We start from the raw sequence: 86568 nt of genomic DNA on the forward strand, positions 1-86568 counted from the left end.
ATAGAGGCCGAGCAGCGTCTCGGCGGACATCAGGGCGGGATCCGCGGCGCCCGCGCCGAAGCCCGCCGCGACGCCGTTCTCCACCACCGCGCCGCACACCGCCGTGCCGAATAGCACGATGCGCAAGGTGATCGCCCGCCGCCTGTCGGAATCGAAGGCGACCATCCCGCATTTCTACGTGACGATGGATATCGAGATCGACGCGCTGCTGAAGCTGCGCGCCGACCTCAATGCGCGGTCGCCGAAGGATGGGCCGGGCGCCTACAAGCTCTCGGTCAACGACCTGGTGATCAAGGCGACGGCGGCCACGCTGCGTCGCTTCCCGAACTGCAACGCGTCCTGGACGGAGGATGCGATCATCCAGTACCACGACGTCGACATCTCGGTGGCCGTGTCGATCCCGGACGGGCTCATCACGCCGATCGTGAAGGGGGCCGACAAGAAGGGCCTCGCCGCGATCAGCAATGAGATGAAGGACCTCGCCGCGCGCGCCAAGACCGGAAAGCTGAAGCCCGAGGAGTTCCAGGGCGGCGGCTTCTCCATCTCCAACATGGGGATGTATGGCGTTTCCGACTTCAGCGCGATCATCAACCCGCCGCAGGCCGGCATCCTGGCGGTCTCCGCCGGGCTGCAGAAGCCGGTGGTGAAGGATGGCGCGCTGGCGATCGCGACGGTGATGACCTGCACGTTGTCGGTCGATCACCGCGTCATCGATGGCGCGCTGGCCGCCGAGTTCATGCAGGCGCTGAAGCGCACCATCGAGGATCCGCTGAGCCTGATGCTGTGATGCGTCCGGTCGTCGCAGGGCGGAGGTGCCGCCTGCGGCACCGAGTACCGGAGGCATGAATCGGATGCTCACCATCCGGGAGGCAACGCCGTCCGATGTGCCGACCATCGCGCGCTTCGTGCGCGCGCTGGCCGAGTTCGAGAAGCTGGCGCATGAAGCGGTCGGCACCGACGCCGACTTTCACGCCGCGATCTTCGGCACCCCGCAGCGCGCAGGGTGCCTGATCGCGGAGGTGGATGGCGAGGCCGCGGCGATCGCGCTGTATCACTGGACCTTCTCCACCTTCCTCGCGAAGCCGGGGCGGTGGCTGGAGGATCTGTGGGTCGAGCCGCGCTTCCGCCGCCAGGGCGTCGCGAAGGCGCTGTTCGCGCGCCTCGCGGCCGACACCATGGCGGAAGGCGGCGGGCGGCTCGCCTGGAACGTGCTCGATTGGAACACGCCGGCCATCGCGACTTATGACGCGATGGGGGCGGATACCCTCAAGGAATGGATCACGCGCCGCCTGTCGGGCCAGGCGCTGAGATCCCTGGCAGCGGAGGCAGTCTGATGGCCGAACAATTCGACCTGGTGATCATCGGTGGCGGTCCCGGCGGCTATGTCGCCGCCATCCGCGCCGCGCAGCTCAAGATGAAGGTCGCGGTCGTCGAGCGCGAGCATATGGGCGGCATCTGCCTCAACTGGGGCTGCATCCCGACCAAGGCGCTGCTGCGCGCGTCCGAGATCAACCACCTGCTGCACAGCCTGGATCACTACGGCTTCGCCGCCGACAATGTCCGCTTCGACTTCGCGAAGGTGATCAAGCGGTCGCGCAATGTCGCGAACCAGCTCTCCTCCGGCGTGAAGGGGCTGATGAAGAAGCACAAGATCACCGTCTATGACGGGCATGGCGCACTCGCCGGCCCGGGCAAGGTGGCGGTGACGAAGGATGGCAAGGGCGTCGCGGAACTCGCCGCGAAGCACATCATCCTCGCGACCGGCGCGCGGGCGCGCGTCCTGCCGGGCATGGAGCCGGACGGCAAGCTGATCTGGTCGTATCGCGAGGCGCTGGTGCCCGACGCGATGCCGAAGAAGCTGATCGTGATCGGCTCGGGCGCCATCGGCAGCGAGTTCGCGTCCTTCTACCTCAACATGGGCGCCGAGGTGACGCTGATCGAGGTGATGGACCGCATCCTGCCGGTCGAGGATGCGGAGATTTCCGCCTTCGTGGCCAAGGCCTTCACCAAGCAGGGGATGAAGGTCATCACCGGCGCCAAGGTGCAGGGCGTGCGCAAGGATGGCGGCGGCGTCTCGGCGATCGTCGAGGCCGACGGCAAGGTCACGGAGATCAAGGCCGACCGGCTGATCTCTGCGGTCGGCATCGTCGGCAACGTCGAGAATCTGGGCCTGGAAGGCACGAAGGTGCAGGTGGACCGCACCCATGTGACGATCGATGGCTATGGCCGCACGGGCGAGCCCGGCGTCTATGCCATCGGCGACCTCGCCGGCCCGCCATGGCTGGCCCACAAGGCGATGCATGAGGGCGTGATCGTCGTCGAGGCCATTGCCGGTAAGCATCCGCATGAGATGGATGTGACGAATATCCCGGGCTGCACCTATTGCCGCCCGCAGGTGGCGTCGGTCGGGCTGACGGAGGCCGCGGCCAAGGCCAAGGGCCATGAGGTGAAGGTCGGCCGCTTCCCCTTCATCGGCAACGGCAAGGCGATTGCGCTCGGCGAGCCCGAGGGCTTCATCAAGACGGTGTTCGACGCCAAGACGGGCGCCATGCTCGGCGCCCACATGGTCGGGCCGGAAGTCACGGAGATGATCCAGGGCTACGGCATCGCCCGCACGTTGGAGACGACCGAGGCCGAGCTGATGGCCACCGTCTTCCCGCACCCGACCTTGTCCGAAGCCATGCATGAGGCCGTTCTCGATGCCTACGGACAGGTTCTCCATATCTGACGCGGAAGCGGCGCTGCGGGAGGCCATGCTGGCCTCGGACGTCGCGCGGCTCGAAGCCCTGATCGCGGACGACCTGGTCTTCGTGGACCAGGTCGGCGCCGTGCATGGAAAGGCTGCGGACCTGGCCTTGCACGCCGCGGGCGGGCTGGTTCTCGAGCGGATCGACCTCTCCGAGCAACGGATCCTGCCACTGGCGGATGGCGGTGCCTGCGTCAGCGTGCGGGCCGATATCGCCGGCCGCTATGCGGGCGAGCCTTTCGCCGGTGCCTACCGCTACATGCGCGTCTGGGTGCGGCAGGGCGCCGCCTGGCGGGTCCAGGCCGCGCAGTGCACGGCCATCGCAGGTTGAACCTCGCAGGATGAGGCCAGCCGGCCTATATCGGGGGCGGATCGCATCATGACCACCCGCATCGAAATAGACCATCGCAAGCCTCGCCTGGGCGCCGAACGGCACCCGGAGAAGGCGCATCGCCCCGACAACCCCATCCAGCGCAAGCCGTCCTGGATTCGGGTGAAGGCGCCGACGCACCCGATTTATCACGAGACGCGCAACCTGATGCGCGAACAGAAGCTCGTGACGGTGTGCGAGGAAGCCGCCTGCCCGAATATCGGGGAATGCTGGTCGCAGCGTCACGCCACCATGATGATCATGGGGGAGACGTGCACGCGGGCCTGTTCCTTCTGCAACGTCGCGACGGGCATTCCGAAGGCGCTCGACACGGATGAGCCGCGGCGGGTTGGAGAGGCGGTGGCGACGCTCGGCCTGCGTCACGTCGTCATCACCAGCGTGGACCGCGACGACCTAAAGGATGGCGGCGCGGAGCATTTCGCGCAGACGATCCGCGCCATCCGTGCATCGGCGCCGGAAACGACGATCGAGATCCTGACGCCCGATTTCCTGCGCAAGGACGGCGCACTGGAAGTGGTCGTCGAGGCGCGGCCTGACGTGTTCAATCACAACCTCGAAACCGTGCCCGCCTTGTATCCGACGATCCGGCCTGGGGCGCGGTACTACCATTCCCTCCGGTTGCTCGACCGCGTGAAGCAGCTCGATCCGTCCATCTTCACCAAGTCGGGGATGATGGCTGGCCTGGGGGAGAAGCGCATCGAGGTGCTGCAGGTGATGGACGACCTGCGGTCCGCGGATGTGGATTTCCTCACCATCGGGCAGTATCTGCAGCCTTCGGTGAAGCACGCCGCGGTCGACCGGTTCGTGACGCCGGACGAGTTCGAGGACTATGCCCGTACCGCCCGCGGCAAGGGCTTCCTGCTGGTTTCCAGCACGCCGCTGACGCGCTCCTCCTACCACGCCGACCGTGACTTCGCCGCGCTGCGCACCGCGCGGGAGGAGAAGCTGCGGACGGCGCGCGAGCCGCGGGCCTGACATGCCGACGCATGCCGAGAAGAAGATCCTCCGCTATTCGCCGGAGCAGATGTTCGATCTGGTTGCCGATGTCCGCCGCTATCCGGAATTCCTGCCGTGGTGCGTCGGTGCCCGCGTGCTCACGCAGTCCGATACCGAACTGACCGCCGACCTGACGATCGGCTTCAAGATGTTCCGCGAGACCTTCCGATCACGCGTGACCCTGGAGCGGCCGGACCATGTCCATGTCACCTACGAGAACGGCCCCTTCCGCTACCTGAACAACCATTGGCGCTTCCAACCGGTGCCGCAGGGAACCGAGGTCGATTTCTTCGTCGATTTCGAGTTCCACTCCCGCCTCCTGCAGATGGCTATCGGCGTGGTGTTCAACGAGGCCGTGCGGCTCATGGTGCGCGCCTTCGAACGCCGCGCGATGGCGCTGTACGGGCGGACGGCGGCGCCGGTCAGTCCGGGCTCGCCGGCACCGTCGGTCACCGGCTGAGCGTGCCGGCGGCAGCGATCTTGTCCGGCGCCGTGGCTGCCGCCCATTGAAGTAAAGGCGGCCGCGGCAGGTAGATGGATGGAAGCGTCCGTCACGTGAGCGGCACGTGCCGCGCCCCGGGTTGGGCCGAGCCCCGCAAGCCGCGCGCCGGTCGAATATGGTGGCGGTAGGGGACACGGCGCGGCAGGCTGTGCCCATGGCCTATATCCTGTACGGCGACATCGGCTCAGGCTCCTCGACCGTCGAGATGGCGCTCGCCGAGATTGGCGCGCCGGTCGAGCTGCGCGAGGTCCCGCTGTCGGACCACGCGCAATTGAGCGAGACCTATCGCCGGATCAACCCGATGGGGCGGCTGCCGACGCTGATACTGCCAGACGGCACGGTGATGACGGAGACCCTCGCCATCCTGCCGACCCTCGCCGACCGCCATCCCGATGCCGGGCTGCTGCCGCCCGCCGATACATCCGACCGGGCGCGCGTGCTGCGCTGGATGATGCTTGCCGGGACGGAGGGCTATCCTCACGTCACGCGGTCCGACTATCCGGAACGCTTCAGCGCCGATCCCGCCCATGCGGAGGCGATCCGCGCCCGTGCGAAGGAGATGTATCGCGATCTCTGGCGCCTGGTGGAGACGGAGGCCGGGCTGACCGGCGACCCGACGGCGCCCTTCCTGCTCGGCAAGCGGTTCACGGTGGCCGATATTTATCTCGCGATGCTGCCGCGTTGGCTGGGTGGGGTCACTTGGCTGCCGGAGGCGTGCCCGAAGCTGGCTGTGCTCGGTCGCGCCGTTGCGGCGCGGCCCCGCATCGCGCCTGTCTGGGCGCGGCATTCTCCCGCCTGATGCGGATCGGTCAGCCGAGGGCGGCGAGTATGTCGGTCGGGTCCACCGGCGCGTGGTGACCCGCCTGCATTACCGGGTTCCAAGCCAGGCCGAGCACCGCACATAGCCTTTGGAAATGCACAAGACGGACGGGGGGAAGGACCGACGGCCCATTCTCGGCCGGCAGGATCTCGACCAGTCCCGCATCCGGCCGCGCCCAGATCATATGAGCAAGTCCGGCGCCGTGCTGGCCGACGACGCGCCAGGCGCGCGAGAACAGGTGGATCTGCTCGAACAGGGAACAGCCCTCGAGCCGCACCAGCAGTGTGTCGTGGCGCGCCGCGATCGCGGCATGCACCTCCGCCATGTTCGGGACGCTGCGCCGTTCCGCGCCGGCCGTCCGGACCTCGGATGCTGCGGATCGGTAGAACGGGGACGGCGGGGCACGATCGACCACCAGGACCAGACGGTCGGAAGCCGTGGCCGGATGCGAGGCGGCGGCGGCTGCAATGCGCTCTCCATACAAATCCTGCACCACGCGGCGGATGCGCAGGAGCCGGTCACGCGCATAGGCCCGCGGTGAATCAAAGCCGGGGACGATCATCCTCGGCGTCTTCCCGACTTCCTCGTTCACGCCGACGAGGCCCGACAGAAGGGTGTGCGCGGAGATGACCTGAAGGCGGAAGCCGTCGAGCTCGGCCAAGAGGTGGTTGAGCGGCCCGCAGTCGCGCACCAGGAACCGGTGCGTGTCGCGCAGCGCGGAGGCGTGCTCGAGGAACGGGAGCACGTAACCGAACATGAAATGGTAGAAGTGCTGGACCGATCCGCGCAGATTCGCAGGCACGATGGCGATGGTAGGCGGCCGCCTCCTGTCGGGTGCTGCCATCGGCAGAATGGTCACGCGGCAGTCCCGTCGGCCACCATGCGATCCGCCGAGGTATCCGGCCAGGCGCGGATGTCGGTGATGGGCCGGCCCCTCGCGCATTCCGGCTTGCCGACCCGCCCCATGGTATCCCCCCGCCTGCCTCTGGTCGGATCGTGGCGCCGGGGGCATGCTCGCGCAACTCCAGCCATACAGGGTCCGATCCATGGTGCATGCCCCGAACCGTCCGCCCGCCGGCGCGCCGCCCGTGCGCATCAACCTCTACTCGGATACGCAGACGCGCCCGACGCCGGCGATGAAGGACGCGATGATCCGCGCCGAGGTCGGCGACGAGCAGCATGGCGACGACCCGACGGTGCATGAGCTGTGCGACCGCATGGCGGCGCTGATGGGCAAGGAGGCGGCGATGTACATGCCGTCCGGCACCATGTGCAACGTCGTCGCGATCCTGACCCATTGCGGCAAGGGCGATGAGGTTATCGCCCACGAGACGAGCCACATCCTGCATTCCGAGGGTGGCACCCATGCCGCGCTGACCGGCGTGCAGATCATGCCGATGAAGGGCCCGCGCGGCATGTTCACGGCCGACGACGTGCGCGCCGCGATCCGCCCCAAGACGCGCTACGCGCCGCCGCAGCGGCTGCTGGAGGTGGAGCAGACCGCCAACATCGGCGGCGGCGCGATCTGGCCGCTGGCGCAGCTCAACGCCGTCGCGGATGTCGCGCATGAACAGGGCTGGTCGACGCATATGGACGGCGCGCGGCTGATGAATGCCTGCGTCGGCGCGGGGATTGCGGCGAAGGACATGGTCGCCGGCTACGATTCCGTCTGGCTCGATTTCACCAAGGGCCTCGGCGCGCCGCTGGGTGCGGTGCTGTGCGGCGACGAGGAATTCATCGGCCGCGCCTGGCGCTGGAAGCAGCGGCTCGGCGGGTCGATGCGCCAGGCCGGCGTCTGCGCGGCCGCCTGCATCTATGCGCTCGACAACAACATCGACCGGTTGGCGGACGACCACGCGAACGCCAAGGCGCTCGCGCGCGGCCTGCGCCAGATCCCGGGTGTGGAGGTCGAGGAACCGGACACTAACCTGGTGTTCTTCGACATCCGCGGCGCGGGCATGGATGTCGCGACGCTGCAGGCGAAGCTGCAGATGCGCGGCATCGCGGTGTCGGGCCTCGGCGGCCGCGTGCGCGCGTGCACGCATCTCGACGTCACGGCGCCGATGATCGAGGAGGCAGTGACCGAGATCAAAGCCGCGCTCGCGGCCGCCTGATGGTTGCCGGCCGCCGCCTCGATCGAGCCGGGGCGGCGGGGTGCGGCCGATGAACACGCTGCTCGACCGGCTGGAACAGAAGGCCCACGCCGTCGCGCAATTCGCTTCGAGCGACGATGCGATCTTCGCGGCGGTGGTGCTGCTTGTCTTCGTGCTGACGAAGCGGATCGCCTCGGCGATCGTGGGCGGCGTGCTGCGGCGAATTCTGGACGCCGAGAACAAGGGCGTCGGCACCGAGGTATCGGCGGCGCTGCATCGGCCGATCGGCGCGCTGTGGATCGTCCTCGGCCTGTTCATCGCCTTCGAACTGGTGCGCGACAGCGAGGGCGGGTCGCTGGTGCAGCTGTCTCAGCGGCTGATCGGCACCCTTGCCATCCTGATCGCCTACTGGGCGATCTTCGCCCTCGTCTCGCCGCTGATTGCGCGGATCGAGCCGACGAAGCGCTACGTGACCGCCTCGATGGCCGATTGGGCCGACAAGATCCTCAAGAGCTTCATCGTGTTCTTCGCCCTGGCGGCGGTGCTGGAGCAATGGGGCGTCAGGGTCAGTCCGATCCTGACCAGCCTCGGCATCGTCGGCGCGGCGGTGGCGCTCGGCGCACAGTCTTTCTTCAAGAACCTGATCGCGGGCATCCTCATCCTGGCCGGGCAGCGCTTCCAGTATGGCGATTGGGTCAAGGTCGCCGACGTGGCGGAAGGCCATATCGAGACCATCGGCTTCCGAACCACGCGCATCCGGCAGTTCGACGATTCCGTCGTGCAGGTCCCGAATGTCGAACTGTCCGACAAGGCCGTCGTCAACGTCACGCAGAAGCGCCGCTGGCGCATCAAATGGGTGATCGGCGTTCCCTACTCGACGACGACCGGGCAGCTGAAGACGATCCGCGACAATATCGAAGCTTACGTACTCGCCACGGCGGAATTCGTCCGGCCCGAGAAGGCGTCGACCTTCATCAGGGTCGATTCCTTCGGAGGATCGTCGATCAACATCCTCATCTACTGCTTCGTCGAGACGGTGAATTGGGGCCATTGGCTCCAGGTGAAGGAAACGCTGGCCTACAAGGTCATGGACATCGTGCGGGACGCGGGGTCGAGCTTCGCCTTTCCGTCCACCTCGCTCTATGTCGAGACACTGCCCGGCGACAGGCCGGACCTGTTCCTGCCGCCGCAGGACGGAAAGCCGCGCATCGAGCCGTCCGGCCGCACGCCCGGCGACGCTACGGCGCCCTGAACGGCGCCCTGAACGCCGCCCTCCACGCCGCCTGATCGGCTTTGATCAACGCCGCGAGGGAGCCGGCCTTCGCTGCCAGCTGGCCCGGCGTGATGTCGGCGAGCTCGTCGAGGATAGCCGCCGCATCCTCGCGCCGCACGCCGTGGATCGCACCGAGGTCGCGGCCGATGGCCTCGCGCACCTGCGGGTGGATCGGCAGCTTCTCGACATGGATGTCGCCGACCGCGAGCGAAGGGATTGCTCGAACCCGAGCATGCGCACCATCGCCGGTAGGTCGCGCGCAGGAAGGGGAAGGCGGCGCTCGTAGTCTCGACCTGGAACTCGTCGTCGAGCCCGGTCCTGAGCCAGTCCCGATGGGCAGCCTCGGTGGCGGGGAAAGGTGTCATGCGCGTCCCTTCCGGAGCACAGGCCGCAGCCTATCGCTGGAGTAGGGATCGGAACGCTTTTCCGCCGCGGCGCGTTCAGTTCAGCATCCGCGTCCAGGATGCCTTGGGCCCGATGTCGATATGGGTGAAGGACCCGTACCAGCCGACGCCCATGAAGCCGAGGTGGTTCGACAGCAGCGACGCATGGGCGCAGACATCGGCCTGCGACATGCCGCGCACCACGATGTCGGCGGCCATGCCGCGCATGTGCAGGCTGTTCGGCGCAGCATGGGGCAGCATCGCGTTGGTCTGCGGCGTGCGGTAGCCCGAGATCAGCCGCAGCGGGCGCGTATAGCCAATGCGTTCCTGCACTAGCGAGAGCATGTCGAGCAGCAGGCCGGGGATCGGGCCCGGTGCATCCGCGCGCAGGTCGCGGAACAGCGCCTGCAGCCGGGCGAGGGCGGCGATGTTGTAGTCCTGCCCGGTGCGGTAGGCGACCGCGACTTCCTCACCGGCATTGTTCTGCAGCCACAGCCAGCGGTCGCGCGGGCGGAGGTCCTGCGAGGCCGGCGCCGGCACGTCTCCGTAGCCCAGCACGTCGGCCCGCGCTGCGCCGCCGCCGATCGCCGCCGCGCCGAGCCCGGCAATCAGGGCGCGACGACGCAGCATCGTATTGGCGGAGCGAATCACCATTCCTTTACTTTGCTCTCGCCAAACGAGCGTGAGCAACGGGCCCGCGGATTCGCGCGGCGCATGTGATCCGAGGTGTGGCCGGCGCGCCGCGTCGCGCCGTCCGCGCTTCGCGGCCCAGCGCAGGCGCGCGACCTTCAATCCAACGGTCGTGCCCAGCCTGCCGATGCAGCCCGCAACGGCGGCGTCGGCGTCAGTCGGCGCTCGCCCCCGTCAGCCGCACCAGCGCCTCCATGGTGGCGAGGTCGCGCCGCTGCATGTCGGCCATCGCCTCGGGGCCACCGCCGACCGGCAGGTAGCCGAGGTCGGTCATGCGGCGGCTTACCTCCGGCGTGCGGACAGCGGCCGCGATGACCTCGGACATGCTCTGCACGATCGGCGCCGGCAGCCGCGCCGGGCCAAAGATGCCGATCCAGGAGTTGAACTCGTAGCCCGGCACGGTGTCGGCGATGGGCGGGACGTCGGGCAGCGCCGGCATGCGTTCGGTGCGGCTGACGCCGAGCGCGCGGACCTGGCCGGACTGGATGAAGGACATCGTCTCGGCGAGCGGCGAGAAGACGAGGTCGAGCCGTCCGGCAACGAGGTCCGCCATCGCCGGCGCGCCGCCGCGATAGGGGATGTGGGTGAACTGCACGCCGGCCTTCTGCTCGAACAGCGCGGCGGCGAAATGCTGCGTGCCGCCGACGCCGCTGGTGCCGATGTTGAGCTTGCCCGGGTTGGCCTTCGCATGGGCCACGAGCTCCGCAACGCTGCGCACGGGCAGGTTGGGGTTCACCACCACGACGGCGCCGCTGACCAGCACCAGCGAGACCGGCGTGAAGTCGTTGGCCACATGGAAGGGCAGGTTGCGGTAGAGGAACTGGTTGGTCGCATGGGTGCCGACGGAGGCGACGACGAAGGTCAGCCCGTCCGGCGCGCTGCGCGCGACATTCTCCGACCCGATGTTGCCGGCGCCGCCGACGCGGTTCTCCACGACCACCGGCTGGCCGAGCGGACCGCTGATGGCGTTGGCGACCAGGCGCCCCGAGGTGTCGGTGCTGCCGCCCGCGGCGAAGCCCACGACGAAGCGCACGGGGCGGTCGGGACGCCAGGCCGGCGTGGTCTGCGCGAGGACGGGCAAGGCGGGCAGCAGGGGCGTGGCGCCGAGGACGCGCAGCAAGCCGCGACGATTCATGAAAGCAATTCCCTCCAGCATCTGTTGCGCCGCCTGACGCGGCGTTGATCGGGCCACAGAGCCGGAAGGGGAAGGCAGTGTCAATTCGGTGGAGCGGTCATGCCGGCATGGCAAGCCGCAGCGCCGCCACCACAGTCGCCGCGCGCACCGCGGCGCGGTCACCGGGGAAGACGTGGCGTTCGACGACCGTCGGCGCGCCGCGCCGCGCACAGCCGATGAAGACGAGGCCGACCGGCTTGCCCGGCGTCGCCCCGCCCGGTCCCGCGATGCCGGTGCAGGACAGCGCGACATCGACCTCGCCGCGCGCGAGCGCGCCATCGGCCATCTCCCGCGCAACCGGCTCGCTGACGGCGCCGTGGGCGGCGAGCGTCGTCGCTTGCACCCCGACCAGCCGCTCCTTGGCTTCGTCGGAATAGGTGACGAAGCCCGCCATCACGACGCTCGATGATCCCGCGATCGCGGTCAGCGCCGCGGCGATCAGCCCGCCGGTGCAGGATTCCGCCGTGGCCAGCGTCTCCCCGCGCGCCTCGAGCCTCGCCAGCAGGTCGCGGGCCTGATCGAGCGTCTCGGCTGGCAGCATGGTCACAGCACTCCGGGCACGAGGCGGGCGAGCAGCAGCAGCAGGATTGCGGCGATCGCGCCGGCCAGGATGTCGTCCAGCATCACGCCGGTCGCGCCATGCTGCCGGTCGGCCCAGGACACCGGCCAGGGCTTCAGGATGTCGAAGGCGCGGAACAGCAGGAAGGCGGCGGCTGCACCGATCCAGCCGGCATCCGCGGGCAGGCCGGCGAGCGCGATCAGCATCCCCGCCGCCTCATCCACCACGATCCAGCCGGGGTCTTCGGCGGGCTGATCGCGCAGCAACTCCTGCACCGCCACCCAGCCGAGGGCTGCGACGAACAGGGCGAGGACCAGCACGCCTTCCCGGCCCAGCAACAGGGCCGGCAACACGACCGCCGAGCCCCAGGTCCCCGGCGCGGCCGGCATCCGACCGATGCCGCCGAGCGTCGCGACGAACATCGACCGGCTCATGGCAACGCCGCGAGGAACGGGTCGAGCGCGCTTACCACGGCCGGTTCCTCCAGCGTCGGCGCATGGCCGGTGCCGGGCAGGGAGACGACGCGCATGTCGGGTGCGGTGCGCCGCATGGCGGCGACGGTGTCGGCGTTCAGCAGGCGGCTTTCCTGTCCCCACACCAGCATCAGCGGCAGCCGTGCGAGGCCGGCGAAGAACGGCCACAGGTCGGGCGGCGCGCCCGCCTCCTCGCCCACGGCCTGCTGGCCGATGCGGACGTCCCAGCGCGGATGCCACAGCCGGTCCTCGCCCTCGGCGAAGGTGCGCGCGGTGAAGGCGCGCCAGCCGGCGTCGTCGAGCGCGGGCAGGGGCGGATGCCGCTGCCGCAGCCAGGCCGTCGCGGCATCGAGGGAGGTGCAGGACGGATCGGTGCCGATCAGGTTGATCACCGCTTCCCGCCCCAGCGTTTCGATCTGCGGCCCGATGTCGTTCAGCACCACGGCGGAGAGCGCGGTCGGCCGCATCGTCCCGATCGCCATGGCGGTCAGGCCGCCGAAGGAGGTGCCGACCAGCACGACACGATGCAGGTGCAGCGCGGCCATCGCATCGAGCACGTCGCGGATCAGCGGCTCCGGCCGGTAGCGCCGCGGATCGGCGGCGCGGGCGCTCTCGCCATGCCCGGCGTAGTCCAGCGCCACCACCCGCCGCGCCCCCGCCTGCCGCACCGCCAGCGCATGGTAGTCGAGCGCGGTGCGGCAGATCCCCGGCAGGCAGAGCAGCGGCGCGCGATCGGCCGCGCCCGGCCATTCGGTGGCCGCCAGCCTCAGCCCGTCGGAGGCGCTGAACTCGATCCGCCGTCCGGTCACGGCGCCTGCCGCAGATACGGCGTCAGCGGGTGGTCGCGGCCGGACGCGCCGGCATCGCTCGCGCGATAGACGATGACGTTCTCGATCACGCGCTGGACGTAGTTGCGCGTCTCGGAGAAGGGGATCTGTTCCATCCAGTCGATCATGTCGACATCGCCGCCGCGCGGGTCGCCATAGGTGCCGAGCCACTGGTCCACCCGGCCCGGCCCGGCATTGTAGGCCGCGGCGGCCAGCGGCAGCGCGCCGCCGAAGCGATCCAGCATCTGGTCGAGATACCCCGCGCCCAGCCGCATGTTCATCTGCGGGTCGCCGGTGAGCTGCCCCACCTGGTAGGGCACGCCGAGGCGCCGCGCGACAAGCGTTGCCGTCGAGGGCAGGAGCTGCATCAGCCCCCGCGCATTGGCACCCGATACGGCCTCGGTGTCGAAATTGCTCTCCTGCCGGGTGATGGCATGGATGTAGGCGGGCTCGGGGCTCGCCACCGGCGGGTCGTAGGGGCGCGGCCAGCCATCGGGCAGGATCATGTCGCCATCGGCGCCGGCGCGGCGCGCCACCCACACCGCGTGGTCCGGCCGGCCGATATGGGTGCCGAGCCGCGCCGCCAGCATCCGGTCGGTGCCGTCGGCGGCGAGATCCTCGATGCGCAGCAGGAAGATGCGCGCGCGGCGCGTGTCGCCGAGGTCGGCAAGGGTCAGCACGGCCCGCGTCAGTTCCCGCCCGGTGAAGTCCACGGCGCGCTGCTGGCTCAGCGGCGGCGCCGGCGCGCGCGCGATGCGGGCGGAGAGCTGCGCCGCGTTCTCCCCCAGTGCGAGCGCGGCGAGCTGGCCGTAGAAGGCGACCGGCAGTTCCGCCGCGGCGGCGTAGCGCGCCCGCGCGCCCGCGGTGTCGCCCGCGGCGGCCAGCGCACGCCCTTGCCAATAGGCAGCGCGGGCGCGGGTGATGACCGAGCGGCTGCCTTCGCCGAGTGCGACGAAATGCCGCTGGGCCGCGCCAGGATCGTTCAACCGCCGCAGGGCGATGAAGCCGGCGAGGAACTCGCCATCCTGCCGCGCTTCGCCCAGTTCGGTCTGGCCGTGCGCGGCGGCGGTGCGATAGGCCTCCCGCACGTGCCCCAGGCGCAGCAGCTTGCGCGCCAGCACCTGGCGTTCCACCCAGACGGCACGCGCGGCCGCGCCATCCAGCCCGGCCTGGAGCCGTTCAGCGGCGACCCAGGCTGCGGCGGCCTCGGTGTCGCGCTCCCGCCGGCGAAGCAGCCGGGCCTGCTCATAGGCCCAGCCGATGTCGGTCGGCGTGGCGGCGAGCATGGTGTCATCCTCGCCCGCCAACGCCAGCCGCGCCGCGGCGGCTGTCGCCTGCGCGCCGGTGAGGCGGGCGGCGGCCCGGCCCGCGCCCCCCATGTCCCGCGCGAAGGCGAGCTGGTCGAAGCGCGCCCAGTGATCGGCGGCGGTGAGCCGGCCGCCGAAGCGCAGCAGCAGCGTTTCCTCGGTCAGGGGGTCGCCCGCCGTTTCGGCCCAGCCGCGACGCACCACCGCCTGGACGTCCGCGGCGCGGCCGGCGCGGTCCAGCGCCTCGGCGTGTCGCAGCGTGCCTTGCAGCGTCACCGCGGGGTTGCGGGCGAAGTGCTGCAGCGCCAGCGCGTCATCCGCCTCGGCGGCCAGGGCTGCCTCCGCCTTGCGGTTCAGCATGAACGCCATCGGCCAGTCCGGGTTCTCCGCGAGGAAGGCGACCAGTTCGCTGGCGGAAGCCGGCGCCGTGCGGCTCGACAGGCGCATCCACAACGCGATCTTGGCGGCCAGCGGATCGGCCGCGGCGGCATAGGATTCCGATTCCGCCCATCGCCCCGAGCCGGCGGTGGCGATCGCCATCCGCCCGGCTGTGCGGGCGGCCTCGGGCGCCCAGGGCTGGGCGGCGGCGGGCAGGGGCAGGGCCAGGGCGGCCAGGATCAGCAGGCGGCGCATGGCAGCCTTCCTACCTGAACGATCCCGCCTTGTCCCGCCGCGCTTGTCCCGCCGGGGAGCCACGCCTAGGTTGCGGCACTATTTCCGAAAGAAGGTAGGAGGACGCTGTCATGTTCAGGGGTTCGATGGTCGCGCTGATCACGCCGATGCGTGCCGACGGATCCGTGGACGAGAAAGCGTTCCAGGACCTGGTCGAATGGCAGATCGCCGAGGGCACCGAGGGCCTGGTGCCCGTGGGCACCACCGGCGAGAGCCCGACGCTGTCCCATGCCGAGCACAAGCGCGTCGTCGAGATGTGCGTCGAGGCCGCGAAGGGCCGCGTGCCGGTGATGGCGGGCGCGGGCAGCAATTCCACCGCGGAAGCGATCGACTTCGCGCAGCATGCGAAGAAGGCGGGCGCGGACGGCATCCTGGTCGTCACGCCATACTACAACAAGCCGACGCAGGAAGGGATGTTCCTGCACTTCACGGCGATCGCGGATGCCGCCGACATTCCGATGTTCATCTACAACATCCCGCCGCGCAGCGTGATCGACATGACGCCCGAGACGATGGGGCGGCTCGCGAAGCACAAGAACATCGTGGGCGTGAAGGATGCGACGGCGAACCTCGCGCGCCCGCTGCACACGAAGCGCGCCTGCGGCGCCGACTTCATCCAGCTTTCGGGCGAGGATCACACCGCGCTCGCCTTCAACGCCGCTGGCGGCCATGGCTGCATCAGCGTCACCGCGAACGTCGCGCCGCGCCTGTGCGCCGACATGCACCGGGCCTGGCGCGCCGGAAAGCTGAACGCGGCGATGGAGATCCAGGAGCGTCTGACGCCGCTGCACGACGCGCTGTTCTCCGAGACCTCGCCCGGCCCCGTGAAGTTCGCGGCGAGCCTGCTGGGCAAGACCACGGAGCATTGCCGGCTGCCGCTGGCGCCGGTGGGCGAGACGACGCGCGCCCGCGTGCGCGAGGCGATGGTCTCGGCCGGCCTGCTGAACTGACCGGAAGCGCCGGCATACGGGGCCGCTTCGGCGCGCGGCGGCGTCCCTGGTTTTTTGTTCCTGCGAGCGTCCCGCCCGATCAGGTCATCCGACCTGATCGGGACCCCGTCTAATCCATCGTGATTCCAGCCACGCGCACGACGTCCCGCCATTGCGGGATTTCGCTGCGGAGCCGCTGCGCCAGCGGGTCGGGTCCGGCAAGCATCAGCAGCGACCCGCGGTCGGCCATGCGGCGCGACAGATCGCTGGTGGGCGCGGCGAGCGGCGCCAGTTCCGCGTTCATCCGCGTGATCGCTTCCGGCGCCGTCTGCTTCGCCGCGAACAGGCCGAACCAGAACGGCACGGCATAGCCGGGTACCGTCTCACCGATCGCCGGAACCTCCGGCAGCAGCGGGGCGCGGGTCGCGGTCGTGACGCCCAGCGGGCGGATCGTGCCGGCGCGGATGTGTTCCAGCGCGAGCGACAGGTCGCCGACGAAGGCGTCGATCTCCCCGGCGAGCAGCGCCGTCATGATCAGTCCGGCGCCGCGATAGGGAACGTGCAGCAGCTCGATCCCCGCCTTCTGCATCAGGAACGCCGAGGCCAGATGCGTCGCCGAGCCGATGCCGGAACTGCCGACCGAGACGCGCCCCGGTGCTTCCTTCGCGCGCGACAGGAAGGCCTGCAGGTTGGCCGGGCCGTTGGCGCGCACGCAATAGACCAGCGGCGCCTCGGTCACCATCGTCACGGGCAACAGGTCGGTAAAGGGGTCGAAGCCGAGGTCGCGCTTCAGCGCCGGCAGCGTCGCGACCGAGTTCGAGGTGATGAGGAAGCTGTGCCCGTCCGTCGCGGTCGCGACGTGCTGCATGCCAAGCTGGCCGCCCGCGCCGGCACGGCTGTCATAGACGACCGGTTGGCCGAGGCGCGGCGTCAGGTATTCGACGAAGTAGCGCGCCGGCACGTCCTGGGGGCCGCCCGGTGCGAAGGGGCTGATCAGCCGGACCGGGCGGGTCGGCCAGGTGCTGCCCTGCGCGGCGGCAGGCGCGCCAAGGCCGGCCAGCAGGCCGGCGCCGAGGGCGCGGCGGGTCGTCTCCATGCGTGTCACTCCCGGTTGTTGTCGTCGTCGTTGGGAACGATTTCGGTCCAGCGGGGCAGCGGGCGCTGCTCGACCGGAACCAGCCAGGGCCGGTGGTTGCTGCGGTCGATCACCTGGGTGGGCAGCAGGATCTCCCGCGGAATGGCCCGCCCGCGCAGATGCCGCAGCGCGGCCATGGCGGCCACGGCCCCCATGCGGAAGCCGTCATAGTCGATGCTGGCGAGCAGGCGTCCCTCGGCGATCGCCTGCGCTGCGGGGACGGTCCCGTTGATGCCGGTGACGAGGGCGCGCCGCCCGGCTGCGTCCAGCGCATCAAGCGCGCCGAGCGCCATCAAGTCGTTGGCGCAGACGACGCCGTCTATGCGCGGATGGCGGGCGAGGAGCGACGCCATGGCGACGCGGCCGGGGCCGCGCAGATAGTGCCCCGCTTCACTGTCCAGCAGGTGCAGGCCGGGATGGTCGAGCAGCGCCTCCCGGAAACCGCGTCCGCGGTCGCGGCTGGTCGGCGCGGTGTCCGGCCCTTCGATCAGCACGATGGGGCCACCTTGCGGCAGTGCCGTCGCCATGGCGCCGATCGCCGCATGGCCCATCGCCACGTCGTCGGCGCCGACGAAAGAGGCGAAGTCGCCCGCCATGCGGTTGACGAAGCCGATGAAGGGGATGCCTCGCGCCCGCGCCGCCGCCACCGGGCGTTCCAGCAACCGGTCATCGGCCGGGGCGAAGATGATCGCGTCCGGCCGCTCCGCCGCGACGGCGGCGAGCAGCGCCGTCTGCTCGGCAGCATTGTCCGGTGTGGCCGGGACGTGCCGCGTGGCGGTGGCGCCGGCCGCCGTCGCGGCGCGCTCCACCCCGAGCAGGAAGGCCTGGTAGTTCGGGTTCACGCCGTTCTTGATGAAGGCGGCCAGCCTGGGCGCCATCCGTCAGTCCGCACGAATGCCGGCGTTGCGGATGACCTCGCCCCAGGATTGGAGGTCGGTGGCGATGCGCGCGTTGAATTCGCGCGGGCCTTCGAAGTTCGGCGTCAGGCCGTTGGCGAGCAGGCGTTCTCGGAAAGCCTGGTTCTCCAGGCCCTTGCGCGTCGCTTCCGACCATCGGGCCAGCATGTCCTCGGACATGCCGCGCGGGCCGCAGATACCGAACCAGCCGGCCATCTCGAGCCCCGGCACGAAGGCGGCGATCGGCCGGATCTCGGCGAATAGCGGCGATCCGGCGCTGTCGCCGAGGGCGAGCACGCGCAGCTCCCCGCCGCGCACCTGGCTCATGACGTCGCCGAGGTTGGTGATCATGAAGTCGACGCGGCCGCCGAGGATGTCGACGACGGCCGGCGTACCGCCGCGATAGGGCGCATGGATGATGTCGAGCCCGGCGCGCGCCTTCAGCAACTCCCCCGACAGGTGCTGCGCGGAACCGACGCCCGCCGAGGCATAGGTCATCCCGCCCGGACGGGCGCGGGCGGCGGCCAGCAGCCCCGGAACGTCCGCGTGCGGGCCGCGCGCGGCGACGACGAGGGCGTAGGTGGACAGGGCCACGTTGGTCACGCCAATCAGCTCGGTGCGCGGGTCGATCGGCATCGACACGCCCGGCAGGTTCGGTGTGATCGTCATGGTCCCCATCGGGCATTGCAGCACGGTCATGCCGTCCGGCGCGCTCCGGGCGACGAACTCGGCGCCGATCAGGCCATTGGCGCCGGTGCGGTTCTCGACCACGCCACGCGCGCCGAGATGGGGGACGATGTATTCGGCGATCAGCCGCGCCATCAGGTCGCCGGTGCCGCCCGCGGCATAACCCGAGATGACGCGGACCGTCCGTTCCTGGGCAAGTGCTGGCGCGGCGAGTGCAACCGCCAGCAGGGCGGTCAGCATGATGCGGCGCATGAAACATCCTCCCATTCGTTCGTTACGGGGAGGTTAGAGCGCGCGGACGGCGCGCACCATATCGGCGCATCGTTGTGGTGCCGCACGCGAATGTGATGGATTGAATGATATCGCCTGCGCAGCCACTGCGGGTTGTCGCGCGTCATGAAGGATCGCCTGAGGGTGCATGGACCTCTTGGGGGGCAGGAGGTTCCGGTGCCGGCGGGCGATCGCCGACGCGGCCGCGGCGGCGCGGAGGGAGAGGAACAAGATCAATGACGAGCGATATCCTTCTTCAGTCCAGGAATCGGTTTTCCACCATTTGCCGGGCGGCGCCCCTGGCTCTGCTGCTGGGCGCGACGGCGGCCTGCTCCAATGGTGGCAGCGGCTTTACGCTGGCTGAAGGCAGCGTGCCCGGCGACAGCGGCGGCGGCGCGGCGGGCTCCGGCGGTGGGTCCGGGACCGGCGGCGGCTCGGGCTCCGGTGGCGGCGGCATGGCCGATGGCGGCGGCGCCGGTGGTGGCGGGTCGGGCGGCGGAAGTTCCGGCGGCGGCAATTCGGGCGGCGGGTCCGGCGGGCTCGGGACCACAACCGTGACGGGTGCTGCGTCGGGCCTGCTGAGTCCCGCCGTTTCGGGTGCCCTCGTCACCACGGGCAACACCGTGGGCGTCGTCGGCAACACGCTGCTCGGTGCCGGCACCCAGGGTGGGCCGGTCGGTACGGTCCTGCTGCCGGGTGCCGAGCTCGTTCAGGCGGTCGGCAACACGCTCACCGATGGCGGCACCGCGGTCGGCCAGCAGGGGCTGTCGGGGCTCCCGCTCGTCGGCGGCACCGTGGGCACGGTGCAGGCGCGCGTCGACAGCGTCGCCGCACCGCTGGCGGAGGTCGCCCTGGGCGGCACCCGCATCGGCGGCACCGGCGGGCAGACGCCGGTCCTGGTCGGCGCTGGCGTCGGGGCGCGGCAGGTGCCGGCGCCGAATGCTGTCGGCGTCGGCGTGCTTACCGGCGGGCAGGTGGCGAGCGCGACGATCACCCCGGCGAACATCGCGCCGGCGCTCGGCGCGACGGTGGCGGCGGTGCCGCTGGCCGGGCCGTCGCTGGCGCCCGCCGCGGCGCGGGTCGGGACGGTCGTCGGGGCCGTGGCGACGCCCGTGGCGCCGGTGGTGAACCGCACCACCGGGGCGGTGGGCCAAGTGCTGACCTCCGTCACCACGCCGGCCGCGGGCGCGGCCGGGACGCTGCTGCAGGGCGTAACCCGGCGGTGAGGCGTCTCCGGGGCGGCTTCGGCCGCCCCGGGCAGGGGGGAAGCGACGATGAACATCAGGTTGTTGGTCCGCCGGCTCGGCACGGCGGGGCTGTTGCTGTGTGGCGGGGGAGCGGCCGCCATGGCCCAGACCGGGCCGCGCATGGTGGATACCGGCCGGCTGGACCAGGTGCCCGCCCGGGTCGAGACCGCACCGACGCGGGCACCGGCGGAGCCCGCACCCGCGGCACCGCTCATCGCCGCCGTCCGGCCGTTTCGGCTGACGGCCGTGCAGGTGACCGGTGCCGAGGCCGCGCCGCCCGGCGCCCTCGAACCGGCCTGGCGGCAGGTGATCGGGCAGGAGGTCGGCGCGGCGGGGCTGCTCGCTTTGGCGCAGGCGATCGAGGCCCGGATCGAGGCGCTGGGCTTCGCGCTGCGCCAAGTGCGCATCCCGTCGCAGGATTTCGCCGGCGGGGTGTTGCGGGTCGAGGTGGTGCTCGGCCATCTGTCGGAGGTCACGGTCGGAGGCGACGCCGCGCCGGCCGGTTCCGCCTTCGTGCAGGCGCAGATCGCTCGGCTTACCGCCGAACGGCCGCTGCGGCAGGAGACGCTCGACCGCGCCCTTGCGCTGCTCGCGCGCGTTCCCGGCCTGACGGTGCGGAGTACGGTGGAGCCAACCACCGATCTCGCCGCGCTGAAGCTGAAGCTCGATCTGTCCTGGCGGCCGGTCGATTTCGGTCTCGGGGCGAATAATCTCGGCGCCGTGCCGCTGGGGCGCACGCAATTCGATGCGTTGCTCGGCGTGAACGGCCTTCTCGGTGGCGCAGGCGACCGGACGGAATTCATCTTCGCGATGCCGTGGGATGCGCAGCGTTTCCGCTACTACGGCCTGACCCATGCGCGGCCGATCGGTGACAACGGACTGACCTTGCGCCTGTCCGCCGGGTATCTGCGGACGAAGGAGAGCGACACCACGACCGATGGCGATGCCACCACCTATGGCATCGCCTTGTCCTACCCGGTGATCCTGTCGCCACGGCGGGAATTGTCGGTGGATGGCAGCTTCGACGGCATCAACAGCGAAAGCGCGCTGCTCGGCTTCACGCTATCCAATGAGCGGACGCGTGCGTTGCGCGGCGGCGTTTCCTTCGCCGAGCAGACGCCGGGGCAGGGGACGAGCGTGCTGCGCCTCGTCGTGAGTCGCGGCCTCGACATCTTCGGTGCGCGGACCGGGAGCCCCTTCTATGGCGGGCCGAACTTCCTGAAATCCGTGCTGCAGCTGTTCCGCGAGCAGGAGCTGCCTGGGCCGTTCGTGGCGCGACTGGCGGGGCTGGGGCAGCTTGCGAACAGTCCGCTGCCGGCCAGCGAATCCCTGCTGTTCGGCGGCAGGCCCTTCGGCCGCGGCTTCCCGCAGGCAAGCCTGCAGGGAGATTCCGGCCTGCTCGGTTCGGCAGAGCTGGCGGTGCGCATCGAGGCGCTGGATGTCGGGCCAATCAGCCGCGTCGAAGCCTATGGCTTCGTCGATGGCGGGGCGTTGTGGACGCTGGAAGCGGCACAGCGCGGATTGCCGGAATATGTCTCCGCCGTGTCGACGGGTGCCGGGCTGCGGGCGACGCTAGCGTCGCGCGTGACGGGCGATGTCTATGTCGCGCGCGGCGTCGCGCATGACGCGCCAGGCCTCGCGAACGAGGCCTGGCAGGTCCTGTTCACCCTGCGAAGCGCTTTTCCGGGACCGCTTCGCTGAGCCCGGCGTCGAGCGCGGCGATCACGGCATCGGCCATGGCGCGGGTGGACAGCACCGTCTCCCCCGGCATGGCGATGTCCGCGGTGCGCGCGCCGGCATCGAGCGCGGCCTGCACCGCGGCTTCCAGCGCGTCGGCTTCCGCCGGCGCGTTGGCCGTCCAGCGCAGCAGCATCGCGGCGGAGAGGATGGCGCCGAGCGGATTGGCGATGCCCTTGCCCGCGATGTCGGGGGCCGAGCCATGCACCGGCTCGTACAGCGCGCGGCGGCGGCCATCCTCGCGCGGCGCGGAGAGCGCGGCGGAGGGCAGCATGCCGAGGCTGCCGTTGATGGCGCCGGCGCAGTCCGACAGCAGGTCGCCGAACAGATTGTCGGTGACGACGACATCGAAGCGCGTCGGCGCGCGGCCGAGCTGCAGCGCGCAATTATCGGCGAGCATATGCTCCAGCGTGACATCCTTGTAGCCGGCCTCATGGACCTCGGTGACGACGTCCCGCCACAGCCGGCCGGCTTCCATCACATTGGCCTTGTCGACTGACGTCACGTGGCCACGGCGCGTGCGCGCCAGTTCGAAGGCGAAGCGCGCGGCGCGTGCGATCTCGGCCTCGGTGTAGCTGTGCGTGTTGACGCCACGGCGCGTGCCATCCGGTTGCGTCTCGACGCCGCGCGGCGTGCCGAAATACATGCCCGCCGTCAGTTCGCGCACGATCACCATATCCGTGCCGGCGACGGTGCGCGCCTTGAAGGGCGAGGATTCCGCCAGTGCCGGCTGCGCCTTGACGGGACGGAGATTGGCGAAGGCGTCGAGCCCCTTGCGGATGCGCAGCAGCGACCCCTTGCGGCGTTCGTCGGGCGGGATGTGCGTCTGGTCGAGGCTGCCTGTGGCGCCGAACAGCAGCGCATCGGCGGCCATGATGGCGTTCCATGTCGCGTCGGGCATCGTGCTGCGTTCGGCGGCCCAGGCGGCGGAACCGAACAGGCGGCGCTGCATGCGCAGCGGCACGGCACGGTGCTGGACGAACCAGTCGAGGACGCGCACGGCCTCGTCGGTGACCTCGGGGCCGATGCCGTCCCCGGGCAGGACGACGATGTCGATGGTCAACGCTCCACTCCTTCCCAGGTCCAGGGGCGCGCCGCGCGATCGGCGGCATACCAGCCCTCGATGCGGTCCTTCAGACGCAGGGTCAGCGCGATGTCGTCGAGGCCGAGCAGCAGCGCTTCCTTCTTGCGGCCATCGACGGTGAAAGGAATCTCCGTGCCGTCGGGGGTCACGACGAGCTGGCGCGCGAGGTCCACCGTGGTGTGGCGCGCGCCCTGCGCCGCCTCGGTCTCCGCGGCGATGCGGTCGATGATGTCCATCGGCAGCACGATGGGCAGCATGCCGTTCTGCGAGCAGTTGTTGAAGAAGATGTCGCCGAAGGAGGGTGCGATCACCGCGCGGAATCCCATGCCCATCAGCGCCCAGACGGCGCCTTCGCGCGAGGAGCCGCAGCCGAAATTCGGGCCGGCGAGCAGGATCGGGCTGCCGCGATATTGCGGGCGGTTCAGCACGAAATCGGGATTGTCGGAGCCGTCCTTCTCGTAGCGCAGGCGCTCGAAGGCATAGGGGCCGAGGCCGGTGCGGCCGGTGCCGACGAGACGCTGGATCGGGATGATGACGTCGGTATCGACATTCGCGCGCAGCAGCGGTGCGGCGGGGCCGGAGACCGTGGTGAATTTTTCCATGACCGTTGCGCCCTTACGCCGCGTAGTGCCGGACATCGGCGATGGCGCCGGCGACAGCCGCCGCCGCCGCCATGGCGGGAGAGGCGAGATGCGTGCGTGCGCCCGTCCCCTGCCGGCCGACGAAGTTGCGGTTGGAGGTGGAGACGCAGCGCGCACCGGGCGGCACGGATTCACCATTGGCGGCGACGCACAGCGCGCAGCCGGGTTCGCGCCATTCGAAGCCGGCTTCGCGGAAGGCGGCGTCGAGGCCCTCGGCTTCCGCTTCGTGCTTCACGCGCTCGGAGCCCGGCACGACCCAGGCGGTGACATGGTTCGCGACCTTGCGGCCGCGCAGCACCTCGGCCGCGGCGCGCAGATCCTCGATGCGGGAGTTGGTGCAGGATCCGATGAAGACCCAATCGACCTTCGTGCCGGCGATCGGCGCGCCGGGCGTCAGGCCCATATAGGTCAGCGCGGCCTCCCAGGCGTTGCGCTTCTCGTCATCCGGGGCATCAGCCGGGTTCGGGACGATGCCGGTGACGGGCAGCACCTGCTCGGGACTGGTGCCCCAGGTGATCTGCGGCGCGATGTCGCGCATGTCGATCAGTAGGTCGCGATCGAAGACGGCGTCGTCGTCGCTCGGCAGCTTGCGCCAGGCGGCGACGGCGGCATCCCAGGAGGCGCCCTTCGGCGCGAAGTCGCGGCCGTGCAGCCACTGGAAGGTCGTGTCGTCCGCGGCGACCATGCCCATCTTCGCACCCATCTCGATGGACAGGTTGCACAGCGTCAGCCGGCCTTCGACGGACAACGCGCGCACCGCGGAACCCGCATACTCCACGGCGTATCCCGTGCCGGCCGCCGCGCCGAACCGACCGATGGCGGCAAGGATCATGTCCTTGGGCGTGACGCCCGCCGGTGCCGCGCCTTCGAAGCGGATGCGCATGCTGCGCGGCTTGCGCTGCGGCAGCGTCTGCGTCGCGAGAACGTGCTTGAGTTCCGACGCGCCGATGCCGAAGGCGAGCGCGCCGACACCGCCATTCGTGCAGGTGTGGCTGTCGCCGCAGACGAGCGTCGTGCCGGGCAGCACGATGCCGAGCTCCGGCCCCATGACATGCACGATGCCGTTACCGTCCTCACCAAGGTCGAACATCCGCACGCCGGTTTCCGCGACGCGCTTGCGCAAGCCGGCGAGCAGGCGCGCGCCCGTCGGGAAGGTTTCCGAGGTGCGGCCAGGCGCCGAGGACACAGCATGGTCCGGCGTCGCGAAGACCAGGTCGGGCCGAGCAACGGGATAGCCGGCCTCGCCGACTTCCTGCAGGGCACGCCCGCCGGACAGGTCGTGCACCAGCACGCGGTCGCAATAGAGCAGCGACCAGCCATTGCCGAGATCGGCCACGACATGTGGATCCCAGATCTTGTCGAGCAGCGTCGGCATGCTTCGGTTCCTCCCCGGCCTTGACGCTGCCCGGCCGGCGCGGGAGCGTGGGCGGGCAGCGGCGGGCATCACGCCGCGCGGGACGGGCGCGGTCAAGCGCCCGCGGCAAGGGAGAGGGCGCAGGCATGAGGCGATTCCGCCGTCGCAACATCACCATGGCCATGCTGGCGCTGCCGACGCTGGCTCGGGCGCAGGGTACCTGGCCGGACCGGCCCGTGCGCTTCATCGTGCCCTACAGCGCGGGCGGCGTCGCCGATACGATCGCACGGACCTTGCAGACGCGCGTGGCGGAGAATCTCGGCCAGTCCTTCATCATCGAGAACCGGACCGGCGCATCGGGTGCGATCGGCGCTGCTGCCGTCGCGCAATCGCCGGCCGACGGCTACACGCTGCTGTTCGAGGGCGCGACCTTCGCGACGCTGCCGGAAGTGCGGCGCGACCTGCCCTTCGATCATGCGCTGTTCATCCCGGTCGTGCAGGTGACGACGCAGCCCTACATCATCGGCATCCGCCCCGGATTCCCCGCCAATGACCTCGCAGGCTTCGTCGCCGAGGCGAAGCGCCGCCCGGGGGAGGTTACCTACGGCACGCCGGGCGTCGCGCATATCGGCCACTTCATGGGCGAGGCGCTGCAGATCGCGGCCGGCATCAGGCTGGAACACGTGCCCTTCCGCGGCGGCGCCGACGTGGCGCGCGAACTCGCGGCCGGGCGCATCGATGCGGGCATCATCTCCTATTCCAGCCTGCGGCCCGCCGTGGAGCGCGGCGGGACGCTGATCGCGAGCACCGCCGGGCAGCGGCAGGCGTCCTTGCCGCAGATCCCCGTGGTCGCGGAAACCTTCCCCGGCTACGACATGGCGTCCTGGACCGGGGTCTTCACGCCGGCCGGCACGCCGCCGGCGGCGCAGCAGCGCTTCAGCGCGGCGATCCGATCCGCTCTCGCCGACGCCGACGTTCGGCAGCGGCTGGAAGCGGCGGGCGCCGACCCGGTGGAATCAAACCCCGAAGCCTTCGCCGCCGTGATCCGCCGCGACCGGGAAACGGCGCGACGGATCGTGGAGGCGACAGGCCTGCGCGTCGGGTAGCGGCGCGCGCCTACTCCGCCGCCTTCGGCGCGTAGCCGAGGCCGCCTTCGTATTTCTGCGCGGCTTCCTCGGGCAGGAACTCCGCTTCCATCTCGCGGATCCGGTCGAAGCCGGCGAAGCCGTGCATGTTGCCCATCGGGTGCTGCTTGAAGCGCGCGTCATAGGCGGCCTCGGCCATCGGCCCTTCCTGCTTCAGCGCGGTGGCGAAGTCGTGGATCGCCATGATGGTCGCGCGCATCGCGGCACCGGGCAGGATGCAGACGCGGATGCCGAGCTCGGCCATCTGGTCGGTGGACAGGCGCGGGGAGATGCCGGTCATGTTGTAGAAGACCGGGCCCTTCACCTCACGCCCGATCCGCGCGACTTCCTCGACATCCTTCGGGCCTTCGACGAAGGCGAGATCGGCGCCGGCCTCGAGGAAGGCATTGGCGCGGGTGATCGCCTCATCCAGCGAGCCGCCATGGGCGCCGCGGGCATCGGTGCGCGCGATGATGACGAAGTCCGGGTCGAGCGCATCGCGCGTGCGGGCGGCGGCGCGGATCTTCAGCACCGCCTCGTCGCGCGCGATCACTTCCCGCCCCGCGACATGGCCGCAGCGCTTGGGCGCGACCTGGTCTTCCATGTGCAGGCCGGCGACGCCGCCGCGGATGTACTCCTCGACCGTGCGGACGACGTTGATGGCGTTGCCGAAGCCGGTATCCGCATCGGCGATCAGCGGGACCTTGACGGCGGCGGCGATCAGCCGGGCGTTCATCGCCATCTCGGTCAGCGTCACGAGACCCGCATCCGGCAGGCCGAGCAGGTTCAGCGAGGTGCCGTAGCCGGTCATGTAGAGCGCGGGAAAGCCGACGTGTTCGAGGATGCGGGCCGACATGGCGTTGAAGCAGCCGGGCACGACGAGCGGGCGGTTCGCGTCGATGAGGGCACGGAGACGGGTCGTGGGGCGGGCGGTATCGCCCTGGCCGAGGCGCATGAGAGGCTCCCGAGGTCTGGATGTTTCCCCGGGGAGCCTAGGCGGCGGCGGGACCCTCGGAAAGCTGTGGCTTTCGCGCCACGCGGCGCGTCAGGACCAGCGAGGATGCGGCCAGAAGAGTATGCCGGCGCTTGCGTTCGTAGGGCCTTGTCGCTCACAAGTGAGTGAAGTTTGTTGCATCGACGCAGGCGGGACGAGGCGCCGACGATTTTTTGGACGGCCTGAAATATTCCGCTGAAATTCGCGTGTCGCAACGAATTTTGCAACCCGGGCGGGGGCTCACGCTTCGTGAGTCGCCCGGTATCGCATCGTTCTAAGCGTCTTCATGGATGAGGTTCATGCCATACGGTGCGACTGACGGGCACGTTTAGAGAAATATCAAATAAATCTCAATTTTTGGCGTTGACCTTTCATTAACGAGAGTGTTTTGGTTGTCTCGACGCGGTTGACTACCTCAGGTGGCGATCCGCTTCGCGCTTCCATCAAAAGGTCCAGACGAGCGGATTTGATGGCGGTGATGCACAAAACGGCTCGTTTTTTTGAGATGCATCGAAGGGGATCGACATGATTCGCAAGTTTCTGGCTTCGCTCCGTGGCGCCGTTTCCGACCGCAAGGGCGTGACGGCGGCCGAATACGCCATTCTGGCGGTGGGTGTGGTGATCGTGGTCGGCGGCGCCGTTGCCGCATTCCAGGGCACCTTGACCACAGCCTTCACGGGCATCGGCACGCAGGTCACGTCGACACAGAACTCGCTGCAGGGCCCTGCCGCCGGCGGGGGCCGCTGATCCTCGGTTCGCCGGTCGTCTGGGCGCCCCGCTTTGTGGTGCCCGACGATCGGCGGCGGGATTGAGAGCGGCAGTCGCGTCTCGTGCAGCCCATGTGCCATCAGGCCCGGGCGTGGATTTGGCTAGATGGCCCGAAAGGCTCGTTGGGTAGCCGAGGGGGTAAACCGTGGTTGGATTCACGCTAAGGGCGACGCGAGAGAGTGGGCTACTAGGGGATCGGCGCGGCGTTAGCTCCGCTGAGTACGCGATCCTGGCCGTTGGCATCATCATTGTGGTTGGGGCGGCGGTATCCGCCTTCAGTCTGAACAACCCGATGGAGTACGCAGCCCAGTCCGTGACGAGTACGCAGGCATCGCTTGCGGCGCGTTGACCGGCGGGCTGTACGCGGTGCGGGTTCAGCATCTGGGGCGCTCGTTACATGGCCAATCTCATGCTGTTCCCAGTCGCAGCGGGACTGCTCCTGCTGGTCGCTGCCGCGAGGGATATCGCGACGCGGTTGATACCCGATGGAATTCCGATAGCGATCGCTGCGGTCGGGCTTGTGACGCGCGCCATGGTGGGCTGGCAGGAAGCTGCTCTGTCCCTGGCAGTCGCCGCCTTGTTGTTCGCCGCGCTGTTTGCGGTTGCCATGCGAGGCTGGCTCGGGGGCGGTGACGTCAAGCTCGTGAGCGCCATGGCGGTCGGCCTTGCGCCTTCCGAGACGTGGCTTTTCGTCGTCACCACGGTCTTTGCCGGCGGCATTCTCGGCGTCGCTTACATCCTGGCGCGATATGTCGTGCCCGAGACGCGTGTCGTAGCGGGCGGCTCCCTGGTCCGCCGTGTGCTGGCCGTCGAAGCCTGGCGTGTTCGACGGCGTGGCCCGCTTCCCTACGCCGTCGCCATCGCGATCGGCGGCATCTTCGTCCTCTACACCCTGGCAGGGGTCTGACCCGATGTTCATGCGGATGCTCGTCGTCCTGTCCCTGGTGCTGAGCGCCACCGGCCTCGGCATCCTCGCGCTCCAACTGATGCAGCCGCCTGCGCAACCGCAGCAGGTCGCTCGCGTCGAAGCGCCGCCCACCGTCGCGCCCGCCCAGCGCATCCGCATGCTCGTCGCGGCGCGCCCGCTGTCCATCGGCACGCTGCTGAAGGATGATGACATGCGGGAGGTCGAGATTGCCGGCGACGCCATCCCCGAAGGCGCCTTCGTTGGCGGCGCCGAATCCCTCGCGGAACTCCGTGGCGCGCTGCTGCGCCGCTTCGTCGATCCGAACAGTCCCATCATCCGCACGGACGTGCTGCGCCCCCGCGATCGCGGCTTCCTCGCCGCCGTGCTGCGGCCCGGTACGCGCGCCATTTCAGTCGGCGTTGATGTCGTGACCGGCGCCTCCGGTCTCATCTGGCCGGGCGACGAGGTGGACCTGATCCTGACCCAGGATCTGCAGCAGCAGGGCTCCGAATCGCCTGGACGCCGTGTCGTTGGCGAGACAATTCTGTCCGCGGTTCGGGTGATCGCGGTGGATCAGCAAATCAGTCACAGCGGAACGGATACGGCGGCCGGCCGGGTGGTCGCACGCACCGTGACGCTCGAGGTCACGCCCGAGCAGGCGGAACGGGTGGCAGTGGCGATGCAGCTTGGCCGCATCTCGCTCGTCGTCCGCGCCATCGAGGGCGTGCCCGAGGCCGGGGGGCCGCGGCCGTCGCTGGTGTTCGGCTCGGATGTCTCCTCGGCCCTGGCGGCGCCACAGGCTCCGGCGCCGGCTGCACCGCGCATGCGCATCATCCAGGGCGGTTCGCAGCAGGAGGTTACGTTCAGATGAACCAAGGGCGTATGGCGGCCGGGACTCTGCGGCCAACGTGGCGGGCGACGTGGCTCGCTGCGGCGGCGGTCCTGGCGCTGCTGCCCGTGGGAATGGCGACTGCGCAGGATGTCGCGCACAGCGTCGCGGCCGAGCCGTCGATCGGCGTGCGGGTCGGCAACCATCCCGGCTACGGCCGGGTCGTCTTCGACTGGCCGGTGCGCACCGACTATCAGGCGATTGCCGCCGGGGATGCCCTGGTGCTGCGCTTCGCGTCGCCCGGACAGCCGCAGGTGAGCGGCACCGCCAGGCCGCGCAACGTCATGGCGCTGACGTCCGAGGGCGACGCGGTGCGCATCACCGTCCGCCCGGGCGCCCAGTTCCGGCATTTTCACCACGGCCCCAAGCTGGTCGTGGACATCCTGGACCCGGAGGCCCCGCTTGCCGCGGTGACCGCACCGCCGCCGCCCAGGCCCGCCCGTGCCGTTACGGCGGCCGGCGCTGAAGGCGCGGCGGGCGCCGGCGCGGCGACGACGGAGGCCGTGCTTGCCGACCTCGCCTCGGCGACGCGGATTGCGGTGCCGGAACGCCCGGCAGCGCGTGGCGCCGTCCTGGCCAGCACCGCGCCGGGCGTCGAGGCCACGCGGCCGGTGGCGCTGACGCCGAATGTCCTGCCGACCGCGCCGGCCGCGTCGCCGGCGACCACCCAGATGACCCAGGCCCTGCCGCCCGTCGGCCCGCGCAGCACGCCGCCATTCGGCGCGCCGATGCCGACGCCCGGACTGGCCATGATGCCGCAGGCCCTTCCGGTGCAGGCGCAGGGCGTCCCGGTTCAGGTGCCTGGCGCACCGCAGATGGTGACGCCCATGCCGGGCGCCACGATGACCCGGCCGCTCGTGCTGGAGCAGGGGTCCGGCCGTCTTGTCGAATTGCCCGCCCCGGCGCTGACCGTGCTGGTCGCGGACCCGCGCATCGCGCGCGTGCAGCCGGCCTCGCCGACCAGCCTGTTCGTCATGGGCGTGAATGCCGGCCGGACGAATTTGATCGCGACGCGGGAGGATGGCTCGCTGGTTGCCGAGTTCGACATCACCGTGACGAGCAGCGGCGCGACGGGCCCGGCCCAGGCGGCACCGGTCGCGGCGGCACCGACCGTCTCGGCCGGGCAGATCCAGAGCATGATCCGCCGCATGGTGCGCGGCGGGCAGAATGTCCGCGTCTCCGTGGCTGGGCGCACGGGCGCGATCCAGCTTTCCGGCATGGTGCCCTCGGCGGCCGACGCGCAGCGCGCGGAAGCCATCGCCAAGTCGCTGGGTGGCGAAGCGCGCGAGGTGATCAACGATCTCACCCTGCTGTCCGGCATCCAGGTGAACCTGCGGGTGCGGGTCGTCGAAGTTTCGCGTGAGGTGACGCGCGACCTCGGCTTCAACTGGCTTGGTGTCTTTGCCGGCGGCAACTGGCAGCTTGGCATCCGGACGGGAAGCATCATCGGCAGTGCGATCGGCGCCGGCCCGGGTGGCGTGCTCGGCGGGCTGATCGGCGGCGCCGGCACCGGCACCGGCGGCACCTATGGCATGCGCTATTCGAGCGGCGGCTGGGACATCAACGGACTGATCGATGCACTCGCCCAGGACCGGCTGGTCACGATCCTCGCCGAGCCGAACCTGACGGCACAGTCGGGCGAGGTGGCGTCCTTCCTCGCCGGTGGCGAGTTTCCGGTGCCCGCGGCGGCGGCGAACAACAGCGCGACGCTGTCGGTCGAATACAAGCCTTACGGCGTCAGCCTGGCCTTCGTGCCGACGGTGCTCTCGCCCGAACGCTTGAACATGCGCGTGCGACCCGAGGTCAGCGAGTTGAGTGAGACCGGGTCGATCTCCTTCCCGGTTGCCGGCGGTGTCGTCAGCATTCCCGGCCTGACGGTGCGCCGGGCGGAGACGACCGTCGAACTCGGCAGCGGGCAGAGTTTCGCGATCGCCGGGCTGCTGAGCCGCAACGCCTCGATCAACAACAGCGGTGTCAGTGGCCTCGGTGATATTCCGGTGCTCGGCGCGCTGTTCCGCTCCGACCGGTATCGCCGGAACGAGACGGAGCTGGTGATCATCATCACGCCCTATCTCGTCCGGCCGACCTCCGATCCGACGGCGCTCGCCACGCCGCTCGACACCTTCCGCCCGGCGACCGACCTCGAGCGCGTGCTGCTGCGGCGGCAGACCGGCTCCGGCGCGCCCTACCGCCAGATCCGCCCGCCGGCGGCGGCCGGCTTCATCGTGGAGTGAGCGTCATGGCCCTGCGATACGCACCCGTCGCGACGCTCGCCCTGGCGCTCGGCCTCGGCGCCTGCGCCCCGGACACCTATTTCCCGCCGACCGATTTCGAGCGGGCCGGCACCTGGCAGGCGGAGGGGATCAACGACCGCAACCTCCGGGCCATGGTGGCGGATCCTTCCAATCTGACGCGCGGCGTCGGTGCCGCGACGGATCGCGGCGCGATGGGCGCCGCCGCGGCGCAGGCGCTGCAGGATGGCCGGCGGCCTGCGCTCCCACGCACGACCCTCAGCGAGGTGGGCCAGGACAGCGGCGGCGGTGCGACGGGCGTCACGAGCGGCGGCCGCGGAGGTTCCGGTGGCAACTGACCGCGGCGCCCTGCACGAGATGCCCGACGCGCAGCGTGGCGGCGCGATCATCTCCGCCGATCGCCCGTCGCTCATGGTCTTCGTGTCCGATGAAGCGACCGAGGCGGCGATCCGCGGCGGCATTGGCGACATGCTGGGTGCTCAGCTCCGGCGGGGCACGGTGCGCACCGCGGCCAAGGCGCTGGAGAAGGAGGCGACCCCGCGCGTCCTGATCGTCGACATCACGGGCATCGAGGATCCCTTCGGCGCACTCGACGACCTTGCTTCGGTCTGCACGCCCGATGTCCGCGTGCTGGTGGTGGGCGAGCGGACCGAGATCGCATTCTATCGCGACATCACGCGCAATGTCGGCGTGCATGAGTACCTGCACAAGCCGCTGACGCGCGACAACGTCGCCCGGCTGTTCGCCCCGCATGTGCAGGGCGGCGGCGATGGGATGCAGGATCGCGGCGGGCAGGTGACGGTCGTCTGCGGCGTGCATGGCGGCGTGGGCGCGACGACGCTCGCCGTCAATCTCGCCTTGCAGCTCGAGGACGTGACGCGCGGCCATGTCGCGCTGCTGGACCTGCATCTCCGCGGCGGGGCGGCGGCGATGATGCTCGGCGCCCGGGTCACCTCCGGCCTGCGCGTGGCGCTCGAGGAACCGGAGCGCGTGGACAGCCTCTTCCTCGACCGCGTCGGCGTGCCGCTCGGCGAGCGGGTGAGGCTGATCGCCGCCGAGGAGGCGATGGAGGCCGACGTCCGGCCGACCGAGGAAGGTGCCCGCCGCGTCGTCGAGATGCTGCGCCAGCGCTTCAACCATGTCGTCATCGACCTGCCGATGCCGCCCGGCCCGATGGAGCGGCTGGTGTTGCAGCGGGCGCGGCATGTGGTGCTGGTGCTCGGGCCGGACGTCGCGAGCATCCGTGACACGGTCTCGATCAAGAAGCTCGTGACGATGACGGGTTCGGCGGGACGCGTGATCACCGTGCTGAACGGCATGGGCCGCAAGGGCTATCTGCCGGTGAAGCTGATCGCGGAAGGCATCGGGGCCATGCCCGACGTCGTCATTCCGGACCTGCCGCGCCAATTGCCGCGGGCGGCGAATCTCGGCCGGCCGGCGCTGCGCGACAGCCCACCACTGCGCCGCGCCCTCGGCGCCCTGTCGCAGGAGATCGCGGCGGTTCGCTCGACCGAGCGGTCGCGCTCGCTCCTCGGCCGGCTGCTCAAGGGCAGGGGCTGACAATGCGCGTGTTCGGGCGGCGCAGCGAGGGCGCCAACCACCTCCCGGTGCCGATCTCCAACAATACGGAGATCCACTCGGTCAACATCAGCGCCGCCGACCTGGCGCTGTCGGACAGCGCCGAGCTCGCCCGGCTGCGCACGCTGGTGATGGAGCGAATCGACCCGGTGGTCGCCGGCGAGCTGCCGCCGGCCGCGCTGCGCCAGCAGCTCGATGCGCTGGTCCATGAGCTCGCCAGCCGCGAGCGCATGGAGATCTCGGCACGCGACCAGTCGCGCATCGCCGAGGAGATCGCGCGCGACATGGTGGGCTACGGCCCGCTGGAGCCGCTGCTCGCTGATGACAGCATCAACGACATCATGGTGAACGGCGCCGAGAACGTCTTCGTCGAGGTGCGCGGCAAGCTCATTAGGACCAATGTGCGGTTCCGTTCGAACAGCCAGGTGGCGGCCATCGCGCAGAAGATCGCGGCGACGGTCGGCCGGCGCGTCGATGAATCGAGCCCGCTCTGCGATGCCCGCCTGCTCGACGGGTCGCGCGTCAACATCGTCTTCCCGCCGCTGGCGCTCGACGGGCCCTGCATCTCGATCCGCAAGTTCGCCCGGCGGCGCTACGATTTGGGCTCGCTCGCGACAAACGGTTCGATGTCCTCCCAGGTGCAGCGCATCCTCGAGATCGCGTCGCGCTGCCGGCTGAACGTCGTCATCTCCGGCGGCACGGGGTCCGGCAAGACCACCATGCTGAACGCCATGTCGCGGCTGATCGACCATGGCGAGCGCATTGTCACCATCGAGGACGCTGCGGAACTGCAGCTGCAGCAGCCCCATGTCGTGCGGCTGGAAACCCGCCACGCCAACCTCGAAGGCCGCGGCGAGGTCACCGCCCGCGACCTGGTGCGCAATGCGCTGCGCATGCGCCCCGACCGCATCATCGTCGGCGAGGTCCGCGGTGCCGAGGCCTTCGACATGCTGCAGGCGATGAACACCGGCCATGACGGGTCGTTCTGCACCGTCCACGCCAACACCGCCCGCGACGCGCTGACCCGCATCGAGAACATGGTGATGATGGGGCAGTCGACGCTGCCGTCCCGCGCCATTCGCACACAGATCGCCGCCGCGGTGGACCTGATCGTCCAGATCGAGCGCATGCGCGATGGCGGGCGCCGCGTCTCCCAGGTTGCCGAGATCTGCGGCCAGGAAGGCGAAGTCATCACGATGAACGACATCTTCACCTTCCAATATGAAGGCGAGAACGCCGACGGGCGCCTGCGCGGTACCTGGGTATCGCCGGGCATGCGGCCGGCCTTCGTCGATCGCCTCAATTATTTCGGCATGCTCGATTCCTGGATGCGGGCGCTCCAGGAAGCCTGATCGTGGAACGCTCCTATCTCCTCGCCATCGGCGCGTTGCTGACCGTCGCGCTGGTGACGGGACTGGTAACGCTGGCGAAGTCCGGCCAGGCGCGACGGATGAAGGAAAGGGTAGCGAATGCCGGCGCCCACGCTCTGCGGGAGGTGGACACCGGCGGCCTGCCCAGCATTCGCCTGCAGAGCGCGAACCGCCGCCCGCTGCTCGAGCGTTTCCTGCGCTTCCTGCGCTTCAATCCGGATACGCCGCAGGAGCAGAAGATCCCGTGGTGGGCCACGATCGTCATCGGTGTGCTCCTGGGCGTCGTCGCCGGGTACTATCTGCGATACGTGACTGGTGTGTACCCGGCAATCGCAGCCGGGTGTGCGATTGCCTTGTTCGCCGTGCGCGGCCTCTTTGCCTGGCAGCACAACAGTTACATCGACGCGATCTTCCAGCAGATTCCGGATGCGATCGGCATGATGGTACGTGCCATCCGCGCCGGCCTTCCGGTCGGGGAGGCGATGCGCAGCGTGGCCGTGGAACTGCCCAACCCGCTGCGTGACGAGTTCGCGCGCATGCTTGGTGATGTCGCCATCGGCCGCCCGGTGGACCAGGCCCTGATGCGACTGCACGACCGGACGGATCTGCCGGAATTCTCCTTCCTGGCGGTGGTGTTCGGGCTCCAGACCCAGACCGGCGGCAACCTTGCCGAGACGCTCGAGAACCTTGCCGACCTCGTGCGCAAGCGCGTCGCCCTGGCGAAGCGCGCCAAGGCGCTGGCCGCCGAAGCCCGCATGCAGGCCGGCATCCTGATGGCGCTGCCCTATATCGCCGCCTTGGCGATGTCGCAGATCCAGCCCTTCTACATCGACAATTTCTTCCGCAATCCGACGGGCCAGAAGCTGGTCATGATCGGGCTCGGCTTCTCGGTCTTCGGCTATCTGGTGATCCGCTGGATGATCAAGCGGGCGGGAGCGGACTGAGCCATGCTCGACCAGTTCCTCGACGGCGGCGTCGCGCCATTCCTGGTTGCCGGCGCTGCCGTCTGCCTCGCCATCCTCGCCGCCGTCCTGCTGGCCCGTGGTGCCGAGGACAAGGACATGGCAAGCCGCGTCGACGGCGTGGTGAACTCCGCGGGGTTCGACGCCACGGCGACGATGACGAGTACTGGCGTGGCGGCGGCCGCGCCGTTCCGGCGTCTCGGGGAGCGGCTCCGCAACACGACGCTGGTCTCCGACAAGGATGTCGCAGATTTCCAGATCGCGATTGCCGCCGCCGGGCTCAACCCGCGTGCTGCCGTGCCGACTTTCATCGGCGTGAAGGCGGTGCTGATGATCGGCCTGCCGGTCTGCGGGTTTCTCTACGCGTATCTCAGCGGCTTCGACATCCCGCGAACGGCCATGATGACCTTCGGCGGCATTGTCGTCGGCGTGTTCGGGCCGAACCTGTTCCTCTCCTATCTCAAGCGCAAGCATGAGGAGAAGCTGCGCAAGGGCCTGCCGGACGCGCTGGACCTGCTGGTCGTCACCGCCGAGGCCGGCCTTGGGATCGAGACCGCGCTCGACCGCGTGGCGCGGGAGATCGAGCCGAACAACCGTCCGCTCGCCATCTCCTTCCTCGTCCTGGTGCAGGAACTGCGCATGCTGCCGGACCGGCGCCAGGCGCTGGAGCGCTTCGCCGAACGCTCGAACTTCGAGGGCTTCAAGCGACTCGGCGGCACGCTGTCGCAGACGCTGAAATACGGCACGCCGCTCGCGCAGGCGCTGCGCGTCCTCGCCGCCGAGATGCGGCAGGACCGCATGCTGCGGATCGAGGAGAAGGCCATCCGCCTTCCTGCGCTGCTGGTGATTCCATTGATCCTGTTCATCATGCCGGCGGTCTTCATTGCCCTTGTCGGGCCGTCCGTGCTGGAACTCGGCAAGGGTCTGTTCTCGGGGATGAGGCAATGACGAGTCGCCTGATCATTGCTGGCCTGTCGGCACTGTTGCTCTCGGGATGCGCGACGGATGGGGTTCGTGAACCCGATGCCGCGTCGCGCATGCGCGTTGCCGCGGTCGCCGAATCGCACGGCCAGATGGACGTCGCCCTGTCGATGTACGGCGCCGCCGCGGCGCAGGAGCCGGACAATGCCCAGGCGCAGATGCGGCTTGCCGGCGCGCTGACGCGGGCCGGCAACCATGCGCAGGCCGAGCAGGTTCTCGCCGCTGCCGTACAGCGCCGGCCGCATGAACGGGCGATGGTCGTGCAGCTTGCGCGGCTGCGCCTGCGCAGCGGCCAGGCGGGAGAGGCGCTGACGTTGTTCGACCGCGTGCTCGCCGGCGATTCGCGTAGCGTCGAGGCGCTGGACGGCCGTGGCGTCGCCCTCGACCTGATGGGCCGTCATCCCGAAGCGCAGGAATCCTATCGCCGCGCCCAGGTGCTGGCGCCGAACTCGGTTTCGGTCGCCAACAACCTCGGCCTCTCGCTGCTGCTGGACAACCGGCCCGACGAGGCGCGGGCGGTGCTGGAACCGCTGGCGCGCCGGCCCGATGCGACCGAGCGCGTGACGGCGAATTACGGGATCGCTCTGGCCGCAACGGGCGATGTCGTGGCTGCGCGCACCGTGCTGGGCGAGGCAGGCGGCGACGTGGCCGCGCTCGGTGAGGCCTTCCGCGGCGGCAACCGTCAGATCATCGAGGTCACGCCGAGCGACCGCCGTAGCTGATCTCGCTTCGTGTCATTGCCGAAGGGCGGCTGGCCCGGCTGGGTCAACGGGCGCAGCGTCCTCGTCATCGGCGCGGGCGTGGTCGCGATCTACGGGCTGCTCCTGCTGACGGGGACGGTGATCCGCAGTACGGGGCCGATGCCGGCGGACATGCTGGCCTTTGTTGCCGCTGCGCGTGTCGCGGCAGCCGGGCAGGCTGCCACGGCCTATGACTGGGATGCCTTCGCGCAGGCGCAGGCCGCGGTCCTCGGCGCGGAGGCGGACGCGATCGGCGGAGCCCTCGGCTGGCTGAACCCGCCGCATTTCTTCTTCGCCGTCCTTCCCTTGGCGCCTTTGAGCTACGGTTGGGCTTGGCTGCTCTGGGTGCTGGCGACCGCGCTTCTGCTTGCCCTCGCCGCCTGGTCCGTCGTGCCGCGCGGCGCCGCCGTGGTAGCGGTGCTCGCCGCGCCCTCGACGCTGCTGACCACGTCCGTCGGTCAGAACGGGCTCCTTGTTGCGGCGCTGTTTGCCTGGACGTTCGCGCTGCTCGACCGGCGGCCGGCGCTCGCCGGGTTGGCGCTTGGGCTGCTGACCATCAAGCCCCAATTCGGCCTGCTGCTGCCGCTGCTGCTGGCGCTGACCGGCCGCTGGCGCGTCTTCGGTGTCGCGGCGGGGGTGGCGCTGGCAGCGATGGGTCTCTCCTGGGCAGCCTTCGGCACGGGGACCTGGCTGGCATTCGTGCCGTCCCTGACCGGCAACGCCGATCGCATGCTGGGCGGGGAGGTCTCGCCGCGGATCCAATCGGTCTACGCCGTCCTGGCGCGGCTGACGGGCCCCGGGGTGGTGGCGGCTGCGGGCCATGCGGTCGTGGCGGCTGTCGCGGCGGCCATCGTGCTGCGACTCTGGCTGCGCCGTCCGGAAGGGCCGGAGGAAGCCCGTGCGGCGGCGGCCATCGCCGCCAGCTACCTGCTGACGCCCTATGTCTGGGGTTACGACACGCCGGCAACCGCGATCGCAGCGCTGTTCCTCGCCCGGGCGGCGCTACGCGACGGCTGGCTGCCGGGGGAGAAGGCGCTGCTGCTTCTGGCTTGCTTGGCCCCGGCGGTGCTGATCCTGATGCAGCGCCCCTTTGTCATGCCGCTGGCCTGGATGCTGCTGCTGGCGCTGGCGTGGCGGCGGGACGCCGCATGGCGATGCAGGGCGGTGGGTTAGCCCGGTGTCGCCCGGCTGGAGGTTCGCAGGCACATCACCCGCGGCCGCACGGGAGCCGCCGCCTGCCGGCCCCGCAGCCGCAACTCGACGGAGGGCACCGCCACGACGGGCCGCAGAGACGGCGCCTGCGACCCCACCAGCAGCACCGCCCCACGACCTGAAGCGCAGAGCCCCGCCATCGCCGGCCCCGGAAGCGGGATGACGCCCGGCGCGGGCCCTGGCGAGAAGCCCCGGCCGGTCAGCGCCGCCGTCACGCGCATGTGGTAGATCGTCGCCCGCTCCGGCGTCGAGGAATGGTACTGCCCGGTCGCCGTCGCCCAATCGCCCGTGCGGGCGAACAGCGACTTCAGGAAGCGCACCGCGTAGCGGACATTGGTCTCCGGATCGAAGCCCGCATCGACGCTGGGGAAGGCATCCGGGTGGTGCAGCAGGTTGATCTGCATGCAGCCGATGTCGATCGAGCGCGTGCCGGCGGCGATGCGAGCCTGCACTTCGGCCACCGCCTCGGCGCGGCTGGCCATGTAGCGGCCTTCGCCTGCAGCATTGAAGGACCACGGCCAGGACTGGACGCCCCCACCCGGTGACCGGCGCCCGGTTTCGACGCGCGCGATGGCGGCGAGCAGCCCGGCCGGAAGGCCCGACCCCTGATCCGCCGCGGCGATGGCGCGCCCGCAAGCGTCCCACGGGTCGTTGGATGCCACCACGGCGGCCGGCGCCGGCGCCGGGGTCGTTGTCGCACGTCGCGCGGCGGTCTGCTGGCGGGGCTGCGCCGCCGGGCGCGCAGCGGCGGGCCGGCGGGCCTCGCTTCCACGCTGGTCGGTATTGGCACGGGACGGCGTCGAGGAGAGGGCCGCGCAGACGGCGGCGAAGGGCAGGATCAGGCCGAGCAGCCTCGAGGCGCGGGGTCCGGGCTTCTGCATTGCGCGGCCGTCATGGCCTGATCCGCCACGCCGGGTCAAGTCCAACGCATCGCGCGCCCGGGTCGAGGCCGCGGATGGACAAGTCCCCGGCCGATTGCGACCCTCGGCACAACGATACGATTAGGGAGGATTTCGCCGTGACTGTCACAATCGCGCGACGGGCCATCATCGCCGCCCCATTTCTCGCCGTTGGCCTGGCGCGCGCGCAGGGTGGCTGGAAGCCGGGCCGTCCGGTCACGATGATCGTGCCCTTCGCCGCCGGCTCCGGCACTGACACGGTGGCCCGCACCCTGGCCGCGCTGCTGGAGCGGGATTGGGGGGTGCAGGTGGTCGTGGACAACCGCCCCGGCGCGAACGGGGCCATCGCCGCCGTCGCCACTGCGCGCGCCGCGCCGGACGGCCAGACGGTCATGATCACCACGAACAGCCCGCACGGCGCGACGCCGGCGCTGATGCGGCAGCCGACCTACGATCCGATTGCCGATTTCACGCCGCTTAGCCGTCTTGGGACCTACATCTTCGTCTTCGCGGTGAATGAGCAGGTGCCGGTGCGGTCCATGCCGGAGTTCCTCGCCCTGGCCAGGGCCCGGCCGGGACAGCTCACCTGTGCCTCGGGCAACGCGACCGGGGTGGTGGGGGCGGCGATGCTGAATCGGATCGGCAACGTCGACGTGACGCATGTCCCGTATCGCTCCTCGCCGCCTGCGATGACCGACGTGATCGCCGGTCGCGTGACGTCCATGTTCGCGGATGTTGCGGCCTCCCGCGCCTTCCTGAACGAGGGCAAGCTCAGGCCGCTCGGCATCACCTCCGCGGCGCGCACGCCGCTGTTCCCCGAATGGCCGACGTTGTCCGAGGTCGGGCTGCCGGGCTTCGAACTGCTGTCCTTCATGGGCGCCGTCGGACCGGCGCGCATGCCGGAAGAGGTCGTCGGCGGCTGGAACGCCGCCATCCGCCGCGTGTGGGACCAACCCGACACGGTTCGGCGGCTCGGCGAGTTCGGCATTGAGAAGGTCACCTCCACCCCGGCCGAGTTCGGCTCGTTCATCCGCGAGCAGGTAACGTTCTGGGGACAGCAGGCGCGCGCCGCCGGTCTGGAACCGGAGTAACGAGACAGTTCACTTGGTTGCTTTTGTTTTGTGCATGCCAGTGCCCATGCAAAAGCATCATGTCGGTATCCTGAACATCAACCTTGTCGTTACGGAGGTGTGACGCCACGTTATCAGAACCGAGACGCGCGGTGAGGGAGGCTGCGCGCTACGTCCGAAAGGGGACATGCCGACATGATCGATTCGACCCGCCTGCAGACGGCTCGTCTGGCCCGTACTCTTGCCGAGATGGCTGATGGCGGTCTGGCCGCGCGCCTCCGGCTGGAACAGGCGGCCCGCGTGGTCGGTGCGGCGCGCCGCGCCGCCGACCTCGCCGCGGTGGGTGCTCTGCGCCTGCCGGGCAGTGGCCATCCGGCCGTGCAGGCCGTGACCGAGATCGCGCGGCATTGGGACGCATCGGCGGTCACGGCGCTGGAATATGCCGAGACGCTGCCGGAAGCTGCGTTGGAACGGCTGCTGCGCGCTGCGCCGGCCTGGGCCGCGGCCTTCAGCGCCGCCACGCCGTTTCGCCGCGCAGCCTAAGCGGGAGGGCTGAGGGGCATCGCCCCTCCGTCCCGCTGTTGCCTTACATAAGCCCGGCGCGCGGCCGCTGTGCCGTGCTGCCATCCCGCGCTATACCCGCCGCCGCGAAGAATGCGGAGCAGTTGCATGTCCATCAGCGGCGCGGGTCGATCCAGGGATAGCAACGCGCCGCGGCGGGTGATGCTGCTCTCGGGCGCGTCCCGCGGGATCGGCCACGCCACGGTGAAGCGCTTCTCCGCCGCCGGGTGGCGGGTCATCACCATCTCCCGCCAGCCTTTTCCCGAGCAATGTCCGTGGGAGATGGGGCCAGAGGATCACATCCAGCTCGACCTCACGGATCCCGACGCAACGGTTGCGGCAGCCGAGGAGATCAAGCAGCGGCTGGCGCCCGAGGGCGGCCGGCTGGATGCGCTGGTGAACAATGCGGCGATCTCCCCAAAGGGCAGCGGCGGGGCGCGGCTCGGCTCGCTGGAGATGGATATCGAAGGCTGGCTGCGCGTCTTTCGCGTCAACTTCTTCGCACCGCTGCTGTTGGCGCGTGGCCTGATCGAGCCGCTGCAGAAGGCCAAGGGCTCGGTGGTGAATGTCACCTCCATTGCCGGTAGCCGCGTGCATCCCTTCGCCGGCGTCGCTTACTCCACGTCGAAATCGGCCCTGGCGGGGCTGACGCGGGAGATGGCGAGCGACTTCGCACCGCTGGGCGTGCGCGTGAACGCCATCAGCCCGGGGGAGATCGACACCTCGATCCTGTCGCCGGGCACCGACAAGATCGTGCAGGAGCAGATTCCGATGGGCCGCCTCGGCCGGCCCGAGGAGGTCGCGCAGGCGATCTATTTCCTCTGTACCGAAGCATCGTCCTACGTGAACGGCGCGGAGCTGCACATTAACGGCGGCCAACACGTCTAGCATGCTTGGACGCCGGCGGCGGCATGAGCCGCGATGCAGGCGGTTGTAGCGAAAGCCGCCGCGGTAGCGGTGCGTTCGGCTCGCGATCCTGCGCCGGCGGACCGCATCGTGACGATGGAACACAGGCATGGTCGCGACCGCAACGCACGGGGCGCCGCCTGTCGAAGGCGGCGCTTCACGTCACCGATCTCTGATCCTCGGCTGCCGCAGGGCGAACTAGCTCGCCAGCGCAGTCCGTGATGGTGGCGCCGCGTCGGCCAGAGCGGCCAGCCGTCCCCATATCCGATCGAGGTCGCGACCCGCCGTCAATACCGGCGCGCAGGCGGTGCGCGCATAGAATCCGCTGCGCCGCTCGCTGCCGTAGTCCTTCACCAGCGCAGTCAGGTGGTGATTGTCGAAGAAGCGGCGATTGCCGTCGTCGAGATAGGATTCGGTCCAGGCGCCTTCGGACACGAGCAGCCCATGCGCCTCCAGTTCGACGTGCCAGTAGGTGATCTCGCGGCGGGAGAAGTCCTGGAGGATGCTGCGACCGTTCACCAGCAGCCGCGCCGCCACCAGGTGGCCATCGAGAAAGATGCCGTGCTCCGGCGAAACCGCCATGTCGCGATACGGGATGCCTGCGCCCAGCGCGCCGGCGCGGATCAGGATCGGCGCAACGCTTCGCGGATTCGGATGACGGTCGAGGCGTATGCGGGTGTGGCCGATCCAGGCCACGGGCCGCAGCCCGCCGGGTTGACCTGCCGTCAACACCAGGTCGCCGGCGCGGAGGGTCTCGACGGGAACCTCGCCGGCCGCCGTCGTGATCAGCGTGCCTTCGAGGAAGCAGACAACGAAGTCGCCCGGGTCGATCGGAATGTCATCGCCGCCGGCAAGCGGTGAATTGGAGAAGTAATAGTAGGTATCGCCCTGAACGCCGAGCCAGCCGTCCGTGTAGTGGCCGACATACTGGCCCCCGGTGCCGACGGCACCGGTGGTGGTCATGTTGTCACCCTGGTTGAACACATCCCATCCAGGCTGGTCGGGAGTGTTCGAGTTGTCCGACGCCAGCACGTCGCCGGCAACGCTCGGCCCCGAGGCGGTGAAGGTGCCCGAGACGGGATCGTAGGTGCCGATCGTATAGTAGCTGGTTTCGTAGGTGGCCATGATCGTCTCCCGTCCGGGGCCGGGCGGCTCGCCGCGCTGCAGATGCCATATCATCCGCCTGCCGGATCATATGCGGCAGCAAAACAATTTGTGATTGATAAACAAGGCACCGAGACGACGAAGCGTTCATTTCAGAGACTTCGTCATGAATACGGTCACGCCGTCCATGAAGGGCTGCCGGTCGGTGACGACGTAGCCGCGCCGTTGGTACAGCGCGATGTTCGAACCAAAGGCCTCGTTGGTCAGTAGCCGCAGTTCCGCGCGGCCAGCGTCGCGCGCCAGTGTCTCCGCATGTACGAGCAGACGGCTGCCCAGGCCGTGCCCCTGTTGGTCGGGGCGCACGGCGACATTCTCGATCCAAAGGTGGTCGTCGCGCAGCGCCGTCTCGATGAGGGCGAGGATGGAGGGTCCGCGCTGGAACAGGTCGAAGCGGTGCTGTCGGATGGCGGCGTCGTAGTCCACGCGCATCGGCATCGGCTCGCGGCCGATCAGCGGCACCCATGGCGCGTAGGCCGCGCGCGTCACGTCGCGGACCGCGGCGGCGTCGGCGGGGGTGGCGCGGCGGAACGCCGTGGGGGGAAGCGCTGCCATGGGATGGGTCCTGTGGGATGGACATGAAAAACCCCGCCGACCTTGCGGTGGGCGGGGCGCCGGAAAGACGGAGAGGTCGCGGGTGGGCCCGCTATCCTCGCGTCTTCGGATCGGGCGCGCGCCGCCGCGTCGTCGTGGGACGACGGCGTCGCGTGGTCGGCTTGGCGCTGCGCGCGATCATGGGCGGAATGGTTGCGATCCCTGTGCCTGCCGTCAACGCATTTCGAGGAAGTCGAGCACGGCGGCGTTGAAGGCGGCCGGGTTGTCCGCCTGCACGCTGTGCGCCGCCTTCGGGATGGTCACGCGCGTCGCGTTCGGCATCGCAGCTTCCAGCGCATCCAGGATGACGCCGAATTGCGGCTGGGACTGGTCGCCGCCGGCGAGGAGCGTGCGGATGCGGATGCCCTCCGCCTCGGTGCGGCTGTAGGGCTTGCGCTGCTCGTTCTGCTGGCCGAGCAGGGTGCGGGCATTGGCGCGATTCACCGCCTTGCGCGCCTCGGAGCGCTTGGCCCAGGCGCCGGGCCCGCCGGTATGCTCGGCGAAGACGGCCAGGCCCTCCTCGACCTTGCCCTCGCCGATCAGGCCGGCCGCCTTCGCGAAAACGGAGGCCTGCTTACCGGCGGGCGGCGCGCCGCCGAAGGACGCGTCCAGCTCGCCGCCCGGTTCCAGCAGCACGAGGCTCTCGATCAGCTCGGGATGGTGCTGGGCGACGCGGAAGGCGATGTGCCCGCCGCGCGAATGCCCGATCAGCCGCACGGGGCCCTCGCCGAGGGCGGTGATGAAGCCGGCGATGTCGGCGGTGTGGCGGTCGATGGTGAAGTTGCCGCCATCTTCCCAGGTGCCGGGCCAGCAATGGCGCAGGCTGACCGCCATCGCATGATGCCCGGCGCCGAAGGCTTCCATCTGGCCACCCCATGACCGCTGGTCGCCGAGCGTACCGTGGATCATCAGCAGCGGCGGGCCGGACCCGGCTTCGGCGTAGGAGAGGGGATAGCCGTCGATGGTCAGGCTGGGCATGGCGTTTCCTTATCCGTTGCGCGCGGCGTCCATGATGGCGCGGAAGCGCTTCACCGTCGCCTCCAGCCCCTCGAAGACGGATTGCGAGATCAGGAAGTGGCCGATTGAGACCTCGGTCACTTCCGGGAAGGCGGCCACCGGCCCGACCGTGTCATAGGACAGGCCGTGTCCGGCGTGGCAGAGCAGGCCGGCCGCCTTGGCGGCGGCGGCCCCGGCCTTCAGCCGGGCAAGCTGTGCCGGGCGGTTCTCCACCGGCCCCTCGGCATAGGTCCCGGTGTGCAGCTCGATCGCCTGCGCGCCGAGCCGCGCGGCGGCCTCGATCTGCGCCGGATCGGCCTCGATGAAGATCGACACGCGCACGCCGGCGGCGGCCAGCCGGTCGATCGCTTCCTTGAGGAACGGGCCGGCGCGCAGCACGTCGAGCCCGCCTTCCGTCGTCAGTTCCTGCCGCTTCTCCGGCACGAGGCAGCAATAGGGCGGGCGGATGCGCTCGGCGAAGGTGACCATCTCCTCGGTCGCGGCCATCTCGAAGTTCAGGGGGGCGGCGATCTCGGCGCGCGCGCGTTCAACGTCGCGGTCGCGGATGTGGCGGCGGTCCTCGCGCAGATGCATCGTCACGCCGTCCGCGCCGGCGGCGACGGCGATGCGCGCGGCCTCGACCGGGCAGGGGAAGGTGCCGCCCCGCGCGTTGCGCAGCGTGGCGACGTGGTCGACGTTCACCGAGAAGTCGAGATGCGTCATGCGGTTCCCCGAGCGGCGGCGAGTGTGGCCGCGAGGCGGATCGCGGCGATGAGGGAGGACGGGTCGGCGCGGCCCGTGCCTGCGATGTCGAGCGCGGTGCCGTGGTCCGGGCTGGTGCGCACGATGGACAGGCCGAGCGTGACGTTCACGCCGCCCGCCATGTCGAGCGTCTTGATCGGGATCAGCGCCTGGTCGTGATAGAGGCAGATCGCCGCATCGTAGGTCGGTCGTGCGAGGGCGGTGAACATCGTGTCCGGCGGCAGTGGCCCGCGCGCGTCGATGCCGTCCGCGCGCAGGACGGCGACGGCGGGGGCGACGATGTCGATGTCCTCGCGGCCCATGGTGCCCGCCTCGCCGGCGTGCGGGTTCAACCCGGCGACGGCGAGCCGGGGCCGCGCGATGCCGAACTGGTCGCGTAGCGCAGCGGCGGTGATGCGCGCGGTCTCGACGATCATCTCCGGCGTCAGCCGCGCGATGGCCCTCGCCAGGGCCTCGTGCACCGTGACGGGGACGACGCGGAGCTCCTCCGAGGCGAGCATCATCACCGGCGGCACGCCGGTGCCGGCGATCTCGCCGAGATACTCCGTGTGGCCAGGGTGCTTGAACCCGGCGGCGGTCAGCACGGATTTCTGGATGGGGTTCGTCACCACGGCGCCGGCGCGGCCGGATTTCGTCAGTTCCACCGCCTCGGCGATGGCGGCGATGACGGCGCCCGCATTGGCGGGGTCGGGCCGCCCCGGGACCGGCACGGCCGGCAGCCTGCGATGCAGCACCGGCAGCGCATGGGGGAAGACCGCGGTGGCGTCCTCGGATGCCGCGATCGCCTGGATCGGGACGCCGAAGGGGCGCGTCGCGTCGTCGATCAGGAAGAAGGCGGGGCCGCCGGCGCGCAGCGCGGACCAGGCGCCGGCGGCGATCTCCGCGCCGATGCCGGCGGGTTCTCCCATGGTGAGGGCGAGGGGCTGCATGATGCTTCGCGTGTAGTCCGTGGCGGCCATCCTGACGAGGTCTTGCGCCGCGTCAAACCGGCACGCCCGGCCCGTGCTAGGACAGCCGCATGGAGTTCCTGGCGAATTGCCTGCACGGTCTGACGGCGCTCGGCCCCGGCGGCGTGCCGGCGGTGATGGCGGCGCTGTTCCTCGCGGGGCTCGCCGGCGGCGCTACGCATTGCGCGGGGATGTGCGGCCCCTTCGTCATCGCGCAGGCAGCGGCGGGGGCGGACCGGGCGCAGGCCGGCGGCGCCCTCGCCCGGCTGTCGGGTGCGGCGCTGCTGCCGTACCACCTGGGACGGATGCTCGGCTACGGGGCCCTGGGCGCGGGGGCGGGCGGGCTGGCGGGCGTGGTGGCGCTGGGCACCGGGCTGCATCTCGTGCTGGCGGCGCTGTTGGCGGTCGCGGCGCTGCTGATGTTCGCGCAGGCCTCGGCGCGCATCGCGGCGCTGCTGCCGCGGATGCCGGCGCCGCGCCTGCCGGCAGCGCTGGAACGACGGCTCGGCGCGCTGCTGGGCGCGCCGACCGGGCTGCGTGGGGTGGCGCTGGGGCTGATGCTCTCGGCGCTGCCGTGCGGGCTGCTGTATGGCGCGCTGGCGGGGGCAGCCGCGACGGGCTCGGCGCTCGGCGGGGCGCTGGTCATGGCGGCCTTCGTCGCCGGGACGGTGCCGGCGCTGATGGGCGTGGCGTTGCTGGGCCGCTTCTTCGGGCGGCGCGCGGGGCCCGCGATGCGGATGGCCGGCGCGGCGCTGTTCGCGCTGAACGGGGCCATGCTCGCGGCGATGGCGGTGCGCGTCGTGGCCTGACTGGACGCCACCCCGCAAGGCGCCGAGACTTCCCGCACTGGGAAGGAAACGCATGCCGGACGGCGCCACGGGCGAGAGTATCGAAACCCGACAATCCTGGATCATCGCCGTCACCGCCGTGGCGATGCTCGCGCTCGCCGCCGGCGGGCCGCTGACGGTGGTGATCGGCCTGGTGCCGATCAGCGAGACGCTCGGCGCCGGGCGGTCGGTGCCGTCGCTGGCCACCTCGCTGGCCTATCTGGGGTCCGGCGCGGGCGGCGTGATCTGCGGGCTGCTGGCTGCACGGGTCGGACAGCGGCTGGTCGCGATCATCGGCGGCGTGGCGATCTTTGGCGGCCTCGCGCTGGCGTCGCTGGGGCAGGGGTGGTCGCTGCTGGCCGGGATCGGGCTCGGCGTCGGGCTGTTCGGCAACGGGGCGCTGTTCGCGCCGATGGTCGCCTATGTCTCGCTGTGGTTCGACCGGCGGCGTGGCACGGCGCTGGCGCTCGTCTCCTCCGGCCAGTACATCGCCGGGTTCCTCTGGCCTTTCGTGTTCGAGCGTTCGATCGCAGCCTTCGGATGGCAGGCGACGATGCTCGCCTATGGCGCCTTCGCCGCGACGGCGGTGGTGACGCTGGCGGCGTTGTTCGTGACCCCGGCACCGGTGCCGCGGGGCGGGCTGGGCACCATGCAGGCGGTGAAGGGGCGGCGCGTGCTCGGCATGCGGCCCAACGTTGCGATGGCGCTCATCTCGGTGTGCTCCTTCCTGTGCTGCGTGCCGATGGCGATGCCGGCCGCGCATCTCGTGGCGTTCTGCGGGGACCTCGGCATCTCCGCGTCGCGCGGCGCGGCGATGCTGTCCGTCCTGCTGCTGTCCGCCTTCGTCGCGCGGCAGTTCTGGGGCTGGCTGTCCGACCGGATCGGCGGGTTGTGGACCGTGTTCGCCGGGTCCTGCGCGCAGGTCGTCGGGATGCTCGGCTTCCTCGCGACGCAGGACGAGGCCGGGCTGTTCTTCGTCGCCGCGGCCTATGGCCTTGGCTTCGGCGGCATCATCCCGGCCTATGTGCTGGCGATCCGGGCACTGTTCCCGGCGATCGAGGCATCCTGGCGGGTGCCGGCGCTGCTGTTCGTGAGCCTGTCAGGCATGGCCTTCGGCGCCTGGCTGGCCGGGGCGATCTATGACCGTGTCGGCTTCTACGCCGCGGCGTGGTGGGCGGGGATCGCGGTGAACCTCGTGCAGCTTGGCCTGGTGGCGTTCCTGCTGCTGCGACAGCGGCGGGCGACGGCGCAGGCCTAACCCACGAGATCCCGGTAGGCATGCCAAGTGGCGTGCCCGATCAGCGGGATCACCAGGGCGAGGCCGAGGAAGAACGGCACCATCGCCATCGCCGTGAAGACCACGATCAGCCCCGCCCAGAACAGCATGGTGCCGGGGTTCGCGACCACGGACCGCACCGAGGTGATGATGGCCTCCATCGCCGTCATCTCGGCCCGATCCACCAGCATCGGAATGGACACCGCCGAGATGGCGAAGGCGACCGCCGCGAGCGCGGCGCCGGCCGCCGTGCCGACGATAAGGAAGGGCAGCAGCATCGGGGACCGCAGCATCGCCATCGGCAGGTCCTCGAGCGCCGGGGCGAAGTTGACGCCGAACATAAGCATGAAGATCAGCGCGGCGATGCGGATCCAGAACAGGTGCAGCAGCAGCAGCACGATGCCGAGGAAGGCAAGCTGCCCGCCATTGCGCGTGAAGCCGCCGAGGCAGGCGGCGAAGGTCACGGGTTGCCCGGCTTCCCGCAGCCGGGACGCCTCGTAGAGCCCGGCCGCCAGCAGCGGCGCCACCAGGAAGAAGCCGGCGGAGGCCGGCAGGATCGCCCAGGCGCTGCGCGCCCAGATCAGGGCCAGCGCAAGCAGCCAGCCGGCGAGCGTCAGCGCGCCGCCATAGAAGAAGCCGAGCTGGGAACTCGCCATGAGATCCCGCCAGCCTGCGGTCAGCCACAGCCACGGCCGGTCCGGCGGGACCTGCCGGATGGCGACGGGGCTGCGGGCGATCGGCGGCGCGTCGCTCGGCATGGCTGGTCCTCCCGCGAGGCAGCGCGGCCCCGCAAACATCGGCACAGTATCCTTGCTGCGCCACGGGAGACTTGATTCGGATCAAGGACGCGACCGCCCGCCTGGTGTTGCTTCCCTGCGATGGCGCGTGCGGCGACTCCGCCGCGGCGCCGGTTGGGGAGAATCTGGTCGTGGCAGCAGTATCTGCAACCGCCATCCTGGCTCCGGGCCAGGCCGCGAGGGTGGAGGAGGTCGGCTATGTCGAGGCGCCGATCCGCGCCTTTGCCATCGCCACCGTGTTCTGGGGCATCGTCGGCTTCCTGGCGGGGGTGGTGATCGCCCTGCAGCTCGCCTTCCCGCTGCTGAACCTCGACCTGGAGTGGACGACCTTCGGTCGGCTCCGCCCGGTGCATACGAGCGCGGTGATCTTCGCCTTCGGCGGCAATGCGCTGATCGGCACCTCGCTGTTCATCGTGCAGCGCACCTGCCGCGCGCGGCTGTTCGGCGGCAACGACGCCGGCTGGTTCCTGTTCTGGGGCTACCAGTTCTTCATCGTCATGGCGGCGCTCGGCTACGTGCTCGGCATCACGCAGTCGAAGGAATACGCCGAGCCTGAATGGTATGTGGATCTCTGGCTGACAGTCGTCTGGGTTGCCTACCTGATCGTCTATGGCGGCACGATCGTCCGGCGCGAGGAACCGCACATCTACGTGGCGAACTGGTTCTACCTCGCCTTCATCATCACCATCGCCATGCTGCATATCGGGAACAACATCTCGGTGCCCGTCAGCCTCGGATCCTCCGCATCATACTCGGCGCCGGCCGGCGTGCAGGGGGCGATGATCCAGTGGTGGTACGGCCACAACGCCGTCGGCTTCTTCCTGACCGCCGGCTTCCTCGGGATGATGTACTACTTCATCCCGAAGCAGGCGGACCGGCCGATCTACTCCTACCGGCTGTCCATCGTGCACTTCTGGACGCTGATCTTCCTCTACATCTGGGCGGGTCCGCACCACCTGCACTACACCGCGCTGCCGGATTGGGCGCAGACCCTCGGCATGGTGTTCAGCGTCATCCTCTGGATGCCGTCCTGGGGCGGCATGATCAACGGGCTGATGACCCTGTCGGGGGCGTGGGACAAGCTGCGCACCAACGCAGCACTTCGCTTCTCGGTCGTCGCCGTCGGCTTCTATGCCATGGCGACCTTCGAAGGCCCGCTGATGTCGATCAAGGCGGTGAACGGCCTGTCGCATTACACCGACTGGACTATCGGGCACGTGCATTCCGGTGCGCTCGGCTGGAACGGCTTCATCACCTTCGGCGCGCTGTACTACCTGTTCCCCGTGCTGTGGAAGAAGAAGGCGCTGTGGAGCGAGAAGCTCGTCGCCTGGCACTTCTGGCTCGCGACGCTCGGGATCGTTCTCTACATCAGCGCGATGTGGGTGTCGGGCATCATGCAGGGCCTGATGTGGCGCGCCTACGATGAGCTCGGCTTCCTCCAGTACTCCTTCGTCGAGACCGTGGAGGCGATGCACCCCTACTACGTGATCCGCACCCTCGGCGGCGTGCTGTACCTGACCGGTGCGCTGCTCATGGCCTTCAACCTGTGGAAGACGGTGACCGTGGGCGAGGCCATCGAGCCCGAGCACGCCACCGTCCCCGCCCATGCCGTCGCGGCCGAGTAAGGAGGGCACGACCATGTTCCGCTGGCTTCGCGACCACGGCATCATCGAACGCAACCTGGTGCTGATGGGCGTGCTCACCCTGATCACCGTCTCGATCGGCGGGCTCGTGCAGATCGTGCCGCTGTTCGCTGTCGAGACCACCATCGAGCGCGTCTCGGGCGTGCGTCCCTACACGCCGCTCGAACAGGTGGGGCGCGACATCTATGTGCGGGAGGGCTGCTACACCTGCCATTCGCAGATGATCCGCCCCTTCCGCGACGAGCTGGAGCGCTACGGCCACTACAGCCTCGCCGCCGAAAGCATGTACGACCACCCCTTCCAATGGGGCAGCAAGCGTACCGGGCCGGACCTTGCCCGTGTCGGCGGGCGGTACTCGGATGACTGGCAGGCGGCGCATCTGCGATCCCCGCGCGCGCTGGTGCCGGGGTCGGTGATGCCGCCCTATGCCTTCCTCGATCGGCCGCTGGACTACCGCGACATCCAGGACCGCATGCGGGCGCTTCGCGCGGTGGGCGTGCCCTACACCGACGAGATGATCGCCAATGCGCGCGCCGATCTCGAGGCGCAGGCCCGGCCGGATGCCGACCCGACCGGCTTCCAGTCCCGCTACGCCCGCGCCCGGCAGGGTGCGTTCGACGGTGATCCGGTGCGCGTCACCGAGATGGATGCGCTCGTCGCCTATCTGCAGATGCTCGGCACGCTCGTCGACTTCCGCGACGTCACGCCCGCGCAGCTGCGCCAGCCCTGAGGAGAAGAACGATGGGCTCGCTGATCGATCTGCTGCCGTTGCTGCGCAGCCTCTGGGTCGTGTGGTTCTTCGTCCTTTTCCTCGGGATGCTGTGGTTCGTCCTGCGCCCGTCGAAGAAGACCTACTACCAGGCCCAAGGCGACATCCCGTTCCGCGACACCGATTCCGCCCCCGGCGGGCGCTGAGGAGCATCCGAGGATGCCGACCAAGATCGAGAAGGACGCCGTCACTGGCCAGGAGACCACCGGCCATGAATGGGACGGCGTGAAGGAACTGAACAACCCGCTGCCGAAGTGGTGGCTGTGGACCTTCTACGCGACCATCGTCTTCGGCGTGGCGTGGATGGTGATCTACCCGTCGCTGCCAGGCTGGAAGGGCAGCTCAGGCTGGGTGGCGCGGGAGGCGGTGGTCGCCGATGTTGCCGCCGCCCAGGCCGCCAACGCACCCATGATGGCGCGGCTGCGCGAGGCGACCCCCGCGCAGATCGCGGCCGACCCGGAACTGCGCGCCTTCGCGCTCGCCGGCGGCCGCGTCGCCTTCGCGAACAACTGCGCCGCCTGCCATGGTGCGGGCGGGCAGGGGGCGGTGGGCGGCTTCCCCGCGCTGGTCGATGACGACTGGCTGTGGGGCGGTTCGCTGGACGCCATCGAGGCGACCATCCGCCACGGCATCCGCACCGCCGAGGATGCCGATGCGCGCAACAGCGCCATGCCGCGCTTCGGCTTGGACGGGATGCTGACCAACAATCAGATCGGCGACGTCGCCGAATTCGTGCTCTGGATGACCGGGCGGGCAACCCATGCTGCGGAGACCGAGCGCGGCCGGGTGATCTATGCGGAGCAATGCGCGGCCTGCCACGGCGCGACCGGCGAGGGCAATCGCGAGCTCGGCGTGCCGCGGCTGTCGGATCAGGTCTGGCTCTATGGCAGCACCAAGCAGGACGTCATGGCGATGGTCCGCAATCCGCGGATGGGTGTGATGCCGGCTTGGCAGGGCCGTCTCGACCCCGCCGTGATCAACATGCTGACCGTCTATGTCCATGCGCTGGGTGGGGGCGAGTAGCCCCCGGCCGCCAGGATGAACGCCATGACCCCCGTCGAGGCACCGCAGCGTGCGAAAGCCGACCGACCGGCGGTGACATCCGCCGCGTCGCCGCTCTACGCATCGCGGCAGAAGGTCTATCCGAAGCGCGTCTTCGGCCGGGTCCGCTCGGTGAAATGGGCGGTGCTGATCGCCTGCCTCGCGCTGTACTACATCGTGCCCTGGCTGCGCTGGGACCGCGGCCCGGGCATGCCGGACCAGGCGGTGCTGGTGGATATCGGCAATGCCCGCCTGTTCTTCTTCTGGATCGAGCTCTGGCCGCAGGAGATCTACTTCCTGGCCGGCGCGCTGATCCTCGGCGCCTTCGCGCTGTTCGCCGTCTCGGCGCTGTTCGGACGGCTGTGGTGCGGCTTCGCCTGCCCGCAGACGGTCTGGACCGACCTGTTCATGTGGGTGGAACGCTGGATCCAGGGCGACCGCAACGCGCGGATGAAGCTGGACCAGGGGCCGCGCAACGCGAACTACTGGGCGCGCAAGTCGCTGACGCACGCTGCGTGGCTGGTGATCGCCGCGGCAACCGGCGGCGCCTGGATCATGTACTTCGTGGACGCGCCGACCGTGACGGCCGAGATCCTCACCGGCCGGGCTAGCCTCGAGGTCTATTTCTTCTTCGCGTTGTTCGCCGGCTTCACCTATCTGCTGGCTGGCTGGGCGCGGGAACAGGTCTGCACCTACATGTGCCCCTGGCCGCGCTTCCAGGCGGCGATGCTCGACGAGAACTCGCTCGTCGTCACCTATCGCGACTGGCGCGGGGAACCGCGGGGCAAGGCGAAGGACGCGCATGCTGGCGATTGCGTCGATTGCTACGCCTGCGTCCATGTCTGCCCCACGGGGATCGACATTCGCGACGGGCAGCAGCTGGAATGCATCGGCTGCGGCTTGTGTGTGGATGCCTGCGACAGCGTGATGGGCAAGCTGCATCGGCCCAAGGGCCTGATCGCCTTCGAGACGCTGAAGAACCTCTCGGCCTCCGCCGCCGCCACCGCGGGCATGGCGCCGGGCGAGGTGCGCTTCGCCATGGGCATGGCGGCGCGACAGGTGCCGCGCTTCGTGCGAGCGCGCACGCTGATGTATGCGGGCGCGCTGTCAGCCGTCGCGCTGGTGATGCTCGGTGCCTTCCTGCTGCGCTCGACGCTGGACGTGACGGTGCTGCGGGATCGCGCACCGCTGTATGTGCGCCTGTCCGACGGTTCGATCCGTAACGGCTACACGGTGAAGATCGTCAACAAGCGGCATGACGATGCGCCGCTGGCGTTGACGTTCCAGGCACCCGAGGGCTCCCGCGTGACCGTGCAGGATGTCGGCCATGACGATCAGGGCCGCCCGCTGCTGGCGCGCCGCGCCGATGGCATCGCGCAGTATCGCGTGTTCCTGACCGCGCCATCCGGCATGCGCCTGCCGGAGAGCACGCCCGTCACGTTCCGCCTGATGGATGCGAGCGGCCGCGTGGCCGTCAGCCAATCCACCGCCTTCCTGGGACCAAGGCCATGAGTGCGACCATTGAGCGCGGTTACGACCCCAAGCGCAGCCGCTGGATTCCGTGGGTCTTCGTCGGCGGCTTCGCCGCCGTGTTCACGGTCAACATGCTGATGATCTACTACGCGATCTCGACCTTCACCGGCGTGACGGTCACGCATGCCTACGAACGCGGGCGCGGCTACGACGCCGTGCTGGCCGAGGCGGCGCGGCAGGACCTGCTCGGCTGGCATGCGACTGTCACACTCGCCGGCGGCCGTGTCAGCGTCGCGGCGACGGATCGCGACGGCCGGCCGCTGCACGGCCGGATGGAGGGCGTGCTGCAACGGCCGCTGGAGCGCGCGCAGCTGCCGCTGACTTTTGCGCCGCGCGGTGACGGCCATTGGGCCGCGGAGGTGGCGCCGCCGCAGTCCGGCCAGTGGGAAGCCCGGCTGACGCTGTTCGGGCCCGATGACGTGCCGTTCGACATCCGTCAGCGGGTGGTCGTTCCGTGAGCATCCTCGGCCGCGCCCTGCCGGTTGCGTCGGAGGCCGTCTCGACCGGCGCCTGCACGCATTGCGGCGCAGCGCTCGCTGCCGGGCAGGACCGCTTCTGCTGCAATGGCTGCGCGGGTGCGCATGCGCTGGTGGCCGGGCTTGGCCTCGCTTCCTTTTACGGCCGCCGCGAGACCGAGGCCGGCGCGCTGCGGCCCGAGGAGGCCCCGCCCGTGCTGGACCTCGCGCCCTTCGCCGCAGCGCCGAAGGACGACCTTCAGCGGCTGGACCTGATGGTCGCCGGTCTGACCTGCGGCGCCTGCGTGTGGCTGGTGGAACAGGCATTGGCGGCTGAACGGGATGTGCTGTCGGCCCGCGCCTCGCTGACGGCGCGCCGGCTGACCATCACCTGGCGCGGGGCAGCGGCGCGCGCGAACGACCTTGGCGCGCTGCTCGCGCGACTCGGCTTCCGCGTCGCGCCATGGTCCCCCGCCTGCCTGCGCGCGACCGAGGATGCGGAAGGCCGTGCGCTGACGCGCGCGCTCGGCATCGCGGCCTTCGGGTCGATGAACGTCATGCTCGTCTCCGTCGCCGTCTGGGTGGGCGGGGACATGGGGCCGGCGCTGCGGCACGGGCTGCATTGGCTCGCAGCACTGATCGGGCTGCCGGTCGTGCTGGTGGCCGGCATGCCCTTCTACCGTTCCGCCTGGGCGGCGCTGCGCGCGGGGCGGCCCTCGATGGACCTCGCCATCTCGCTCGGCGTGCTGGCGACGGCAGGAATGTCGCTGTCGGAGACGCTGCGCAACGGTCCCTACACCTGGTTCGACGGCGCGACGATGCTGCTGGCGCTGCTGCTGGCCGGGCGCGTCTTCGACCGCGCGGCGCGGCGGCGCGCGCGGCAGTCGGTCGCGGAACTGCTGGCGTTGCAGGAGGGCCTGGTCAACCGCCTGCTGCCGGATGGCCGGCTGGAGGCGGTGCCGGCGGAAGCCGTCGCCGCCGGCGACCGCGTGCTGGTCGCGGCCGGGGATCGGTTGCGGCTGGACGGCGAGGCCGCTGTCGATGCGTTGCTGGATGCTGCCGCGACGACGGGCGAAAGCGTGCCGCGCCGCTACGCCGCCGGCGAACCGCTGCCGGCCGGCGCGGTGAACATGGGCGCCGCCTTCACCATGACGGTCAGCGCGTCGGCGAAGGATGGCTCGCTGGCCGCCATGGCGCGGCTGCTGGAACGGGCCGAGCAGGCCAAGGGGCGCTTCGTCGCCATCGCCGACCGCGCCTCGCGCTTCTACGTGCCGATCGTGCATGCGGTGGCGGCAGCGACCTTCCTCGCCTGGTGGGGCGTACTCGACGCGCCGTGGCAGGTCGCGCTGGTCAACGCCGTCTGCGTGCTGCTGATCACCTGCCCCTGCGCGCTGGCGCTCGCGGTGCCGGCGGTGCAGGTGGTCGCGGTGGGCGGGCTGTTCCGGCGAGGCGTGCTTGTCACCTCCGCCACCGCGCTGGAACGGCTGGCGGGCGCCGACCATGTCGTGCTGGACAAGACCGGCACGCTGACCGAAGGCCGCCCCGTGCTGTTGCCGGAGGGTCAGGACCCCGCCACCCTGCGGCGTGCGGCCGGCATGGCCCGCGCCTCCCGTCATCCTCTCGCCCAGGCACTGGCGCGGGCGTGCCCGGAGGCGCCGCTGGCAGCAGGCGTTCGCGAGGTCCCCGGCCAGGGGCTCGAGGCCGGCGCGGCGCGGCTTGGTTCCTCTGCCTTCTGCGGCCTCGGCACGTCGGCGGACGGCATGACGCTGGTGTTCCGGGATGGCGAGGGCGCCCCGGTCGCCTTCCGCTTCGCCGACCGGCTGCGGGCGGATGCGGCGGCCTCGGTCGCGGCCCTCGGGGAACTGGGCCTGCCCGCCGAACTGCTGTCGGGCGATGGCGAGGGCGCTGTCGCTGCCGTGGCGCGGCAGGCCGGCATTGCCCAATGGCGCGCCGCGGCCGATCCGCTCGCCAAGCAGGCGCGCATCGCGGCGCTGATGAAGGCCGGCCGCCATCCGCTGATGGTCGGCGACGGCATCAACGACGCGGCGGCCCTTGCCGCGGCGCATGTCTCGGCAAGCCCGGCCGGCGCGACCGACCTGGCGCAGACGGCGTCCGATCTCGTGCTCCAGCGCGAAGGACTGTCGGCGCTGCCTGCCGTCATCCGCATCGCGCGGCAGGCGCAATCCATCGCGCGGCAGAACATCGGCTTTTCGCTGGTCTACAACGTGGTCGCGGTGCCGGTGGCGGTGCTCGGGCTGGTCACGCCGGTGATCGCGGCGCTCGTCATGGCCTCCTCCTCCCTGGTCGTGGTGCTGAATGCGCTGCGCGCGGCGAAGGACTGAACCCGATGGATGCGCTGATCCTCCTCATCCCCGTCTCGCTGCTGCTCGGCGGCATCGGGCTGGCGGGGTTCCTCTGGGCGCTGCGGTCGCGCCAGTACGACGACCTGGACGGTGCGGCCGCACGCATCCTGTTCGACGACAACCCCCGCAAGGAGCCGCCGCAATGACCGGTGTCCGCACCTTCTTCCTCGTGTTCTACCTCGCGACCGCCGTCCTCGGCCTGTTCGCCGCCGCCGCCGCGCGCGATGCCGGCATCGCCATCTTCGGCTGGGGCATGCTGTTCTTCGGCGTGCTCAGCGCGTTCCACGCGATCAAGGCGCATTACGACGAGGTGGAGCGCCACTGACCTTCTGCCATAGTGACGGGTGCGCTGTGGCCAGACCGCCCGCCGGCGACTGACCTCATGGCACGGGCGAGATCACCCGCTTCAGGCAGCGCAGCGTGAAGGCCGTGCGCGTGTGGCGCACGCCCGGCAGGTGGTAGATCTTCTCGCGCAGCAGCTTCTCGTACCCTGCGGTGCCGCCGACGGCCGCCTTCAGCACATAGTCGTACTCGCCCGTCACCAGCCAGCATTCCAGTACCTCGGGCATCGCCATCACCGCTTCCTCGAAGCGTTCGAGGTGGGTGTCGTCGTGGCGCTCCATCATCACCTCCAGGAACACCGTGTCCGGCAGGCCGAGCGCCGCCTGGTCAAGCACGGCGTGATAGCCCTGGATCACGCCGGATTGCTCCAGCCGCTTCACGCGTGTCCAGCAGGGAGAGGGAGAAAGCCCCACCTCCTCGGATAGCTCGGCGTTGGTCAGCCGCGCCCGGCGGGCGAGGGCACGGAGAATTCGGCGGTCAATGGCGTCCATCACGGAAGGATGTTCCGCTTCTTCGGCGGCGCACAACAGAAATCGGAATAAATCCCTGCGCCCGATGCCCCATCATCCTGCCATTGGCAGAACTCCCGGGACCACCCAACATGACCGCCATGGGCAGCATCATCCGACCGGACGCCACTCTCGAGGAACGCTGGGATTCGACCGGCGGGCCGGTGCTGCTGACCGGCACCCAGGCTCTGGTTCGCCTGCCGATGCTACGGCAGGAGATGGACGCAGCCCTCGGATGGAAGACCGGCGGGTTCATTTCAGGCTACCGGGGCTCGCCGCTCGGCGGCTTCGACAAGGAACTGGGGCGGCAGCAGAAGCGGCTACGCACCCACCACATCGCCTTCCAGCCAGGGCTTAACGAGGACCTTGCCGCCACCGCCGTGTGGGGTAGCCAGCAGGTCGGGCTGACGCCGGGGATGACGGTCGATGGTGTCTTCGGCATCTGGTACGGCAAGGGGCCGGGTATCGACCGGTCGGGCGACGTGCTGCGCCACGCGAACAGTGCCGGCACGATGCCGAAGGGCGGCGTCATCGCGCTGGCGGGCGACGATCCGTCGTCCAAATCCTCCACGATCACCTCGGGCTGCGAATACAGCTTCATGGATGCCGAGATCCCGGTGCTGGACCCGGCCGATGTCGGAGAGGTGCTGGAGTTCGGCCTGAAGGGTATCGCCCTGTCGCGCTTCGCCGGCCTTTGGGCCGGGGTGAAATGCGTGGCCGACACCATGGACGCGTCGATGACGGTGCTGCTCGACGCCGCGCGTTACGCGACGCGCGATCCGGCCGGGCTGCCCATGCCGCCGGACGGGTTGCACATCCGGCTGCACGACACCCCGATCGCGCAGGAAGAACGGCTGCGCCACTTCAAGCTGCCGGCCGCCATCGCCTTCGCCCGCGCCAACGGCTTCGACCGCATGGTGATGGACGGGCCGAATGCCCGCTTCGGTATCGCCGTGCGCGGCAAGGCCTATGCCGTGTTCCGGCAGGCGCTGGAGGAAGCCGGCATCTCCGAGGGCTTCGCGCGCGAACATGGGCTGCGCATCTGGAAGGTGGGCCTCCCCTGGCCGCTGGACCCCGAGGCAGCGCGCGCCTTCGCCGACGGGCTGGAGGAAATCCTCGTCATCGAGGATCGCCGCCCGGTGATCGAGCCGCAGCTTCGCGACGCGCTGTTCCACGCACCGGTGCGCCCGCGCGTGACCGGCAAGAAGGACGAGAACGGCAGGCCGCTGTTGTCGGACCTCACCGAGCTCGACATCGGCCAGATCCTGCGCGCGCTCGCGGCCCGCCTGCCGGCGCCGCTGCGGACCAACCGCCTGCATGAACGCATCGCGGAGATCGATGCGCTGGCCAGCCAGCAGACGGTCCCCTTACATCTGCGCGACCCGTATTTCTGCCCAGGCTGCCCGCATAACACCTCGACCCGCGTGCCGGACGGGTCGCGTGCGCTGGCCGGCATCGGCTGCCACTATCTGGCGAAGAACATGGACCGCAACTCGGACCTGTTCACCCAGATGGGCGGGGAAGGCATGCCTTGGATCGGCCAGGCGCCGTTCACCAGCGAGAAGCACGTCTTCGCGAATATCGGCGACGGCACCTGGGGCCATTCCGGCAGCCTGACCGTGCGCTTCGCCGTCGCCTCCGACGCCAACATGACGTTCAAGATCCTGGTCAACAGCGCGGTCGCGATGACCGGCGGCCAGACGCCGGAAGGCGAGATCGACGTCCCGCACATCGCCGCGCAACTTCACGCCGAGGGCGTGGAGCGCATCGAGATCGTCTCCGACGACCCGGATCGCCATCGCGGCAATCCGCTGATCCCGGCCGGCGCCGGCTTCCACGACCGTTCTGAGCTGGACGCGGTGCAGCGGTCCCTGCGCGAGGTGAAGGGCGTCACCGCCATCATCTACGACCAGGAATGCGCGACCGAGCGCCGCCGCAAGCGCAAGCGCGACCTCGCGCCGAAGGCCGAGCGGCGGGTGATGATCAATCCGCGCGTCTGCGAGGATTGCGGGGACTGTTCCCGCGCCTCCAATTGCCTTGCAGTCGAGCCGGTGGAGACGCCCTTCGGCCGCAAGCGCAAGATCGACCAGTCAGCCTGCAACCAGGACTTTTCCTGCCTCAACGGCTTCTGCCCGTCCTTCGTCACGCTGGTCGGCGCGAAGCCGGCAGAGCACCATGTCGTCGCATCCGGCGCCGCACCGCCGGAACCGACGCGGCCGGAGGTGCAGGGTGAGGCCTGGAACCTGCTGATGGCCGGGGTGGGCGGGCAGGGCGTGTCGTCGCTCGCCGCGATCCTCGCCCAGGCGGCGCATCTCGAAGGGCGGCCGGTGCGCAGCCTGGATTTCCTTGGCCTCGCGCAGAAGGGCGGCGGCGTCTATGCGCAGCTCCGCATCGGCGCGGCGGGCGCGGCGGCGGACAGCATCGCCGGGGCGCGCATCGCTGCCGGCGGCACCGACCTGCTGATCGCGGCTGACATGGTGGTGGCACATGGCCGCACCGCGCGGCCCTTGCTCGGCCCTGGCCGGACGGCGGCGGTTGTGAATGCGGATCTCGCGCCCACCGCGCAGTTCGTGAAGGACACCGGCACGAAGTACCGCGGTGCGGAGATGCTGGAGAGCATCCGCACCGCCTGCCGCACCACCACCGCGCTGCCGGGCACGACGCGCGTCGCGGAGGAACTCGGCGACGCCGTGTACCTGAACGTCTTCCTGCTCGGCATCGCCTATCAGCGCGGATTGGTGCCGCTGTCCTCGGAGGCGATCCTCCGCGCGCTGGAACTCAACGGCGCGCAGGTCGTGCTGAACAAGGAAGCCTTCGCGCGCGGCCGAGCGGCGGCGCTGGAGGACCTGCAGCCGCCGGCGCCCGTCGCTGAGACGCTCGATGGCCTGATCGCCCGTCGCGCCGCCGACCTCGCTGCCTATCAGAACGCCCGCTACGCCGATGGCTACAAGGCTTTCGTCGCCAGCATCCGTGCGGCCGAGCACGTGGCCCTGCCCGGCGAGGAGCGCCTGACCCGCGCGGTCGCGACGCAGCTCCATCGCCTGATGGCCTATAAGGACGAGTATGAGGTCGCCCGCCTGCACAGCCTGCCGGAATGGAAGGATGCGCTGGCCCACGGCTTTACCGGCACGCAGCGGATCGAGATGCACCTCGCCCCGCCCGTGCTGGCGAAGCCCGACCCGGTGACGGGCGTTCCCGGCAAGCGCCGCTTCGGCCAATGGATGCTGCGTGCGATGGGGCTGCTGCGCCACGGCAAGGTCCTGCGCGGCACCGGGCTCGACCCCTTCGGCCGCACCGGGGAACGCCGCATGGAGCGTGCGCTGCCGGGCGAGTTCCGCGCCGGCATCGAGCGCCTGCTGGCTGGTCTGCCCGGCAACCACATGATGGCCTGTGACTGGGCGGAAGCCTGGGCAGGCATGAAGGGCTTCGGGCACATCAAGGAGCGGAACCTGGTGGCGATGCGGGCGCGGCTGACGACGATCGAGGCGCCGGCCATCGCGGCCGAATGAAGGTCGGGGACGGGCACCTTCCCCGAGCCTCCGATTGTTGGCCGCGGCGGCCGGGGACGTTCTCAGCGTCCCCCGCTGCTGTATCGTGACGCCCGGGGAGACCGAACGACCATGACGCACGCCTTTGACCTGGCCGAGGCCACGCGCGAACTGCAATCCGTCGCGCTCGACTTCGCGCGTGAGGTGCTGGCCCCGAACGCCCGGCGCTGGGACGAGGAACGCCATTTTCCCGTCGATGAGATGCGTGAGGCCGCGAAGCTCGGCATGGCCGCGCTCTACGTTCGCGAGGAATCAGGCGGCTCGGGCCTCACCCGCCTCGATGCGGCCGTCGTGTTCGAGGCGCTGGCGACCGGCTGCCCTACCGTTGCTGCCTACCTGTCCATTCACAACATGGTCGCCTGGATGATCGACCGCTTCGGCTCCGACATGCAGCGGACCGAGCACCTCCCGTCGCTAGTCACGATGGAGCGCATCGCCTCCTACGCGCTGACGGAACCGGGCGCGGGTTCCGATGCCGCCGCGCTGCGCACCCGCGCGGCGCGTGACAATGAAGGCTATGTGCTGAACGGCACCAAGCAGTTCATCTCGGGCGCCGGCGTGTCGGATCTGTACCTGACCATGGTGCGCACCGGTGGCGATGGCCCCTCCGGCGTCTCCGCCCTGCTGGTTCCGAAGGAAACCGCGGGCCTCAGCTTCGGCGCCAACGAACGCAAGATGGGCTGGAACGCCCAGCCCACCCGCCAGGTCATTTTCGAGGATGCGCGCGTCGCCGCCTCGGCGCTGCTCGGGGAGGAAGGGCAGGGGTTCCGCTTCGCGATGGCTGGGCTCGATGGCGGGCGGCTGAACATTGCCGCCTGCTCGCTGGGTGGGGCGCAGGCCGCGCTCGACATCGCCCTGGCCTATACGCGCGAGCGACGCGCGTTCGGCAAGGCGATCAGCGACTTTCAGAACACGCAGTTCCGGCTGGCGGACATGCGCATCGAACTCGAAGCCGCTCGCTCCCTGCTATGGCGCGCCTGCGCCAAGCTCGATGCGCGCGCACCCGACGCGACGGCCTTCTGCGCCATGACCAAGCGTTTCGTCACCGACACCGGCTCGCGCGTAGCGGACGACGCGCTCCAGCTTCTCGGTGGCTACGGCTACCTCGCGGATTACGGCATCGAGAAGATCGTGCGTGACCTCCGTGTCCACCGTATCCTGGAAGGCACCAACGAGATCATGCGCCTGATCGTGGCGCGCGGCATGCTTGCCTAAAGCAGATCCTGTTCGGATGGGTTCATCCGAACAGGGCGAGATGCACGAAAAGGTAGAGCAGAGCAGGTGAACGCAGGTTCGCCGGAAATGCTCTAGGTCAGCTTCACCTCCGCAACCTTGTCGCCATACTCCTTCTTCGGGTCCATGCCGAGCAGCAGCTTGATACCGGCGAAGATGCTCGATTCGTTGAGCCAGATCTCGGCGTCGGCCGGATCGAAGCGGAGCATCGTCAGCTTCGGATCGTCCTTGCCACCCTCATACCAGGCGGCGACGAAGCGGTTCCACAGTCGGTCGATGACGGCGCGGTCCTTCTGCACGCTCAGCTTGCCCTGCACCAGGGCGAAGACGCCGTGTCCCTTGGACGCGAAGCTGATCACCCCATCCGCCGTGCCGCCGCGGACGTTCTCCACGATGTCGTTGTCCTTCGCGGTGAAGAACCAGAGAGGACCCTTATCGTCATCGCCGTCGAGCTGCGCGGTCATCGGCCGCATCACCGGCCGGTCAGTCCCTCGGACGCCGAGCATCACGGTCATGTCCGACCGCAGCTCCTTCCAGAACTTGGCCTCGATCTCCTTGTCGCGATCCATCGCCATTCTCCCTGCCTGGATCAGACAGGAAAACAGGCGAGGTGCCGCGGGGTTGCCGACCTCACGCCCATAACACCGAATGGCCATCGAAGCCGGCGGGCGGGAAGCCTGGCAGGATGAAGGCCATGTCGGCCGTGCCGTTGCCATCCATGTCGATGAATAGTCTCCCGGTCGCTTCCTCGAAGCGGCCTTCCGCCCCGCCCTGGGCGGTGAAGGCGAAGGCGCCGCGCCAGCGGAAGTCCCCGCCCGTGCCGATGCCGGCGAAAGCGAGGATATCCCCCTCCAGCGGATTGAAGTTCACGATCGTATCCGGCGCGGAGACCGGCGAGTGCGATATCGCGGTGAAGATGAAGACATCGGCACCGGCACCGCCGACCAGCCAGTCGGCGCCGAGGCCGCCGGTGATCTCGTCGCTGCCGCTGCCGCCCGTCAGCGTGTCGTTGCCGTCGCCGCCATACAGCCGTGCGTGCCCGGCCGCGACGGTGATCCTGTCGTCACCACTGCCGCCGTGCACGACCTCGACATTGTTCGTCACGACCGAGATACCGCCCGAGCCGAGCGTCAGCACGTCCGCGCCGGCGCCGAGCGAAACAGTCATGCTCCCCGTCGCTCCGGCGATCGTCACGTGATCCGCGCCGGCGCCGCCCATCACCGTCTCCACATTGCGCAGCACGGCCGTGTTGGCGCCAGGGCCGAGCACCAGCCGGTCCGCGCCGGCGCCGAGGTCGATCTCAGCCCCTGCGACCGCGCGCGCGAAAGTCACGGTGTCGTTCCCCGCGCCGCCCGTCACCCGCTCGACATCCCACAGCACGACGCTGTTGCCGCCTGCGCCCAGTAGCACGTGATCGATCCCGGCACCGAGGCGCAGCACCACGCCATCGGCACCGTCCGCGAGCTCGATCGTGTCCGCGCCGTCGCTGCCGATCACCAGCTCGGTTCCCGCGACGGCGATGCGGTTGTCGCCGGACGCCAGCACCAGCCTGTCGTTGCCGTCACCGAGGTCGATGACGGCACCCATCATCGCCACGCCCAGCGTCACGACATCCGCGCCGCTGCCGCCGATGACGGTTTCGGCATGGGTGACGGTCAGCACGTTGCCGCCATCGGCGAGCATCAGCCGGTCCTGACCGGCGCCCAGATCGAACCGCCCGCCTCGCAGCGGTTCGAGTAGCGTGACGGTGTCGTCGCCGCCGCCGGCCTCCAGGACCTCCACGCTGCTCAGCAGGAGCCGGTCGGCGGCGTCGGTCAGCAGCAGCCTGTCGCGCCCCCCACCAAGCGCGACCAGCGCATCGAGCGCAGCATCCAGGAAGGTGATCTCGTCGGCGCCGCCACCGGCCTCGACCGTCTCGACGCCGGCGACGGCGACACGGTTGGCACCGACCGACAGCGTCAGCCGGTCTGCGCCGGCGCCGAGATCGACGATCGCGCCGACGGCTCGCCGCTCGAACAGGATCAGGTCGTCGCCGCTGCCGCCGATCAGCGTCTCGACCCCGCCGACGGAGAGCGTGTTGCCGCCATCGGCCAACCGCAGCCGGTCCTGCCCGCCATGCAGCAGGATGCGGCCGATCATGCCGGCGGCGAGCGTGAGATCCTCGTCCCCGCCGCCGCCCTCCAGGGATTCCACGTTGACGATCAGGGCGCGGACGGGGCCGCCGCGGATCACCAGCCGATCGTGCCCCGCGCCCAGGTCGATGATGCCGTCGTCGATCGCGCCGGAGAGGGTGACGAGGTCGGCGCCGCTGCCGCCCAGCAGCGTCTCGGTGCCGACCGCGCGAAGCGTGTTGCCGCCATCGGCGAGCACCAGGCGATCGGCCCCGGAGGAGAGGTTGACGAGGCCGCCCTCCATCCGCGCCAGCAGCGTCACGTGGTCGCCGAGCACGCCGCCGATGATCGTCTCGACGCCGCCGGCGAACAGGGACCCGCCGCCGAAGCGAACGATACGATCCGCGCCGGCGCCGCCGATGATCGTCTCGACGCCACGGATCGACAGGACGTTGCCGCCGTCCCCCAGTTCGATGATGTCCGCCCCGGCACCGAGATCGTACATGCCGCCATGGGGCAGCGCGCCCTCCAGCACCAGCCAGTCGTTGCCGCCGCGGCCAATGACGGATTCGACGCCCGACAGCCGCAGGGTGTTGTCACCATCGGCGAGGCTCAGGCTGTCCGTGCCGGCGCCCAGTGCCACGATGCGGCCAGGGATCACATCGGTGAGAACGATGGTGTCATCGCCCGCGCCGCCCTCGATGGTCTCGGCGCCCGCGACGGTCAGCAAGCTGCCGCCGTTCCCGAGTACGAGCCGGTCCGAACCGGCACCGAGGTCGTAAAGCCCTTCCGCGCGGCCTTCGACGAGGATGACGTCGTCGCCCCCGCCGGCGGAGAGCGTTTCGACGCCCGCGATGGTGATCGAATCGCTGCCGTCCGACAGGACGGCGCGATCCTCGCCTTCCTTCAGGTCGATGCGCATGCCGATGGCGGCGCCGGCCACCGTCACCTCCTCGACGCCGCGGTTGCCGAGGATGGTTTCGATGTCCGCGGCGACCGTGACCGCGTTGCCGCGCGTCGAGATCATCGACAGCAGGTCGGCACCCGCGCCGAGCGAGTAGTACCCGAGCATGGGTGCCCCGCTGATGATCGAATCGCCGCCGGTGCCGCCGATGATGGTCTCGATGCCGACGACGGTGATCTCGTTCGGCCCGTCGGCAAGGATCAGCAGGTCGTTGCCGCCCCGCAGGTCGATCCGCGCGCTGATGATCGGAGCGAGCAGGGCGATCGTGTCTGCGCCGGCTCCGCCGGTGATCGTCTCGGTCCCCTGGACGTAGACGCGATTGCCACCCCCGGCGAGCTGCAGGCTATCGGCGCCGGCGCCGAGGTCGACGATGGCATCGGTCAGGGTGCCGGTGACCGTGACGGTATCGGCGAAGGCACCGCCGGTGAGCCGGTCAAAGGCGCCGAGGGCGAGGGTGTTCGCTGCGTTGTTCGGAAGGATGACGACGGACAAGGGCAGCGCCTCCGGCTCGGGGCGGCGCGCGCGGCGCCAGATCCCGGCAGGGTGCGGTTTGTCCCTAAAAAAGAGACGAATTTATGAGATAAATCTCGTAGGGAGATATCTTGGTTCAAAAACGGTCATGTCTTGACTGGGCCGCTGCTGCCGCGCCCGCGGCCGGGCGGATCCGCCGGGTCGTTGTCCGACGGGCCTGACGGCGTGCTGCGACCGCCGCGGCCCTGGCCCGCCGGGTCAGTCGGGTCGGCGTCGCTGATCCCGCCGCCGGGCCGGCGGGGGCCACCGCCTCGCCCGGCACTTGGCGGGTCATTCGGGTCGGTATCCGTCACCCCCGTGCCCGGGCGCTGCCCACCGCGGCCCCGACCCGGTGGGTCATTGGGGTCGTTGTCCGTTGCGCCCGTATCGGGCCGCTGCCCACCGCGTCCGCGGCCGGGCGGATCGTTCGGGTCGGTGTCGGTGGCGCCGGTGCCCGGGGGCTGACCCCCGCCGCCGCGCCGCCCCTGCCCGGGCGGGTCGCTGGGGTCGTTGTCGGTGGCACCGGTGCCCGGGCGTTGGCCGCCACCGCGGCCTCGGCCGGGCGGGTCGCCGGGATCAGCGTCGGAGATGCCGGGCGGTGCTGCGCGCGGCGGCTGACGGGGCGCGCCGGGACCGGGCGCAGCCGGCGGCGTCCCACCGCCTTCGCCCTTGACACCCTGCGCGCCGGCAAGCGCCGGAACGCCGACCCCGCCGCCGGCGGCGGCCGCGCGGATCATCAGCGCGCGCCGCGCCAGGCGGCCTTCCTTCGACTTCGTCATCCGGCGGGCTCTCCGTCACCAGCCGGCATTCTCGGCACCGGTTCGCTGCCGGCACAAGCGACCTGTCGGTCGAAGGTTCGGGCTTGCGTTGATGTTCTCTTTTTGTTCTTATCATCGCATGAGAACGTTACCCCACGACCTTTCCCTGGCGATCCCGCCCTGTCCGGTCGCCCTGCGGCCCGATCCGCGCTACCGTTTCGTCCCTGCGGCACCGCCAAGGGCGACGCGGCGCGCCATGCGCGACTTCACAGGCTTCCTGGCCCTGGCCTGGGCCGTGGCTGAACTGGCGCTCTGGGTCGGCGCCTGACGAGGATCTGGCGCCGCGTCAGGCTGCTCGGCTGCGAAGGATGGCGACCGCCTGGCGGAAGCCATCGGCCATGCGCTGCCCCGGCATCGCGCCGGAGAACAGCAGATGGCGGTCGAGCAGGAAGGACGGGACGCCCTGAATGCCGGCCTGTGACAGCGCGCGCGATTCCTGCTCCACCTCCGCGCGTGCCGCCGAACCGCCCGCGAACTCGGCGATGACCGCGGCCGGCAGGCCGACCTCTGTGCCGAGCCGCGCCAGCACGGCGCGGTCGCCGACGTCCTCGCCTTCCTGGAAGTAGGCGCGGAACACCCGCCCCACCAGTTCGTGCTGGCGGCCGGTCGCCGCGGCCAGGCGGATCAGGCGATGGGCCTCGACCGTGTTCGGCGTGCGCGTCATCAGGTCGTGGCGGAAGGCCAGCCCGGCGTCGCGGCCGGCCTCGGCCACCTGCGCGTCCAGCTCCGCCCCGCGTTCGACCGAGCCGAATTTCTGCGCCCGGTAGGTCGCGCGATCGACGCCCTCCGCGGGCATGTCGGGGTTCAGCTGATAGGGCAGCCAGCCGATCTCGAAGGTCAGACCTTCCTCGGCGAGAATTGCCAGCGCGCGGTTCAGATGGGCCCGGCCGATCCAGCACCAGGGGCAGATGACGTCCGAAACGATCTCGAGCCGGCCGGCAGGCGTGGGTGCGTTGTCCATGGCGGGCTTCCTCGGTTTGTTCCGTGCCGAGGATGGGTGCGCCGGCCCGGCGCCGCAAGGCTGCCCCCCTTGGAGCCGCGGCGTCTTGCGCGCATGGTCCCGCGCCATGACGAGCATGACCTTTCCCGCCGCCCATCCCGCCCCCTGGACCGAGGCAGCGCCCGCCTCGCACGGCTTCGACGCCGCGAAGCTGGCCGAGGCCGTCGCCTTCGCTGCCGCGAACGAGACGCCCTGGCCGCACGACCTCGCCGGCCATATCGGCCGCGGCGCCTTCGAGCCGCCGCCGAACAACGAGGTGCTCGGCCCGCTCTGGCCGCGCGGCGAGCCGGGTGGGCTGGTGACGCGCCACGGCGTGCTGGTCGCGCGCTGGGGCGACACGCGAGAGGTCAGCCAGACCTTCTCCGTCGCGAAATCCTATCTCTCGCTTCTCGCGGGCCTGGCCGTCGCCGACGGGCTGATCCCCGATATCGACCGCCCGGTGCGCGAGACGGTGGATGATGGCGGCTTCGACTCGGCGCAGAACGCGCCGGTCACCTGGCGGCACCTGCTGACCAACACGTCCGAGTGGGAAGGCACGCTGTTCGGCAAGGCGGACAGCATCGACCGAGGCCGCAATCTCGGTGTCGAGGGGCAGGGGAAGAAGGGGCAGCGCGAGCTCGCCGCGCCCGGCACCCATTGGGAATACAACGACATCCGGGTGAACCGCCTGTCGCTGGCACTGCTGCGCCGCTTCGGCCGACCGCTGCCGGAGGTGTTCCGCGAGCGTGTCCTCGGCCCGATCGGCGGCTCGCCCGATTGGCGATGGGACGGCTACCGCACCTCCTGGGTGGAACTGGCGGATGGCCAGCGTGTGCAATCCGTACCGGGCGGCACGCATTGGGGCGGCGGCATCGCCATCCATGCCGAGGACCAGGCGCGTGTCGGCCTGCTGGCGCTGAACCGTGGCGCCTGGGCGGGCAAGCAGATCGTGCCGGCGTCGTGGTTCGACCTGTCCACCACGCCCTGCCCACTGAACCCGCATTACGGCTTTCTGTGGTGGCTGAACTCGGACGGCGCGCGCTATCCGGCGGCGGGGCGGGATGCGTTCTTCGCGAGCGGTGCGGGCGGCAACCTGACCTGGGTCGAGCCGTCCCGTGGCATCGTCGCGGTGCTGCGCTGGACCAACCCCGCATCGATGGGTGGGTTCATCGAGCGGGTGATGGGCGCGCTGGCGTAGGGGTGAGCGTACCGGGCGGCCGGTGCGGCCCCGCGCAGCGACCTACGCCGTCATCGGAAACAGCGGATCGAGGCGAAGCCTTGATCCGGGAGCGCAGCGCGCGACCGCGCCCCAACCGTGGGCGGCCGCAAGGGCGCCAGTGCTTGGTGCGAAGGCAAGGTGGCCGGATGGCCGCCGCCCGCCGTTTAAGGGCGTACAAAAGTCAAAGCGGGCGGCCGAAGAATTCGGCCGCCGGCGTTAAGCAGGCACGTCGCCCTGCAGCGTGACGCGGTGCATCTCCCGCCGGAAGCCGTGGTAGTCGTTCACCGGGTAGTGCTGCACGGACCGGTTGTCCCACAGCGCGATCGATCCCGGCTTCCAGCTGAAGCGGCAGGTGAATTCCGGCTTCGTCACATGGGCGAACAGGAAGTCGAGCAGCGGCTTCGATTCCGCCTCGGTCCAGCCATCGAAGCGCGTGGTGTGGCCGAGGTTGACATACAGCGCCTTCCGACCCGTCTCCGGATGCGTGCGCACCACGGGATGGGCGGCTTCCAGCACCTCGGCATTCGTCACCGCGCCGCGTTCCTTCTGGCGGTCCTCCCGCGTCTTCGATGCATCCGCCTTCTTCGAGGAATTGATCGCGCGCAGCCCATCCAGCGTTGCGCGCAGCCCCGGCGACAGCGCGTCATAGGCAGCGCGGCAATCGGCAAACAGCGTGTCGCCGCCGGCCGGCGGCACCTCCCGCGCGATCAGCATCGTCGCCATCGGCGGGCGCTCCAGATACGCCGTGTCGGAATGCCAGACGCCGCCGAAATTGATGCGTTCCTCGGGTTCCTTGATCACCGGCGTGATCTGCGGAAGGCCGTCCAGGCCGCGGACGAAGGGGTATTCCACCGGCGTGCCGAAGCGCCCCGCGAAGGCGAGGAAATCCCGCGGCGCCAGCGCCGCCGCGTCGCGCAGGAACAGCACGCCATGTTCCAGCCAGGTGGCGCGCAGCGCGGCGATGGTGGCGTCATCGGCCGGGGTGCTGAAATCAACCCCCGAAACCTCGGCGCCGACGAGGCCCGAAGCGCGTGTGACGGTCAGGCGCTGTGCGGTGATGGACATGGTTCTCTCCGTTTGCGTCGAAGTTACGCCGCTGTCCGCAGCCGCGCCAGCAGACCCGCCGCGTTCTCCCGCGGCAGGGCGTAGAAGACGAAGACATAGGGGTCCGAGGCCTCGAACACCGCCGGGTCGGGCGAGGCCCGCTGCATCGTCGCACGGTCGAGCGCGCACACGGGAAACCAGTCCCCTCCCAGTTCGAACATCACATCGTAGCCGAGCGCGTCGAGATAGGCCGGCACCGACCATGTGCTGCCCTGCCGATGACGTTCCTCGATCTCGATCGTCAGGACAGGGCGGCAGCGCAGCAGCGTCTCGCGAGCGCCCCGCAGGATCTCGTACTCCGCGCCCTCGGCGTCGATCTTGATGGCCGTGAGATCCGTGATGCCGAAATCGTCCAGCCGCATCAGCGTGACGGTGAACCGCTCGATGCCGACGCGCCCGGAGCGATGCGCGGCATAGTCCTTCGCCGTGCTGGCCCATTGTTCCTGTCGCACGCCGTCGAGCACCGGCATCGCGAGCATTGCCTCGCCCGTTCGGTCGCCCAGCGCGGCTTGATGGATCGCGACATGGGGCGGCAGCGCGCCGAAGGCATCGGCCAGTGCCGCGCGGAGGCGCGCGGCGGCGGCCGGCAGCGGCTCGAAGGCGAGCACGCGGGAGGAGGGCAGACGCGCCAGCGGAATGGTGATCAGCCCGTCATGCGCCCCGGCATCGACCAGCGTGCCGGGTCGATGGAGCAGCCGGTGGAAGGTGGTCTCGTCCATGACGTCGTCCGCGTCAGGCGGCCGCGATCGCCGCGTTCATCGCGCGCACCCCGGCCGCCGGCCCGTCCGGATGGTTCCACACTGCCCCCACCACGGCGAGGAAATCCGCCCCCGCCCGCACCAGCGGGCCGCAATTCGCCGCGGTGATGCCGCCGATCGCGACGCAGGGGATTTCCATCATCTCCGACCACCATTCCAACAGGTCGATCCCGGCGGTGTGCACCGTGTCCTTCGTCTCGGTCGGAAAGAAGGCGCCGAAGGCGACGTAGTCCGCGCCGAGTTCGCCCGCCTCCATCGCCAGGTGCCGCGAGGCATGGCAGGTGATGCCGAGGATGCTGTCCTTGAGCAGCGCCCGCGCGCCTTCGTGGTCGCCGTCCGTCTGGCCCAGATGTGCGCCGTCGCAGCCCAGCGCATGAGCGAGCTTCGCATCGTCATTGAGAATGAAGGCGACGTCGTGCGCGTAGCAGACCGGCATCAGGGCCTCGGCGGCGCGCTCGATGTCGTCGGCCGCAGCATCCTTCAGCCGGAGCTGCAGGCAGGCGACGTCGCCGGCGTCCAGCGCCGCGGCCAGGTGGTCACGAAACGCGGCGGGATCGATCCGCGGCGGCGTGATCAGGTACAAGCGGCATCCAGCCGAGGAGACGCCGTGAGATGCCGCATTCGCCATCGATCATTCCTTGCCTGCGCTATCCCGACCCGGAGGCCGCGCTCCGCTTTCTGAAGGACGCCTTCGGCTTCGTCGAGAAGATGGTGGCCCGCGGCGAGGATGGCGGCATCATCCATGCCGAGCTTACCCATGGCGAGGGCGAGAGGCGCGGCATGCTGATGGTCAGCGGCACCGGCCGCCAGTTCTTCGACATGCGTCTGCCGAGCGAGGCGGGCGGCGTGACGGACTGCATCTATGTCATCGTCGCCGACCCGGATGCGCATTGTGCCAAGGCGCGGGCGGCGGGCGCGGAGATCCTCGAAGGCCCGCTCGACCGGGAATATGGGTCCCGGGAGTATGTCGCCCGCGATATCGGGGGCTATCTGTGGGATTTCGGGACCTACGATCCCTGGAAGACGTGACGGCCGCCGCTTGTCGCCTGACGGCCGTCTTCGCATACTCCGCCCGCATGAAGGCCGCGCCGAGTACCCCCTGAACCGCGTTCCCGCGCCACGCGCGCGAGGAACATGAGATCCGGCCGGCCATCCGTGCCTGCCGGCAAGGCCACCTTCATGTCCTGACGACAGCCATCGGCGGTCAGGCTGCGAGTATCCCATGCCCAATTTCTTCGAGAGCCCTTTCAAGGGCATTCCGCTGTCGGAGCAGGTCACTCACCCGAACATCCGGGTCGGCCGCTACAGCTACTATTCCGGCTACTATCACGGCCACGGCTTCGACGATTGTGCGCGCTACCTGTTGCCGCAGCCGGATGCCGACAAGCTGATCATCGGCAGCTTCTGCTCGATCGGCACCGGCGCCAGCTTCGTGATGGCGGGCAACCAGGGCCATCGCCTGGACTGGATCAGCACCTTTCCGTTCTTCTTCCTGCCCGACGAGCCATCCTTCGCCGGTGCACGGAACGGGTACCGCCCCGCCGGCGACACCGTCATCGGCCATGACGTCTGGATCGGCGCGGAGGCGATGATCATGCCGGGCGTCACCGTCGGACACGGGGCGCTGATCGGGGCACGAGCCGTCGTCACGCGCGACGTGGAACCCTACGCCGTCGTCGCAGGCAATCCGGGGAAGGTGATCCGCATGCGCTTCGACGAGGCCGAGCGGACGATGCTGCTGGAGATGCGCTGGTGGGACTGGACCGACGACCAGCTCCGCGACGCCATGCCGCTGCTGACCGACGGGAATGTCGCGGCGCTACACCGCCATTGGCGGGACAGTATCGCGCCGGCGGGCTGACCCGCCAAAACAAAACGCCGCCGCGAGGCTTCCCTCGCGGCGGCGCCATCACGCCCTGGGGCGCGACGTCACACCTTGGTCTTGTAGACCTCGATCATCGAGGCGAGCAGCTTCAGCGCCTCATCCTTCGGCCGCTGGAAGGCGTTGCGGCCGACGATGGAGCCGTTGCCGCCGCCGGCATGGATGGCGCGCGCTTCGTCGAGCAGCGCCTCCGCGCCCTTCGCCTCGCCGCCCGAGAAGACCACCAGGCGCCGGCCGTTGAAGCAGGACTGCACGACGTGCCTGATGCGCGCCGTCAGGTCCGACCCGTCGATCTTGCGGTCGGTGTAGGTCTTCTTCGCCGCCTCGAGCGAGACGGGCTCCATCGGCGGCTTCACCTTGATGATGTGCGCGCCGAGCAGGGCCGCCATGTGCGCCGCATAGGCGCAGATGTCGAAGGCCGTCTCGCCGGTCTTGTCCAGCATCGGTCCGCGCGGATACGACCACACGACGACCGCCAGACCCGCCGACTTCGCTTCCTCGGCGAGCTCGCGCAGCTCCTCCATCATCTCGAACTGGTATTCGGAGGACGGGTAGATCGTGAAGCCGATCGCCGAGCAGCCGAGGCGCAGCGCATCCGCCACCGACCCGGTCACCGCCTGATCCTTCGTGGTGGACAGGCTGTTCGAGGAATTGACCTTGAGGATCGTCGGGATGGCGCCGGCGAAGGTCGCCGCCCCGGCCTCGATCATGCCAAGCGGCGCGGCATAGGCGTTCAGCCCCGCTTCGATCGCCAGCTCGAAGTGATAGTGCGGGTCGTAGGCCGCGGGGTTCGGCGCGAAGGAGCGGGCCGGGCCGTGCTCGAAGCCCTGGTCGACCGGCAGGATCACCATGCGGCCGGTGCCGCCGAGCTTCCCTTCCATCAGGATGCGGGCGAGGTTCGCCTTGGTCCCGGGGTTGTCGCTCTCATACCAGGAGAGGATTTCCTTCACGCGGCGGGTCAGCTTCATGTCCGGCGTCCTTCTTCGGCTTCACGTTCGGCCCCGGCGCGATAGCGCAGGCGCCCGATCCTGTCACGGGGCAGGCGATGTGGGCGATCCCTGTGGCGCTTCCATGGCGAGCCAGCCGGCGAGGCTAGCCAAGTCATCCCGCCGCCGCAGGTCCAGGCCGGCGAGGTCGAGCGCCGCCGGGCGCGCCGGCAGCAGCAGCGCCCCGGTCTCGCCGGCCGCTTTCGCCACCGCCCCGAAGGCCGGGCTGGCCCCGTCCAGGATGACGATGCCCACCCCTGCGCGCAGCGCCGTCAACGCGCTGCCTGCCGCGTCCGCGCAGTCGAGGGCGGCCGCGCAGCGGGACTGCGGGTGCCGCCGGCGCGCCGCCGCGACGAGGGCCAGGAACCAGCCTGCCCCCGCAAACCCGCCGGCCCCGGGGGCAGAGAGCAGCAGCACCCCCCGCGCGCCGGCCGCGGCCAGCGCCGCCGCCGCCTGGTCCAGCCCATGCACCACCACTGCCGGCATGCTGACAGATGACGTCACCGTTGACCCCGAGGCCCCTCTCTGCCAAGCCTTTCCCGTACCCTCGCGCGGTTTGGCGGGGAAGGGAATCACGGACCTTCAAGGGGGCGGATTGAGCGAAGCGGTGGACCCGGTGGCCGAAGCCACCCTTCGGCTGGAAGCGGCGGTGGAGCGGCTGTCCCGCGCCGCCAGCGCCCGCCCGGCCGCCCCGCGCGGCGAGGGCGACTCGCCCGGTGTCGATCCGGCCGCGGTGGCGGCCCTGGCCGCCCGCCTCGACGAAACCATCGGGCGCCTGCGCGGCGTGCTGGGCGAGGAGGGCTGATGGCTCAGGTCACGGTCCGCGTCGGCGGCTACTCCCACCCCGTCGCCTGCCAGGACGGCCAGGAACGCCACCTGACCAACATGGCGACCGAGGTCGACAAGCGCATCGGCACGCTGAAGGCCATGGGCATGCAGTTCGGGGAGACCCGCATGCTGCTCCTTGCTGCCCTGCAGCTCGCCGACGAGGCCGCCGATCTGCAGGCCGAGGTCGCCGCGCTGAAGGCCGGCGGCGCGGTCGCCGCGACCCCCGTGCCCGCCGAGCCCGACCCGGAACTGATCGCCCGCCTGAACGGTCTGGCTGAAACCATCGAGGCCATTGCAGCGGGGCTGGAGCGCACCTAGCTTTACTGGGCGGGGCTGCCCGGTGCGCCTAGGCAATTCATCCCCAGGGCCAATAAGCATCCTCCGGGAGCTGGCTCTGTCTGGACCCTGGTCCAGGTACCTGGCGCCCACCTGCATTAGCAGGCCTTGGGAGGGTGAGACGCCAGCGGCCTATGGTGGCTCCGCACTTTTCGTTCCGGTTTGATCTGCTGAAGTCGCTTGGGGTGCCGGCCGCTGGCTGGCTTTTTTTGTGCCCTCAGACGGCGGGCGGCGCCTTGCCTTCGCGCCCTGTGATGTGGCGTTGGGGGCGGCGGGCGGTCTGGGCGCGGTCGCGCTTCGCGCTCGCGGATCGCGGGGCCGCGATCCGGTTGTTGCGCCGCCCGGGCGGCGGGTGACCCCGTCTGGGGCGGTCTCCCTCTGCCCGACGGTCGCGCTTCGTGCTCGCGGCAAGCTCCGATTCGTTCGTCCCCCCGATGTCCGGCTACGGTTCCTGGTGGAGGTGCGGCGGCGCTAGACTGACCGAATGAACACCGACGCTCCTTACTGCGACGTCCTGCTGGCCGAACTGAAGGCGGAGGCGCGGCGGGTGGCGCTCGAACGTCGCGCGACCGTTGATCCGGCGGGGAAGGGGGAGGCGCTGGCGGCCGTCATCCTGCGCGATTGCCCACCGCCGGCCGGTGCCCTCGTCTCCGCCTTCTGGCCCATGGGACCCGAGATTGACGTCCGGCCGCTGCTCGCCGCGCTCCATGCGCGGGGGCAACCGCTCTGCCTGCCGGTTACGCCGAAGCGCGGGCAGCCGCTGCGCTTCCGGCGCTGGGCGCCCGGCGATCCGCTCAGCCGCGGGCCGCTCGGCACCCGCCAGCCGGTCGGCGGAGATGAGGCCGAGCCGGACTGGCTGTTCGTGCCACTGCTCGCATTTGATCGCTCCGGCGGCCGGCTCGGCTACGGCGGCGGCTATTTCGACCGGACCCTTGCCGCCCTGCCTCGCGCGATCGCGGTCGGGGTTGCCTATGCTGTCCAGGAAATGCACGAACCGCCGGGCGTGCCGGCCGGGCCGACCGATGTCCGGCTCGCGCGCGTGGCGACGGAGAATGGCGTGGTGATCTGCGGCGGGGCTTCGTGAGGCTCCTTTTCCTCGGTGACATCGTCGGGCGGTCGGGGCGCGATGCGGTGGCGGCGGCGCTGCCCGCGCTGCGCCGCGACCTGCGCCTGAACCTGGTGGTGGTGAATGCCGAGAACGCCTCCCACGGCTTCGGCCTCGCGCCGGAGATGGCACGCGCCCTGTTCGCCGCCGGCGCGGATGTGCTGACCCTCGGCAACCACGCCTGGGACCGCAAGGAGATCATTCCCTTCATCGCGGAGGAACCCCGACTGATCCGGCCGATGAATTACGCGCCGGGCACGCCGGGGCAGGGGGCGGCGGTCGCCTCCCTCCACGATGGCCGCCGCGCCCTGGTGATCCAGGTCATGGGCCGGCTGTTCATGGAACCGCTCGACGACCCCTTCCGCGCCGTGCAGGGGGAACTCGCGAAGCACTCGCTCGGCCCGCAGGGCTCGGTGCAGGCGGTGGTGATCGACATCCATGCCGAGGCGACTTCCGAGAAGCAGGCCATGGCGCATTCCTTCGATGGCCGTGCCTCGCTCGTCATCGGCACGCATACGCATGTGCCCTCGGCCGATCATCGCGTGCTGCCGGGCGGCACAGCGTTCCAGACCGATGCCGGCATGTGCGGCGACTACGACAGTGTCATCGGCATGCAGAAGGGCGGCGCGTCCCTGCGCTTCTGGCGCAAGGTGCCGGCCGAACGCCTCGCGCCGGCCGAGGCGGAGGCGACGGTCTGCGGCCTGTTCGTCGAGACCGACGATGCCACGGGCCTTGCCGTGCGTGCGGAGCCCGTGCGGCTCGGCGGATCGCTTTCCCCCGCCATGCCGGCGGCATGAGCACGGCGCGAAGCAGCGGCCGGGTCGATGGCGCCTGGCAGGCGCTGTTCAGCCGGCGTGACGACCGTGTCCCGAGCCACGTGCCGGATGTCGAGCTCGGCCTGAACGACCGCGTTGCACCGGTCCGGGGCCTGGCTCTCGCCAGCCAGCAGATCGGCCTGCAATCCATCTACTTCCTGCTGCCCGGCATCGTCGCCGCGGCCTTCGGCGGCTCGGCGCTCGACGCGACGAACATGCTCTGCCTGTCGCTTCTGGGCCTTGCGCTCTACGCCGTCCTGCAGGGGTTGACCAAGGGGCCGGTCGGGTCGGGCTATCCACTCGTCGCCGCGCCCTCCGCAACCATGATGGCGCCGATGCTGCTGGCGGCGGGTGCCGGGCAGACGCTCGGCCAGGCTGCGGCCATGGTGGTCATCACCGGCATCGCCGCGATGCTCTTCGCGCCGATGACGCGCCGCCTGACCGCGTTGCTGCCGACCGAGGTGACGGGCGTGGTCGTGTTCATGGTCGGTGCGTCCCTGCTGCCGACGATGATGACATTGCTGCATGTGGACCCGGCCTCGCCGGGGGAGGCGGTGCCGGGCAGCGCCGTCGCCTTCGGCTGCTTCGCGCTGATGGTCGTCATCGCCGTGCTGCGCACGCGCTTCGCGGCCTATGCCGTGCTGATCGGGGCGGCGGCCGGCACCGCCGTGTCGATGGTCCTCGGCATGACGCCGGAGGGCGCGCACGACCTGCTCGTGGCCGCACCCTGGTTCGCCCTGCCGACCCCGGCGGCGCTGCCGGATTTCTCCTTCGACCCGACCCTGCTTGTCGCCTTCCTCGTCACGCTGGTGCCGTCGCTCGCGTCGATGGTGGGCGTGCTGGTCGCCTTTCAGCGGGCGACGGATGGCGGCTGGACGCGGGCCGATCCGGGGCCGATCCGGCGCGGCATCCTCGGACACGGGCTGGCCGTGGCGCTCGGCGGCTCGCTCGGTGCACTGACGGGCGGGGCGTCGGCCTCCTGCGTGGCGCTGTCGATCGCGACGCGCAGCTTCGCCCGCGGCATCGCGCTGATCGGCTCAGGCATCCTGTTCCTGATCGCCTTCTGTCCCAAGGCCGTGGCGCTGTTCATCCTGGTGCCGGCGCCGGTGCAGGCGGCGATGCTGCTCTACGTCGCCGGCTTCATGATGGCGCAGGGTTGCGCCATGGTCGTGCTGCGCACGCTCGACACGAGGCGCACCGTGGTGGCGGGGCTGGGGCTGACGGCGGGCCTGTCCGTGTTGACCGCGCCGGGCTTCTTCGCGGCCGCCGTGCCCGCGCTCGCCTCGCCACTCGCGATGGGGGCGCTGGTCGCCTTCCTCGCCAACCTGGTGACCCTGCCGCTGGTGCGGCGCGTGCAGCGCTTCTACCAGCCCTTCGGCGCCGGGATGGGCGACATGCTGCAGGACCGCGCGCATGCGATCGGCGGCGCATGGGGCCTGCGGCCGGAAACCGTACGCAAGATGCACCACGCGCTCGCCGAATTCGGGGATCTGCTCGCCGGCCGCGGCCTGGTCGGCATGACGGTGGTGGCGACGCAGGCGGACGAGGCGGTGCACCTGACCGTTGCCTTCCGTGGCGCGCCGCTGCCGACGCCGGCGCGCCGGCCGAACCTCGACGCCATCGAAGCCGGCGGCGACGCGATGGAGGCGGTCTCGCTGTGGCTCGCCCTGCGAGAAGCCACGAGCCACGGCACGCGCAGCACGGCCGAAGGCCAGGAACTGCACATCGAATTCCAGGACTGAAGCAGAGAAGGACGACAGGGATGGATCTCGGCTATGCGGGGCGCCGCGTGCTCGTGGTGGGTGCGTCGGCGGGCATCGGCTTCGCCGCGGCGGACATGCTGGCGGCGGAAGGCGCGGAGCTGCTTATCGCTTCCCGTGACCCGGCGGGCATCGCCGCGGCGGCGGACCGCATCGGGGCAGCGACGGGCCGTCGCCCGGCGACCGCGACGGCGGATATCACCGTGGCGGGGGCGGCCGATGCCCTGCTGGCGGAAGCCGCCTCGCGCTGGGGCGCGCTCGATGCGCTGGTCGATGCCGTGGGCGGCTCGATCCGGTCGGGCTTCGAGGCGCTGTCGGACGAGGATTGGCTCGGCAATTACGGCTTCAACGTGCTGTCGGCCGTGCGGGTCGTGCGCGCGGCGCTGCCGCTGCTGCGCAAGGGTGCGGACCCGTCGATCGTCCTGCTGGGCGCGGCGGCCTCGCGCATGCCCTATCCCAACCAGATCGTGTCCAACGTGCACAAGGCGGGACTGCTCGGGCTGACCAAGACGCTCGCCGGGGAATACGCGGCCGAGGGCATTCGCGTGAACTGCGTCGCGCCCGGCCGGACCCTGACGCGGCTCTGGACGGACCGCGCGGAGAAGATGGCGGCCGAACGCGGGGTGCCCTTCGACGAGGTCATCGCCGAATTCGCCCATGAGATCCCGCTCGGCCGCTTCGGGCGGCCGGAGGAGATCGCCGCGATGGTCGCCTGGCTGTCGAGCCCCCGCGCCGCTTATGTCACCGGGCAGACGGTGAACGTCGATGGCGGGATCGCGCGCGGGCTGCTCTGATCAGTACATCGTCTGCTCCAGGCGCGCCGGCGCGGCCTGGTCATACGCATCGGTGTCGAGGTCGCGCCCGCTATGGGCGGCGATGAGCTTGCCCATGGTGGGCAGCCCCGCCGGCCGCGCCTTCCCGTCCCAGAGGCGCGACCTCATCACCGATTTCGCGCATTGCATGAACAGGTCGCTCACCGTCACCACCAGCACGGTGGTGGGCGCCTTGCCGCGTTCGACGAAACGGGCCGTCAGCGCCGGGTCCGCTGTGATGCGCGCGGTGCCGTGCACGCGCAGCACCTCGGAGGCGCCGGGGACGAAGAAGATCACGGAGACACGGTTGTCCTCGAGGATGTCGCGCAGCCCGTCCAGCCGGTTGTTGCCGCGCCGGTCCGGGATGATGAGCGTGCCGTCGGGCTCCACCGCCACGAAGCCGGGCGCGTCCCCGCGCGGCGTCGCATGCACCCCCCGGCTGCCCACGGTGGACAGCACGCAGAAGGGGGAGGCGGCGATCCAGGCGCGTGCCGTCGCCTCGACGCGCGGCGAGACCTTCTTTGCGGCGAGTTCGGACGTTTCGCCGTAGAGGGTGCGGAGCTGCGCCTCGGTGGTGATGGCGAAGGGGTCGGCGGGGGGCTGCATGTCCATGGCGGGCCATTCTGGCGCGGCGGGCGGCTGGTTTACCAGCCCGCGCTTGCCCCGCCCGGGCCCCGGCCGGTAAAAGCCCCACCCATCCCACGCACCGGTTTCCTGAGAGAGAGGCGGCCATGGCCGGCCATTCGCACGCCAAGAACGTCATGCACCGCAAGGCCGCCCAGGGGGCCAAGCGCGCCCAGGCCTTTGGCAAGCTGATCCGCGAGATCACCGTCTCTGCCAAGCAGGGCATGCCGGATCCGGCGATGAACCCGCGCCTGCGGGCCGCGGTGAAGGCTGCGCTGGTGGCGAACATGACGCGCGACACCATCGACCGGGCCATCAAGCGCGCCAGCACGGCGGGGCAGGGCGAGGACTGGCAGGAGGTCCGCTACGAGGGCTACGGCCCCTACGGCATCGCGATCATCGTCGAGGCCCTGACCGACAATCGCAACCGCACCGGCGGCGACCTGCGCTCGATCTTCAACAAGAACGGCGGCGCGCTGGGTGAGAGCAACTCGGTCGCCTTCCAGTTCGACCGCAAGGGCGTGCTGCGATACCCGCTGGCGGCGGCGAGCGCCGACGCCATGCTGGAAGCGGCGATCGAGGCCGGCGCCGAGGATGTCGAATCGGATGAGGAGACGCATGAAGTCTCCTGCTCCGTCGAAGATTTCGCCGCGGTGCGCGATGCCCTGGAGGCGAGCTTCGGCGAGGCGCAGGCGGCGAAGCTCGAATGGTGGCCGTCCACCACCATCGACCTCGACGAGGAGAAGGCGCGCGACATTCTCAAGCTGGTCGATGCGCTGGACGACCACGACGACGTCCAGACGGTCTATGCTAACTTCGAGGTGGACGAGGCCGCCGCCGCCCGGCTTTCCGCTGCCTGACGCCGCGCGGGCCCGAAGCCATGCGCGCGGTGGTGATCGGCTTTCCCAAGTCCGGAACCTCGACGATCCAGGAGGCGCTGACGCGCAGCGGCCTCACTGCGGCCCATTGGCGGTGGAACGACAGGCCGATCGGACAGTTGGTCTATGAAGGGCTGTTCGCCGAGGGCGATCCCTTCGCGCGGCTGCATGGCCTCGATGCCGTCACGCAGATGGATGTCTGCCAACCGCATCTGAAGCTGAACTACTGGCCGAACCTCGACTTCGTGGTGCTCGAGGCGATCCGCGCGCGCCATCCGCGGTGCCTGATGGTGCTGAACCGGCGGGAGCCCGCCGCGATCGCCGATTCGATCGGCCGCTGGTACGATATGCGGGACCGTTTCGCGATATCCGACATTCCAGGCCTGCCGCGCGGCTTCGGCCGCCGGCCGGAGGAACTGGTGGGCTGGATCGAACGGCACCACGCGGCCGTCCTCGCGCGGTTTGGCGGCGATCCGGCCTTCCTCGACCTGGATGTGACGGCGCCGGACCGGCTGGGCGCAGCGCTTGGTGTGCGCATCGCCTGGTGGGGGCGAGCCAATGTGAACAAGGTGGCGCCGGCCGCGGCGTCGTGAGGCAGGGCGCCGCTTCTGGTAGTCTCCGCCGCCATGTCGCGCCGGCCGATTCGCATCCTGGGACTCGACCCCGGCCTCCAGCACACCGGCTGGGGGCTGATCGAGCATGACGGCTTCCGCCTGCGCTTCCTGGCCGAGGGCGTGATCTCCACCACGCCGGCCGAGGAACTGCCGGACCGGCTTCTCGCCCTCCACCGCGGCCTCGCCGCCATGATCGACCTGCACGCGCCGGAGGAAGCCGCCGTCGAGAACACCTATGTCGCCCGCAATCCGGATTCCGCGCTGAAGCTCGGCCAGGCGCGTGGCGTGGTGGTGCTGGCGCCGGCGCTCGCGGGCCTCGCCGTCGCGCAATACGGGGCGATGGAGGTGAAGCGCGCCGTGGTCGGCAACGGCCACGCGGCGAAGGAACAGGTGCAGGCGATGGTGAAGCACCTGCTGCCCGGCGTGACGTTCAAACGCGCGGACGCTGCCGACGCGCTGGCGGTCGCGATCTGCCACGCGCATCACCGGCAGTCCCGGCAGGCGCTGGCGCGTGGGTATCAGCCGGCATGAGGGCGGGTGTGGGCGGTATTGGGCGCCGGGAGATTGGAGGGGCTTTGCCCCTCCAAGCCACCCCAGCAAAGGCCGAAAGGCCTTTGCAAACCTCCATTTGGCGCCGTGCTTCCGGGTCGGCCCGACCATCGAAACCCGCCTTTGCGCGCGGCGGACGTTGGAAGGTGATGGCGCGGCAGTTCTGCGCGGCGCCAAAGGATTGCGGTCCAGGATGCCCAGCATCCTGGCGGGGAGGTTCGGAGGGGCAGAGCCCCTCCGATCGCGCGCCATGATCGGCGCCTTGAAGGGCCGCGTGGACTCTACGCATGAGGGCGGCTGCGTCTTCGACGTGAACGGTGTCGGCTACCTGCTGTCCTGCTCGCGCAAGACGCTCGATGCCCTGGCCGGGCGGGACGGCGTGCAGCGGCTGTTGGTGGAAACCCGCGTCAGCCAGGACGCCATCACGCTCTACGGCTTCGCCGACGCGGCGGAGCGCGAGGCCTTCCGCGCGCTGATCGAGGTGAAGACGGTCGGCCCGCAGAAGGCGCTGATCGTGCTGTCCTCGCTGTCGCCCGACGGGCTTGCGCGCGCCATCGCGGGCAAGGAGCGCAAGCGGCTGTCGGAGGTGAAGGGCCTCGGCGCGGCTACGGCGAACCGCATCGTCGACGAGCCGGCGATGCAGAAATGGGCGGTCGGCCGAGCGACGCCGGACGCGGATGGCGAAGGCGTGCTGCCCGCTGCGGCGCCGGAAGCGGGCGCGGAAGCCGATGCGGTGTCGGCGCTGGTCAATCTCGGCTGGAAGCAGCCGCAGGCGGCGGCGGCCATCGGCCGTGTCGCGAAGCGGCTGGGTGAAGGGGCGACGCTCGACGCGCTGATCCGCGACGGGCTCAAGGAGATGGCGCGGTGAGCGGCGACCGCATCACCGACCCCGAGCGCCAGGGTGACGACTACGGCGAGCACGCGCTGCGCCCGCAGACCATCGCCGACTTCACCGGGCAGCAGTCGTTGCGCGAGAACCTCTCGGTCTTCATCGCCGCGGCGAAGGCGCGGGCCGAGCCGATGGACCATGTCCTGTTCCACGGCCCGCCGGGGCTCGGCAAGACGACGCTCGCGCAGATCGTCGCGCGGGAACTGGGCGTGGGCTTCCGCGCGACGTCGGGGCCGGTGCTGCAGCGGTCGGGCGACCTCGCTGCGATCCTGACGAACCTGCAGCCGCGCGACGTGCTGTTCGTGGACGAGATCCATCGACTCCAGCCGGCGATCGAGGAGACGCTGTACCCGGCGATGGAGGATTTCTGCCTCGACCTGATCATCGGGGAGGGGCCGGCGGCGCGCACGGTGCGCATCGACATCCCGCCCTTCACGCTGATCGGGGCCACGACGCGCGCCGGGCTGCTGGCCACGCCGCTGCGCGACCGCTTCGGCATTCCCCTGCGGCTGATCTTCTACACCGCCGAGGAACTGCACGGCATCGTCAGCCGCGGCGCGCGCAAGCTCGGATTCCCGCTTTCGGAAGACGGTGCGATGGAGATCGCGAAGCGCTCCCGCGGGACGCCGCGCATCGCCGGCCGCCTGCTGCGCCGGGTGCGCGACTTCGCCATGGTCCAGGGCCAGGACGCCGACCGGGCCATGGTCGATGCCGCGTTGCTGCGGCTGGAAGTGGACGCCCTCGGCCTCGATGCGATGGACCGGCGCTACCTCCGCCGCATCGCCGAGCATCATGGCGGGGGTCCGGTCGGTATCGAGACCCTGTCCGCGGCGCTGGCCGAGGGCCGCGATACGCTCGAGGAAGTGGTCGAGCCCTTCCTGATCCAGGAGGGGCTGGTATTGCGCACGCCCCGCGGGCGAATGCTGGGCGAAGCCGGATGGCGTCACCTCGGGCTGGCGCCGCCAGCCTCGATGGTGGCGCAGCTCGACCTGTTGCGGGACACGGATGCGTGAGCGATCTGGCGCCGAAAACGGACGATAGGGTCCATCGATACAACCTCCGGGTGTATTTCGAGGACACCGATGCCGGGGGAATGGCCTACCACGCCCGATATCTCCACTGGGCGGAACGGGCGCGCACGGAATCATTGCGTGACATAGGCTTGCCGCATCAATTTATGATCGAACGTCACAATGCGATGCTGGTGGTGCGTCGCATCGAAGTGGAGTATTGGCGGCCCGCCCGCCTCGACGACCCCGTGGTCGTGGAGACCGCAATCCTGCGGGTGACCGGCGCCCAGATCCTTCTCAGCCAGACCGTCCGCGCGGCGGCCGGAGGGGAGGATGGCGCGCCGGGCGAGCGGCTGGCGGGGCTGAAGGTCGGCCTGGTCTGCGTCGGTCAGAGGTCGTTGAAGCCCGTGCCTCTGCCCGAGCCATGGCGAAGTGTTCTGCGGGACCTGGTCGTGCCGGCGGCGGCCGGCTGACGGTTCCGATGGGTGGTGCAGGCGGCCCCGGCCGCAGACGCTCCGAACGGGGCGGGAAAGGAGATCTGGCGTGAACGGTGTGACGGCTGAGGCGCTGGGGCAGGCTGCCCACGACCTGTCGCTCTGGGGGCTCTTCCTCCAGGCCGACTGGATCGTGAAGACGGTAATGATCGGCCTGCTGCTCGCGAGCATCTGGGTCTGGGCGATCGTCTTCGACAAGGTGACGAGCCTGCGCCGCGCCAACAAGGCCGCCGATGCCTTCGAGGATCGCTTCTGGTCCGGCGGCAGCCTCGACGATCTCTATGCCAAGGAAGGCGAGGACCCGTCCCATCCGCTCGCTGCGGTGTTCGGATCGGCCATGCGCGAATGGCGCCGCTCGGCCGGGCCGGCGGCGCTGCTCGGTGGCGCCAAGGAGCGCGTGGAGCGCGCCATGTCCGTGACCATCGGGCGCGAGATGGAGCGCCTGGAACGCTGGATGGTCTTTCTCGCCTCGGTCGGCTCCGTCGCGCCCTTCATCGGCCTGTTCGGCACCGTCTGGGGCATCATGAATTCCTTCGCCGCCATCGCGGGCATGCAGAACACCAACCTCGCCGTCGTGGCGCCGGGTATTGCGGAGGCGCTGTTCGCGACCGCGATCGGCCTGGTCGCCGCCATCCCGGCGGTGCTGGCCTACAACAAGATCACGACGGACCTCGCGCGCTTCGCGGGCCGGATGGAATCCTTCGCGACGGAGTTCGCGGCCATCCTGTCCCGCCAGACCGAGGCGGCGGCGAACGACAAGGCCACCCCGGCCGTCTCGGCGGCGGAGTAGGGCCATGGCCGGGTCCATGATCGGCCGCGGCAACGGCCGTTCGCGCTACCGCCCCATGGCGGAGATCAACGTCACCCCGTTGGTGGACGTCATGCTCGTCCTGCTGATCATCTTCATGGTGGCGGCGCCGCTGATGACCGTGGGCGTGCCGGTGGACCTGCCGCGCACCGCCGCCTCGCCGCTCAACCAGGAAACCGAGCCGCTGACCATTTCGGTCGACCCGCAGGGCCGCGTCTTCCTGCAGGAGACCGAGGTACCGATGGAGAACCTGGTGCCGCAGCTGCGCGCCATCATGGCGAACCAGCCGCAGGGCCAGCCCGAGCGCCGCATCTTCGTGCGGGGCGATCGCGCCATCGCCTACGGCAAGGTGATGGAGGTGATGGGCACCATCGCCGCCGCCGGCTTCACCCGCGTGGCGCTTCTCGCGGAGCAGCCCGCCGGTGCGCCGGCCACCACGCCGGCACGGCCTGCCGCGCGGCCCGGCGCGCCTCCGGCGCCGCGCTGACGAAAGGGAGCGGAGGGGTGGGCCTGCCCGCCTGGACTGCACGGATGGACCTGAACCGCTGGGGCTGGGTCTCTGCGGGGCTGCACGCGCTGATTCTCGGGATCGGCGTGCTGTTCGTGCTGGCCCGCACCATCCCCGAACCCGAGGACCAGGGCATCGCCATCGAGCTGGTGACGCCTGGGCCGGCCCAGCTTGCCCAGGCGGATGTGCCGCGGCCGATTGCGGCACCGCCGACCCCCGACGCGCCCACCGAGCCGACGACGCCCGAGCCGCCGGCGCCCGAGCCGCCGCGCAACGCGCCGCCTGAACCGCCGCCACCACCCCCGCCGCCGC

At 70.2% G+C, this 86568-nt stretch carries 90 protein-coding genes, 1 other RNA gene and 2 pseudogenes; 60 read left to right on the top strand and 33 right to left on the bottom strand.

Features of this window, described 5'->3' with window-relative positions; translation table 11 throughout:
- Positions 1-34: 34 nt before the first annotated feature.
- From GXW78_RS21765 to GXW78_RS21795, 7 genes and pseudogenes are all read left to right on the top strand, one after another.
- Positions 35-787: pseudogene (locus GXW78_RS21765) on the top strand (2-oxo acid dehydrogenase subunit E2); the annotation flags it as partial.
- 55 nt (positions 788-842) lie between these two features.
- On the top strand, positions 843-1334 hold the full coding sequence (locus tag GXW78_RS21770; RefSeq protein ID WP_211871005.1) for a GNAT family N-acetyltransferase: 492 nt from the start codon (positions 843-845) through the stop codon (positions 1332-1334).
- Positions 1334-2728 (top strand): dihydrolipoyl dehydrogenase, encoded by a 1395-nt coding sequence (gene lpdA, locus GXW78_RS21775; RefSeq protein ID WP_408904207.1) that lies wholly within the window; start codon positions 1334-1336, stop codon positions 2726-2728. The genes GXW78_RS21770 and lpdA overlap by 1 nt, the downstream gene beginning before the upstream one ends.
- Positions 2729-2753: 25 nt before the next feature.
- Positions 2754-3077, top strand: a complete 324-nt coding sequence (locus GXW78_RS21780; RefSeq protein WP_211871006.1) for a nuclear transport factor 2 family protein — start codon at positions 2754-2756, stop codon at positions 3075-3077.
- Positions 3078-3125: 48 nt separating this feature from the next.
- Positions 3126-4112 (top strand): lipoyl synthase, encoded by a 987-nt coding sequence (gene lipA / locus GXW78_RS21785; protein ID WP_211871007.1) that lies wholly within the window; start codon positions 3126-3128, stop codon positions 4110-4112.
- 1 nt (position 4113) lies between these two features.
- The gene (locus tag GXW78_RS21790; protein ID WP_211871008.1) at positions 4114-4593 is read left to right on the top strand and encodes a type II toxin-antitoxin system RatA family toxin; all 480 of its coding nucleotides are present in this window, start codon (positions 4114-4116) and stop codon (positions 4591-4593) included.
- A 196-nt stretch (positions 4594-4789) separates the two neighbouring features.
- Positions 4790-5434, top strand: coding sequence for a glutathione S-transferase family protein (locus tag GXW78_RS21795; protein WP_211871009.1), 645 nt, complete (start codon positions 4790-4792; stop codon positions 5432-5434).
- Positions 5435-5444: 10 nt separating this feature from the next.
- Here GXW78_RS21795 and GXW78_RS21800 read toward each other — a convergent pair whose 3' ends face one another.
- A complete protein-coding gene (locus tag GXW78_RS21800) occupies positions 5445-6257 on the bottom strand; it encodes a glycosyltransferase 61 family protein (protein ID WP_211871010.1) in 813 nt (270 codons plus the stop codon).
- Positions 6258-6501: 244 nt separating this feature from the next.
- On the opposite strand from GXW78_RS21800, the gene GXW78_RS21805 reads away from it, so the two are divergent.
- Together GXW78_RS21805 and GXW78_RS21810 are read left to right on the top strand one after the other, a co-directional pair.
- The gene (locus tag GXW78_RS21805) at positions 6502-7569 is read left to right on the top strand and encodes a threonine aldolase family protein (protein ID WP_211871011.1); all 1068 of its coding nucleotides are present in this window, start codon (positions 6502-6504) and stop codon (positions 7567-7569) included.
- A 49-nt stretch (positions 7570-7618) separates the two neighbouring features.
- A complete protein-coding gene (locus GXW78_RS21810; RefSeq protein ID WP_211871012.1) occupies positions 7619-8800 on the top strand; it encodes a mechanosensitive ion channel family protein in 1182 nt (393 codons plus the stop codon).
- Here the strand turns inward: GXW78_RS21810 and GXW78_RS21815 are convergent.
- The 7 genes from GXW78_RS21815 to GXW78_RS21845 all read right to left on the bottom strand — a co-directional run bounded on the left by GXW78_RS21815 (position 8787) and on the right by GXW78_RS21845 (position 14867).
- Positions 8787-8981 carry a hypothetical protein gene (locus tag GXW78_RS21815; RefSeq protein ID WP_211871013.1) on the bottom strand — a complete coding sequence of 65 codons (195 nt, stop codon included), beginning with the start codon at positions 8979-8981 and terminating at the stop codon, positions 8787-8789. The two genes, GXW78_RS21810 and GXW78_RS21815, sit on opposite strands and share 14 nt — an antisense overlap.
- A 280-nt stretch (positions 8982-9261) precedes the next feature.
- Complete coding sequence (locus GXW78_RS21820) at positions 9262-9834, bottom strand: YcbK family protein (protein ID WP_211871014.1); 573 nt, start codon at positions 9832-9834, stop codon at positions 9262-9264.
- A 214-nt stretch (positions 9835-10048) separates the two neighbouring features.
- Positions 10049-11029, bottom strand: a complete 981-nt coding sequence (locus GXW78_RS21825; protein ID WP_211871015.1) for a Bug family tripartite tricarboxylate transporter substrate binding protein — start codon at positions 11027-11029, stop codon at positions 10049-10051.
- Positions 11030-11126: 97 nt separating this feature from the next.
- Positions 11127-11609: a CinA family protein gene (locus tag GXW78_RS21830; RefSeq protein ID WP_211871016.1), complete on the bottom strand. Its 483-nt coding sequence runs from the start codon at positions 11607-11609 to the stop codon at positions 11127-11129.
- 2 nt (positions 11610-11611) lie between these two features.
- Entirely contained in the window at positions 11612-12061 is a 450-nt protein-coding gene (locus tag GXW78_RS21835; RefSeq protein WP_211871017.1) for a phosphatidylglycerophosphatase A family protein, read from the bottom strand.
- Positions 12058-12909: an alpha/beta fold hydrolase gene (locus GXW78_RS21840; RefSeq protein ID WP_211871018.1), complete on the bottom strand. Its 852-nt coding sequence runs from the start codon at positions 12907-12909 to the stop codon at positions 12058-12060. Before GXW78_RS21840 ends, GXW78_RS21835 begins: the two co-directional genes overlap by 4 nt.
- A complete protein-coding gene (locus GXW78_RS21845; RefSeq protein ID WP_211871019.1) occupies positions 12906-14867 on the bottom strand; it encodes a lytic transglycosylase domain-containing protein in 1962 nt (653 codons plus the stop codon). The genes GXW78_RS21840 and GXW78_RS21845 overlap by 4 nt, the downstream gene beginning before the upstream one ends.
- Before the next feature lie 110 nt (positions 14868-14977).
- Between GXW78_RS21845 and dapA the strand changes: the two genes are divergently transcribed.
- A complete protein-coding gene (dapA, locus tag GXW78_RS21850; RefSeq protein ID WP_211871020.1) occupies positions 14978-15856 on the top strand; it encodes a 4-hydroxy-tetrahydrodipicolinate synthase in 879 nt (292 codons plus the stop codon).
- Positions 15857-15965: 109 nt separating this feature from the next.
- On the opposite strand, the gene GXW78_RS21855 is transcribed toward dapA, so the two are convergent.
- The 3 genes from GXW78_RS21855 to GXW78_RS21865 are packed head-to-tail and all read right to left on the bottom strand — an operon-like array spanning position 15966 to position 18805.
- Positions 15966-16931 (bottom strand): Bug family tripartite tricarboxylate transporter substrate binding protein, encoded by a 966-nt coding sequence (locus tag GXW78_RS21855; protein ID WP_211871021.1) that lies wholly within the window; start codon positions 16929-16931, stop codon positions 15966-15968.
- Positions 16932-16936: 5 nt separating this feature from the next.
- Entirely contained in the window at positions 16937-17848 is a 912-nt protein-coding gene (locus GXW78_RS21860; protein ID WP_211871022.1) for a sugar ABC transporter substrate-binding protein, read from the bottom strand.
- Positions 17849-17851: 3 nt separating this feature from the next.
- Positions 17852-18805, bottom strand: coding sequence for a Bug family tripartite tricarboxylate transporter substrate binding protein (locus tag GXW78_RS21865; protein ID WP_211871023.1), 954 nt, complete (start codon positions 18803-18805; stop codon positions 17852-17854).
- 254 nt (positions 18806-19059) lie between these two features.
- Here GXW78_RS21865 and GXW78_RS21870 point away from each other — a divergent pair, with 254 nt between their 5' ends.
- The gene (locus GXW78_RS21870) at positions 19060-20049 is read left to right on the top strand and encodes a hypothetical protein (RefSeq protein WP_211871024.1); all 990 of its coding nucleotides are present in this window, start codon (positions 19060-19062) and stop codon (positions 20047-20049) included.
- Between the two features lie 48 nt (positions 20050-20097).
- On the top strand, positions 20098-21771 hold the full coding sequence (locus GXW78_RS21875; protein ID WP_211871025.1) for a ShlB/FhaC/HecB family hemolysin secretion/activation protein: 1674 nt from the start codon (positions 20098-20100) through the stop codon (positions 21769-21771).
- Here the strand turns inward: GXW78_RS21875 and leuB are convergent.
- From leuB to leuC, 3 genes are read right to left on the bottom strand one after another with little or no spacing between them, the layout of a single operon-like run.
- Positions 21734-22870, bottom strand: a complete 1137-nt coding sequence (gene leuB, locus GXW78_RS21880; protein ID WP_211871026.1) for a 3-isopropylmalate dehydrogenase — start codon at positions 22868-22870, stop codon at positions 21734-21736. The two genes, GXW78_RS21875 and leuB, sit on opposite strands and share 38 nt — an antisense overlap.
- A complete protein-coding gene (leuD, locus tag GXW78_RS21885) occupies positions 22867-23493 on the bottom strand; it encodes a 3-isopropylmalate dehydratase small subunit (RefSeq protein WP_211871027.1) in 627 nt (208 codons plus the stop codon). Before leuD ends, leuB begins: the two co-directional genes overlap by 4 nt.
- Positions 23494-23506: 13 nt before the next feature.
- Positions 23507-24907 carry a 3-isopropylmalate dehydratase large subunit gene (leuC, locus tag GXW78_RS21890; protein ID WP_211871028.1) on the bottom strand — a complete coding sequence of 467 codons (1401 nt, stop codon included), beginning with the start codon at positions 24905-24907 and terminating at the stop codon, positions 23507-23509.
- A gap of 125 nt (positions 24908-25032) precedes the next feature.
- Between leuC and GXW78_RS21895 the strand changes: the two genes are divergently transcribed.
- Positions 25033-25992: a Bug family tripartite tricarboxylate transporter substrate binding protein gene (locus GXW78_RS21895; RefSeq protein WP_211871029.1), complete on the top strand. Its 960-nt coding sequence runs from the start codon at positions 25033-25035 to the stop codon at positions 25990-25992.
- Between the two features lie 10 nt (positions 25993-26002).
- Here GXW78_RS21895 and GXW78_RS21900 read toward each other — a convergent pair whose 3' ends face one another.
- Entirely contained in the window at positions 26003-26965 is a 963-nt protein-coding gene (locus GXW78_RS21900; RefSeq protein WP_211871030.1) for an isocitrate lyase/PEP mutase family protein, read from the bottom strand.
- 564 nt (positions 26966-27529) lie between these two features.
- On the opposite strand from GXW78_RS21900, the gene GXW78_RS21905 reads away from it, so the two are divergent.
- From GXW78_RS21905 to GXW78_RS28360, 11 genes are all read left to right on the top strand, one after another.
- Complete coding sequence (locus tag GXW78_RS21905; protein WP_211871031.1) at positions 27530-27751, top strand: Flp family type IVb pilin; 222 nt, start codon at positions 27530-27532, stop codon at positions 27749-27751.
- Positions 27752-28169: 418 nt separating this feature from the next.
- Complete coding sequence (locus tag GXW78_RS21910; RefSeq protein ID WP_211871032.1) at positions 28170-28679, top strand: A24 family peptidase; 510 nt, start codon at positions 28170-28172, stop codon at positions 28677-28679.
- A gap of 4 nt (positions 28680-28683) precedes the next feature.
- Complete coding sequence (gene cpaB / locus GXW78_RS21915; RefSeq protein ID WP_211871033.1) at positions 28684-29550, top strand: Flp pilus assembly protein CpaB; 867 nt, start codon at positions 28684-28686, stop codon at positions 29548-29550.
- Positions 29547-31802 carry a type II and III secretion system protein family protein gene (locus GXW78_RS21920; protein ID WP_211871034.1) on the top strand — a complete coding sequence of 752 codons (2256 nt, stop codon included), beginning with the start codon at positions 29547-29549 and terminating at the stop codon, positions 31800-31802. Before cpaB ends, GXW78_RS21920 begins: the two co-directional genes overlap by 4 nt.
- Positions 31803-31807: 5 nt before the next feature.
- Positions 31808-32158, top strand: a complete 351-nt coding sequence (locus tag GXW78_RS21925; RefSeq protein ID WP_211871035.1) for a hypothetical protein — start codon at positions 31808-31810, stop codon at positions 32156-32158.
- Positions 32148-33380 carry an AAA family ATPase gene (locus tag GXW78_RS21930; protein ID WP_211871036.1) on the top strand — a complete coding sequence of 411 codons (1233 nt, stop codon included), beginning with the start codon at positions 32148-32150 and terminating at the stop codon, positions 33378-33380. Before GXW78_RS21925 ends, GXW78_RS21930 begins: the two co-directional genes overlap by 11 nt.
- A gap of 2 nt (positions 33381-33382) precedes the next feature.
- Positions 33383-34750 (top strand): CpaF family protein, encoded by a 1368-nt coding sequence (locus GXW78_RS21935; protein WP_211871037.1) that lies wholly within the window; start codon positions 33383-33385, stop codon positions 34748-34750.
- Positions 34751-34752: 2 nt separating this feature from the next.
- Positions 34753-35712: a type II secretion system F family protein gene (locus GXW78_RS28520; RefSeq protein WP_211871038.1), complete on the top strand. Its 960-nt coding sequence runs from the start codon at positions 34753-34755 to the stop codon at positions 35710-35712.
- 3 nt (positions 35713-35715) lie between these two features.
- A complete protein-coding gene (locus GXW78_RS21945) occupies positions 35716-36678 on the top strand; it encodes a type II secretion system F family protein (RefSeq protein WP_211871039.1) in 963 nt (320 codons plus the stop codon).
- Positions 36675-37433 carry a tetratricopeptide repeat protein gene (locus tag GXW78_RS21950; protein ID WP_211871040.1) on the top strand — a complete coding sequence of 253 codons (759 nt, stop codon included), beginning with the start codon at positions 36675-36677 and terminating at the stop codon, positions 37431-37433. The genes GXW78_RS21945 and GXW78_RS21950 overlap by 4 nt, the downstream gene beginning before the upstream one ends.
- 9 nt (positions 37434-37442) lie before the next feature.
- Positions 37443-38624 carry a glycosyltransferase family 87 protein gene (locus tag GXW78_RS28360; protein ID WP_211871041.1) on the top strand — a complete coding sequence of 394 codons (1182 nt, stop codon included), beginning with the start codon at positions 37443-37445 and terminating at the stop codon, positions 38622-38624.
- Here the strand turns inward: GXW78_RS28360 and GXW78_RS21960 are convergent.
- Entirely contained in the window at positions 38621-39544 is a 924-nt protein-coding gene (locus tag GXW78_RS21960; RefSeq protein ID WP_211871042.1) for a lytic transglycosylase domain-containing protein, read from the bottom strand. The two genes, GXW78_RS28360 and GXW78_RS21960, sit on opposite strands and share 4 nt — an antisense overlap.
- A 137-nt stretch (positions 39545-39681) precedes the next feature.
- On the opposite strand from GXW78_RS21960, the gene GXW78_RS21965 reads away from it, so the two are divergent.
- From GXW78_RS21965 to GXW78_RS21975, 3 genes are all read left to right on the top strand, one after another.
- The gene (locus GXW78_RS21965) at positions 39682-40653 is read left to right on the top strand and encodes a Bug family tripartite tricarboxylate transporter substrate binding protein (RefSeq protein ID WP_338147814.1); all 972 of its coding nucleotides are present in this window, start codon (positions 39682-39684) and stop codon (positions 40651-40653) included.
- A gap of 174 nt (positions 40654-40827) precedes the next feature.
- Positions 40828-41175 carry a hypothetical protein gene (locus GXW78_RS21970; RefSeq protein ID WP_211871044.1) on the top strand — a complete coding sequence of 116 codons (348 nt, stop codon included), beginning with the start codon at positions 40828-40830 and terminating at the stop codon, positions 41173-41175.
- A 126-nt stretch (positions 41176-41301) separates the two neighbouring features.
- Positions 41302-42081, top strand: coding sequence for an SDR family NAD(P)-dependent oxidoreductase (locus GXW78_RS21975; protein WP_211871045.1), 780 nt, complete (start codon positions 41302-41304; stop codon positions 42079-42081).
- Positions 42082-42297: 216 nt separating this feature from the next.
- Here the strand turns inward: GXW78_RS21975 and GXW78_RS21980 are convergent, their stop codons facing one another.
- From GXW78_RS21980 to pdxA, 5 genes are all read right to left on the bottom strand, one after another.
- Positions 42298-43224, bottom strand: a complete 927-nt coding sequence (locus tag GXW78_RS21980) for a Hint domain-containing protein (protein WP_211871046.1) — start codon at positions 43222-43224, stop codon at positions 42298-42300.
- 126 nt (positions 43225-43350) lie between these two features.
- Entirely contained in the window at positions 43351-43815 is a 465-nt protein-coding gene (locus GXW78_RS21985; RefSeq protein WP_211871047.1) for a GNAT family N-acetyltransferase, read from the bottom strand.
- A 213-nt stretch (positions 43816-44028) separates the two neighbouring features.
- Complete coding sequence (locus GXW78_RS21990; protein WP_211871048.1) at positions 44029-44832, bottom strand: alpha/beta fold hydrolase; 804 nt, start codon at positions 44830-44832, stop codon at positions 44029-44031.
- 9 nt (positions 44833-44841) lie between these two features.
- Positions 44842-45573: a pyridoxine 5'-phosphate synthase gene (locus GXW78_RS21995; RefSeq protein WP_211871049.1), complete on the bottom strand. Its 732-nt coding sequence runs from the start codon at positions 45571-45573 to the stop codon at positions 44842-44844.
- Positions 45570-46571 carry a 4-hydroxythreonine-4-phosphate dehydrogenase PdxA gene (gene pdxA, locus GXW78_RS22000; RefSeq protein ID WP_211871050.1) on the bottom strand — a complete coding sequence of 334 codons (1002 nt, stop codon included), beginning with the start codon at positions 46569-46571 and terminating at the stop codon, positions 45570-45572. The genes GXW78_RS21995 and pdxA overlap by 4 nt, the downstream gene beginning before the upstream one ends.
- 59 nt (positions 46572-46630) lie before the next feature.
- Between pdxA and GXW78_RS22005 the strand changes: the two genes are divergently transcribed.
- Both GXW78_RS22005 and GXW78_RS22010 read left to right on the top strand, forming a co-directional pair.
- The gene (locus GXW78_RS22005; protein ID WP_211871051.1) at positions 46631-47368 is read left to right on the top strand and encodes an urease accessory protein UreH domain-containing protein; all 738 of its coding nucleotides are present in this window, start codon (positions 46631-46633) and stop codon (positions 47366-47368) included.
- Positions 47369-47420: 52 nt separating this feature from the next.
- On the top strand, positions 47421-48644 hold the full coding sequence (locus GXW78_RS22010; RefSeq protein ID WP_211871052.1) for an MFS transporter: 1224 nt from the start codon (positions 47421-47423) through the stop codon (positions 48642-48644).
- On the opposite strand, the gene GXW78_RS22015 is transcribed toward GXW78_RS22010, so the two are convergent.
- Positions 48641-49420 carry a DUF2189 domain-containing protein gene (locus GXW78_RS22015; protein WP_211871053.1) on the bottom strand — a complete coding sequence of 260 codons (780 nt, stop codon included), beginning with the start codon at positions 49418-49420 and terminating at the stop codon, positions 48641-48643. The genes GXW78_RS22010 and GXW78_RS22015 overlap by 4 nt on opposite strands.
- 170 nt (positions 49421-49590) lie before the next feature.
- On the opposite strand from GXW78_RS22015, the gene ccoN reads away from it, so the two are divergent.
- Genes ccoN through GXW78_RS22060 form a run of 9 tightly spaced genes read left to right on the top strand, consistent with a single transcriptional unit; the run spans position 49591 to position 57588 of the window.
- Positions 49591-51084, top strand: a complete 1494-nt coding sequence (ccoN, locus tag GXW78_RS22020) for a cytochrome-c oxidase, cbb3-type subunit I (protein ID WP_456307089.1) — start codon at positions 49591-49593, stop codon at positions 51082-51084.
- A 13-nt stretch (positions 51085-51097) separates the two neighbouring features.
- Positions 51098-51832, top strand: a complete 735-nt coding sequence (gene ccoO / locus GXW78_RS22025) for a cytochrome-c oxidase, cbb3-type subunit II (RefSeq protein ID WP_211871054.1) — start codon at positions 51098-51100, stop codon at positions 51830-51832.
- An 11-nt stretch (positions 51833-51843) separates the two neighbouring features.
- Positions 51844-52017 (top strand): cbb3-type cytochrome oxidase subunit 3, encoded by a 174-nt coding sequence (locus tag GXW78_RS22030; protein ID WP_211871055.1) that lies wholly within the window; start codon positions 51844-51846, stop codon positions 52015-52017.
- Between the two features lie 13 nt (positions 52018-52030).
- On the top strand, positions 52031-52894 hold the full coding sequence (gene ccoP, locus GXW78_RS22035; protein ID WP_211871056.1) for a cytochrome-c oxidase, cbb3-type subunit III: 864 nt from the start codon (positions 52031-52033) through the stop codon (positions 52892-52894).
- A 24-nt stretch (positions 52895-52918) separates the two neighbouring features.
- Complete coding sequence (gene ccoG, locus GXW78_RS22040; RefSeq protein ID WP_211871057.1) at positions 52919-54424, top strand: cytochrome c oxidase accessory protein CcoG; 1506 nt, start codon at positions 52919-52921, stop codon at positions 54422-54424.
- Positions 54421-54903, top strand: a complete 483-nt coding sequence (locus GXW78_RS22045; protein ID WP_211871058.1) for a FixH family protein — start codon at positions 54421-54423, stop codon at positions 54901-54903. The genes ccoG and GXW78_RS22045 overlap by 4 nt, the downstream gene beginning before the upstream one ends.
- Positions 54900-57242: a heavy metal translocating P-type ATPase gene (locus tag GXW78_RS22050; RefSeq protein ID WP_338147815.1), complete on the top strand. Its 2343-nt coding sequence runs from the start codon at positions 54900-54902 to the stop codon at positions 57240-57242. The genes GXW78_RS22045 and GXW78_RS22050 overlap by 4 nt, the downstream gene beginning before the upstream one ends.
- Positions 57243-57247: 5 nt before the next feature.
- Positions 57248-57409, top strand: a complete 162-nt coding sequence (gene ccoS / locus GXW78_RS22055; RefSeq protein WP_211871059.1) for a cbb3-type cytochrome oxidase assembly protein CcoS — start codon at positions 57248-57250, stop codon at positions 57407-57409.
- Positions 57406-57588, top strand: a complete 183-nt coding sequence (locus GXW78_RS22060) for a hypothetical protein (RefSeq protein ID WP_211871060.1) — start codon at positions 57406-57408, stop codon at positions 57586-57588. The genes ccoS and GXW78_RS22060 overlap by 4 nt, the downstream gene beginning before the upstream one ends.
- Before the next feature lie 55 nt (positions 57589-57643).
- Here the strand turns inward: GXW78_RS22060 and GXW78_RS22065 are convergent, their stop codons facing one another.
- Positions 57644-58096, bottom strand: a complete 453-nt coding sequence (locus GXW78_RS22065; protein WP_211871093.1) for an Lrp/AsnC family transcriptional regulator — start codon at positions 58094-58096, stop codon at positions 57644-57646.
- A 119-nt stretch (positions 58097-58215) separates the two neighbouring features.
- Here GXW78_RS22065 and GXW78_RS22070 point away from each other — a divergent pair, with 119 nt between their 5' ends.
- Complete coding sequence (locus GXW78_RS22070; RefSeq protein ID WP_246522522.1) at positions 58216-61623, top strand: indolepyruvate ferredoxin oxidoreductase family protein; 3408 nt, start codon at positions 58216-58218, stop codon at positions 61621-61623.
- Between the two features lie 111 nt (positions 61624-61734).
- Positions 61735-62877, top strand: coding sequence for an acyl-CoA dehydrogenase family protein (locus GXW78_RS22075; RefSeq protein ID WP_211871061.1), 1143 nt, complete (start codon positions 61735-61737; stop codon positions 62875-62877).
- Between the two features lie 92 nt (positions 62878-62969).
- Here the strand turns inward: GXW78_RS22075 and GXW78_RS22080 are convergent, their stop codons facing one another.
- The 3 genes from GXW78_RS22080 to GXW78_RS22090 all read right to left on the bottom strand — a co-directional run bounded on the left by GXW78_RS22080 (position 62970) and on the right by GXW78_RS22090 (position 67259).
- On the bottom strand, positions 62970-63464 hold the full coding sequence (locus GXW78_RS22080; RefSeq protein ID WP_211871062.1) for a pyridoxamine 5'-phosphate oxidase family protein: 495 nt from the start codon (positions 63462-63464) through the stop codon (positions 62970-62972).
- Between the two features lie 61 nt (positions 63465-63525).
- The gene (locus GXW78_RS22085; protein ID WP_211871063.1) at positions 63526-66462 is read right to left on the bottom strand and encodes a beta strand repeat-containing protein; all 2937 of its coding nucleotides are present in this window, start codon (positions 66460-66462) and stop codon (positions 63526-63528) included.
- A 125-nt stretch (positions 66463-66587) separates the two neighbouring features.
- Entirely contained in the window at positions 66588-67259 is a 672-nt protein-coding gene (locus GXW78_RS22090; RefSeq protein ID WP_211871064.1) for a hypothetical protein, read from the bottom strand.
- A 118-nt stretch (positions 67260-67377) separates the two neighbouring features.
- Between GXW78_RS22090 and GXW78_RS22095 the strand changes: the two genes are divergently transcribed.
- On the top strand, positions 67378-67566 hold the full coding sequence (locus tag GXW78_RS22095) for a hypothetical protein (protein WP_211871065.1): 189 nt from the start codon (positions 67378-67380) through the stop codon (positions 67564-67566).
- An 18-nt stretch (positions 67567-67584) separates the two neighbouring features.
- On the opposite strand, the gene GXW78_RS22100 is transcribed toward GXW78_RS22095, so the two are convergent.
- Positions 67585-68259 (bottom strand): DsbA family oxidoreductase, encoded by a 675-nt coding sequence (locus GXW78_RS22100; protein WP_211871066.1) that lies wholly within the window; start codon positions 68257-68259, stop codon positions 67585-67587.
- A gap of 106 nt (positions 68260-68365) precedes the next feature.
- Between GXW78_RS22100 and GXW78_RS22105 the strand changes: the two genes are divergently transcribed.
- Positions 68366-69475, top strand: coding sequence for a serine hydrolase domain-containing protein (locus GXW78_RS22105; RefSeq protein ID WP_246522523.1), 1110 nt, complete (start codon positions 68366-68368; stop codon positions 69473-69475).
- Between the two features lie 237 nt (positions 69476-69712).
- On the opposite strand, the gene GXW78_RS22110 is transcribed toward GXW78_RS22105, so the two are convergent.
- The 3 genes from GXW78_RS22110 to thiE are packed head-to-tail and all read right to left on the bottom strand — an operon-like array spanning position 69713 to position 71986.
- Positions 69713-70561, bottom strand: coding sequence for a TauD/TfdA dioxygenase family protein (locus GXW78_RS22110; protein ID WP_211871067.1), 849 nt, complete (start codon positions 70559-70561; stop codon positions 69713-69715).
- Positions 70562-70584: 23 nt separating this feature from the next.
- Positions 70585-71319: an FkbM family methyltransferase gene (locus GXW78_RS22115; protein WP_211871068.1), complete on the bottom strand. Its 735-nt coding sequence runs from the start codon at positions 71317-71319 to the stop codon at positions 70585-70587.
- 13 nt (positions 71320-71332) lie between these two features.
- Positions 71333-71986 carry a thiamine phosphate synthase gene (thiE, locus tag GXW78_RS22120; protein WP_211871069.1) on the bottom strand — a complete coding sequence of 218 codons (654 nt, stop codon included), beginning with the start codon at positions 71984-71986 and terminating at the stop codon, positions 71333-71335.
- Here thiE and GXW78_RS22125 point away from each other — a divergent pair.
- Both GXW78_RS22125 and catB read left to right on the top strand, forming a co-directional pair.
- Entirely contained in the window at positions 71971-72387 is a 417-nt protein-coding gene (locus GXW78_RS22125; protein WP_211871070.1) for a VOC family protein, read from the top strand. The two genes, thiE and GXW78_RS22125, sit on opposite strands and share 16 nt — an antisense overlap.
- A 193-nt stretch (positions 72388-72580) precedes the next feature.
- On the top strand, positions 72581-73219 hold the full coding sequence (gene catB, locus GXW78_RS22130; RefSeq protein ID WP_211871071.1) for a type B chloramphenicol O-acetyltransferase: 639 nt from the start codon (positions 72581-72583) through the stop codon (positions 73217-73219).
- A gap of 68 nt (positions 73220-73287) precedes the next feature.
- Here the strand turns inward: catB and GXW78_RS22135 are convergent, their stop codons facing one another.
- Complete coding sequence (locus GXW78_RS22135; RefSeq protein ID WP_211871072.1) at positions 73288-74208, bottom strand: class I fructose-bisphosphate aldolase; 921 nt, start codon at positions 74206-74208, stop codon at positions 73288-73290.
- 63 nt (positions 74209-74271) lie between these two features.
- On the bottom strand, positions 74272-74712 hold the full coding sequence (locus tag GXW78_RS22140) for a hypothetical protein (protein ID WP_211871073.1): 441 nt from the start codon (positions 74710-74712) through the stop codon (positions 74272-74274).
- Here GXW78_RS22140 and GXW78_RS22145 point away from each other — a divergent pair.
- The 7 genes from GXW78_RS22145 (at position 74711) to GXW78_RS22175 (ending at position 79864) form a co-directional block, all read left to right on the top strand.
- The gene (locus GXW78_RS22145) at positions 74711-75031 is read left to right on the top strand and encodes a hypothetical protein (RefSeq protein ID WP_211871074.1); all 321 of its coding nucleotides are present in this window, start codon (positions 74711-74713) and stop codon (positions 75029-75031) included. The genes GXW78_RS22140 and GXW78_RS22145 overlap by 2 nt on opposite strands.
- Complete coding sequence (locus GXW78_RS22150) at positions 75031-75372, top strand: cell division protein ZapA (RefSeq protein ID WP_211871075.1); 342 nt, start codon at positions 75031-75033, stop codon at positions 75370-75372. The genes GXW78_RS22145 and GXW78_RS22150 overlap by 1 nt, the downstream gene beginning before the upstream one ends.
- 9 nt (positions 75373-75381) lie before the next feature.
- A non-coding RNA gene (gene ssrS / locus GXW78_RS22155) (6S RNA) lies at positions 75382-75538 on the top strand.
- A 336-nt stretch (positions 75539-75874) separates the two neighbouring features.
- Positions 75875-76474, top strand: coding sequence for a 5-formyltetrahydrofolate cyclo-ligase (locus tag GXW78_RS22160; protein WP_211871076.1), 600 nt, complete (start codon positions 75875-75877; stop codon positions 76472-76474).
- A complete protein-coding gene (locus GXW78_RS22165) occupies positions 76471-77292 on the top strand; it encodes a TIGR00282 family metallophosphoesterase (protein ID WP_211871077.1) in 822 nt (273 codons plus the stop codon). The genes GXW78_RS22160 and GXW78_RS22165 overlap by 4 nt, the downstream gene beginning before the upstream one ends.
- The gene (locus tag GXW78_RS22170; protein ID WP_211871078.1) at positions 77289-79052 is read left to right on the top strand and encodes a solute carrier family 23 protein; all 1764 of its coding nucleotides are present in this window, start codon (positions 77289-77291) and stop codon (positions 79050-79052) included. The genes GXW78_RS22165 and GXW78_RS22170 overlap by 4 nt, the downstream gene beginning before the upstream one ends.
- Positions 79053-79072: 20 nt before the next feature.
- Positions 79073-79864 carry an SDR family oxidoreductase gene (locus GXW78_RS22175; protein ID WP_211871079.1) on the top strand — a complete coding sequence of 264 codons (792 nt, stop codon included), beginning with the start codon at positions 79073-79075 and terminating at the stop codon, positions 79862-79864.
- Here GXW78_RS22175 and GXW78_RS22180 read toward each other — a convergent pair whose 3' ends face one another.
- Positions 79865-80494 carry an MSMEG_1061 family FMN-dependent PPOX-type flavoprotein gene (locus GXW78_RS22180; RefSeq protein WP_211871080.1) on the bottom strand — a complete coding sequence of 210 codons (630 nt, stop codon included), beginning with the start codon at positions 80492-80494 and terminating at the stop codon, positions 79865-79867.
- A gap of 119 nt (positions 80495-80613) precedes the next feature.
- Here GXW78_RS22180 and GXW78_RS22185 point away from each other — a divergent pair, with 119 nt between their 5' ends.
- The 9 genes and pseudogenes from GXW78_RS22185 to GXW78_RS22225 all read left to right on the top strand — a co-directional run.
- Positions 80614-81366, top strand: coding sequence for a YebC/PmpR family DNA-binding transcriptional regulator (locus tag GXW78_RS22185; protein ID WP_211871081.1), 753 nt, complete (start codon positions 80614-80616; stop codon positions 81364-81366).
- A 20-nt stretch (positions 81367-81386) separates the two neighbouring features.
- The gene (locus GXW78_RS22190; protein ID WP_211871082.1) at positions 81387-81977 is read left to right on the top strand and encodes a hypothetical protein; all 591 of its coding nucleotides are present in this window, start codon (positions 81387-81389) and stop codon (positions 81975-81977) included.
- A 33-nt stretch (positions 81978-82010) separates the two neighbouring features.
- The gene (ruvC, locus tag GXW78_RS22195) at positions 82011-82529 is read left to right on the top strand and encodes a crossover junction endodeoxyribonuclease RuvC (RefSeq protein WP_211871083.1); all 519 of its coding nucleotides are present in this window, start codon (positions 82011-82013) and stop codon (positions 82527-82529) included.
- Between the two features lie 268 nt (positions 82530-82797).
- Positions 82798-83415 carry a Holliday junction branch migration protein RuvA gene (gene ruvA, locus GXW78_RS22200; protein ID WP_211871084.1) on the top strand — a complete coding sequence of 206 codons (618 nt, stop codon included), beginning with the start codon at positions 82798-82800 and terminating at the stop codon, positions 83413-83415.
- A complete protein-coding gene (ruvB, locus tag GXW78_RS22205) occupies positions 83412-84449 on the top strand; it encodes a Holliday junction branch migration DNA helicase RuvB (protein WP_211871085.1) in 1038 nt (345 codons plus the stop codon). The genes ruvA and ruvB overlap by 4 nt, the downstream gene beginning before the upstream one ends.
- On the top strand, positions 84446-84919 hold the full coding sequence (locus GXW78_RS22210) for a YbgC/FadM family acyl-CoA thioesterase (protein ID WP_338147816.1): 474 nt from the start codon (positions 84446-84448) through the stop codon (positions 84917-84919). Before ruvB ends, GXW78_RS22210 begins: the two co-directional genes overlap by 4 nt.
- 70 nt (positions 84920-84989) lie before the next feature.
- Positions 84990-85730, top strand: a complete 741-nt coding sequence (gene tolQ / locus GXW78_RS22215) for a protein TolQ (protein ID WP_211871087.1) — start codon at positions 84990-84992, stop codon at positions 85728-85730.
- 4 nt (positions 85731-85734) lie between these two features.
- Positions 85735-86235, top strand: a complete 501-nt coding sequence (gene tolR, locus GXW78_RS22220; protein WP_211871088.1) for a protein TolR — start codon at positions 85735-85737, stop codon at positions 86233-86235.
- Positions 86236-86252: 17 nt separating this feature from the next.
- Positions 86253-86568, top strand: a pseudogene (locus GXW78_RS22225) (cell envelope integrity protein TolA); the annotation flags it as partial.

The sequence above is a fragment of the Neoroseomonas terrae genome (assembly GCF_018129025.1).
Taxonomy (GTDB): Bacteria; Pseudomonadota; Alphaproteobacteria; order Acetobacterales; family Acetobacteraceae; genus Neoroseomonas; species Neoroseomonas terrae.

Bases quoted from the DNA above. Each gene is read 5' to 3' on its own strand.
- GXW78_RS21770 (WP_211871005.1), top strand. From the start codon at position 843: ATGAATCGGATGCTCACCATCCGGGAGGCAACGCCGTCCGATGTGCCG.
- lpdA (WP_408904207.1), top strand. From the start codon at position 1,334: ATGGCCGAACAATTCGACCTGGTGATCATCGGTGGCGGTCCCGGCGGC.
- GXW78_RS21780 (WP_211871006.1), top strand. From the start codon at position 2,754: ATGCTGGCCTCGGACGTCGCGCGGCTCGAAGCCCTGATCGCGGACGAC.
- lipA (WP_211871007.1), top strand. From the start codon at position 3,126: ATGACCACCCGCATCGAAATAGACCATCGCAAGCCTCGCCTGGGCGCC.
- GXW78_RS21790 (WP_211871008.1), top strand. From the start codon at position 4,114: ATGCCGACGCATGCCGAGAAGAAGATCCTCCGCTATTCGCCGGAGCAG.
- GXW78_RS21795 (WP_211871009.1), top strand. From the start codon at position 4,790: ATGGCCTATATCCTGTACGGCGACATCGGCTCAGGCTCCTCGACCGTC.
- GXW78_RS21805 (WP_211871011.1), top strand. From the start codon at position 6,502: ATGGTGCATGCCCCGAACCGTCCGCCCGCCGGCGCGCCGCCCGTGCGC.
- GXW78_RS21810 (WP_211871012.1), top strand. From the start codon at position 7,619: ATGAACACGCTGCTCGACCGGCTGGAACAGAAGGCCCACGCCGTCGCG.
- GXW78_RS21820 (WP_211871014.1), bottom strand. From the start codon at position 9,834: ATGCTGCGTCGTCGCGCCCTGATTGCCGGGCTCGGCGCGGCGGCGATC.
- GXW78_RS21825 (WP_211871015.1), bottom strand. From the start codon at position 11,029: ATGAATCGTCGCGGCTTGCTGCGCGTCCTCGGCGCCACGCCCCTGCTG.
- GXW78_RS21830 (WP_211871016.1), bottom strand. From the start codon at position 11,609: ATGCTGCCAGCCGAGACGCTCGATCAGGCCCGCGACCTGCTGGCGAGG.
- GXW78_RS21835 (WP_211871017.1), bottom strand. From the start codon at position 12,061: ATGAGCCGGTCGATGTTCGTCGCGACGCTCGGCGGCATCGGTCGGATG.
- GXW78_RS21845 (WP_211871019.1), bottom strand. From the start codon at position 14,867: ATGCGCCGCCTGCTGATCCTGGCCGCCCTGGCCCTGCCCCTGCCCGCC.
- dapA (WP_211871020.1), top strand. From the start codon at position 14,978: ATGTTCAGGGGTTCGATGGTCGCGCTGATCACGCCGATGCGTGCCGAC.
- GXW78_RS21855 (WP_211871021.1), bottom strand. From the start codon at position 16,931: ATGGAGACGACCCGCCGCGCCCTCGGCGCCGGCCTGCTGGCCGGCCTT.
- GXW78_RS21860 (WP_211871022.1), bottom strand. From the start codon at position 17,848: ATGGCGCCCAGGCTGGCCGCCTTCATCAAGAACGGCGTGAACCCGAAC.
- GXW78_RS21865 (WP_211871023.1), bottom strand. From the start codon at position 18,805: ATGCGCCGCATCATGCTGACCGCCCTGCTGGCGGTTGCACTCGCCGCG.
- GXW78_RS21870 (WP_211871024.1), top strand. From the start codon at position 19,060: ATGACGAGCGATATCCTTCTTCAGTCCAGGAATCGGTTTTCCACCATT.
- GXW78_RS21875 (WP_211871025.1), top strand. From the start codon at position 20,098: ATGAACATCAGGTTGTTGGTCCGCCGGCTCGGCACGGCGGGGCTGTTG.
- leuD (WP_211871027.1), bottom strand. From the start codon at position 23,493: ATGGAAAAATTCACCACGGTCTCCGGCCCCGCCGCACCGCTGCTGCGC.
- leuC (WP_211871028.1), bottom strand. From the start codon at position 24,907: ATGCCGACGCTGCTCGACAAGATCTGGGATCCACATGTCGTGGCCGAT.
- GXW78_RS21895 (WP_211871029.1), top strand. From the start codon at position 25,033: ATGAGGCGATTCCGCCGTCGCAACATCACCATGGCCATGCTGGCGCTG.
- GXW78_RS21900 (WP_211871030.1), bottom strand. From the start codon at position 26,965: ATGCGCCTCGGCCAGGGCGATACCGCCCGCCCCACGACCCGTCTCCGT.
- GXW78_RS21905 (WP_211871031.1), top strand. From the start codon at position 27,530: ATGATTCGCAAGTTTCTGGCTTCGCTCCGTGGCGCCGTTTCCGACCGC.
- GXW78_RS21910 (WP_211871032.1), top strand. From the start codon at position 28,170: ATGGCCAATCTCATGCTGTTCCCAGTCGCAGCGGGACTGCTCCTGCTG.
- cpaB (WP_211871033.1), top strand. From the start codon at position 28,684: ATGTTCATGCGGATGCTCGTCGTCCTGTCCCTGGTGCTGAGCGCCACC.
- GXW78_RS21920 (WP_211871034.1), top strand. From the start codon at position 29,547: ATGAACCAAGGGCGTATGGCGGCCGGGACTCTGCGGCCAACGTGGCGG.
- GXW78_RS21925 (WP_211871035.1), top strand. From the start codon at position 31,808: ATGGCCCTGCGATACGCACCCGTCGCGACGCTCGCCCTGGCGCTCGGC.
- GXW78_RS21935 (WP_211871037.1), top strand. From the start codon at position 33,383: ATGCGCGTGTTCGGGCGGCGCAGCGAGGGCGCCAACCACCTCCCGGTG.
- GXW78_RS21945 (WP_211871039.1), top strand. From the start codon at position 35,716: ATGCTCGACCAGTTCCTCGACGGCGGCGTCGCGCCATTCCTGGTTGCC.
- GXW78_RS21950 (WP_211871040.1), top strand. From the start codon at position 36,675: ATGACGAGTCGCCTGATCATTGCTGGCCTGTCGGCACTGTTGCTCTCG.
- GXW78_RS21960 (WP_211871042.1), bottom strand. From the start codon at position 39,544: ATGCAGAAGCCCGGACCCCGCGCCTCGAGGCTGCTCGGCCTGATCCTG.
- GXW78_RS21970 (WP_211871044.1), top strand. From the start codon at position 40,828: ATGATCGATTCGACCCGCCTGCAGACGGCTCGTCTGGCCCGTACTCTT.
- GXW78_RS21975 (WP_211871045.1), top strand. From the start codon at position 41,302: ATGTCCATCAGCGGCGCGGGTCGATCCAGGGATAGCAACGCGCCGCGG.
- GXW78_RS21980 (WP_211871046.1), bottom strand. From the start codon at position 43,224: ATGGCCACCTACGAAACCAGCTACTATACGATCGGCACCTACGATCCC.
- GXW78_RS21985 (WP_211871047.1), bottom strand. From the start codon at position 43,815: ATGGCAGCGCTTCCCCCCACGGCGTTCCGCCGCGCCACCCCCGCCGAC.
- GXW78_RS21990 (WP_211871048.1), bottom strand. From the start codon at position 44,832: ATGCCCAGCCTGACCATCGACGGCTATCCCCTCTCCTACGCCGAAGCC.
- GXW78_RS21995 (WP_211871049.1), bottom strand. From the start codon at position 45,573: ATGACGCATCTCGACTTCTCGGTGAACGTCGACCACGTCGCCACGCTG.
- pdxA (WP_211871050.1), bottom strand. From the start codon at position 46,571: ATGGCCGCCACGGACTACACGCGAAGCATCATGCAGCCCCTCGCCCTC.
- GXW78_RS22005 (WP_211871051.1), top strand. From the start codon at position 46,631: ATGGAGTTCCTGGCGAATTGCCTGCACGGTCTGACGGCGCTCGGCCCC.
- GXW78_RS22010 (WP_211871052.1), top strand. From the start codon at position 47,421: ATGCCGGACGGCGCCACGGGCGAGAGTATCGAAACCCGACAATCCTGG.
- GXW78_RS22015 (WP_211871053.1), bottom strand. From the start codon at position 49,420: ATGCCGAGCGACGCGCCGCCGATCGCCCGCAGCCCCGTCGCCATCCGG.
- ccoO (WP_211871054.1), top strand. From the start codon at position 51,098: ATGTTCCGCTGGCTTCGCGACCACGGCATCATCGAACGCAACCTGGTG.
- GXW78_RS22030 (WP_211871055.1), top strand. From the start codon at position 51,844: ATGGGCTCGCTGATCGATCTGCTGCCGTTGCTGCGCAGCCTCTGGGTC.
- ccoP (WP_211871056.1), top strand. From the start codon at position 52,031: ATGCCGACCAAGATCGAGAAGGACGCCGTCACTGGCCAGGAGACCACC.
- ccoG (WP_211871057.1), top strand. From the start codon at position 52,919: ATGACCCCCGTCGAGGCACCGCAGCGTGCGAAAGCCGACCGACCGGCG.
- GXW78_RS22045 (WP_211871058.1), top strand. From the start codon at position 54,421: ATGAGTGCGACCATTGAGCGCGGTTACGACCCCAAGCGCAGCCGCTGG.
- ccoS (WP_211871059.1), top strand. From the start codon at position 57,248: ATGGATGCGCTGATCCTCCTCATCCCCGTCTCGCTGCTGCTCGGCGGC.
- GXW78_RS22060 (WP_211871060.1), top strand. From the start codon at position 57,406: ATGACCGGTGTCCGCACCTTCTTCCTCGTGTTCTACCTCGCGACCGCC.
- GXW78_RS22065 (WP_211871093.1), bottom strand. From the start codon at position 58,096: ATGGACGCCATTGACCGCCGAATTCTCCGTGCCCTCGCCCGCCGGGCG.
- GXW78_RS22070 (WP_246522522.1), top strand. From the start codon at position 58,216: ATGGGCAGCATCATCCGACCGGACGCCACTCTCGAGGAACGCTGGGAT.
- GXW78_RS22075 (WP_211871061.1), top strand. From the start codon at position 61,735: ATGACGCACGCCTTTGACCTGGCCGAGGCCACGCGCGAACTGCAATCC.
- GXW78_RS22080 (WP_211871062.1), bottom strand. From the start codon at position 63,464: ATGGATCGCGACAAGGAGATCGAGGCCAAGTTCTGGAAGGAGCTGCGG.
- GXW78_RS22090 (WP_211871064.1), bottom strand. From the start codon at position 67,259: ATGACGAAGTCGAAGGAAGGCCGCCTGGCGCGGCGCGCGCTGATGATC.
- GXW78_RS22095 (WP_211871065.1), top strand. From the start codon at position 67,378: ATGAGAACGTTACCCCACGACCTTTCCCTGGCGATCCCGCCCTGTCCG.
- GXW78_RS22100 (WP_211871066.1), bottom strand. From the start codon at position 68,259: ATGGACAACGCACCCACGCCTGCCGGCCGGCTCGAGATCGTTTCGGAC.
- GXW78_RS22105 (WP_246522523.1), top strand. From the start codon at position 68,366: ATGACGAGCATGACCTTTCCCGCCGCCCATCCCGCCCCCTGGACCGAG.
- GXW78_RS22110 (WP_211871067.1), bottom strand. From the start codon at position 70,561: ATGTCCATCACCGCACAGCGCCTGACCGTCACACGCGCTTCGGGCCTC.
- GXW78_RS22115 (WP_211871068.1), bottom strand. From the start codon at position 71,319: ATGGACGAGACCACCTTCCACCGGCTGCTCCATCGACCCGGCACGCTG.
- GXW78_RS22125 (WP_211871070.1), top strand. From the start codon at position 71,971: ATGCCGCATTCGCCATCGATCATTCCTTGCCTGCGCTATCCCGACCCG.
- thiE (WP_211871069.1), bottom strand. From the start codon at position 71,986: ATGGCGAATGCGGCATCTCACGGCGTCTCCTCGGCTGGATGCCGCTTG.
- catB (WP_211871071.1), top strand. From the start codon at position 72,581: ATGCCCAATTTCTTCGAGAGCCCTTTCAAGGGCATTCCGCTGTCGGAG.
- GXW78_RS22135 (WP_211871072.1), bottom strand. From the start codon at position 74,208: ATGAAGCTGACCCGCCGCGTGAAGGAAATCCTCTCCTGGTATGAGAGC.
- GXW78_RS22145 (WP_211871074.1), top strand. From the start codon at position 74,711: ATGCTGACAGATGACGTCACCGTTGACCCCGAGGCCCCTCTCTGCCAA.
- GXW78_RS22140 (WP_211871073.1), bottom strand. From the start codon at position 74,712: ATGCCGGCAGTGGTGGTGCATGGGCTGGACCAGGCGGCGGCGGCGCTG.
- GXW78_RS22150 (WP_211871075.1), top strand. From the start codon at position 75,031: ATGGCTCAGGTCACGGTCCGCGTCGGCGGCTACTCCCACCCCGTCGCC.
- GXW78_RS22160 (WP_211871076.1), top strand. From the start codon at position 75,875: ATGAACACCGACGCTCCTTACTGCGACGTCCTGCTGGCCGAACTGAAG.
- GXW78_RS22170 (WP_211871078.1), top strand. From the start codon at position 77,289: ATGAGCACGGCGCGAAGCAGCGGCCGGGTCGATGGCGCCTGGCAGGCG.
- GXW78_RS22175 (WP_211871079.1), top strand. From the start codon at position 79,073: ATGGATCTCGGCTATGCGGGGCGCCGCGTGCTCGTGGTGGGTGCGTCG.
- GXW78_RS22180 (WP_211871080.1), bottom strand. From the start codon at position 80,494: ATGGACATGCAGCCCCCCGCCGACCCCTTCGCCATCACCACCGAGGCG.
- GXW78_RS22185 (WP_211871081.1), top strand. From the start codon at position 80,614: ATGGCCGGCCATTCGCACGCCAAGAACGTCATGCACCGCAAGGCCGCC.
- GXW78_RS22190 (WP_211871082.1), top strand. From the start codon at position 81,387: ATGCGCGCGGTGGTGATCGGCTTTCCCAAGTCCGGAACCTCGACGATC.
- ruvC (WP_211871083.1), top strand. From the start codon at position 82,011: ATGTCGCGCCGGCCGATTCGCATCCTGGGACTCGACCCCGGCCTCCAG.
- ruvA (WP_211871084.1), top strand. From the start codon at position 82,798: ATGATCGGCGCCTTGAAGGGCCGCGTGGACTCTACGCATGAGGGCGGC.
- tolR (WP_211871088.1), top strand. From the start codon at position 85,735: ATGGCCGGGTCCATGATCGGCCGCGGCAACGGCCGTTCGCGCTACCGC.